Annotated in this window: 100 protein-coding genes, 4 pseudogenes and 1 riboswitch (2 of these 105 cut by a window edge); of the genes and pseudogenes, 45 read left to right on the top strand and 59 right to left on the bottom strand. The window is 72.3% G+C overall.

From position 1 onward, the window contains the following. Both ACSMXW_RS01000 and ACSMXW_RS00995 read right to left on the bottom strand, forming a co-directional pair. Nucleotides 1–368: the 5' portion of a hypothetical protein gene (locus tag ACSMXW_RS01000; RefSeq protein WP_485803214.1), read on the bottom strand. 550 nt of this gene lie to the left of the window's left edge; 368 of the gene's 918 nt are visible here — the first part of the coding sequence; it begins with the start codon at nucleotides 366–368; the stop codon falls past the left edge of the window. A gap of 262 nt (nucleotides 369–630) precedes the next feature. Continuing rightward, entirely contained in the window at nucleotides 631–1044 is a 414-nt protein-coding gene (locus ACSMXW_RS00995) for a MerR family transcriptional regulator (protein WP_485803212.1), read from the bottom strand. 74 nt (nucleotides 1045–1118) lie between these two features. Between ACSMXW_RS00995 and ACSMXW_RS00990 the strand changes: the two genes are divergently transcribed. The 3 genes and pseudogenes from ACSMXW_RS00990 to ACSMXW_RS00980 all read left to right on the top strand — a co-directional run. Then, nucleotides 1119–1619: a hypothetical protein gene (locus tag ACSMXW_RS00990; protein WP_485803210.1), complete on the top strand. Its 501-nt coding sequence runs from the start codon at nucleotides 1119–1121 to the stop codon at nucleotides 1617–1619. Between the two features lie 544 nt (nucleotides 1620–2163). Beyond that, the gene (locus tag ACSMXW_RS00985) at nucleotides 2164–2511 is read left to right on the top strand and encodes a hypothetical protein (protein ID WP_485803208.1); all 348 of its coding nucleotides are present in this window, start codon (nucleotides 2164–2166) and stop codon (nucleotides 2509–2511) included. Between the two features lie 6 nt (nucleotides 2512–2517). Beyond that, nucleotides 2518–2679: pseudogene (locus tag ACSMXW_RS00980) on the top strand (DUF5994 family protein); the annotation flags it as partial. A 128-nt stretch (nucleotides 2680–2807) separates the two neighbouring features. Here ACSMXW_RS00980 and ACSMXW_RS00975 read toward each other — a convergent pair. The 3 genes from ACSMXW_RS00975 to ACSMXW_RS00965 all read right to left on the bottom strand — a co-directional run bounded on the left by ACSMXW_RS00975 (nucleotide 2808) and on the right by ACSMXW_RS00965 (nucleotide 6038). Further along, the gene (locus tag ACSMXW_RS00975) at nucleotides 2808–4106 is read right to left on the bottom strand and encodes an ArsB/NhaD family transporter (protein ID WP_485803206.1); all 1299 of its coding nucleotides are present in this window, start codon (nucleotides 4104–4106) and stop codon (nucleotides 2808–2810) included. Next, the gene (locus ACSMXW_RS00970; RefSeq protein WP_485803204.1) at nucleotides 4103–5347 is read right to left on the bottom strand and encodes a cation:proton antiporter; all 1245 of its coding nucleotides are present in this window, start codon (nucleotides 5345–5347) and stop codon (nucleotides 4103–4105) included. Before ACSMXW_RS00970 ends, ACSMXW_RS00975 begins: the two co-directional genes overlap by 4 nt. Nucleotides 5348–5546: 199 nt before the next feature. After that, the gene (locus ACSMXW_RS00965; RefSeq protein ID WP_485803202.1) at nucleotides 5547–6038 is read right to left on the bottom strand and encodes a CBS domain-containing protein; all 492 of its coding nucleotides are present in this window, start codon (nucleotides 6036–6038) and stop codon (nucleotides 5547–5549) included. On the opposite strand from ACSMXW_RS00965, the gene ACSMXW_RS00960 reads away from it, so the two are divergent. After that, entirely contained in the window at nucleotides 5962–6405 is a 444-nt protein-coding gene (locus ACSMXW_RS00960; protein WP_485808542.1) for a helix-turn-helix domain-containing protein, read from the top strand. The genes ACSMXW_RS00965 and ACSMXW_RS00960 overlap by 77 nt on opposite strands. On the opposite strand, the gene ACSMXW_RS00955 is transcribed toward ACSMXW_RS00960, so the two are convergent. Together ACSMXW_RS00955 and ACSMXW_RS00950 are read right to left on the bottom strand one after the other, a co-directional pair. Then, entirely contained in the window at nucleotides 6398–7372 is a 975-nt protein-coding gene (locus ACSMXW_RS00955; RefSeq protein WP_485803200.1) for an aldo/keto reductase, read from the bottom strand. The genes ACSMXW_RS00960 and ACSMXW_RS00955 overlap by 8 nt on opposite strands. Before the next feature lie 461 nt (nucleotides 7373–7833). Beyond that, complete coding sequence (locus ACSMXW_RS00950; RefSeq protein ID WP_485803199.1) at nucleotides 7834–8682, bottom strand: DedA family protein; 849 nt, start codon at nucleotides 8680–8682, stop codon at nucleotides 7834–7836. A gap of 409 nt (nucleotides 8683–9091) precedes the next feature. Here ACSMXW_RS00950 and ACSMXW_RS00945 point away from each other — a divergent pair, with 409 nt between their 5' ends. Further along, nucleotides 9092–9856 carry a hypothetical protein gene (locus ACSMXW_RS00945; protein ID WP_485803197.1) on the top strand — a complete coding sequence of 255 codons (765 nt, stop codon included), beginning with the start codon at nucleotides 9092–9094 and terminating at the stop codon, nucleotides 9854–9856. A 428-nt stretch (nucleotides 9857–10284) separates the two neighbouring features. Then, complete coding sequence (locus tag ACSMXW_RS00940; RefSeq protein ID WP_485803195.1) at nucleotides 10285–11559, top strand: APC family permease; 1275 nt, start codon at nucleotides 10285–10287, stop codon at nucleotides 11557–11559. Nucleotides 11560–11976: 417 nt separating this feature from the next. Here ACSMXW_RS00940 and ACSMXW_RS00935 read toward each other — a convergent pair whose 3' ends face one another. Beyond that, nucleotides 11977–12285: an Rv3488 family transcriptional regulator gene (locus tag ACSMXW_RS00935; RefSeq protein WP_485803194.1), complete on the bottom strand. Its 309-nt coding sequence runs from the start codon at nucleotides 12283–12285 to the stop codon at nucleotides 11977–11979. Nucleotides 12286–12457: 172 nt separating this feature from the next. On the opposite strand from ACSMXW_RS00935, the gene ACSMXW_RS00930 reads away from it, so the two are divergent. Beyond that, the gene (locus tag ACSMXW_RS00930) at nucleotides 12458–13210 is read left to right on the top strand and encodes a DUF72 domain-containing protein (RefSeq protein WP_485803192.1); all 753 of its coding nucleotides are present in this window, start codon (nucleotides 12458–12460) and stop codon (nucleotides 13208–13210) included. Here the strand turns inward: ACSMXW_RS00930 and ACSMXW_RS00925 are convergent. From ACSMXW_RS00925 to ACSMXW_RS00915, 3 genes and pseudogenes are all read right to left on the bottom strand, one after another. After that, on the bottom strand, nucleotides 13194–13508 hold the full coding sequence (locus ACSMXW_RS00925; protein WP_485803191.1) for a substrate-binding domain-containing protein: 315 nt from the start codon (nucleotides 13506–13508) through the stop codon (nucleotides 13194–13196). The two genes, ACSMXW_RS00930 and ACSMXW_RS00925, sit on opposite strands and share 17 nt — an antisense overlap. Nucleotides 13509–13522: 14 nt before the next feature. Beyond that, on the bottom strand, nucleotides 13523–13846 hold the full coding sequence (locus ACSMXW_RS00920) for a hypothetical protein (protein WP_485803189.1): 324 nt from the start codon (nucleotides 13844–13846) through the stop codon (nucleotides 13523–13525). Nucleotides 13847–13864: 18 nt separating this feature from the next. After that, nucleotides 13865–14436, bottom strand: a pseudogene (locus ACSMXW_RS00915) (DUF6772 family protein). A 426-nt stretch (nucleotides 14437–14862) separates the two neighbouring features. On the opposite strand from ACSMXW_RS00915, the gene ACSMXW_RS00910 reads away from it, so the two are divergent. From ACSMXW_RS00910 to hemC, 4 genes are all read left to right on the top strand, one after another. Next, nucleotides 14863–15495, top strand: a complete 633-nt coding sequence (locus ACSMXW_RS00910) for a (2Fe-2S)-binding protein (protein ID WP_485803188.1) — start codon at nucleotides 14863–14865, stop codon at nucleotides 15493–15495. After that, nucleotides 15495–16472, top strand: a complete 978-nt coding sequence (locus ACSMXW_RS00905) for an FAD binding domain-containing protein (RefSeq protein WP_485803186.1) — start codon at nucleotides 15495–15497, stop codon at nucleotides 16470–16472. The genes ACSMXW_RS00910 and ACSMXW_RS00905 overlap by 1 nt, the downstream gene beginning before the upstream one ends. Further along, complete coding sequence (locus ACSMXW_RS00900; RefSeq protein ID WP_485803184.1) at nucleotides 16469–18685, top strand: xanthine dehydrogenase family protein molybdopterin-binding subunit; 2217 nt, start codon at nucleotides 16469–16471, stop codon at nucleotides 18683–18685. Before ACSMXW_RS00905 ends, ACSMXW_RS00900 begins: the two co-directional genes overlap by 4 nt. A 105-nt stretch (nucleotides 18686–18790) precedes the next feature. After that, nucleotides 18791–19726, top strand: a complete 936-nt coding sequence (gene hemC, locus ACSMXW_RS00895) for a hydroxymethylbilane synthase (RefSeq protein ID WP_485803183.1) — start codon at nucleotides 18791–18793, stop codon at nucleotides 19724–19726. A gap of 152 nt (nucleotides 19727–19878) precedes the next feature. On the opposite strand, the gene ACSMXW_RS00890 is transcribed toward hemC, so the two are convergent. The 7 genes from ACSMXW_RS00890 to ACSMXW_RS00860 form a co-directional block, all read right to left on the bottom strand. Then, nucleotides 19879–20760, bottom strand: a complete 882-nt coding sequence (locus ACSMXW_RS00890) for a fructosamine kinase family protein (RefSeq protein ID WP_485803181.1) — start codon at nucleotides 20758–20760, stop codon at nucleotides 19879–19881. Nucleotides 20761–21209: 449 nt separating this feature from the next. After that, entirely contained in the window at nucleotides 21210–21524 is a 315-nt protein-coding gene (locus ACSMXW_RS00885; RefSeq protein WP_485803179.1) for a DMT family transporter, read from the bottom strand. A 10-nt stretch (nucleotides 21525–21534) separates the two neighbouring features. Then, nucleotides 21535–21599, bottom strand: a riboswitch (guanidine-III (ykkC-III) riboswitch). 114 nt (nucleotides 21600–21713) lie between these two features. Then, a complete protein-coding gene (locus tag ACSMXW_RS00880; RefSeq protein ID WP_485803177.1) occupies nucleotides 21714–22175 on the bottom strand; it encodes an NAD(P)-binding protein in 462 nt (153 codons plus the stop codon). Between the two features lie 226 nt (nucleotides 22176–22401). Beyond that, a complete protein-coding gene (locus ACSMXW_RS00875) occupies nucleotides 22402–23430 on the bottom strand; it encodes a GNAT family N-acetyltransferase (protein WP_485803175.1) in 1029 nt (342 codons plus the stop codon). Next, nucleotides 23408–24946 (bottom strand): type I glutamate--ammonia ligase, encoded by a 1539-nt coding sequence (locus ACSMXW_RS00870; RefSeq protein WP_485803173.1) that lies wholly within the window; start codon nucleotides 24944–24946, stop codon nucleotides 23408–23410. The genes ACSMXW_RS00875 and ACSMXW_RS00870 overlap by 23 nt, the downstream gene beginning before the upstream one ends. Then, nucleotides 24943–26385 carry an amidase gene (locus ACSMXW_RS00865; protein WP_485803172.1) on the bottom strand — a complete coding sequence of 481 codons (1443 nt, stop codon included), beginning with the start codon at nucleotides 26383–26385 and terminating at the stop codon, nucleotides 24943–24945. Before ACSMXW_RS00865 ends, ACSMXW_RS00870 begins: the two co-directional genes overlap by 4 nt. Continuing rightward, nucleotides 26378–28003 (bottom strand): hypothetical protein, encoded by a 1626-nt coding sequence (locus tag ACSMXW_RS00860; RefSeq protein ID WP_485803170.1) that lies wholly within the window; start codon nucleotides 28001–28003, stop codon nucleotides 26378–26380. The genes ACSMXW_RS00865 and ACSMXW_RS00860 overlap by 8 nt, the downstream gene beginning before the upstream one ends. Before the next feature lie 470 nt (nucleotides 28004–28473). Here ACSMXW_RS00860 and ACSMXW_RS00855 point away from each other — a divergent pair, with 470 nt between their 5' ends. The 6 genes from ACSMXW_RS00855 to yczE all read left to right on the top strand — a co-directional run bounded on the left by ACSMXW_RS00855 (nucleotide 28474) and on the right by yczE (nucleotide 34885). Beyond that, nucleotides 28474–30057: a phosphotransferase family protein gene (locus ACSMXW_RS00855; RefSeq protein ID WP_485803168.1), complete on the top strand. Its 1584-nt coding sequence runs from the start codon at nucleotides 28474–28476 to the stop codon at nucleotides 30055–30057. A 13-nt stretch (nucleotides 30058–30070) separates the two neighbouring features. Then, entirely contained in the window at nucleotides 30071–30802 is a 732-nt protein-coding gene (locus ACSMXW_RS00850) for a class I SAM-dependent methyltransferase (RefSeq protein WP_485803166.1), read from the top strand. Next, nucleotides 30799–32091, top strand: a complete 1293-nt coding sequence (purB, locus tag ACSMXW_RS00845; protein WP_485803165.1) for an adenylosuccinate lyase — start codon at nucleotides 30799–30801, stop codon at nucleotides 32089–32091. The genes ACSMXW_RS00850 and purB overlap by 4 nt, the downstream gene beginning before the upstream one ends. After that, on the top strand, nucleotides 32078–32482 hold the full coding sequence (locus ACSMXW_RS00840; RefSeq protein WP_485803163.1) for a GNAT family N-acetyltransferase: 405 nt from the start codon (nucleotides 32078–32080) through the stop codon (nucleotides 32480–32482). Before purB ends, ACSMXW_RS00840 begins: the two co-directional genes overlap by 14 nt. Nucleotides 32483–32541: 59 nt before the next feature. After that, nucleotides 32542–33762 carry an MFS transporter gene (locus ACSMXW_RS00835; protein ID WP_485803161.1) on the top strand — a complete coding sequence of 407 codons (1221 nt, stop codon included), beginning with the start codon at nucleotides 32542–32544 and terminating at the stop codon, nucleotides 33760–33762. Nucleotides 33763–34039: 277 nt separating this feature from the next. Continuing rightward, entirely contained in the window at nucleotides 34040–34885 is an 846-nt protein-coding gene (yczE, locus tag ACSMXW_RS00830) for a membrane protein YczE (RefSeq protein ID WP_485803159.1), read from the top strand. Here the strand turns inward: yczE and ACSMXW_RS00825 are convergent. From ACSMXW_RS00825 to ACSMXW_RS00775, 11 genes are all read right to left on the bottom strand, one after another. Then, the gene (locus ACSMXW_RS00825) at nucleotides 34841–36382 is read right to left on the bottom strand and encodes an MFS transporter (protein WP_485803157.1); all 1542 of its coding nucleotides are present in this window, start codon (nucleotides 36380–36382) and stop codon (nucleotides 34841–34843) included. The two genes, yczE and ACSMXW_RS00825, sit on opposite strands and share 45 nt — an antisense overlap. A 267-nt stretch (nucleotides 36383–36649) precedes the next feature. Further along, nucleotides 36650–37213, bottom strand: coding sequence for a thioredoxin family protein (locus ACSMXW_RS00820; protein ID WP_485803155.1), 564 nt, complete (start codon nucleotides 37211–37213; stop codon nucleotides 36650–36652). A gap of 131 nt (nucleotides 37214–37344) precedes the next feature. After that, a complete protein-coding gene (locus ACSMXW_RS00815; RefSeq protein ID WP_485803153.1) occupies nucleotides 37345–37803 on the bottom strand; it encodes a VOC family protein in 459 nt (152 codons plus the stop codon). Between the two features lie 161 nt (nucleotides 37804–37964). Next, on the bottom strand, nucleotides 37965–38285 hold the full coding sequence (locus ACSMXW_RS00810) for a putative quinol monooxygenase (protein ID WP_485803152.1): 321 nt from the start codon (nucleotides 38283–38285) through the stop codon (nucleotides 37965–37967). Nucleotides 38286–38351: 66 nt separating this feature from the next. Beyond that, nucleotides 38352–39533, bottom strand: a complete 1182-nt coding sequence (locus tag ACSMXW_RS00805) for a hypothetical protein (RefSeq protein ID WP_485803150.1) — start codon at nucleotides 39531–39533, stop codon at nucleotides 38352–38354. Nucleotides 39534–39740: 207 nt separating this feature from the next. Next, complete coding sequence (locus tag ACSMXW_RS00800) at nucleotides 39741–40211, bottom strand: VOC family protein (RefSeq protein WP_485803148.1); 471 nt, start codon at nucleotides 40209–40211, stop codon at nucleotides 39741–39743. Beyond that, nucleotides 40211–41449, bottom strand: a complete 1239-nt coding sequence (locus tag ACSMXW_RS00795; RefSeq protein ID WP_485803146.1) for a hypothetical protein — start codon at nucleotides 41447–41449, stop codon at nucleotides 40211–40213. The genes ACSMXW_RS00800 and ACSMXW_RS00795 overlap by 1 nt, the downstream gene beginning before the upstream one ends. Beyond that, nucleotides 41449–41832, bottom strand: a complete 384-nt coding sequence (locus tag ACSMXW_RS00790) for a cupin domain-containing protein (RefSeq protein ID WP_485803145.1) — start codon at nucleotides 41830–41832, stop codon at nucleotides 41449–41451. The genes ACSMXW_RS00795 and ACSMXW_RS00790 overlap by 1 nt, the downstream gene beginning before the upstream one ends. A gap of 14 nt (nucleotides 41833–41846) precedes the next feature. After that, nucleotides 41847–42746, bottom strand: a complete 900-nt coding sequence (dapA, locus tag ACSMXW_RS00785; RefSeq protein ID WP_485803144.1) for a 4-hydroxy-tetrahydrodipicolinate synthase — start codon at nucleotides 42744–42746, stop codon at nucleotides 41847–41849. Nucleotides 42747–43254: 508 nt separating this feature from the next. Next, a complete protein-coding gene (locus ACSMXW_RS00780; RefSeq protein WP_485803143.1) occupies nucleotides 43255–44409 on the bottom strand; it encodes a pyridoxal-phosphate-dependent aminotransferase family protein in 1155 nt (384 codons plus the stop codon). A gap of 454 nt (nucleotides 44410–44863) precedes the next feature. Beyond that, nucleotides 44864–45718, bottom strand: a complete 855-nt coding sequence (locus tag ACSMXW_RS00775; protein WP_485803141.1) for a helix-turn-helix transcriptional regulator — start codon at nucleotides 45716–45718, stop codon at nucleotides 44864–44866. A gap of 108 nt (nucleotides 45719–45826) precedes the next feature. Here ACSMXW_RS00775 and ACSMXW_RS00770 point away from each other — a divergent pair, with 108 nt between their 5' ends. After that, the gene (locus ACSMXW_RS00770) at nucleotides 45827–47296 is read left to right on the top strand and encodes an MFS transporter (RefSeq protein WP_485803140.1); all 1470 of its coding nucleotides are present in this window, start codon (nucleotides 45827–45829) and stop codon (nucleotides 47294–47296) included. 83 nt (nucleotides 47297–47379) lie between these two features. Here the strand turns inward: ACSMXW_RS00770 and leuA are convergent, their stop codons facing one another. The 7 genes from leuA to ACSMXW_RS00735 all read right to left on the bottom strand — a co-directional run bounded on the left by leuA (nucleotide 47380) and on the right by ACSMXW_RS00735 (nucleotide 56121). After that, on the bottom strand, nucleotides 47380–49170 hold the full coding sequence (leuA, locus tag ACSMXW_RS00765) for a 2-isopropylmalate synthase (protein ID WP_485803138.1): 1791 nt from the start codon (nucleotides 49168–49170) through the stop codon (nucleotides 47380–47382). A gap of 204 nt (nucleotides 49171–49374) precedes the next feature. Further along, a complete protein-coding gene (locus ACSMXW_RS00760; RefSeq protein WP_485803136.1) occupies nucleotides 49375–50085 on the bottom strand; it encodes an IclR family transcriptional regulator in 711 nt (236 codons plus the stop codon). Between the two features lie 301 nt (nucleotides 50086–50386). Next, a complete protein-coding gene (gene metK / locus ACSMXW_RS00755; protein ID WP_485803134.1) occupies nucleotides 50387–51613 on the bottom strand; it encodes a methionine adenosyltransferase in 1227 nt (408 codons plus the stop codon). Between the two features lie 44 nt (nucleotides 51614–51657). Beyond that, nucleotides 51658–52677, bottom strand: coding sequence for a 2,3-diaminopropionate biosynthesis protein SbnB (locus tag ACSMXW_RS00750; protein ID WP_485803132.1), 1020 nt, complete (start codon nucleotides 52675–52677; stop codon nucleotides 51658–51660). Between the two features lie 52 nt (nucleotides 52678–52729). Beyond that, complete coding sequence (locus tag ACSMXW_RS00745; protein ID WP_485803131.1) at nucleotides 52730–53200, bottom strand: DUF2000 domain-containing protein; 471 nt, start codon at nucleotides 53198–53200, stop codon at nucleotides 52730–52732. A 79-nt stretch (nucleotides 53201–53279) separates the two neighbouring features. Continuing rightward, a complete protein-coding gene (locus tag ACSMXW_RS00740; RefSeq protein ID WP_485803129.1) occupies nucleotides 53280–55022 on the bottom strand; it encodes a hypothetical protein in 1743 nt (580 codons plus the stop codon). A 58-nt stretch (nucleotides 55023–55080) separates the two neighbouring features. Continuing rightward, nucleotides 55081–56121 carry a pyridoxal-phosphate dependent enzyme gene (locus tag ACSMXW_RS00735; RefSeq protein WP_485803127.1) on the bottom strand — a complete coding sequence of 347 codons (1041 nt, stop codon included), beginning with the start codon at nucleotides 56119–56121 and terminating at the stop codon, nucleotides 55081–55083. A gap of 149 nt (nucleotides 56122–56270) precedes the next feature. On the opposite strand from ACSMXW_RS00735, the gene ACSMXW_RS00730 reads away from it, so the two are divergent. The 3 genes from ACSMXW_RS00730 (at nucleotide 56271) to ACSMXW_RS00720 (ending at nucleotide 58295) form a co-directional block, all read left to right on the top strand. Further along, a complete protein-coding gene (locus ACSMXW_RS00730; protein ID WP_485803125.1) occupies nucleotides 56271–57086 on the top strand; it encodes an AzlC family ABC transporter permease in 816 nt (271 codons plus the stop codon). Then, nucleotides 57083–57394 (top strand): AzlD domain-containing protein, encoded by a 312-nt coding sequence (locus tag ACSMXW_RS00725; protein ID WP_485803124.1) that lies wholly within the window; start codon nucleotides 57083–57085, stop codon nucleotides 57392–57394. The genes ACSMXW_RS00730 and ACSMXW_RS00725 overlap by 4 nt, the downstream gene beginning before the upstream one ends. 232 nt (nucleotides 57395–57626) lie before the next feature. After that, a complete protein-coding gene (locus tag ACSMXW_RS00720) occupies nucleotides 57627–58295 on the top strand; it encodes a class I SAM-dependent methyltransferase (RefSeq protein ID WP_485803122.1) in 669 nt (222 codons plus the stop codon). A gap of 182 nt (nucleotides 58296–58477) precedes the next feature. Here the strand turns inward: ACSMXW_RS00720 and ACSMXW_RS00715 are convergent, their stop codons facing one another. The 4 genes from ACSMXW_RS00715 to ACSMXW_RS00700 form a co-directional block, all read right to left on the bottom strand. Next, nucleotides 58478–59536, bottom strand: coding sequence for a DUF2891 domain-containing protein (locus tag ACSMXW_RS00715; RefSeq protein ID WP_485803121.1), 1059 nt, complete (start codon nucleotides 59534–59536; stop codon nucleotides 58478–58480). Between the two features lie 257 nt (nucleotides 59537–59793). Beyond that, on the bottom strand, nucleotides 59794–60762 hold the full coding sequence (locus ACSMXW_RS00710; RefSeq protein ID WP_485803120.1) for a DUF979 domain-containing protein: 969 nt from the start codon (nucleotides 60760–60762) through the stop codon (nucleotides 59794–59796). After that, a complete protein-coding gene (locus ACSMXW_RS00705) occupies nucleotides 60759–61475 on the bottom strand; it encodes a DUF969 domain-containing protein (RefSeq protein ID WP_485803118.1) in 717 nt (238 codons plus the stop codon). Before ACSMXW_RS00705 ends, ACSMXW_RS00710 begins: the two co-directional genes overlap by 4 nt. A 253-nt stretch (nucleotides 61476–61728) precedes the next feature. Continuing rightward, nucleotides 61729–63081, bottom strand: coding sequence for a COG1361 family protein (locus ACSMXW_RS00700; protein ID WP_485803117.1), 1353 nt, complete (start codon nucleotides 63079–63081; stop codon nucleotides 61729–61731). Nucleotides 63082–63327: 246 nt separating this feature from the next. On the opposite strand from ACSMXW_RS00700, the pseudogene ACSMXW_RS00695 reads away from it, so the two are divergent. Beyond that, nucleotides 63328–64151 (top strand): annotated as a pseudogene (locus tag ACSMXW_RS00695) (class I SAM-dependent methyltransferase). Between the two features lie 27 nt (nucleotides 64152–64178). Here the strand turns inward: ACSMXW_RS00695 and ACSMXW_RS00690 are convergent. Together ACSMXW_RS00690 and ACSMXW_RS00685 are read right to left on the bottom strand one after the other, a co-directional pair. Then, nucleotides 64179–64559, bottom strand: coding sequence for a winged helix-turn-helix transcriptional regulator (locus ACSMXW_RS00690; RefSeq protein WP_485803115.1), 381 nt, complete (start codon nucleotides 64557–64559; stop codon nucleotides 64179–64181). Between the two features lie 199 nt (nucleotides 64560–64758). After that, nucleotides 64759–65301, bottom strand: a complete 543-nt coding sequence (locus ACSMXW_RS00685) for a TetR/AcrR family transcriptional regulator (protein ID WP_485803113.1) — start codon at nucleotides 65299–65301, stop codon at nucleotides 64759–64761. 76 nt (nucleotides 65302–65377) lie between these two features. Here ACSMXW_RS00685 and ACSMXW_RS00680 point away from each other — a divergent pair, with 76 nt between their 5' ends. After that, nucleotides 65378–66427, top strand: coding sequence for an aldo/keto reductase (locus ACSMXW_RS00680; RefSeq protein ID WP_485803112.1), 1050 nt, complete (start codon nucleotides 65378–65380; stop codon nucleotides 66425–66427). A gap of 289 nt (nucleotides 66428–66716) precedes the next feature. Here ACSMXW_RS00680 and ACSMXW_RS00675 read toward each other — a convergent pair whose 3' ends face one another. Next, entirely contained in the window at nucleotides 66717–67529 is an 813-nt protein-coding gene (locus ACSMXW_RS00675; protein WP_485803110.1) for an MBL fold metallo-hydrolase, read from the bottom strand. A gap of 182 nt (nucleotides 67530–67711) precedes the next feature. Next, the gene (locus tag ACSMXW_RS00670; RefSeq protein ID WP_485803109.1) at nucleotides 67712–68326 is read right to left on the bottom strand and encodes a GNAT family N-acetyltransferase; all 615 of its coding nucleotides are present in this window, start codon (nucleotides 68324–68326) and stop codon (nucleotides 67712–67714) included. Between the two features lie 463 nt (nucleotides 68327–68789). Between ACSMXW_RS00670 and ACSMXW_RS00665 the strand changes: the two genes are divergently transcribed. Beyond that, a complete protein-coding gene (locus ACSMXW_RS00665; protein WP_485803108.1) occupies nucleotides 68790–69716 on the top strand; it encodes an MBL fold metallo-hydrolase in 927 nt (308 codons plus the stop codon). 158 nt (nucleotides 69717–69874) lie between these two features. Here the strand turns inward: ACSMXW_RS00665 and ACSMXW_RS00660 are convergent, their stop codons facing one another. The 3 genes from ACSMXW_RS00660 to ACSMXW_RS00650 form a co-directional block, all read right to left on the bottom strand. Further along, nucleotides 69875–70219, bottom strand: a complete 345-nt coding sequence (locus ACSMXW_RS00660) for a hypothetical protein (protein WP_485803107.1) — start codon at nucleotides 70217–70219, stop codon at nucleotides 69875–69877. Between the two features lie 245 nt (nucleotides 70220–70464). Continuing rightward, nucleotides 70465–70626, bottom strand: a complete 162-nt coding sequence (locus ACSMXW_RS00655) for a hypothetical protein (protein WP_485803106.1) — start codon at nucleotides 70624–70626, stop codon at nucleotides 70465–70467. 242 nt (nucleotides 70627–70868) lie between these two features. After that, on the bottom strand, nucleotides 70869–72062 hold the full coding sequence (locus tag ACSMXW_RS00650; RefSeq protein ID WP_485803104.1) for an ROK family protein: 1194 nt from the start codon (nucleotides 72060–72062) through the stop codon (nucleotides 70869–70871). 416 nt (nucleotides 72063–72478) lie between these two features. Here ACSMXW_RS00650 and ACSMXW_RS00645 point away from each other — a divergent pair, with 416 nt between their 5' ends. The 3 genes from ACSMXW_RS00645 to ACSMXW_RS00635 all read left to right on the top strand — a co-directional run bounded on the left by ACSMXW_RS00645 (nucleotide 72479) and on the right by ACSMXW_RS00635 (nucleotide 78349). After that, nucleotides 72479–75058 carry a glycoside hydrolase family 3 C-terminal domain-containing protein gene (locus tag ACSMXW_RS00645; RefSeq protein WP_485803102.1) on the top strand — a complete coding sequence of 860 codons (2580 nt, stop codon included), beginning with the start codon at nucleotides 72479–72481 and terminating at the stop codon, nucleotides 75056–75058. 139 nt (nucleotides 75059–75197) lie between these two features. Beyond that, nucleotides 75198–76865 (top strand): carboxylesterase/lipase family protein, encoded by a 1668-nt coding sequence (locus ACSMXW_RS00640; RefSeq protein WP_485803100.1) that lies wholly within the window; start codon nucleotides 75198–75200, stop codon nucleotides 76863–76865. A gap of 62 nt (nucleotides 76866–76927) precedes the next feature. Beyond that, on the top strand, nucleotides 76928–78349 hold the full coding sequence (locus ACSMXW_RS00635) for a hypothetical protein (RefSeq protein ID WP_485803098.1): 1422 nt from the start codon (nucleotides 76928–76930) through the stop codon (nucleotides 78347–78349). 67 nt (nucleotides 78350–78416) lie between these two features. Here ACSMXW_RS00635 and ACSMXW_RS00630 read toward each other — a convergent pair whose 3' ends face one another. Further along, nucleotides 78417–79091 (bottom strand): FadR/GntR family transcriptional regulator, encoded by a 675-nt coding sequence (locus ACSMXW_RS00630; protein WP_485803096.1) that lies wholly within the window; start codon nucleotides 79089–79091, stop codon nucleotides 78417–78419. Nucleotides 79092–79250: 159 nt separating this feature from the next. Here ACSMXW_RS00630 and ACSMXW_RS00625 point away from each other — a divergent pair, with 159 nt between their 5' ends. Further along, on the top strand, nucleotides 79251–80912 hold the full coding sequence (locus ACSMXW_RS00625) for a bifunctional fumarylacetoacetate hydrolase/alpha/beta hydrolase family protein (RefSeq protein WP_485803094.1): 1662 nt from the start codon (nucleotides 79251–79253) through the stop codon (nucleotides 80910–80912). A 31-nt stretch (nucleotides 80913–80943) separates the two neighbouring features. After that, nucleotides 80944–82221, top strand: a complete 1278-nt coding sequence (locus ACSMXW_RS00620) for a metal-dependent hydrolase family protein (RefSeq protein ID WP_485803093.1) — start codon at nucleotides 80944–80946, stop codon at nucleotides 82219–82221. Between the two features lie 50 nt (nucleotides 82222–82271). Here the strand turns inward: ACSMXW_RS00620 and ACSMXW_RS00615 are convergent, their stop codons facing one another. Then, nucleotides 82272–83342, bottom strand: a complete 1071-nt coding sequence (locus tag ACSMXW_RS00615) for a LacI family DNA-binding transcriptional regulator (protein ID WP_485803091.1) — start codon at nucleotides 83340–83342, stop codon at nucleotides 82272–82274. 516 nt (nucleotides 83343–83858) lie between these two features. On the opposite strand from ACSMXW_RS00615, the gene ACSMXW_RS00610 reads away from it, so the two are divergent. The 4 genes from ACSMXW_RS00610 (at nucleotide 83859) to ACSMXW_RS00595 (ending at nucleotide 90838) form a co-directional block, all read left to right on the top strand. Continuing rightward, complete coding sequence (locus ACSMXW_RS00610) at nucleotides 83859–86594, top strand: exo-rhamnogalacturonan lyase family protein (RefSeq protein WP_485803090.1); 2736 nt, start codon at nucleotides 83859–83861, stop codon at nucleotides 86592–86594. Between the two features lie 126 nt (nucleotides 86595–86720). Beyond that, nucleotides 86721–87875 (top strand): LacI family DNA-binding transcriptional regulator, encoded by a 1155-nt coding sequence (locus ACSMXW_RS00605; protein ID WP_485803089.1) that lies wholly within the window; start codon nucleotides 86721–86723, stop codon nucleotides 87873–87875. Between the two features lie 435 nt (nucleotides 87876–88310). After that, nucleotides 88311–89318, top strand: coding sequence for a glycosyl hydrolase 53 family protein (locus tag ACSMXW_RS00600; RefSeq protein WP_485803088.1), 1008 nt, complete (start codon nucleotides 88311–88313; stop codon nucleotides 89316–89318). A 173-nt stretch (nucleotides 89319–89491) separates the two neighbouring features. Next, complete coding sequence (locus ACSMXW_RS00595; protein WP_485803086.1) at nucleotides 89492–90838, top strand: right-handed parallel beta-helix repeat-containing protein; 1347 nt, start codon at nucleotides 89492–89494, stop codon at nucleotides 90836–90838. 143 nt (nucleotides 90839–90981) lie between these two features. On the opposite strand, the gene hypE is transcribed toward ACSMXW_RS00595, so the two are convergent. The 6 genes from hypE to hypA form a co-directional block, all read right to left on the bottom strand. Further along, nucleotides 90982–91971 (bottom strand): hydrogenase expression/formation protein HypE, encoded by a 990-nt coding sequence (gene hypE / locus ACSMXW_RS00590; RefSeq protein WP_485808541.1) that lies wholly within the window; start codon nucleotides 91969–91971, stop codon nucleotides 90982–90984. A gap of 64 nt (nucleotides 91972–92035) precedes the next feature. Then, on the bottom strand, nucleotides 92036–93187 hold the full coding sequence (hypD, locus tag ACSMXW_RS00585) for a hydrogenase formation protein HypD (RefSeq protein ID WP_485803084.1): 1152 nt from the start codon (nucleotides 93185–93187) through the stop codon (nucleotides 92036–92038). Further along, nucleotides 93184–93552 carry a HypC/HybG/HupF family hydrogenase formation chaperone gene (locus ACSMXW_RS00580; RefSeq protein WP_485803083.1) on the bottom strand — a complete coding sequence of 123 codons (369 nt, stop codon included), beginning with the start codon at nucleotides 93550–93552 and terminating at the stop codon, nucleotides 93184–93186. The genes hypD and ACSMXW_RS00580 overlap by 4 nt, the downstream gene beginning before the upstream one ends. Next, nucleotides 93515–96337 (bottom strand): carbamoyltransferase HypF, encoded by a 2823-nt coding sequence (locus tag ACSMXW_RS00575; protein ID WP_485803081.1) that lies wholly within the window; start codon nucleotides 96335–96337, stop codon nucleotides 93515–93517. Before ACSMXW_RS00575 ends, ACSMXW_RS00580 begins: the two co-directional genes overlap by 38 nt. A gap of 35 nt (nucleotides 96338–96372) precedes the next feature. After that, nucleotides 96373–97188, bottom strand: coding sequence for a hydrogenase nickel incorporation protein HypB (hypB, locus tag ACSMXW_RS00570; RefSeq protein ID WP_485803079.1), 816 nt, complete (start codon nucleotides 97186–97188; stop codon nucleotides 96373–96375). After that, complete coding sequence (hypA, locus tag ACSMXW_RS00565) at nucleotides 97188–97544, bottom strand: hydrogenase maturation nickel metallochaperone HypA (protein ID WP_485803078.1); 357 nt, start codon at nucleotides 97542–97544, stop codon at nucleotides 97188–97190. The genes hypB and hypA overlap by 1 nt, the downstream gene beginning before the upstream one ends. Before the next feature lie 570 nt (nucleotides 97545–98114). Here hypA and ACSMXW_RS00560 point away from each other — a divergent pair. From ACSMXW_RS00560 to ACSMXW_RS00515, 10 genes are all read left to right on the top strand, one after another. Then, complete coding sequence (locus ACSMXW_RS00560) at nucleotides 98115–99836, top strand: hydrogenase maturation protein (protein ID WP_485803076.1); 1722 nt, start codon at nucleotides 98115–98117, stop codon at nucleotides 99834–99836. A gap of 88 nt (nucleotides 99837–99924) precedes the next feature. Then, nucleotides 99925–100986, top strand: coding sequence for an NADH-quinone oxidoreductase subunit B family protein (locus tag ACSMXW_RS00555; RefSeq protein ID WP_485803074.1), 1062 nt, complete (start codon nucleotides 99925–99927; stop codon nucleotides 100984–100986). Nucleotides 100987–101140: 154 nt separating this feature from the next. Then, on the top strand, nucleotides 101141–102904 hold the full coding sequence (locus tag ACSMXW_RS00550) for a nickel-dependent hydrogenase large subunit (RefSeq protein WP_485808539.1): 1764 nt from the start codon (nucleotides 101141–101143) through the stop codon (nucleotides 102902–102904). A 14-nt stretch (nucleotides 102905–102918) separates the two neighbouring features. After that, nucleotides 102919–103530, top strand: coding sequence for a hypothetical protein (locus ACSMXW_RS00545; RefSeq protein WP_485803072.1), 612 nt, complete (start codon nucleotides 102919–102921; stop codon nucleotides 103528–103530). Beyond that, complete coding sequence (locus ACSMXW_RS00540; RefSeq protein WP_485803071.1) at nucleotides 103527–104384, top strand: DUF5947 family protein; 858 nt, start codon at nucleotides 103527–103529, stop codon at nucleotides 104382–104384. Before ACSMXW_RS00545 ends, ACSMXW_RS00540 begins: the two co-directional genes overlap by 4 nt. Next, nucleotides 104377–104586: a hypothetical protein gene (locus ACSMXW_RS00535; protein ID WP_485803069.1), complete on the top strand. Its 210-nt coding sequence runs from the start codon at nucleotides 104377–104379 to the stop codon at nucleotides 104584–104586. Before ACSMXW_RS00540 ends, ACSMXW_RS00535 begins: the two co-directional genes overlap by 8 nt. Beyond that, nucleotides 104583–105362 (top strand): DUF6084 family protein, encoded by a 780-nt coding sequence (locus ACSMXW_RS00530; protein WP_485803068.1) that lies wholly within the window; start codon nucleotides 104583–104585, stop codon nucleotides 105360–105362. The genes ACSMXW_RS00535 and ACSMXW_RS00530 overlap by 4 nt, the downstream gene beginning before the upstream one ends. After that, nucleotides 105350–106408, top strand: a complete 1059-nt coding sequence (locus ACSMXW_RS00525; RefSeq protein ID WP_485803067.1) for a hypothetical protein — start codon at nucleotides 105350–105352, stop codon at nucleotides 106406–106408. Before ACSMXW_RS00530 ends, ACSMXW_RS00525 begins: the two co-directional genes overlap by 13 nt. A 272-nt stretch (nucleotides 106409–106680) precedes the next feature. After that, complete coding sequence (locus ACSMXW_RS00520) at nucleotides 106681–107529, top strand: hydrogenase maturation protease (protein WP_485803066.1); 849 nt, start codon at nucleotides 106681–106683, stop codon at nucleotides 107527–107529. A 5-nt stretch (nucleotides 107530–107534) separates the two neighbouring features. Continuing rightward, the gene (locus ACSMXW_RS00515) at nucleotides 107535–107666 is read left to right on the top strand and encodes a DUF6893 family small protein (RefSeq protein ID WP_485803065.1); all 132 of its coding nucleotides are present in this window, start codon (nucleotides 107535–107537) and stop codon (nucleotides 107664–107666) included. A 486-nt stretch (nucleotides 107667–108152) separates the two neighbouring features. On the opposite strand, the pseudogene ACSMXW_RS00510 reads toward ACSMXW_RS00515, so the two are convergent. Beyond that, nucleotides 108153–108512 (bottom strand): annotated as a pseudogene (locus tag ACSMXW_RS00510) (enoyl-CoA hydratase-related protein); the annotation flags it as partial. Nucleotides 108513–109104: 592 nt separating this feature from the next. Here ACSMXW_RS00510 and ACSMXW_RS00505 point away from each other — a divergent pair. After that, on the top strand, nucleotides 109105–110277 hold the full coding sequence (locus ACSMXW_RS00505) for a fumarylacetoacetate hydrolase family protein (RefSeq protein ID WP_485803064.1): 1173 nt from the start codon (nucleotides 109105–109107) through the stop codon (nucleotides 110275–110277). After that, nucleotides 110274–111851 carry an FAD-binding oxidoreductase gene (locus tag ACSMXW_RS00500; protein WP_485803063.1) on the top strand — a complete coding sequence of 526 codons (1578 nt, stop codon included), beginning with the start codon at nucleotides 110274–110276 and terminating at the stop codon, nucleotides 111849–111851. The genes ACSMXW_RS00505 and ACSMXW_RS00500 overlap by 4 nt, the downstream gene beginning before the upstream one ends. On the opposite strand, the gene ACSMXW_RS00495 is transcribed toward ACSMXW_RS00500, so the two are convergent. From ACSMXW_RS00495 to ACSMXW_RS00485, 3 genes are all read right to left on the bottom strand, one after another. After that, nucleotides 111848–112780, bottom strand: a complete 933-nt coding sequence (locus ACSMXW_RS00495; protein ID WP_485803061.1) for a S1 family peptidase — start codon at nucleotides 112778–112780, stop codon at nucleotides 111848–111850. The two genes, ACSMXW_RS00500 and ACSMXW_RS00495, sit on opposite strands and share 4 nt — an antisense overlap. A gap of 144 nt (nucleotides 112781–112924) precedes the next feature. Next, complete coding sequence (locus ACSMXW_RS00490) at nucleotides 112925–113719, bottom strand: SGNH/GDSL hydrolase family protein (protein WP_485803060.1); 795 nt, start codon at nucleotides 113717–113719, stop codon at nucleotides 112925–112927. A 125-nt stretch (nucleotides 113720–113844) separates the two neighbouring features. Then, nucleotides 113845–114011, bottom strand: the 3' portion of a protein-coding gene (locus ACSMXW_RS00485; protein WP_485803058.1) for a pyridoxal-phosphate dependent enzyme. 802 nt of this gene lie beyond the right edge of the window; 167 of the gene's 969 nt are visible here — the last part of the coding sequence; its start codon lies off the right edge, out of view; it ends in the stop codon at nucleotides 113845–113847.

Below are 114011 nucleotides of genomic sequence, written 5' to 3'. Positions count from 1 at the left end.
GCCACGGCGTACGGCACTCCCGTCAGCACGAGCCTGGCATTGGCGCTCCCCAGGGCGACGTCCCTGCTGTAGGCGGCCAGGCCTGCCAGGACACCGAGTGTGCCGAGGACGAAGACCAGCACCGCCCAGCCGAGCCGCCGCGGCACGGAGCGGCACAGCGGCACCACGGTCCGCGCGGGTGTGCCCGCCGTGGCCAGCAGGCCCACCGTCAGCGGCACACCCAGCGCCAAGAGCAGCGCCGCCGCACCGGCACCACCCCTCCACTCCGTCACCAGAAGCCCTAAGCCGAGCGCCGGCACCATGGCCGTCATCGTCGCCCAGACCAGGAAGAGATGCAGGCCCGTCAGCGCCCGTCTGCCGCTCGTCATACCGCGGATCCTGTCAGCCGGCGTCCTGGCACACATGAGTTCTCGTACTCAGCACGGAACCCAAGGTGGGCTTCGCGTCACTTGGGAGGCCGGGGAAGTGGATGACGTTCGGCGCACAGTGCGGGCCGTAGCGAGTTCTGCCTGTCGGGTGGTGTGCACGCGGCCCGGCGATGCGGGCCAGGGGGCGAGGGCGTCCGTCGTACGAACGAAGCGTGGCATTCCCGCCACGTTCCGCAATCTCTGCGGTGTGGACTCCGCCCGGTCAGTGGCGGTCGGGGTCGATCTCGTCCAGGGACGCACCGGCAGCCAGGCGATCGAGGGCCGTGGTCATGGCGGGGCAGTCGCGGGCGGGGTGCTCGGCGGGGCAGGCGAGAGCGTGGCCCAGGAATCTCTTCGCCGCCTGTGCCCGGGCGATGAGCCGGTCGAGATCCGCGGTCTGGTCGCGCAGGACCTGCTGCCACTGCGGGCCCGGCTCGTCCAGCACCGCGGCCGCGGCGTCCCGGCGTATGCCCAGGAACCGGGCGATCTTGAGGAACGCCAGCCGGCGCAGCTCATCCTGCCCGTACAGGCGCCGCCCGCCCTGGCGAGCCGTCGGGCGGACCAGCCCGCGTTCGTCGTAGTAGCGCAGTGTCGAGGCTCGCATGCCGAGCCGCTGCGCGGCCTCGCCGATGCCCATCAGGTCCACTCCTCCAGTTGACTTCAAGCCGGCTTGAACCCGCAACCTGGGCGGTGAGGGAAGGAGCGGAAGCGATGACTGCGATCGTGGGAGTGCTCGCGGCCCTGCTGGCGGTTGCCACGCTGGTCCCGGCCATGGCGCACGTCCTCGAACGGCCGGGCAAACTCCGTCTCAGCCGCGCCGAGTACGCCGTGGTGCAGCGCGTCTACTACCCCGGGTTCACCCGAGCCGGCCTCGCCGAGGTCCCCGCCGTGCTCATGACGGCTGCCGCGGTGGCCCTGACCGACACGGGCGGCGCGGACACCGCCCTGCGGACAACCGCTCTCGCCGCCCTGGCCGCCGTCCAGGTCGTCTACTGGCTGCGGGTGCACCCGGTGAACCGTTTCTGGCTGGCAGGCCAGGACCTGGACCGCTTCAACACCGGCTTTTTCGCTTTCCACGCAGGAGCCGGGAAGGACGGCGAGGGTGTCGCGACGCAATGGGAGCAACTGCGTGCCCGCTGGGAATCCGGCCATGCCCTCCGTGCGCTCCTCGCCACGATCGCCGTCGTCACCCTCGTGGTTGCCCTCGCATGACGCCGTTCTCGGCCGCTGCGCGGGAACACCTGCGGCGGGACCCTCTCCGCGGACGGCCGGATCGCCGCCGGCCCCCGGGCCACCAGGCAGGCCGTGAAACCCTCCGGGCCCCGGGGGAGGTGGATCAGGGTGGGGAAGCCGCCCAAGCCGGTGCCGTGTGGGGTCCGGGGACGGTCGCCGAGGACGGCGCGCTGGGCAGGACCAGGTGACCGCCGGATTGACAGGGCCGTAGCCGGACGTTGACCGGCGGCGCGGTGCAGGGCCATGCTTTCGGAACGGACGGGGAGGCATTCCGCCTTCCCGCCCCGCCCCGACCCCGTGGAGACCGACGTGGGGACACCGGCGAGGCGGGCCATGACCGTTGCACGGACGAGAAGGAACAGAGCGCAGACGACGAAGGGCAGGATCACCGAAGACGCCTCGGCAGGGCCACCCGCAACGGGTGGCCGCAGTGCCGGGGCAGCACCGACCGGGTCTCCGGAAGCCTGAGGCAGGCCGTCCGGAAGACCGAGGACGCCTTCGGGCGCGACGGAAGCGGCACCCGATGATGTACGACCAGACACGCGCCCAGCAGCCCGCGGACGGAAGCGGGGGTCCCGCCGAACGCCGTGCCCGCGGCCCGGAGCCGCTGCTCCCGTCGGCCGAGGGGAACGAGATCGCCCTGCGCCTGCGGCACGCGCTCAACACCTTCGCCGACGCTCCGCGCGAGGCGGTGGAAGAGGCCGAGAGCGCCTATGACGAAGCCACCGCCCAGCTCGTGAACGTCCTCGCGGAACGGCGGCGTCTCCTCCGCGCCGGCTGGCAGGACCAGGACCCCGGGGCGCAGTCCGACGCATTCCGGCACGCGCTGAGGCAGTACCGGGAGATCACCCAACGGCTGCTCCATCTCTAGGCCGCCGCGGCCCCGGCCGCGCGCCCGGCACTGAAGCCCGACGGCACGTCCCGCGGCCTCCTGGACGGTGCCTGGTGGCCCCGCTCCGGGGATCTGTCGAGCGAACTGCCCGCACTGCCCGATGCCTTGGACCTCCGGTGGGGCCGCGTCACCCGCATCGCCGTCAACCGACGTGGTTCCCGTCGCAGGGCAGGCAGCCTCCGGCCCGGCCGAAGTCACCCTGGCCGCCCGAGAACCCCGCTGAGCCGAAGGTGACCAGCGATATCCCGGATGGATTCCACAGGGTTGCCTTGGGGTCATGCGAGCGCGAAGTAGAGCAGCCAGACGTAGATCAGCGAGATCGCCACGGTCGCCGCGGTCACGATGAGGCCGTACTTGGTGAACTGCCAGAACGTGATGGGCTGGCGGTTGCGTTCGGCGATGCCGAGGACGACGACGTTGGCGGAGGCCCCGATGGCGGTGGCGTTGCCGCCGAGGTCGGCGCCGAGGGCGAGTGCCCACCACAGGACGTGGTCGCCGGAGCCGCCCATGTTCCGGACCAGGTCGCTGGTGAGGGGAGCCATGGTGGCGACGTAGGGGATGTTGTCGACGATCCCGGACAGCACCGCGGAGCCGCCGAGCAGGGTCAGGGAGCCGCCGAGTTCGCTGCCGCCGATCACGTCCGCGAGGTGCTGGGAGACCGTGCCGACGACACCGGTGTCGATGAGGCCGCCGATCATGACGAACAGTCCGGCGAAGAAGGCGAGCGTGGGCCACTCCACCTCCGACAGGACCTCGCCAGTCCCGACGGTGGAGATGGCTATGAGCAGGCCGGCGCCCAGCAGGGCGACGACGCTGGGTTCGTAGTGCAGCACGGGGTGCAGGACGAAGCCGGCCACCACCAGGGCCAGGACGACGAGGCCCTGGACCAGCAGCCGGGGGTCCTTGATCGCCTCACCCTCCTGGAGCGCCATGATCTCAGCGGCGCGGTCGCCGTCGTACCGGAAGGCCTTGCGGAACATCACCCGGCACAGCAGCAGCAGGACCGTCACCAGCACGACGGCCAGCGGGGCCAGGTGCACGAGGAAGTCGTTGAAGGTGAGGCCGGCGCGGCTGGCGATGATGATGTTGGGCGGGTCACCGACCAGGGTCGCGGTGCCCCCGATGTTGGCGGCGAATACCTCGGCGATCAGGAACGGGGGCGCGGGAAGCGCGAGGCGTTCGCAGACCAGCAGGGTCACCGGGGCGATCAGCAGGACGGTGGTCACGTTGTCGAGCAGGGCGGAGGCCAGGGCGGTGATGACGACCAGCGTGGCCATGACCCGGAAGGGTCTCGCGCGCGCCCGCTTGACCGCCCAGATGGCCAGGTACTCGAACATCCCGGTCTTCCTCAGCACACCGACGATCATCATCATGCCCATCAGCAGGAAGATGACGTTCCAGTCGATCCCGGAGTGCTCGGAGTAGAAGGCCGACTTGTCGTCGGTGGCCCTGATCGCCAGCATCAGGCCCGCGCCGCCGAGGGCGACGGCGACGCGGTGGATCTTCTCGCTGATGATGAGGGCGTACGCGCCGACGAAGACGACGATCGCGGCCCAGCCGTGCCAGTCGTTCACGGTCCTCCGGTTCCTTCGCTGCTCTGTATGACGGGGCCCCTGGCGGCCGTCTCATCCGCCGTGCCCACCAGGTCGTCGACGTCGAAGGCCCTGGCGATCGGCACGTCCGTGGAGCTGTGGGCGACGATGGAGAAGGCGATGCACACCGCGACGAGCGTGAACGCTTCCTGAGCGTGCGGAATGCCGGACCGCAGCACGAGCAGCCCGTACACCACCGAGGCGAAGCCCTTCGGGCCGAACCACGCCGCGACCAGCTTCTCCCGCCGGGAGAGAGTGGTACCGATCAGGGACAGCAGCAGCGATGCGGGCCGGATCAGGATGATCGCCAGGAGCACGGCCGCATAGCCGCCGAGCGGCAGCCCGCCCAACAGCCGCGGGGTGAGCAGCGCGCCGAAGACCAGCAGGGCCGCGAACTTGGCCAGCTCCGCCAACGCCTCGCCCAACGCCTCGAATGACCTCTTCGCGTCCGGCGAGACATGCGTCACGGTCGCGCCGGCCGAGAATGCGGCCAGGTAGGGGTTGGCGTGGGTGAGGTGGCACAGGGCGTAGAGGATGGTCCCGGTCGCCAGCGGCAGCAGCGGTTGGAGCCTCGCCTCCGAGCCCAGCAGCCGGAATCGTACGAGACCGCCCACCAGCAGCGGCAGCACGACACCGAAGACCAGCCCCAGCAGCAGTTCCAGCGCGATCTTCGCCGGGGAGGCCGCCGTGCCGGCGGCGGCGGCCGGGCCGGCCGCCGCGATCAGCACGAGGACGACCGGCAGCGCCAGCCCGTCATTGACGCCGCTCTCCACGTTCAGCAACTGGCGGAGTCTGGGCGGCACTTCGCTACGCCCGACGATCGCCGAGGCGAACACCGGATCCGTGGGCGCAAGCACCGCACCCACCAGGAACGACGTCGTCCAGTCCAACCCCACCAGGTAGCGGGTGACCAGGGCCATGAAGACGAAGGCCAGGGGCATGCCCAGGCCGAGCGCACGCGCCGGGTTCCTCCAATGGGCGCGCAGCGTCGGCAAGGAGACGTGCATGCCGTCGGTGAACAGCACCGCGAACAGCGCCAGGTCGGCCGTCACCGCCACGATCCCGCTGTCCGGCGTGATGTGTATCAGACCGAGGAAGCCGTCGCCGACGAGGGCGCCGCCCGCCAGGAAGAGGAAGGAGGTGGACAGTACCGTGCGTGCCGCCAGGCCCGACAGCAGCACCGCCACCAGCAACGCGACACCGAACACCGCTACCAGCACCATGACACGAGCCCCGATCGGAGAGATCTGTCCTCTGCTCGCCGACCAGGCTTCCCGGCACACCGCGATGAACCTTACAGGTCCTTGATGCCTCTTTGACAGGTTCTTTGCGGGCACCTCGGCAGGTGCTGGGATTGCCGGGTTCCGGCAAGGAAGGAACGGCGGCGGGTGCGGTGGTCCCCGGTCGCGGCGGCCCTGGTGCTCAGTGCGCCGCGGCAGCCAGGAGGCGTTCCAGCAGGTGGGAGGCGGTGATCACGCCGAGCAGCCGCCCCCCGACCTCGCCCGTCCTGCCCCTTGTGTCTGTTCTGCCCGGGTCTACCACGGCCACCAGCGGGGTGCGGACCTGTGCCATCTGGGCGGCGATCTCCAGCGCGGTGTCGTCAGGCGCGACCACCATGGGCGGCGGGGCCGTCCTGGACAGGCAGTCACGCACCCTGCGGCCCGCCAGCGCCTCGCAGAGGCGGTCCGCATGGCGCTCGTCGACGATGGCCGCGAGGGTCGGGTCCTCGATGACGTACCCGGGGACCAGGAGTTTGACCATCTGCGAGGCCGGCAGGATCGCCTTCGGCGCCCCGTGCTCGTCGACCACCAGCAGCGCCGGCAGGCGCTGCTCCGCCATCAGCCGGGCGGCGTCCAAGGCGTCGCTGTCGAGTCCGACCGTCTCGTACTCCACTGCCAAGTCCCGTGCCCGCACGCCCGGCTCCCCGTCCTGCCTCCGACGAACTCCCGACCCGCCGCGTCGCGCCGCCGGGTACGGGTGGTCACACGGCCACGATACCGCCGGCGAGCGGTGTGACCCGCCGCCGTACGAGGCCTTCACCGGGCTGACGGACCAGCAGCAGAACATCGTCCGCCTCGCGGCGTCCGGGCTGACCGACTCGGAGATCGCGGCACGCCCGTACCTGTCTCCCCGCACGGTCCGTTCCCACCTGTGCCGGGTATTCCCGGCACTCGGCATCACGCGCCGTGCCCAACCGCATGATGCGGTACTCCGGGACATGCCGGTCGTTCCCGTCCGAGGGCGGCCCCACGGGTGGGCCGCCCGGGCGGGTGCTACTTGAAGCCCACGGGCGTGTGCGGCACGTAGGGGGCTTCCAGGTAGCCGGCCTCCTCGTCGTCGAGGGTGAAGTCCACACCCGCGAGGAGGCCGTCCAGCTGCTCCGGGCGGGACACCCCGATGATCGGCGCGGTCACCACCGGGTTGCGCAGCACCCATGCGAGCGCCACGGTCGCCGGCGCCACTGTGCGTCGGGCGGCGACCTCCAGGACCCGCTCCGTGATGACGCGGTCGTCCTCCCCGTACAGGGTCTTGCCGAACTCGTCCGTCTCGGACCTGGCCGTTGCCGAGTCCCACGGCCGGGTGAGCCGGCCGCGTGCCAGCGGGCTCCACGGGATGACACCGATGCCCTGGTCCGCGCAGAGCGGCAGCATCTCCCGCTCCTCCTCGCGGTGCAGGAGGTTGTAGTGGTTCTGCATCGAAACGAAGCGCGTCCAGCCGTGCAGCTCGGAGAGGTGCAGCGCCTTGGCGAACTGCCAGGCGTACATCGACGACGCGCCGATGTAGCGGGCCTTCCCGGCCTTCACCACGTCGTGCAGTGCCTCCAGGGTCTCCTCGATCGGCGTCTCGTAGTCCCAGCGGTGGATCTGGTAAAGGTCCACGTGGTCGACCTGGAGCCTGCGCAGACTGTTGTCGATCTCGGTGAGGATCGCCTTCCGGGACAGGCCCGCGCCGTTCGGCCCCGGCCGCATCCGGTTGTAGACCTTCGTCGCTATCACCACGTCGTCGCGGTGGACCCCGAGGTCGCGCAGCGCACGGCCGACGATCTCCTCGCTGGAGCCGTCGGAGTAGGTGTTGGCGGTGTCGAGGAAGTTGATCCCCGCGTCCAGCGCCTTGCGGATGACGGGGAGGCTGGCGTCGTAGTCGAGCGTCCAGTCGTGGTTGCCACGTGTGGGGTCCCCGAAGCTCATACAGCCGAGGCTCAGCGCCGAGACCTGAAGGCCGGTCGATCCCAGTCGTGTGTAGCGCATGCCGGTGTGCTCCTAGCGTTGAGGGAGGCGAGTCCCGTCCTGCCCGGCCGGCAGAGCCGATGCCGTCCTGGCAGGGACACCGGCAGACTGCACGGTACGTGTACCACGCATCGTAGTCCCCGGGATCCACGACACGGCGGGACCCCTGCGCGCGAGCTGCGCCCGGAAAGGGGCATGGACCTGTGCCTCGCGTGGGCGTGCGCCTGAGCCCTGAAGGGCGCGGGAACCCGCGTGACCGGCTGCAGCGGCTACGCGGGAACCCGCGTGACCGGCTAGCGGCCACAGGGAGACCCGCGCACCGTCACCGCCCCGAGGGCTGTCCCCGCCGGCTCCGGGCCACCGGCCGCGGGCGGCGTGGCCCCGCTTGCCGCGCGCCGCAGTCCGCCGGCCCCGCCCACAGGCGCCCTTCGCCTCAGCCGTCGTCGTCACCGCGGGCCCCGTCGTCACCGCGGCCCCCGTCGTCACCGCGGCCCTCTCCCGTGCCACGGCCATGCGCCGTGCCCCCGGCCCTCCGCCCGGTCGTCGGGGTGCTCTCCCGCGTCGGGGCGCTCTCCGTCGTCTGGGGGGTCGTCGTCGTGGGGAAGCCCTCCGCCGTCCGGGTGCTCCCCGTCGTCGGGACGCTCCTCGCCGTCAGGGCGGTCGGCACCGTCAGGGTGGTCGGCACCGTCCCGGCGCTCCTCGCCGTGCTTGTCCCGCCAGTGGTGGCGGATGCGGCGGGCCAGGAGCGCCGCCACCACGACGACGGTGGCGATGAGCAGCCACATCTCGGACTGCCGGATCGCCGGATAGAGCGCGGAGATGTGCTGGCCGGCCAGATAGCCGACGGAGACCCACGCCCCCACCCACAAGGCGGCCCCCAGCGCGTTGTAGAGGAGGAAGCGCAGCCAGGACATGTGGACGATGCCGGCGATGAGTCCGTTGGCCTCGCGCATGCCCTCGATGAACCGGGCCGCGACGATCACCTTGCCGCCGTGCCTGAGGAAGAAGTTCTCGGCCTTCGCGACCCGGCGCGGCGGCAGGAACACATAGCGGCCGTAGCGCGCCACCAGTCGGCGGCCGGCCGTCCTGCCGAGCCAGTACCCCATGTTGTCGCCCACGACGGCCGCGAACCAGGCGACGGCCGCCACCCCGAACACGTTCAGCCGGCCGGCCCCCGCATAGACGGCCGCGACGATCATGACCGTCTCGCCCGGCAGCGGAATGCCGAAGTCCTCCACGCCCACGAGGGCGCCGACCGCCAGGTAGCCCCAGTGGTCCAGAAGCGGTGCGAGATCGGCCAGGACGCCGGGGAGGGGCGGCATCCCCGCCATGGCGGTCTCCTCGGAAGAGCGGTCAGTGCGTACACGGCCGACCCGGTCGGGTCCGGTCCGCCGCCGGCGTCCCGGAGCGGGTCCCGGCCCGGCGCTGCCACACGGCCCCGGGCGACACGGCCGACTTTTTACGGTACCTCCGCAGCCGCCGGTACCCGGATCGCCGGGCCGTGGCGGCACCGCGCACCCCCGGCGGAGCCCCGGGGCGACCCGGCCGGGTCGGGCGGACCGACCGCGGTTGTCCCGGCCGCCACCCCACGTGACACTGAACCCGTGCCGCGGCGGCCGGAATGCGGCAGGCCCGCGGGTCGCGCAGCAGCGCCCCGGCCGCGGCGGGAGCCGCAGAGCCGTCCACAAGCCGGTCGGCGCGCCGAAGGACGTGACCACGCCGTACGGGAGGACACCACGGATGGTGACGATCACCGACGGACGGTCCGGCCAGCCCACCGAGGTGCGCTCGGCCCGGCGCGGGCTGCTGCGGCTCTGCGAGCACCTGGCGCTGCCCGGCGGCGCTCCCGGCATCGACGACATGCGCGTCGTGGTGGTCGGCGACGTGCTGTCGCGCACCCTCGAACGGAGCGGTGTGCAGGTGGTTCTGGTGTGGTGCGTGCCGGACGACGAGACGGCGCGCCGGGGCCCCGCGTCGTTCCACCCCGCGGTGGCGGCCCTGGGCGCCCACCCTCCGTCCGACGTGGTCCGCGAGCCGGGGGTCGCGGCCGCGCTCGGCGGTGCACCCGACGTGCGGGTGGGCCGGGCGCCGGGCCCGGACGGCGGCCCCGGCGCCTGGCTCAGGACCGGGCCGACCACCGCAGAGGCCCTGCCGTCCCCCGTGGCCGGCGGCCCGGACCTGCTCGCGGCCAGAATGGCCCTACTCGCCCATCCGCGCGCGGACCCCGCCGGGCTCGGCCCGCACTCCCTCGAAGCCGCGGACCGGGAACTGCGACGGTGGCGCGCGCTGACGGCCCAGTGGGCGACCAGCCCCTCACGCCCGGTCCCCAAGGACGTCAGACAGCACGCGGACGCCTGCCTCGCCCGCGACCTGGACACCCCCGGGGTCCTGGACCTGATGCGCCGGATCACCACCAGCGACGCCATCCCCGATGGTGCCAAGTTCGAGACGTTCGCCCTCCTCGACGGCATCCTGGGCCTGGAACTGATCCGAGAGATCACCTGACCCGACCGCGACTGGACAGGGCCGCGGGGAACCGCGAGCAACCACGAACGCACGGGACCCGGCCCACTCCCGCAGACCCACGCGGTCCGGCTTCCGCCCCCTGCCCGGTCGCCGTGGGTCCGCCGACGCGCCCCGAGGGGCCGCGGGCAACTGCGCGAGCACCACGGACCACGAACGCACGGGACCCGGGGCCACCTGCCCACAGGCTCACACGGCCCGGCTTCCGACCACCCTCTCCGAGGCCGCGGTCCGCGAGCGCAGCCGACAGGGGCACGGGGAACCGCGCGAGCGACTACAGACGCACCGGAGCGGCTCACCCCTGCGAGCCCCCCCGCGAATCGCCCCGGCCGCCGGGCCGGACCACTCAGCGGGTCTGTACCGTATGCCAAGATCGGATGGCGTAATCCACACGGCCGAAGGAGTGGGCCATGAGCGATCCGGGGTCCACCGGGCCACCGGGCGCCCTCCAGCGCCGGCTGGGACTGCTGGACGCGGTGGTGATCGGCCTCGGATCCATGATCGGCGCAGGCGTCTTCGCGGCGCTGGGCCCCGCCGCCCGCGCCGCCGGCTCCGCCCTGCTCCCCGGCCTCGCCCTGGCCGCCGCGGTCGCCTACTGCAACGCCACCTCGTCCGCCCGGCTGGCCGTCCGCTATCCGGCCTCCGGCGGCACCTACGTCTACGGCCGCGAACGGCTCGGCGACTTCTGGGGCTACCTCGCCGGGTGGGCCTTCGTGACCGGCAAGACCGCCTCCTGCGCGGCCATGGCGCTCACCGTCGGCGCCTACGCATGGCCGGATGAGGCCCATGCGGTCGCGGCGGGCGCGGTGGTGGTGCTGACCGTGGTGAACTACACGGGTGTACAGAAGTCCGCGCTCGTCACCCGCGCCATCGTCGCCGTGGTCCTCGCCGTGCTCGCCGCGGTGGCCGTCGCCGCGCTGACCTCCGGCGCGGCGGACGCCACCCGGCTGGGCATCACCTCGGACGCCGGCTTCCCCGGGGTGCTCCAGGCCGCGGGGCTGCTCTTCTTCGCGTTCGCCGGTTACGCGCGCATCGCCACGCTGGGCGAGGAGGTCCGCGACCCGGAGCGCACCATCCCCAGGGCCATCCCGGTCGCGCTCGGCATCACCCTCGTGGTCTACGCGGTGGTGGCCGTCGCCGCCCTGGCGGTGCTGGGCCCCGGGGGCCTCGCTGCGTCCACGGCCCCGCTGTCGGACGCCGTGCGGGCCGCGGGCGCCGCCTCTCTCGCGCCGGTGGTGCGGGCCGGGGCCGCCGCGGCCGCGCTGGGCTCGCTGCTCGCGCTGATCCTGGGCGTCTCCAGGACCACCCTGGCCATGGCGCGGGACCACCACCTGCCGCACGCGCTGGCCGCCGTACACCCGCGGTTCAAGGTGCCGCACCGCGCCGAGCTGGTGGTCGGGGCGGTGGTTGCGGTGCTCTCGTCCGTCGCGGACGTGCGCGGCGCGATCGGCTTCTCCTCGTTCGGCGTGCTCGCCTACTACGCGCTCGCGAACGCCTCCGCCTGGACGCTGCCGGCCGCAGGCCGCCGGGCGCGGCGCGTCGTGCCCGCGGGCGGCCTCGTGGGCTGCCTGGTCCTGGCCTTCGCTCTGCCGCGGTCCTCGGTGCTCCAGGGCAGCGCGGTGCTGGCCGCGGGCGCCGCCCTCTACGCCGTCCGCCGCGCCCGTACGGCGCGCGGGGCGCGGTAGGGGTCAGCGCGGCGTGCCGGACACACCGCCTGCCGGACGCCACGGGCGGCCGCCGCCCGCGCCGCTGTCGGTCGCCCGGCTGGGCGGGCGGCCCGGCGGCCGGGTAACCGGCACGCAGCGCACCACAGGGCACCGATCGCCCACTCGCCCCGGGCGGGAGCGACACAAGAGCACCCGGCCAACCCGGCCAGGATCAGGGAGCATCCGGCCCGGACCACCAAGCGCACCGGCCGGGACCACCAAGCGCACCGGCCGGGACCACCACGCGCACCCGGCCCGGGGGCACCATGCGCACCCGTCCCGGGGCACAGTGAGTAGCCGGCCAGGTCACAGCGCGCAGCCCCGGTCACCACGACCCGCCCAGGCTCACAGCGAGCGAGGTCCCAGGTCACCGCGAGCGCAGCGAGCCCGCACCGCTCACGAATGCGCGGTGTGGCCGAGGATTTCCCGGGCCAGCTCGGCGAGCGCCCGCCGGTCCTCCGCGAGGGCCTGCCTGCCCTCCGCCGTCGCCCGGTACAGCCGTCTGACCCGGCCGTCCACCGCGCGCTGCTCGGACACCAGCAGCCCTTCCGCCTCCAGCCGGTGCAGTGTCGGGTACAGCGTGCCGGGGCTGATGGGGTGTCCGTGCCGGGCCAGCTCCTCGGTCATCCATGCGCCGTGGATCTCGCCCTCCGACGCGTGGTGCAGGATGTGCAACCGCACCGCACCCCGCTGGAACTCCCGCACCCCTCCACCTCCACGCCCGGGCCGGCAGCCACGGAACCGACGTCGGACGCCGATCCTAGCCGCGCGCGCGAGCACCCACCCGCCACGCCGGGGTGGTAACGATCACTTCCGGCCGTGCGGCGGCGCCCCCCTCCGGCGCGCCCCGGCACCGTCGGCATGTTTGGCTGAGGGGATGAGCGTCCATGTCGGCACATCGGGGTGGCAGTACAAGGACTGGCGGGACGTGCTGTACCCCGCAGGCACCCCGCAGCGGCTGTGGCTGGAGGAGTACGCCAAGGCGTTCGCCACGGTCGAGCTGAACAACGCCTTCTACCGGCTCCCGGAACGCACGGCGTTCGCGGCCTGGCGGGACCGCACGCCCGAGCACTTCACCATGGCCGTCAAGGCGAGCCGCTACCTCACCCACATCAGGCGGCTGAAGGAGCCGGAGGAGCCGGTACACCGGCTGATGAGCCGCGCCGAGGGCCTCGGCGACCGGCTCGGCCCGGTCCTGCTGCAACTCCCGCCCACCCTGCGCGCCGACCCGGCGCTCCTGGACGCCTGCCTGCGCTGCTTTCCGGCCGGTGTCCGGGTGGCGGTCGAGACCCGGCACGCCTCCTGGGACGTGCCCGAGGTGCGCGCCGTGCTGGCGGACCGGGGTGCCGCCCTGTGCTGGGCCGACGCCCGGTCCCGGCCGGTCACCCCGCTGTGGCGGACCACCGACTGGGGCTACCTGCGGCTGCACGAGGGCCGCGCCCGGCCCTGGCCGCGCTATGGCCGGCAGGCGCTGGACACCTGGGCAGGGCGGATCGCCGACACCTGGCCGGACACCGGTGACGTCTACGTGTACTTCAACAACGACCCGGGCGGCGCCGCCGTCCACGACGCGATCACCTTCGCCCGTGCCGCCCGGGCCCGCGGCAGCACGGTCAGCCGCGTTCCGTAGCCCTGCCCGGCCCCCGTGCCGACTCACGCTCCATCAGCACGGGCGGCAGCAGCACCGTCCTGCGCGGTGCGGCGGGGTTCGTGATGCGGGTGAGGAGGAAGTCGACGGCCGTGGTGCCGACGTCGTCCGCGGGCAGCCGGATGGTGGTGAGGGACGGTTCCATGCAGCCCGCGAACGGGTGGTCGCCGTAGCCCACCAGGCGCACGTCGTCCGGGACGGCGAGGCCGCGGGCACGCAGGGCCTTGTGGATGCCGAGGGCGAAGTAGTCGCGCTCCGTTCCGCAACGACCGCTTCGCACGCCGGACCGGGCGCTCAGCTCCTGCCCACGAGGTAGATCCGCAGTTCAGCCGTCGGCGCGGTGCCACCGACGCGGCAGCGCAGCCGGAGCCACTGTCCGAAACCGGTCACCTGCCGGCTCGTCGGGCCCACCGCGTCCGCATGGTGGGCGGTGCCGTCGAGGCCGCACCAGCGCAGCCCGTCCGGCGAGATCTCCGTCGTGAACTCCAGGGCGGTGTCCGGCCCCGCCACCTGGAGCACCTGGACGAAGAACCGCGCCTCCGCGGCCCACGGGATCTCGTACGGCTCGGTGCTGAAGTCCTCCGTCACCGTGCGGTTCCGTTCCAGAACCGCCGTCATGGTCGACCGCATGCCGGGCTACCGACCCACCGAGATGAGAACCGAGCCGGGAAAGAGGAAGTTTCTGACGTCCGCGTGCGTACGTACGGAGAAGTAGGAGTTCAGCGGGTTGTCGAGCGTCCGGTACCGGTCCGGGTAGACCGGCACGGGGATCTCGCGCAGGTCCAGCACCGCGTCGTTGAGCTGGAGCTCCACGTTCGCCCGCCGCCGGGTGTCGATCAGCCAGCGCAGATAGTGCCAGTTGATCTTCGTGGGGACCTCGTTGACGCACAGCTCCACCGGATCGCCCGTGTACCGCCAGTCGTCGGGGTCGGGCGCGGTGAAATCGGCCGCGTAGGGGAGTGCGAACCTCCCCTCGAAGTGGTCCGCGGGGTGGGTTCCGGCACGATCGGGTACTTCCAGCGGCGGGTGAGGCGGCCGTCCACGTCGGTGTTCTCGTACCGCATCACCGTGTGGTAACGGACGCCGTGGCCCGAGCAGATGTCGGTGGCCACCGTGCACGCGCCGAACTGCGCCTCGGCCGGATGGCGGTTGCCGTCCCATGCGACGGAACCAGGGTCCCACTCTCGCCCGGCACCGTGAACGTTCATGTGCGGCCGCCCAGTTGCCACCCGCACGAGGTCGATGAGGCCGAGGATGACGCTCCGCATCAGCCGGACCACGGTCGCGTCGACCGTGGGGGCCGCCCGCCGGCGCGCTCCTCGTCAAGGAGCCCCCGCACCCGGGGGACCAGAGGACCGTCGAAAGTCCCTCCGCCGGGGCGGCGGACCGGGGCGCCGGCATCCCGACGACCGTCGGGGGACGCCCCCCCCACGGGCCGGTCATCGGCAGGTAAAGAGGGGTAAGCCCGGATAGCTTCCGCGCACCTCACCGCGGCCGAAACCGGCCTTGAGCGTGGCCACCGGCGTGCCCAGACTGACACCCCGGGCGCGCCCGCATGGTGAGCGGCCCGCGTCCATACACCCGGTCCCCGGCCGGCCGAGGCGGGGGACGGCCCCTATGTGCCGGGAGAGGCCATGCGCGGACAGGACAGACCGGAACCACCAGGGCACGGCGGTGTCTCCCGGCGCGGCTTCCTCGGCCGCACCGGCGTCGTGGTGGCCACCGCCGGTGCCACCTCGGCGCCCCTCGCCGCCGAGACAGCCGAGGCCGCCGCGGCACCCGCCGACGCCCCCGGCGAGCACCTCGTCACCGTGCGCATGAGGGTCAACGGCCGCGCCCGCACCCTGCGACTCGACCCGAGGTCGACCCTGCTGGACGTGCTCAGGAACCGGCTCGACCTGACCGGCACGAAGAAGGGCTGCGACCGCGGGCAGTGCGGCGCGTGCACCGTGCACGTCGACGGCCGCCGCGTGGTGTCCTGCCTGACGCTCGCGGCCACCCTGGACGGCCGCGACGTCACCACCATCGAAGGACTCGCCGACGGCGACGAACTCCACCCCATGCAGGAGGCGTTCCTCGCCCACGACGGCTTCCAGTGCGGCTTCTGCACGCCCGGTCAGATCATGTCCGCCGTCTGCCTCGCCGACGAGGGGCACGACGGATCCGACGACGAGATCCGCGAGTACATGTCCGGCAACATCTGCCGGTGCAGCGCGTACCCGTTCATCGTCGACGCCATCAAGGACGCGGGGCGGGGGAACGGCTGATGCGCGCCTACGAGTTCGCCACCCCGGGCAGCGTCCGCGACGCCCTGGACCGCGCCGGCGACACCACCGCCTACCTGGCCGGCGGCACCACCCTCGTCGACCTGATGAAGCTGGAGGTGCTCACGCCCGACCGGGTGCTGGACATCCGCCGCCTCCCGCTGCGCGGCATCGCCCTCGACGACGAGGGACTGCACATCGGTGCCCTGGAGCACATGAGCGACGTCGCCGAGCACCCCCTCGTCCGCCGCCACTACCCCGTCATCGGCGAGGCGCTCCGGCTCAGCGCCTCACAGCAGGTGCGGAACATGGCCACCCTCGGCGGAAACCTCCTGCAGCGCACCCGCTGCGGCTACTTCCGCGACATCTCCACTCCCTGCAACAAACGCGAGCCGGGCAGCGGCTGCGGTGCCCTCGACGGGGTCAACCGCCACCACGCCGTACTCGGCACCAGCGACGCCTGCGTGGCCACCCATCCCAGCGATGTCGCCGTCGCCCTGGTCGCCCTGGACACCCGGCTCCACCTGCACGGACCCGCCGGCACCCGCACCGTGCCGCTCGGCACCTTCTACCGGCTGCCCGGCGGCACCCCGCACCTGGAGAACCGCCTGCGGCCCCGGGAACTCGTCACCGGGCTCACCGTCCCCCCACTCGACTGGGCCGCCCGCTCCACCTACGTCAAGGTCCGCGACCGCGAGTCGTTCGACTTCGCCCTCGCCTCCGCAGCCGTCGCCCTGCACCTGCGCGGCACCCGCATCGTCGAGGCACGCGTCGCCGCGGGCGGCGTCGGCACCCGGCCCTGGCGGCTCCCCACCGTCGAGGAGGCCCTGGCGGGACGGCCGGCCACCGCCGCCACCTACGAGCGTGCGGCGGCCCACGCCGCGGACGGTGCCCGCACCCTCACCGGCAACGCCTTCAAACCGGAACTGCTCCGGCGCACCGTGGTGCGCGCCCTGACCCGCCTGGGAGACGCCCGATGACCACCTCTCCCGTGGGCCGTGACATCCAGCGCGTCGACGGCCGCCTCAAGGTCACCGGCCGCGCCCCCTACGCCGCCGACCAGCGGATCGAGCACACCGCCCACGCCGCCCTCGTCCTCAGCACCATCGGCAAGGGCCGCATCCGCGGTATGGACACCGCCGCCGCGTCCGCCGCCCCCGGTGTGCTCGCCGTCCACACCCCCTTCGCGCCCCTGAAGCTCTACGCCCCGCGGGGCGGCTTCGGCGAGACGCGCGCGCCCCTGCAGGACGACGCGGTCCGCTACCACGGCCAGATCATCGGCATGGTGGTGGCCGAGACCTTCGAGCAGGCCCGCGACGCCGCCCTGCTCGTCCGCACCGCCTACGACGCGGAGCCCGTACGGGCCTCGCTGCACGACGGGCTGCCCGGCACCCCGCCGCCCGGCGGCCGCGGGCCGGGCGGCGCCGGCGCCCCCACCACGGTCCTGGCCGACGGCATGCACTCCATCGACGACGCCCTGCGCGCCAGTGACGTCGTCGTCGAGACCACCGTCACCCAGCCGATCCACCACCACGCGGCCATGGAGCCGCACGCCACCACCGCCGTCTGGCGCGACGACCACCTCACGGTCTACTGCGGCACCCAGGCGCCCGGAATGTACGCGTCGGGCATCGCCGGCCAACTCGGCGTCGAGACCGACCGGGTCCGTGTCATCAGCCCCTACGTCGGCGGCGGGTTCGGCGGCAAGGCCGGCGCCCTCGGCGACGCCGCGCTGGTGGCCGCCGCGGCCCGCGACCTCGGCCGCCCCGTCACCCTCAGCCTCGCCCGCGAGCAGGTCTTCACCCTCGGCGGACACCGCTCCACCCTGACCCAGACGGTCCGCCTCGGTGCCTCCCACGACGGTGTCCTCAACGCCGTCAGCCACACCTCCGCCGCCTCCTACTCAGCCTCGGGCGGCTGGGTGCTCACCCCGGCCTCCGGCACGTCCGGCGTGTTCTACAAGACGCCCAACCTCGCCATCGACGAACGCGTCGTCACCCTGGACGTGCCGCCGGCCGCCGCCATGCGCGCCCCCGGTGAGGCCCCCGGCTCGTTCGCCCTGGAGACGGCGATGGACGAACTCGCCGTCGCCACCGGTACCGACCCCGTCCGACTCCGGCTGAAGAACCACGCCACCGTCCAGCCCGGCACCAGCACCCCCTGGTCCAGCAAGTACCTGCGCGACTGCTACCTGATCGGCGCCGAGCGCTTCGGCTGGTCGGAGCGCCGGGGCGCACCAGGCACCCGGCGGGACGGCGAATGGCTGGTCGGCACCGGCATGGCCACCGCCGTCTACCCCGCAGGACGGATGCCCGCCACGGTCCGCGTTCGCTTCCGCGACGACGGCACCGTCGCCGTCGCCACCGGCGCCGCCGACATCGGCACCGGCGCCTGGACGATGGTGGCCATCGTCGCCGCCGACGCCCTCGGGCTGCCGCTGGACCGGATCGAGCCGCAGATCGGCGACTCCGCCCTGCCGCCCGGCGCCCCCGCCTTCGGCTCCATGACCACCGGAAGCACCGCGCCCGCCGTACAGGCCGCCGCCACCGCCGCGGTCAGGGCACTGCTGCAGTTCGCCGTCGACACCCCCTCGTCGCCCTTCCACGGCCAGGACCCGGCCGCCCTCCGCTACCGGGACGGCCGGGTCGAGGGAGACGGCGCCTCCGCCACCTTCTCGCGCCTGCTGACGGGTTCAGGCACGCACTCCGTGGCGGCCACCGCCGGGGCGGCACGGGGCGGTGAGGGCACCAAGTACGCCTTCCACAGCTTCGGCGCCCACTTCTGCGAGGTCCGCGTCAACCGCTTCACGGGCGAGCCCCGGGTCAGCCGGTTCACGACCGTCGTCGACGTGGGCCGCGTCGTCAACGCCAAGACCACCCGCAGCCAGATCGTCGGCGGAGTGATCTTCGGCATCGGGCAAGCGCTCCTGGAGCACGATCCGCTGGAGGAGCACACCGGACGCCTCGCCGCCGCCGGCCTCGGCGAGTACCTGGTCCCCGTCAACGCCGACATCCCGCCGATCGACGTCCACTGGCTCGACCACCCGGACCCGCACTACAGCGAGTTCGGCGCCCGGGGCCTCGGCGAACTCGGCACCGTCGGCTCGGCCGCGGCCGTCGCCAACGCCGTGCACGACGCGACGGGGATCCGCGTGCGGGACCTGCCCATCACCCTGGACAAGCTGCTGGGATGACGTCCCGCGCGGGCGCCGGTGCGCGCGTCCGGAAAGCGCCGGCGCCACCCGGCGGGGGCCGGGGCGGGCGGGCGACGGACCAGGCCGGGAGGCTAGAGTGAACGGGTGGCGGTTCCTGATCTGATTCGTATTGTCTCGCGTGATTCGCCGATGGCGCTGGCGCAGGTGGAGCGGGTGCGCGCGGAGCTGGCAGCGCGGCACCCCGGCCTGAGGACCGAGGTCGTCCCGGTGAAGACGACGGGCGACAAGTGGCTCGGCGCCCTCTCCCAGGTCGAGGGCAAGGGCGCGTTCACCAAAGAGGTCGACGCCGCCCTGCTGGCCGGAGAGGCCGACCTCGCCGTGCACTGCGTCAAGGACGTCCCGGCCGACCGCCCGCTGCCCGCCGGCACCGTCTTCGCCGCCTTCCTCAAGCGCGACGACATCCGGGACGCCCTCATCCACCCCGACGGCCTCACCCTCGACCAACTCCCCGCGGGCACCCGCGTGGGCACCTCCGCGGTGCGCCGCCGCGCCCAACTGGCCGTGCTCAGGCCCGACCTGGAGTGCGTGCCGATGCGGGGCAACGTCGGCCGCCGCCTGGAGCGCCTCGCCGCCGGCGACGCGGACGCCCTGCTGCTGGCGGCCTGCGGCCTCGAACGGCTCGGCCACAGCGAGCTGATCAGCGACGTGCTCTCCGCCGAGCTGATGATGCCCCCGGTGGGGGCCGGCATCCTGGTGCTGCAGTGCCGCGAGGACGACACCGACCTGATCGACACGATCAGCGACCTCAACGACCCCGCGACGCACCGCGAGGCGACGGCCGAACGCATGCTGCTGCACGTCCTCCAGGGCCACTGCAACAGCCCCATCGCCGGCTACGCCCGCAACGAGCCCGACGGCAACCTCTCCCTGCGCGCCTGCGTCTTCAGCCCGGACGGCAAGACGGTCCTCCCGGCCCACGAATGGGCCGGCCGTCTCGACCCGGCGACCCTGGGCACCTCGGTGGCCGTGGCGCTGCTCCGCCAGGGCGCCCGCGAGGTCATCGACTCCATCGCCCACTGAGCCTGTGCCGTCCATCGTCCGCCCAGGGCGGCCCCGCCCGTCGAGCCCCTTGCCGCGCTGCTGCCCGGCGGGGGGCGCCGAGCGCTACCGCGACCCGTAGGACCCCACGGCAACCGGCGAAGCCGACACGGACCCCACCGTCGCCCTGCGGGTCAGGCGGTGAGGGCCGCCCGGGCCGCCGCGAGCGCCTGCTCGGCATAGCCGCGGCCGAAGAGCACCGTGTGCACGAGAAGCGGGAAGAGCTGGTGCAGGGGGATGCGGTCACGCCAGCCGTCGGCGAGCGGCGCCGCCTGCCGGTAGCCGTCCAGGACCTGGTCCAGGTGGGGGCAGCCGAAGAGGTGGAGCATGGCGAGGTCGCTCTCACGGTGCCCGCCGTGGGCGGCGGGGTCGATCAGCCACACGTGGCCGTCCGCGCCCCACAGCACGTTGCCGTTCCACAGGTCGCCGTGCAGGCGCGCCGGCGGCTCGGCCGGGCCGGCCAGCTCGGGCAGCCGCTCGCAGACGGTCTCGATGACGGCCGCCTCGGACCGGCGGACGGTGCCCGCGTCGACCGCGCGCCGCAGATAGGGCAGCACACGGTGCTCGGCGAACCAGCGCGGCCACTGCGCGCCGGGGACGTTGCGCAGCGGGGCGAGCCCGATCCAGGCGTCCTCGGGGCCGCCCGGTGGCGGTGCGCCGAAGGCGGGCGCGCCGGAGGCGTGCAGCGTGGCCAGATTGCGGCCGAAGCGGGCGGCAGCCCCGGCGCTCGGCCGGCCGGCCGGGACCCTCTGAACCACCAGCAGGTCCCCGTCCCGGCCGTGCACGGCCGGCACCCGGACCGCACCGGCCTCGGCGAGCCAGCGCAGCCCCGCGGCCTCCGCCCGCGCCGCGCCGGGACCGTCGCCGTGCTTGACGACCACGGTCTGTCCGTCGTCGAGGGTGACCTCCGTGAGCCCGCCGGACAGCGGGCGCTCCGCGGCCACCGCACGGCCGGTGACCCGGGCCGCCACGGTGCCCGGCCCCCGGTCGCCACCGGAGGGCGTTCGGACGGTCATACGCCGGGCCTCCCGCACATCACGTGTGGGAGGAGCCATGGGAAGAGCCACCCGCACATGCCGTGTGTGAAGAAGGGCCGTTCGGCACGCTCAGTGTCGCCTGGGCCTTCCGCTGTACCGCCGGACATGTTCTGCATCCTTTGGGAGAGTCCGTGAACGATCACGTGTTCGGGCATACCTTCCCTCCTGCGGGTCACACGACCAGTGCGCCGCGAGGGCTTCTCGAAGCGCTCAACTTCCCTTGTGAATCCCGGGAGTTGATGTTCCTCTCTCGATCCTTGAGGAGAAGGTCATGGACTTTGCCGCCACTGTGAGTGTGTTCGTCGCCGTCGCCGGTTGCATCGGGATCCTCTGACGAGCAAGCCGCTGCTCGGGGCAGCACGGGCGTGGGCCCGGCCACCCGGCCGGGCCCTGCTCGCCCGCCCGCGTCCAGGGCGCCCCGGGGCCCGTCACCGCACCAGCTTCAGGCCCGCCACACAGCCGACGATGCCGGCCAGCAGCACCACCTTCAGCGCGCTGACGGACTCGCCCCCGAAGACCATGGCGTACGTGGCGGTGAGCGCCGCGCCGATGCCCACCCAGACCGCGTACCCGGTGCCCACGGGCACCGTCCGCAGTGCGTACGCCAGGCCCGTCATGCTGAGGGCCAGGCCGAGGGCGAAGACGACCGTCGGCAGCGGACGGCTGAAGCCGTGCGACTTTCCCAGCGCGGTTGCCCACACGGCCTCCAGCACACCGGAGGCCACCAGGACGATCCATGCCATGTCGGACTCCCCTGCGCCGTCTTGTCATCGGCTGGGTACGGCGCACCTCGTCCAGGAGCTGATCGAGCTCTGTCCGCCATGTTTTCACATGCCACGGCAGGGGTGCCGCGGACGAAGACGGGTACGGCCATGACCCCGCGTGGGCAGAGGACGTGCGGTCCTCCCGGCCCCGCCGGCCGGGTGAGTGCCTCACCCGGCCGGGCTCCGCCGTCCCCGCGTCCCCGCTAGGAGTGCCTGCGCGGCCAGGTGGCCCGAGGCGCCGTTCAGACCCGCGCCGGGATGGGCGGACGCGCCGATGTGCCACAGCCGGCGTACGGCCCTCCGATGGCGGGCCGCACTCGGCACCGGACGCCACACGAGGCTCTGGTCCAGCTCGCAGGAGCCGGCGTAGGGGTCCCCGTCGACGGCGTCGGGGTTGAGCGCCTCGCCGAGCGCCCCGTACGCCGGGCCGGACGTGAACAGGGGGTGCCACGAGGAGAAGGTGCCGTGGCGGTAGCCGGGAAGGGTGCGCTCCTCCGTGGCGATGAAGCCGCCCAGCCGCTCACGGCGTTCGAACAGGCGTTCCGTCCAGCCCGCACCGGCCAGCTCGGCGGCGGCCACCAGGCCGTTGACGCCCCCGCCGATCACCACGGCGTCGGTGACGTCCGCCATCGCCGTCTCCCTGCGGTCGTGTCGCACGGCGACGGCCCACCACCCGCACATCTCCGCCCAGTGCCGTACGACCCCTGGGGGACCGCCGCGCGCCGTACGAGACCCTGCGGGTACCGGCCTGCCCACCGTACGACCCTGCGGGGGCGTCGCGCACGGTCCGCACCCAGTCTGCCCCCGGTGGCGCCCGTGCCGGAGCCGTCGAGCCGGAGGAGTGGCCCCGCGCCGCTCAGACGTCGGTCATGTAGGCGTTCAGCTCCTTGGGCCGCATGCCGAACCGCACCTTGTACGCGCCGTTGCGCCGCCCGCCCTCGAAGACCGGCACGCCCACCCGGAAGCCCAGTTGCAGCATGCCGGCCATGAGCAGGTAGTAGGCACTGAACGGCAGGCCCTTGCGCCGGTCCTCGAACCGGTCCCAGCCGCCCGCCCAGGCGTGGATCTTGGCCGGCTCGACGAACATCACCGACTTGGCGATGATCTCGCCGTCCAGCACCACCTCGACGATCCGCGCCCCCTTCTGCGTGTGCCGCAGGAAGGACGCGAAGCGCTCCTTGCTGTAGTAGCCGGCGGAGCCCACGTTCTCCATCAGCGCCTCGAAGAGCCGGAAGCTCTCCGGGTCCTCCTGGAGGTGGGGATCGCGGTCGATGATCTTCACGCCGCTCTCCTCGGCCCGCCGCAGGTGGCGGCGGAACTCCCGGCGCGTCTTGGACGGCAGGTGCGCCAGGTACCCCTCCCAGTCGCCCAGGCCCGAAAGGTCGACGGTGTAGCGGGTGTCCAGCGGCGTCGCGGCCAGGCCCGCGGCTTCGAGGACGGCGGCCGTCGGGGTGTCCGCCGCCACGTTGATGAGGCCGCAGCGGGACAGCCCCGCTCCGGCGGCGATCCGCCGCATGGCCGCCACCACCAGGCCCGCGACCTCGGGCGTCAGCGCCGTGCTGGCGAGCTGGGTGTCCGAGCAGTGCCAGACATGGCTGAGGAGCGCCTGCTCGCCCTCGGCCAGGCCCAGGGCGCGCAGCGGGTCGCCCTGGACATAACAGGGTGTCAGGCCGACGACCTGGTCCGCATCGTCCAGCACCTCGATGTAGTGCACCTCGCGCACCGGCTGGATGGGCTGCCGCTCGTACGCGCCGAGGAACTCGTGACCGTAGTAGAACTCCGACACGCCCGCGGCGGCGGCCAGGCCGGCCGTCTCCGGTGCGAGGTCGTCGACACTGCGGACGATCCGGGTGCGGTACCCGTCAGTACGCTTCGAAGTATTCACGATGCTCCCAGTCCAGAGGTGTGTCGTCGCCGTCCGCCTGCGCCGTGTCCGCCCGCCACGCCGCGTGGCGCCGTGACTCACTGTCCTTGAGCAGTCGCAGACAGTCCGCCAGAGGGCCGCCCAGCATAGCGCGGAGGACGGGGTCCTCCTGAAACGCCGTCAGGGCCTCTTCGAGACCGCGCGGCAGCGGGGCGTGCTCCTGGCCGTGCGGGTCGCGTGCGGGCTTGCCCGGGGACAGTCGCCGCGCGACGCCGTCCAGGCCCGCGGACAGCTGGGAGGCCATGTACAGGTAGGGGTTGGCGCACGGCTCGCCGACGCGGTTCTCCAGATGGGTCGCCGCCGCGCCGAACCCGCCCAGCACGCGCAGGAACGCCTCACGGCTCTCGTGGGACCACGCGATCCGGCTCGGCGAGAGGGAGAACCGGCCGCTGAGGCGCCGGTAGCCGTTGACGGTCGGCACGCACAGCAGCGCACCGGCCGCGGCATGGTCGAGGAGACCGCCGAGGAAGTGCTCGCCGAACGGGGACAGCAGCGTCTTACGGTCCGCCGCCGCGAAGAGGTTGGCCCCGGTGGAGCGGCGGGCCACCGACTGGTGCAGGTGCCAGCCGCTGGGGTCGAAGCCGGGCAGGCCGGGCAGGGCCATGAAGGAGGCGTGGTGGCCGAGGCGCGCGCACACCTGCTTGGTGACCGTGCGGAACAGCAGCATGGCGTCCGCCGCCGCCAGTGCCTCCATGGGGGCGAAGGTGAACTCCAGCTGGCCCGGCCCGGACTCGTGCTCCACGGTCCGCAGTGGCAGATCCAGCCTCAGCAGCGCGTCGGCCAGCGGCTCCACGACGTCGGCCAGCGCGTCGGTGGCGGAGTCCAGGTTGAACTGGTAGCCGCCGTCGACGGGGGCGACGGCCGGCGGTTCCCCCTGGATGCCGAAGCCGCCGACCGTCCCGGTGAAGGACTCCGACAGGCGGCGGGTGAGGTACCACTCGACCTCGAGCCCCACCACGTACTCCATGTCCCGCTCGCCCAGGTCCGCCGTGAGCCGCCGCAGGGCGGCACGGCTGGAGAGCGGGTGCGGCCGGCCGGAGCGCAGGTACTCGTCGCCGATGACCCAGCCGGTGCGGGCACGCGGGTGCGGCAGGACCCGGAACGTCAGCGGATCGGGCACGAGGAAGAAGTCGCCGGCGCCGGTGATCTCCCCGACGCCGATGCCGCCGCCGTCCGCGGTGAAGTCCACGGCCACGGCATGCCCGGTGTCGAAGACGAAGGGCCCCGGGCTGAGATCCATGCCGTTGCGCAGCACCGTCCGGAAGGCGTCCGGGGTCAGGGTCTTGGACCGTGCGAGCCCGTGCGGATCGCCGAAGACGATACGCACGAAGTCCAGGGTGTCGAGCGCGGCCCCGAGCTCCGCTGCGGCCTCCTGCTGCCGGGCGTCCCACAGGCCGTGCCGCGCGACGAAGTCGTGCTCGCCGGTGCTCAGCCGGTCGTAGGCGGTGCGGCCCTTGCGGACCTGCGAATCGGTCATCGGTCACCGGCTCTCTCCCCGAAGGGGGCAATGGCGTGGCGGGAGGGGGCAGGAGGCAGGGGCGGGCCGGGCAGGGCCTCCTGGAGTGCTTCCGCGAGGTCCAGGACCACCGCCTCGCACCACTCGTGGCCGACGATCTGCAGGCCGGCCGGCAGGCCGGCCGCGCTGAGGCCGACGGGGACGGAGACCGCCGGCAGCCCCGTGAGGTTGAACGGGTAGGTGGCGGGTGTCCACGCGAGCCAGTCGAGCGGTGCGCCGCCGGCCGGGCCCTCCGGCCGCCAGGCGTCGACGGGGAAGGGGTCGACCGGCACCGTCCCCGTCACCAGCACGTCGAGGTCCGCCATGCGGGCGCGCAGCCGCTGCCGCAGGTGCGCACGCCCGGTCTCGGCCCGCAGCAGGTCGGCGGCGCTCAGCCGCCTGCCGTGCTCGACGATCCGCAGCCGGGCGGGGTCCGCCCACCGGTCGTCCTCGGGGCGCGACCCGGCCGCCTCGGCGGCGGCCAGGATCGTCACCAGGGCCGGGTAGGGGTCGTCGAAAGGCGTCTCGATCTCCTCGACCCGGTGGCCGAGCGCGTCGAGTACGTCCACGGCGGCCCGCCAGCACTCACCGAGGCCGGGCGCGGCGGGCGCGCCGAGAGAGCTGATCCAGCCGATCCGCAGCGGGGCCCGCGGGTCGCGGACGGCTGGCGGAGATGCCGGCGGATCCGACGAGAACGGATCGTCCGGGTGTGCGCCGGACATCACCGACAGCAGCAGGCGCGCGTCGTCCACGGTCCGCGTCAGCGGCCCCATGTGGGCGAGCCGCTCGGGTCCCGACGGCACATAGGGGACCCGGCCGAAGGTGGGCTTGAGCCCCACCACCGAGCAGAACGAGGCGGGGACGCGGATCGAGCCGGCGCCGTCCGTCCCGGTGGCCGCGACCCCCAGCCCCGCGGCGACGGCCGCCGCGGCACCACCGCTGGATCCGCCGGCACTGCGCGCGGGATCAAAGGGGTTGGCCGCCGGCGGCACCAGGCGGTTCACCGTGGCCGCACTCCAGCCGCCCTCGGAGGTGGTGGTCTTGCCGATGACCACGGCGCCGGCCGCGCGCAGCCGGGCGACCGCGGGGGCGTCGTGGGCGGGTGTCCAGTCGCGGCGGGCGAGCGAGCCACGCGTGGTGCGGATGCCCTCGGTGGGGGTGAGGTCCTTCACGGAGACGGGCACGCCCAGCAGCGGGCGTCCGTCCCACGCCGCCGCGCCGAGCGCCGCGATACGGCGTTCCGCCTCGCGCGCCTCGGCCCGGGCCCGGTCGTGCGCCACGGTGACGAAGGCGCTCAGGTACGGGTTCAGCTCGTCGGCCAGGTCGAGGGTGGCGTCCACGAACTCCACCGGTGACAGCTCGCGCGCCGCGTACCGGCGCCGCAGCCCCGCGGCGCTCTCGCGGCGCAGTGCGTCATCCATAGAACTCCCGGAACCAGTCGTTGCCGAAGTCGCTCACCTGGGTGTCGTACCGGCCCATCGCGTCGTGCAGCAGCGCCAGGACACCGCCCACGGCGACCGCACGGCGCAGGTCCCGCATGCCGTACGGCGGCTCCGCGGCCCGCATCACCCGCAGGTCGTGCACGCCGGGCAGGTACCGGCCCTCGAAGTGCAACCCCAGGGGCACCCGGATGGCGTGCCGCACACCGAAGGTGACGTGTCCGGTGTGGTGCTGGTCCGACCACTCGGTCACGTCGGGCATGGTCGGGGCGTAGAACCAGTCGGCGCGGCCGGGCTCGCGGTCCCAGACGCCGAGCGAGTGCGGAAGGTAGTGCCAGGTGTTGAAGCGCATCCGTGCGCTGTAGGCGCTCAGGACCTTCACCAGGCCCGCCCGGTCGGACTCGAACCGGCGGGCGAAGTCCGCGCTCGGCACGACACAGCAGTAGAAGTCGCCGGTGCGCAGCGCGAGCGGGTCGTCGGCGCCGGACGCGCCGGCGCGCAGCGGCTTCAGCGAGCGAGGGCCCCGCCCCATCGCGACGTCGGACTCCAGTGCCTCGGCCGCGGCGCTCAGGAAGTCCTTCAGGAACCCTTCGAAGGCGGTGGTGAAGCCGGCCGGCGGTGCGGCGGCGTGCAGGTCGGCCGCCAGCCGGGCGACCGCGGGCGCGGCCTCGGACAGCGACGTGGCGTCACGGGGGATTCCGTGCGAGGCGAGGAACGACCGCAGGGACTCCGGCACGTCCGCGTAGCCGGGGGCCGGCCGCAGCAGGTGCTCGGTCTTGTGCAGGTTCAGGCCGTTGATGCGCCGGTAGAACACCGCCCCGGAGTCCTGCGCTCGCCGCCGGTCCGCCCGGCAGGCGCGTGCCAGCTCCGCGAGCCGCTCTCCCCGGGATGCGCCCGGGACGCGGGGCGGTTGTCCGCCGTACCGCCGGATGCGGCCGGTCAGGAACGCCTCCAGCTCCGCCGGGCCCAGCTGGGCGCCGTTGAACTCCTCCGCGCGCACCGGGCTTCCGCTGTCCAGCAGGAGGTTCAGGCAGGCCACGAAGCAGGCGTCCTCCGCAGACCACTCCTGCACGGGCACGCCGGCGAGCCGGGTGAGGACGCTGCGCTCGTCGGGCTCGGAGAGGGACTTGCCGGGGAGGTTGCTGAACCCGCCCAGATTCGAGTAGCAGGAGTCGCCGACGTGGATCAGGACCGGGGCCATGTGCACCACCGTGTGGGCGATGCGGTCGAGCAGCGCCCGCACCTCGCCGGGCGGCCGGGCACAGAGCCACGTGTGCATCTCGGCCCGTTCCGCGGCGTCGTCCCGCGACCGGGCGGCGTGCTGGGAGCGTGCGGCGTGCGCCCGGTCGTCACTCCACCGCGGCGCTCCTATCACTTCGGCGCCGGGCGGCGGCGACGTGCACCCGAGCGCGGTGCGCACCCGGCCCGTCCGGTCCAGAAGCAGCAGGTCGCCCGTGCGCGCCGCGGGGTCAAGCGGCACGTCGCCCGTGCAAAGGGCGTTCAGGAACAGCCGGTCCGCATTCGTCATCGCCTTACGGGCGATCCGCTCGGGAATACGCCCGTCCAGGGTGATTGCGGTGTGCGCGGCTAATCGCACCACTCCTGCTTTTCTGGACTCCTCCGCGGCTTTCTTGATTATGCGTGCGAAGCCCTCGGACCGTAAGGAAACCATCCCCGTTGCCCCCGGCAGACTGGGAACCGTGAGACATGACCCCCGGTTCGTGCGGATTTCCGCGCCGTCCATGGAAGTTGACATCCATTCGGGCGCAAACCGATGGAGAACCATAGCATTCGCTGCTCGCCGCAGGCACCTCCAAGGAGAAATATGACACAGGTCATAACCGCCGGGACCGCTGCCGAGATAGGTGTCAAATACAAGAATCTCAGGGGGAGGGTTGACGTGGAAAATAACGTTGTGCAGGATCGGAGTCGATGCCTTGATCTCGGATGATCTCTCCAGTGCATTGGCCTGCAGTGCCGACCAGCAACGGGAACCACTGATTCCGGAAGTCTGCCTCGTCTCCGGTCAGCAATATGCAGAGGCGACGGGACGGGCGGGATGGGGGACGCATGACCGGAGAATTACAGGAAAGGGGCAGACCGGCTTCTGCCGCCGAACTGGCCGCGCTGTACGCGTCCGTCAGCAGAGGTGACCCGGAGTTCGACACCCTGGCCCCCGCGGTCGTCGTGGTCGAGCCGTGTCACGGCGGGCGGCTCTTCTCACGGCTGACCGAGCGGCTGCGGCCGTTCGGTGTGCACGTCCTGGCCATCGACCACGCAGAGCACGCCGAACACGCAGGGGACGCTGAACACGCCGAGCCCGGCGTCGCAGCCGCGGGCGGCGAGGGCACCGGGCCCGCGCGCGTGCCCGGCCCGGGGGTGTTCCTCCTGTCGGGACCGCTGCACGGCTGGTGCCTGCGGCCCGCCGACGCGGACGGCCGGGCCCCGGACCCGGAGACCGCTCACCCGGCCGAGGACAAGGACGTCTCCACGGTCTGCGAGGCGGTGGTCTCGGCCCGCCTGCGCACCTTCACGGCCGCGGCACTGCCCGCCGCCACGTTCACCCGGACCCACCGGCCCGGCTCCGACTCCATCGGTGTGGTGCAGTTCAACGCCGGCAAGGAGATCGTGGCGAAGATCGGCCCGTCGGACGTGATGCGCGCGGAGACGGAGTTCGTCTCCCGCGCCAACGCCGAACTCGCCGGGATCGACCGCCCCCCGCTGTTCCCCCGGTTGTACGGGGTGCACGCCGAGGGCCGTCAGACCGTCAGCCTGATGGAGGCCGCGGGCCCCACCGACCTCATCGAGACGCTGTTCAGCGATGACGCCAAGACCGAGGTGCGCCCCGACGCCGTGGCGACCCTCTCGCCCTACCTGGAGCAACTGGAGAGCTGGTACCGCCTGACGGCCTCCCGGGAGGAGCCCACGGCGGGGGACTACCTCTACCGCGAGCGCTTCCACGCGCTCCGTGCCCACCCGGCGTTCCGCGCCACCTTCTCGTCCCTCCTGCCCGGCTGCGACCTCGACGAGACACTGGCCGCCGAGGTCCTCCTGCCGAACGGGGTGAAGGTCCCCGGCTACACCGAGGCGTCCCGGTGGCTGGACCGCGTCGCACCCTCCCTGCTGCCCCGCGGCGGCAGCCGGGTACACGGTGACATCTACCTGACGAACATGCTCCGCCGCACCGACGGCGGCCCCGTCTTCATCGACCCGCGCACCGTGTGGGACGGCCGCGAACGTCCCGACGCCGGGTACGGAGATCCGGCCTTCGACCTGGCCACCCTGCTGCACGGCCTGCTCCCCATGGCGGCCGTCCTCGAAGCGGTCAGGCGCAGGACCGAGCACCGGCTCTTCGGCGCGGAGGCGGCCGTCGGCACCGGAGGAAGGCCGCACGACCTCCGCTCGATGCGTCTTCCCACGGAGTTCTCCGACGCGCTGCGCACCGTGGAGCAGCGGCTCGTCGAAGGCTGCCCCGGGGACGAGCCGCGCGAGGTGGTCCGCTGCCGGCTGTACATCGGGGCGGCCTGCTCCCTCGCCGGCTGGCTGAAGTACGAGCGGTCCCTGCGCAGCCGCCCCGCGTGGCTCGCCACGTACGCGTACACCCTCTGGTATCTGGAGCGCGCCAAGGCCGTCCACCAGCAGTACTCATGGTAGGGAGAGAGCCCCCATGGCCACGTTGAACTACGACCTGCACGCCGCCGAGTACGCCCGCCACCGCCGCCCGTACGCCGGGCTGGTGGAGCACATGGTCGAGCATGCCCGGCTGACCGGTGCCTCCAGCGTCCTGGAGGTGGGCTGCGGCACCGCGAACCACCTGGCGGGCGTCGTCCGGGCGACGGGAGCCCGCGGTGTCGGTGTGGACCCGTCCCGGGAGATGCTCAAGGAGGCCGAGAGCCACCCGGTCGACCTGCACCTGCTGACCGGCACCGCCGAGGAGCTCGACCTGCCCGAGGACTCCTTCGACCTGGTCCTCTCCGTCGACGTCATCCACCATGTGCGGGAGCCCGGCCGCTACTTCGAGCGGGCCTTCCGGCTGCTCAAGCCGGGTGGCCTGATCTGCACCGCCACCGACTCCGAGTGGATCATCCGCAACCGCGTCCCGCTCGCCCGGTACTTCCCCGCCACCGTCGACGTCGAACTCGCGCGCTACCACGCGGTCCCCGCGCTGGTCGCACAGTTGGGGGAAGCCGGATTCACCTTCGAGCACGAGCAGCTGTTCGAGAGCCGCTACGAGCTGACCGACGCCCGGAAGTTCGAGGAGAAGGCGTTCTCGTCGCTCCACCTGATCCCCGAGGAGGACTTCCGCTCGGGCCTCGCCGCCCTCCGCGCCGACCTCGCCCGGGGACCCGTCGAGGCAAATATGCGCATCTGCGCGCTGTGGGGACGGAAGCCCGCATGATCCCCCGGTACGCACACCCCGAGATGGCCGACCTGTGGACCGACGAGGCGCGGTACACGGCCTGGGTCCGGGTGGAGGTCCTGGCCTGCGAGGCGCAGGCCAGGCTGGGCACCATGACGGACACCGAGCTGGCCGCCGTCCGCGCCGCGCCCGTGCCCACCCCCGAACAGGTCGGAAAGGAGGAGCTGACCCGCGACCACGAGATCCTCGCCTTCCTGGCCGCCTACACCGCGGGCATGCCGAGCGAGGCCGCGCGATGGGTGCACCACGGCATGACCAGCTACGACCTGGTCGACACCGCACTCGGCCACACGCTGGCCACCTCCTGCGACGTCCTGCTGGCCGCCGTGGCCAGGCTGAGGGCGTCGCTGGCGCGCCGGGCCCTGGAGCACTGGGACACCGTGTGCGTGGCACGCACCCACGGCATCCACGCCGAGCCCACCACCTTCGGGCAGAAACTGGCCGGGTTCGCCTTCGGGGTGCAGCGGTCCATCGAGCGGCTGCGGGCGGCGCGGACCGCCGTCGCGGTCGGCACCGTCTCCGGCCCCGTCGGCACCTACTCCCGCATCGACCCGTTCGTCGAGGAGTACGTGTGCGGCGCGCTGGGCCTGGGCGTGGAACCGGTGCCCACCCAGGTGGTCGCGCGCGACCGGCACGCGCAACTGCTCGACGCGGTGGCGCTGCTCGGCGCCGTGGTCGAGCAGATCGGCCTGGAGCTGCGGCTGCTGCAGCGCACCGAGGTGCGGGAGGTGGAGGAGCCCCGCAGCAGCGCCTACCAGGGCTCCAGCGCCATGCCGCACAAACGCAACCCCACCCTGAGCGAGCGGATCTGCGGCCTGGCCCGCCTGCTGCGCGCCAACGCCGGCGCGGCCGCCGAGAACGTCGCCCTGTGGCACGAGCGGGACCTCGCGCACTCCTCCGTCGAGCGGATCGTGCTGCCCGACAGCCTCATCGCGGCGCACTACCAGGCGACCTCGGCGGCCCGGATCATCGAGGACATGCAGGTGTACCCCGAGCGCATGCGGCAGAACCTGGAGCTGACCCGCGGGCTGATCCACAGCTCCGGGGTGATGCTCGACCTGATCGCCGCGGGGGAGGACCGGGAGACGGCGTACCGTACGGTGCAGTCGGCGGCGACCGCGGCATGGCGCGAGGACCGCCACCTGTCCGAGACGCTGCGCGACCACGGCATCGAGACAGGGCCCGAGCAGTACGACCCCCAGCTCTTCCTGAAGAGCCGTCAGATCATCCGAAAGCGTGTGGAGGAACTCCTCGATGTGGAAGTGTGATGTCGCCGATGCCGCCGGGCTCGACGTCGCGGAGGTCGCGGCGCTCTACCGGGCATCGGGCCTCGGGGCGCGCCGCCCCGTGGACGACGAGGAGCGCTTCGCCGCCATGGTCCGGAACGCCAACCTGATCGTCACCGCCCGCGTCGACGACCGCCTGGTGGGCATCTCCCGCGCCATGACGGACTTCGCCTACACGACCTATCTCAGTGATCTCGCCGTGGACCGCGCCTTCCAGCGCCGCGGCATCGGGCGGGACCTGATTGCACGGACCCGGCAGGCCGCGCCGCGCGCGAAGATCGTGCTGCTCTCCGCCCCGGCCGCCACCGAGTACTACCCGCACATCGGCTTCACCCGGCACGGCTCGGCGTGGGTCCTCGATTCGGAGCAGTGAGCGGTACCGGACAGGCACCGCCGCACACCTCGTCACGATGGCAAGGAGAACGGACCGCGATGCCGAGCAGGATGACGCTGTTGCTGCTGGCCTTCGGCGCGTTCGCGGTGGGGACGGACGGCTATGTACTCAGCGGCATCCTCCCGCTCATCGCCGGCGACCTCGGCGTCTCCGAGGCCCTCACCGGTCAGCTGGTCACCGCCTTCGCGCTGACCTACGCGATCAGCGCGCCGGTGCTGATGACCGCCACGGCCACCCTCTCCCGCCGGGCCGTGCTACAGGGCTCCCTCGCCGTCTTCCTGCTGGCCAACGCGGTGGGGGCGCTCGCCCCCGACTACCTGCTGCTGATGGCCGCCCGGATCCTGGCCGGCGTGGGCGCCGCGGTCTACATGAACACCGCGGTGGCCACGGCCGGCGCGGTGGTCCCCGACAACCTGCGCGGCCGCGCCCTGGCCCAGGTGATCGCCGGTCTCACGGTGGCCACCGCCCTGGGCGTGCCCATCGGCACCCTGGTGGGCGGGCTCGGTGACTGGCGGCTGACGCTCGGTCTGGTCGCGGTGCTCAGCGCGCTGGTCATGGCCGGGCTCGCGGTCTTCCTGCCCGCCATCGACAGACCCGCGCCGATCAGCATGGCGAGCCGGCTGCGCGTCGCCGCGCAGCCGCCGGTGCTCTTCGCGGTGCTGGCCAACCTCTGCGCGGTGGCCGGCAGCTTCGTGGTCTTCACCTATCTGGCGGTGCTGGCCGCCGACGTGACGCCGCTGCACGGCGCGGCCCTGAGCGCGCTGCTGTTCGCCTGGGGCGTCGCCGGCGGGGTGGGCAACGCCATCGGCGGCCGGCGGGCCGACCGCCTCGGCGGCGACCATGTCTTCCGTACCGGGGTGCTGGGGGTGATCGTCTCCTTCGCCGCGCTGGGCGCGATCGCGTGGCTCACCCCGTTCGGGAGGGTGCCGACCACGGTGGCCTTCGCGGCGGCGGTCATGGTGTGGAGCCTGCTCTACTGGATGATTCCGCCGTCACAGTTGCAAAGAGTCATGGTGCGTGCCGTCGACGCTCCCGCCGTCGCCATGTCCGTGAGCAGTTCCTCCTCCTACTTCGGTGTGGCGCTCGGCGGAGCGGTGGGCGGGGCCGTGCTCGGCACCACGTCCGCCGGCGCGCTGCCCTGGGCCGGCATCGCGCTGGAAGCCGCCGCTCTCGGGGTGCTGTCCGTCGCCCGGTGGCGGGAGGGCCGCGCCGCCGGCCTCGGGGAGAGCAGGCAGCGGCCCGCGCGAAGCCGCATCTGAGCCCGGCGTCGGTGTCGCCGACCGCCGTCCGGCCCCGCGGCCTGGTCACCCGATTCGGCCTCGCCCACAGCCGGCTCATCGTGGAACGGGTCACGAAGGCCGGCACACGCTGCTCTCACGTCCACGAGGAGCCGTCCCGGTACGGGCATGATGCCTTCCTGATGGACGTGCCCGCCTGTCCCGACAGGGTGGCGGAGTGGCCCGACACCCTTGCGCGACCCCCTGCGGACGGCCGCATCCTGGCCGTCCCGACCACCCCCCTCGACCAGGAAGACAGATGACACCGACGCTCGACGACGCCGCCGACCCCGGCCCCCCGCCCCGCCGTCCGGTGCGCCTGATCGGCAGGGCCGTGCAGCGCCCGCTGGTGCCCGACCGGCCCGCACGGCGGACGACGCAACTGCTGTTCGGCCTCTGCCTGTACGGCGCCAGCGACGCCCTGGTCGTCATGTCGGGGCTCGGCGTCGAACCATGGGACGCCCTCAGCCAGGGCCTGTCGCGCACCGTCGGCCTGGGCATCGGCATGTGGACCAACATCATCGGTGCGGCCGTGCTGCTGCTGTGGCTCCCGCTGCGCATCAGGCCCGGGCTCGGCACGGTGCTCAATGTGCTGCTCGTCGGCACGTCGATGGACGTGGTGCTGACGTGGTCCCCCGAGCCGCACGCCCTGTGGATGCGCTGGATCGTGCTGATCGCGGGCATCCTCCTCAACGGAGTGGCCACCGGCGCCTACATCGGAGCGGGCCTCGGCCCCGGCCCGCGCGACGGTCTGATGACCGGCTGGGCCGCCCGGGGCCACTCGATCCGCGGCGTACGGTGGGTGATCGAGCTGACCGTGCTCGCCATCGGCTTCCTGCTGGGGGCCACCATCGGGATCGGCACCGTCCTCTACGCCCTGGCCATCGGACCGCTGGCACAGGTCTTCATCCCGGGCCTTGCGGTGCGGCGCCGCACGTCCGCCGGCTCCGCCGAGGGGTCCCCGGCAGCCGCCGGCTCTCCGGAGGCCTCCCCGCCCGTCGCCTCTCCGCAAGCCTCACCGGCCGCCGGAACTGCGGAAGGGTCCGCGGCCGCCGGCCCGCTACCGTCCTCGCCGGGACCGGGCCAGGACGGCGGGCCCGCCTGAGGCACTCCCCGGGGCGATGAGCGCCTCGTTCATCTCCTCCAGCGCCAGCCCGTTGGTGGTCGGACCGAGCAGTCCGATGTCGAGTGCGATCAGGACGAGCGTCACCGCCACCGCGAGGAAGAGCACACCCGAACCGTACGAGTCGAGGAACGGCACCATCATGAAGGGCATGGCGGCCGTGCAGATCCGGGAGACGGAGTACGTCCAGCTCACGGCGGAGACGCGGTGTGCCGTGGAGAAGATCTCCACCTGGTAGACGTGGTAGGCGTTCGAGAAGACATTGCTGACGGCGGTGTACACCAGGCCCGAGGCGATGATCATCGCCTCACTGTCCGCGTACCCGAAGAGCATGCCCGAGGCGGCCATCGACAGGGAGGTCGCGACGATCAGGTACTTGCGCTCGACCCGCTCGATCAACGGGACCGACAGCACCGAGCCGAGCGGGTAGCCCAGGAACGTCACCGCGCTGAACAGCAGGGAGTGGACGATCGAGTAGCCCTTCTCCGCCAGCACCAGCGGTGCCATGGTGCCGAAACCGTAACCGCCGAAGGCCTGGAGGAGATGGAAGACGGCCAGCATGCCCACCCGGCGCCGGTGCAGGGGCGAGAGCCGCTGCTTGCCCGGCACGCCGGCGGCCGGGACCACGGCGGCTGGCGCGACGGGCGCGGGGGCACCGGCGAGCCCCGCCGGGTCGGCCGGGGCCGGTGCCGTACCGGATCCGGCCGGAACAGTGGGCGCTGCCGGGACGGCGGGACCAACCTGACCCGTGGGCGTCGCCGCGACCGTGGGCGGCGCCGCCCGTACCGTACCCCGGCCGTCCTCAAGCCTCAGCAGCTCGGCCTCCGCCTCCTCAAGGCGCCCCACCGACGCGAGCCAGCGCGGGGACTCGACGAGCCACCGGCGCATCGCGAGGACGCACAGACCACCGGCCGCCCCGATGAGCAGCAGCCATCTCCAGCCGTCCAGGCCGAGCGGCTGGCGGGGCTGGAGCCAGCGGGCCATCAGGCCCACCGCCGGCACTCCGGCGAAGGCGATGGTGTACGCCCAGGCGGTCAGCCGGCCGCGTGAGCGGACCGGCAGCAGGTCGCCCAGGTAGGCGTCCGAGAGCGGTAGCACCGGCCCGATGCCCAGCCCCGCCAGGAACCGCATCACGACCAGGACCCACACGTTCCCGCTGAACGCCCCGGCGGCGGAGAGCACGGTGTAGATCGCGACGCCCACCAGCAGTGCCCGGCGCCGGCCGATCCGTGGGGCCACCCGGCCCATCGCGAGCACGCCGACGAACATGCCGGCGAAGACGGAGGCGATCACCGCCGAGGTCTCCGTCTGGCTCAGCTGGTGGCGTTCCTGCATCACGGCGGCGAGCATGCCCGACATGAAGATCTCGAACATGTCGAAGAACATGGCCAGGCCCACCGTGGCGATCACCCGGCGCAGCACCGGTGTCATCGGCAGGCGGTCCAGACGTGCCGTGAACTGCGTGGATCCGTAGGCCATCGTCGTCTCCTCGGGCACGTCGGCGGCGGGCTCCGGCCGGTCGTGGCGAATGCTGGTGGTTGACGGAAGTGGGGGGTGACGGAACTCGGGGGTGACGGAACGTGGGGGTCGAAACCGAGGTGGCAGGGACCGGGGCGTGGGCAGAGGGGACGGGGGTGCCCGGACAGCAGGCCGGGTGGGGGAGGGCCCCGGACAGCCGGCCGGACGGCTCCCCGAGTGGCGGACGGGGATGGCGGCCCGGGCAGCCCGGTGGCCGGTCGCGGCGGCTCAGGCCGGCTCGTTCTCCGGGGCCCACTTGATCGAGCAGCCCATGCTCGGGTGATGCGGCTCGGGCACCGCCTCGCCGGCCAGCACATGCCCGATCGCGGTGCGCAGCCTGGCTCCGGTCACCGGCCGGCCGTTACCGGGTGTCGAGTCGTCGAGCGAACCGCGGTAGGCCAGCCGCCGGTCCGCGTCGTACAGGAAGAAGTCAGGCGTGCAGGCCGCCCGGTACGCCCGCGTGACCGACTGGTCCGCGTCGACGAGGTAGGGGAAGTCCCACCCCGTACGGTCGAGCTGGGCCCGCAGGCCCGGCACGGCGTCGTCCGGTGAGACGCCGGCGTCGTTGCCGCACACCCCCACCACCGCGCAGTCGGGGAACTCCCGGGCCAGCTCGCCCAGTGCCTTCTCGACGTGCCGGACATAGGGGCAGTGGTTGGACAGGAACGCGACGAGCAGCGCGGGTGCACCGGCGAAGTCCGCGAGCCGGACCTGCCCGGCCCCGTCGACGGCGGGCAGGGAGAGCTCAGGAGCGGGAGTGCCGAGGGGCACCATGAAGGAGGACACTGGCATGGTCAGGGCCTTTCTGCGGGGGTTCGTGGAGCACCCGTGCCGGGTCCGTGCGGGTCCGCGCGGACCCGTAGGCGGCCGTGCGGGCCCGTGCGGCGCGCACGGCCCGGCGCGGGCGGTGACGGTGTGCCCGGTCAGTCCTGCGGCGCGTCCGAGAGCAGCAGCGGAGCGTCCGGGTCCAGGTCGCGCGAGTCGTGGACGACCTCGACGTACATGCCGTCCGGGTCGAGGACGAAGAAGTAGTCGACGAGCGTGCGCCCCCGGGCGATGCCCGTCACGTCCCCGATGCCCGCCGCGACGATCTCCGCACGGGTCTTCTCCAGGTCGGGCACGCTGAACCCGAGGTGCTTCACCCCGATCTCCGGGAGGTTGTTGCCCACCGTGAAGACGGGCCGCGGACGGGTGCCGTCGTCGGCGTAGTGGAACAGCTCCAGGACGAAGCCGTCCTCCTTCCTCAGGTGGGCGATGGTCAGTGACTTGTCGCTCTTGCTCCACTCGGCCACGAGCCGGAAACCGAAATACCCGTAGAAGGACTTCGAGGCGTCCAGGTCGTGGACCGTGAGGGCGATGTGGTGCGGCGTGAAGGTGGCCATGAGGTCTCCCTGCCTGCTGCCTGCTGCCTGCCGGCGGCTGTCTGGTGGGGGTGGAACGGGCCGTCGCCCGGGTGCTCGCGGGTACTCGGCCGGGGGAGGGGCACTACCCGGCACCCGGCCGGCCCGGGGCGCCACACCCGTGCTCGGCCGGGGAAAGGGCGTCACACGGGTGCCTCGCCGAGCCGGCCCGCGGTGTGCACGGGCTCCAGCAACTCCATCCGCGGCGGGCCCTGGACGTACTGCGGGTGCCGGGCCAGGAACTCGGCGGTCTGGGGGGTGGCACGGTGTTCCAGGAACGCTTCACGGTTCCGGTAGATCTCGTAGAACACCCGGGCAAGTGGCTCGCCGTCCACCCGGTGGATGGCGTACGCCACCAGCCCCGGCTCGCTGGCCGCGGCCTCCTGGATCCGCCAGTGGGCCAGGGCGTCGAACTCCTCCACCGACTCGGGCTTCACCTCGAACCGGGCGACCACTGCGTACACGCACACCCCTCCTCGGAAGTAGGTCCGGTCACGGCCGTGGGTACGGCCACGGCGGCGGGCCCGCGGCTACCGGCCGCCATCGGTGGCCAGCAGGGGGAAACCGCCCTCGTACGAGACGCCCTGGGCGATCTCCTCCTCGTTGGCCGCGATGCAGTCCGCCAGGGCGGACACCCAGGACTCCTCCAGACGCCGCGCCTGCGCGGTGGCGAGGATCTGACGGAGCGGGTTCACATGGGCCTCGGACAGCCCCCGCAGGCTGAGGATGTGGTCGTCCGTCACCTCGTGCGGGAAGGAGACCGGCACCGGGCTGCCGCTCACCCGGAAGTTGAGGATGGTGCGGATGCACTTCTCGCAGCGGCAGCAGTTGCGGTCCTTCTGCTGGCCCTGCCAGCACACCCGCAGGTTGTCGGCGCCCTCCGGCCACAGCCGGGCCAGCCCCGCCACCTTCTCGTTCCGGTCGATGCCGGCCGCGTCGTGGTGGATGCGTATCCGCCCGCCGGAGAGCAGCGGGTCCGTCACCGGGTTCGAGCCCCACGGCAGCAGCAGCGAGGCGTACGGCTCGGAGCTGGCGACCACACCGTGCCGGAACCCGCCGCTGAAGAGGGTGAGCACGGAGGTCACACCCGTTCCGAAGGCGTCCTCCCAGTGGCTGAGGTCGCTGTGCCACAGGGTGCGGAAGTTGGTGACGACCGGAATCAGTTCCACGCCCACCTTCTGCAGCACCGGCGCACTGCGCTGCCGCAGGCTCTCGTACGCCTCGCGCTCCGTCAGGGGAATGTCGAAGCCGTGCACCATGACCGCACCGGTCAGCTCCAGGGACGACCGCCCCGCGTCCTTCGACACATGGCGGATCGTGGAGAAGTGGCTGTCCACGCCCCCGGAGAAGGACTGCACCGCGGACCGGTCGTCGGGGCCCTCGCGGTCCGGCAGCTCCTCCTCGGCGGTGACCGTCACACGGTGGTACCGCTCGGGGCGCCACTGCAGCCAGGCGGCCTGGAACTCGTCGAGATTGTCCAGCAGCGTGCCGGTCACCCCGCCGCCGATGTGCAGGTGCTCCCCGGTGCGCATGGCCACGAACAGGGTGGCGAGCGCGAACGGGTCCATGGTGTCGGTGAGCAGCGGCTCGTGGCGGCGCTCGATCCGGTACCACAGCCGGTCGGGCTCCGACGGCCTCGCGTCGCTGGTCACCTCGACGCCGATCTCGACCCAGTCTCCGTCATACGTACGAGTGACAGCGCTTGTCTTCATGCCTTCTTCCTTCTTCGCGGTGTGCCGGTGGAGTCTTGATGTGTACGCGGGGCTGTGGGGTGGAGCGTCGGGCCGCGGCGGGTATGGGCTGACCGCACCGTGTGCGGGCGGGCTGCGCGGTGTACCGGGGCTTCGAGGCGGACCCGTGCTGCCCGGTGCCGCGGGCGAGAGGGCCGCCGAGAGGACGGCCCGAACGCGCCCGCTGCGTCAGGTGCCCGGCCGGGCCGGCGGCTGGATCAGCTCGATGAGGTTCCCCTCGGGGTCCCGGAAGTACAGGAACCTGGTCCCGCGCGCGCTCGCCGGCTCGTCCACCTCGACCGGTCCGCCCACGACGTCGACGTCCAGTTCCCGCAGCTGCGCCGCGGCGGCTTCGATGTCGGCGGTGCGCAGCGCCAGGTGGCGCAGGCCGGGGGCGTTGGCGGGGGCCCGGGGGTCGGCCGCGGGGTGGTGCTCGTCGTACATGGTCAGCTCGACGATGGTCTCCGCGCCCGGGATCCGCAGGTGGACGGTGCGTGCGGTGGCGCCCGGGACGCCGACTCCCGCCCCGAAGACCGGGGTCGTCAGCTTGAGTTCCTTGACGGTCGAGGCCCCCAGCAGGTCCTGGTAGAAGGCCACCATCCGGTCGATGTCCCGGGTGACGACGGCCACATGGAGGAGTGCGCTCACATCGATCGCCATCAGACCAGCGCTCCTTCGGGAAGCGGGGCCGTGGCCGGGTCCGCCACAGGACGCGTGGCGGAGGGCGCGAGCGCGGGCAGGACTCCTGTCAGCCGTTCACGCTGACGCTGTTCGAGATGGGCCAGGAACGAGCGTCCGATGCCCGCCTCCAGACCCATCCGGAACGACGACAGGACCCACTGCTGGAGCGCGTCGCCCCGCACCGGGGCCGGGGCCCGCAGGTGGTGACCGCCGCCGGCGACGGCGGACGCGATGACCGTGTTGTCGTGCAGCACCCGCTGGAAGTCGACCCGTGCGCCGGCGTCACCGCTGAGCGTCTCGAACGCGTGCGACATCATCCCCAGCATGTTGTCGTCCTCGGTGAACAGGTGCTTGGCCAGCACGGTGTCCCCGCGGCTGAGGATGACGCCCGCCTTGATGTCCGTGAACTCCTCGCAGATCGGTGCGTAGGTCGCATGGATCGACAACTGGTCCCGGCAGAACAGGTCCAGACTGCGCACGATCGTCGGGTGGCGGAGGTTCGAGTAGTGGATGAAGGACGCGCCCGAGGCCGCCCGGCCCACCAGCACCCCCTCACCGAGCCGCAGCCGCTCCCCGCCGCGCACGCCCAGGTCGGTCTCCTCGACGTGCTCCAGCGACCGCACCTCGCCCGTCAGGTCGGCGCCGATGTACAGCTGATGGGGTATTTCCACCTCGAAGACCGTCGGCGAACCGGAGCCGGAGGCGCCCCTGCGGCGCAGGCTGTCCGCCCGCCGGTCCTTGGAGAAGTTGGTCACGCACAGCATGGGGCTCAGGTCGTAGCGGGCCACCAGGTCCCGCACCGTGGTGTGCACCCGCGAGTGCAGGTAGTTGCGCACCAGCACCGCCGCCGACGACGCCAGGACCTCGCCCACCTCGTCGACGAGGTCGGGAGCGACCAGGAACGGCTTCTCGATGACGAACCTCCGGTACCCGGCGCGCCACCACTCCACGAGGGCCGGGGCCAGGCTCCGGCTGGGCAGGCACAGGTCGACGATCGTCGACTCCGGGTCCGCCCCGGTGAGGTCCGCACGGCCCGTCACCACGTGCTCGGGCAGGCCGTCCGCGGCCAGCAGGGCGGCCAGCTCGCCGCCGGCCCGCCCGGCGTGGTCGACGAACCGTATCCGCGCCCGGTCCAGCCGGCCGGAACGGGCCAGCCTGGAGTAGGCGCGGTAGTGCAGCGAGCCGGCCTTGCCGGCACCGACGATGACGACGTTCATCAGGTCGTGGCCGCCTTCACGTGCTCGACCGCACCCTGGAAGTCCGCGTCACCGATGTGGAAGGCGAGATAACGGAGCGTCTGCGAGCCGGTGTTGCGGATCCGGTGCTTCGTCCCCCGCGGAATGCGGACGCACGAGGAGGGGCCCAGCTGGTGGATCTCCCCGTCGAACTCCAGCTCCGCCTGGCCGGAGACGATGAAATAGGTCTCGTCGGTCCTGGGGTGGTGGTGCAACTGCCCGCCCCGACCCGGCTCCGTGGTGGCCATGGCCACCCGCACCACCCGGGTTCCGGGGCTGTCCGTCGTGGTGTACAGCAGGGCCCGTGTGACGTCTCCGCCGTACACCGACTGCGTCAGGGCGTCCACATCGATCAGGGGATTCATCGACTCGTCCGCCTTCACAGCAGCTCGCAGGACTTCATGATGGTCTCCAGCTCGCCGATCCGGTGCTCCGCGAGCGGGGTGAGCGGCAGACGCGGCTCGCCGACGTCGAAGTGCGCCAGCGAGAAGGCCTTCTTGAGCGCGATCGGGTTGGTCGCGAAGTAGATCGCCCGGTAGAACTCCGCGAACTTCAGGTAGAGGTCCCTGGCGGTCACGAAGTCGTCGGCGAGGGCGGCCTCCACGATGGAGCGGCTCTGCCGGGGCATCACGTTCGCCGCGACCGACACATGGCCGTGCCCACCGAACAGCAGCGCCGGCAGCGCGGTGAAGTCGTTGCCGGACAGCACGACGAAGTCGGCGTCGCGGACCAGGTGGAGGACCCGGCGCAGCCGCACGACGTCCTGGTTGCCTTCCTTGACGCCCACGATGTTGGGGTGGGCCGCCAGCTCGGCCATCTGCTCGGGGGAGGTGTCCACGGTGGTGCGGCCCGGCAGGTTGTGCATCAGCAGCGGGATGCCGACGGAGTCGGCGACCTTCCGGAAGTACTCGACCAGGCCGCGCTGGGTGGGCGGGTCGAGGTAGGGCGTGAAGGCCAGCACGGCGTCGGCACCGAGCGCCTCGGCCCTCTTCGCGAGCTCGATGGTGCGGGTCAGGTTCTCGGTCCCGATGTCCGGGATGACCAGGGCGCGGCCGGCGGCCTGCTCGACGCAGATCTCCGTGATCCGCAGCTTCTCCTCGTCGGTGAGGGCAGCCGCCTCGCCCGTCACGCCGTTCGGGCACAACCGGGTGACGCCGTTGTCGAGCTGGAAGTCGACGAGCCGGCGCAGCGCCTGCTCGTCCAGCTCGCCGGACGGCTGGAAGGGCGTCAGCAGCGTGGTGTAGGCGCCGACGAACCGGCTGGTGCTCTTACTGATCACAAGGACTCCTGTCGATGAGAGGGCCCACCGGCGCCCACCGGTCGGCGGAACGGCGCGTCGGGGCAGAGCGGAGCGGGGTGAACGGCGAGATGCGGGAGACGGGAGGGAACGGACGGCGCGGAGAGACAGGGAGACGACAGACGGGACACGGGAGGTAAGTCCGGATGGAGCACGGACGGACGTCGCACGGGGCACCGGAGGACATCGGACGGAGGATGTCGGACGGGGCACCGGAGGACATCGGACGGAGGATGTCGGACGGGGCACCGCAGGATGTCGGACGGAGGATGTCGGACGGGGCAACGGAGGATGTCGGACGGAAGGACGGAAGGACGGAAGGACGGAAGGACGGAAGGACGTCGGACGGAGCACGATCGGTGGGCCCCGGGACCGGCGTGCCCGGGGACGAGGCCGGGCGCGGGAGGACGCGGGGGTGACCGATGACGACGGAGAGGGGGCGCGAGCACCTGGGCAGGGGCGCGGGAAGAGGAGGTGGGCGCGCCGCCGATCAGGCGGCCACCCGGCGCGGAAGCCGCTCCCACAGCGCGCTCGCCATGGCCGCGGGGGCGGCCCCCGGTTTCTCGACCACACCGCGTTCCACCAGCAGGATCTCCAGCGCGGTCAGCACCGGCAGGAGATCGAGCGGCGCCACCGCCCCGATGTGGCCGATCCTGATGATCTTGTCCTTCAGCCCGCCCTGTCCCCCGGCGATACGGAGGCCGAAGCGGTGGTACAGCTCGGTCACGAGGCCGTCGGTCCGCGCGCCGGACGGCAGCCGGACCGCCGTCAGGCCGCTCGACGGCGGCGCGGACGGGAAGAGTTCGAGCCCCATGGCGGCGACACCGGCGCGGCAGACCGCGGCGGCGTGCGCATGGCGCTCCCACACTTTCGTCAACGCCTCGGCCTCGATGGCGTCCAGGGCGGCGCTGACGGCGAAGAGACCGGCGTTGGCGGGAGTGTTCGGCACGGTGCTGTCCCGCGCACTGGCCCGCAGCACGTGGAAGTTCCAGTAGGAGTAGCCCTGGGAGGGCCTGACGCGTTCCCACGCCTGGTCACCGACCGCCACGAAGGCCACCCCGGGCGGGCTCATCAGGCCCTTGTGGGAGGCGGTGAGGGCGAAGTCCACCCCCCACTCGTCCATGTGGAAGGGCTCGACGCCGACGGACGTCATGCTGTCCACGGCGACGGTCGCCCCGAAGAGCCGGCCGAGCCCGGCCAGGGTCCGTACGTCGTGCAGCGCCCCGGTCGAGGTCTCGCAGTGCGTCAGGAAGAGGTGCCGGGGCCGGTGCCGGGCCAGCTCGGCCTCCACCGCGGCCGCGTCGAACGTCGCCCCGTCGGCGACCTCGTGCACCCGTACCTCGGCCCGGTAGGTGCGGCACAGCTCCGCCCACCGCCTGCCGTACTTGCCCGCCGCGAGTACCAGGACGTCGTCGCCCGGCGCGACGAGGTTCGCCACCACGGCCTCCATGCCGCCGCTTCCGGAGGCCGGCAGCACAAGGATCTGACCGCCGGTGCCGAAGAGCGCCTGAAGTCCGCTGTGAATCCTGTCGTACAGTTTCCGAAATTCCGGAGTCCGGTGGTGGGTCAGTTTCGCAATTGAGGCGAGGCGCACGCCGAGGGGCACATGAGTGGGCCCGGGCGTGAACATGTCGGCGTCTAACATCGTGATTCCCCCGAGCTCAGAAAACCGCCGCACGGCATTACGAGGAGAGAATTACAGCCTGCTTCCACAAGGGCCGGAGCGGCTATTGAACGGAGTGTTCCCACTGACACGCAGAACACTGGCATACCGGCGATGGGTCCGCAATGCCCACCCGTCCTTTCCGTTCCACTCAGCGAAAAGCGGCAGGCCACGGCCGCGTGCGCGAGAATATGCGGTTCTCTGGTCGAGGGTGCGGACACGGTAGCGCCCGCACCGGTGCTCGGGGCCGGCCCCGGCGGTGTAGCGGCCACCCGGCCGGTGGCGGTCGTTCACGCGCTTCCCCTGCGGGCGCCGCCCTGCGACCGCAGAGGCCCGGTGCCCGAAGGGCGCGGGGAGCCGCGCGAAAGGCCACGGAAGTCACGCGGAATGCGCCGGTCCACAGGGGCAGTTCCGGCCGGACTCGTCCACCGGCCGGTCAACCGGCCGTCAGCGCCGCTTCGGAGTCGGACGACAAAAGCCACCGCACCTTCTCCGCGGTATCCGTACCGGGCACGGGGTTGTACAGGACAACCGTGAGATCGGGCCTGGCCGGCATCCGGAGCTGGCTGGTCTCGAAACTGAGCGTGCCCACCACGGGGTGCTCCACCTCGTTCATCACCACACCGGCCGCCCCGACGTCCTGGCGCGCCCACAGCTCGGCGAAATCCGGGCTCTCCGCACTGAGTTCCCTGATGGTTCGCCTGACGTCCCCGTCCTCGGGTTGCAGCGCCGCCGCCGCACGGAACGCCGCGACCACCGCCGGAGCGGCCTTCTGCCACGCCGCTGGCCGATTGCGGAACATCGGATCGCGGAAGAAGGCCACCAGGCAGTTCCGCTCGGCACGGTCCATGCCGAACACCAGCCGGGCCGACTCGTTCTGCGCCACCGTGTTCCAGCGGGGATCGAGCATGGCCGCCGGATTCGGCCCCCATGCCTCGATCAGGCGCTGCAGCCCCTCGCAGTACGCCACCGCCGGCTTCCCCTCCAGGGGCGGGGGATTCAGCCCGGCCAGCGTGTAGAGGTGCCGCCGCTCCACCTCGTCCAGCCTGAGCACCCGGGCCACCGAGTCCAGGACCTGCGAGGAGACGTTGATCTCCCTGCCCTGCTCCAGCCACTGGTACCAGGAGGGGGCGATACCCGCGAGCACCGCCACCTCCTCGCGGCGCAGCCCCGGCGTCCGCCGCCCGCCGCTCTCGGGCAGCCCGGCCGCCGCCGGGCTGATCCGCGCACGGCGGCTCCGCAGGAAATCGCGCAGCTCACTCCGGCGGCCGATCTCGCCTGTCCTGGGCACTCCGGTTCTCTCCCCTTCATCGCCTCGATCCCTCCGTACCTGGTGGTGGGAACACCAGTGGCACCACGGGCTCCCCACTCCGCCCGTGCCCTCAGGAGCCTTACGGGCATGACGACAGCACCCTCATCGACCGGCAGGGCGGGCGACGAGCATGCCGCTCGGCCGGCCTCCGGCCACCTCGGTGCCCGCGCGAAGCTCGTCCTCTTCGTACTGTGCGCCTCTCAGTTCATCATTTCGCTTGATTTCTCCATCCTCAATGTGGCGCTGCCCGTCCTCGGCAAGGACCTGGGCATGGACCAGGCCGGACTCCAGTGGGCCATCACCGCCTTCGCCCTCCCGTCGGGGGGCTTCCTGCTGCTCTTCGGCAGGGCGGCCGACCTGCTCGGACGCCGCACGTTCTTCCTCGGCGGCATCGCGGTGTTCACCGCCGCCTCCGTCCTGGCCACGCTGACCGGCAGTCCGGGGGTGTTCCTGGCCGCCCGCGCGCTCCAGGGTCTCGGCGCCGCCGCGGTCATCCCGACCGGCATGTCGCTGCTGACCACGATCTTTCCGGAGGGGCCGCAGCGCAACCGGGCCCTCGCCGTGAACGGGACGGTGCTGTCGCTGGGCTACACCATCGGCATGCTGCTGGGCGGTGTCATGACCAGCGGCCTGGGCTGGCGCTCCACCATGGGGCTGCTGGCCGCCGCCGGCGCGGTCCTGGTGGTCGTCGCCCCCCTCCTGCTGCCCGAGAGCCGCAGCACCGAACGGCCCCAACTGGACGTGCCCGGCGCGATCACCGTCACCGGCGGCCTCCTCTCGATCATCTACGCCATGTCCACCGCCGCCGACCAGGGCTTCGGCCGGACCGACGTCATCGTCTCGATCGTGCTGGGCGTGCTGCTGCTGACGGCCTTCGTCGTCGTCGAGTCGCGGGCCGAGCAACCGCTCGTGTCCCTCAAGCTGCTCGCCAGGCCCACCGTGGCCTTCGGCAACCTGGGCGGTGTCACCACCTTCTCGATGATGAGCTCGGTCATCTTCCTGCTGACCCTCTATCTCCAGGAGGTGCTCGGCCTGTCGTCGCTGCAGACCGGGCTGGTCTTCGGCGCCCAGGGCGTGGTGCTGGCGGCGACCGGCATCCTCTCCTCCAAGGTGGTCGCCCGGATCGGTGCCCGCGCCACCCTCACCGGCGGTCTCGCGGTGCAGGCCGTCTTCACCTCCGGCCTGTTGCTCATCGGGGCACGGCAGGGCGTCTGGCTGGCCGTCACCGTTCTCTGCCTCGCCTCCTTCGGCCATATGTCGGCCGTCGTCTCCTACGGCATCAACGCCACCTCCGGCCTGTCCGACGACGAACAGGGCCTGGCCACCGGCCTCATCACCAGTGCGCAGCAACTGGGCATCACCATCGGCATCCCGATCCTCAGCGCGATCCTGGCCGGCCGCGTGGGTGCCCTGGAGGCCGCCGGGAAGGACTTCGACACCGCGATGATCGGCGGACTCCACCTCGGCTTCGGCCTGGACGCCCTGCTGGTCCTCACCTCGACGCTGCTCATCGGCTACGGCCTGTTCGGCCTCGGCCGCCGGCAAGCCCGCCGCTGACGACGAGCCGGACCGCCGTGGACGACCGGGCAGCGGCAGGCTCCGGGGCGGGTGTCGTCCGTCACCCGCCCCGGAGCGCACCGTCAGCCCCTGAACGCGCGGTTCGCCGCGGAGACCAGGGCCCTCATCGTCGCCGTGACGATGCTGGAGTCGGTGCCGACGCCCCAGAGCCGCTGGTCGCCGATGGTGCACTCCGCGTACGCCGCCGCACGTGCGTCACGCCCCGTGGACATGGCGTGCTCCTGGTAGTGGAGCACGTGCACGTCGATGTCCAGCCCGCCCAGGGCCGTGGCGAACGCGTCGATCGGGCCGTTCCCCACCCCTTCCAGGGTGCGCCGGGCGCCGTCCAGCAGCACCTCGGCCACCAGGGTGTTCTTCCCGTCGTCCGAGACGGTGCTGGAGTGCGAGAGCAGCGACAGGCGGCCCCCGGCGTCCGTGCGGGCACCGGGCCCCTCGGGCCGGTCCCCGTCCTGCGCCAGGGCGTACTCGTGGCAGAAGATGCCCCACAGCTCGGCGGGGGTGATCTCCCCGCCCTTCAGGTCCGTGCGCGCCTGGACCACCTTGGAGAACTCGATCTGGAGACCACGTGGGAGGTCCATCCGGTGCTCCGTCTTCATGACGTGCGCGACACCGCCCTTGCCGGACTGCGAGTTGACCCGGATCACGGCCTCGTAGTCACGGCCGACGTCCTTGGGGTCGATCGGCAGGTACGGCACACCCCACGGGTGCTCGGCCACCGGGGTCCCGGCCGCCCGGGCGTCCCGCTCCAGCGCCTCGAGGCCCTTCTTGATCGCGTCCTGGTGGGACCCGGAGAAGGCCGTGTAGACCATGTCCCCGCCGTACGGATGCCGCGGGTGCACCTCGAGCTGGTTGCAGAACTCCACGGCGCGGCGGATCCCGTCGATGTCCGAGAAGTCGATCATCGGGTCGATCCCCTGGCTGAACAGGTTCAGCCCCAGCGTCACCAGGCACACGTTGCCGGTGCGCTCACCGTTGCCGAACAGGCAGCCCTCGATGCGGTCGGCGCCCGCCAGATGGCCGAGCTCCGCGGCCGCCACGGCCGTCCCCCGGTCGTTGTGCGGATGCACGGACAGCACCACGGATTCCCGCCGGTCCAGGTGACGGCCCATCCACTCGATCGAGTCGGCGTAGACGTTGGGCATCGCCATCTCGACGGTGGCGGGGAGGTTCACGATCGCCTTGCGGTCCGGCGTCGGCTGCCACACGTCGATGACGGCGTTGCAGATATCGGCGGCGAACTCCAGCTCCGTGCCCGTGTACGACTCCGGCGAGTACTGGAAGCTGATGCCGGTGTCCGTGAAGCTCTCGGCGAGGTCCGCACAGATTCTGGCACCGCGCACGGCCAGGTCGGTGATCTCCGCACGGTCCATGCCGAACACCACCCGGCGTTGCAGCGTGGACGTGGAGTTGTACAGGTGGATGATCGCGTGATGGCTGCCGCGCACCGCCTCGAAGGTGCGCTCGATCAGCTCCCGCCTCGTCGGCACCAGCACCTGGATCACCACGTCGTCCGGGACGCGGTCCTCCTCGATGATGCGCCGGATGAAGTCGAAGTCGGTCTGGCTCGCCGACGGGAAACCGACCTCGATCTCCTTGTACCCCATGGAGACCAGCAGGTCGAACATGCGGATCTTGCGCTCCCAGCCCATCGGGTCGATCAGCGCCTGATTGCCGTCACGCAGGTCGACCGCGCACCACTGGGGGGCCTTGGTGACGGTCTTCCCGGGCCAGGTGCGGTCCGGCAGATCCACGGGGGTGAAGGGGGTGTACCGCCCGGCAGGCATGCCGGAGGGGCGCTGTGCGGGGAAGGGTCGGGGGCTGGAGGACGGCTGCTGCCGGTCGCTCACGTGCATGGCGGAGGTACTCCTCGATGTGTGTGTCGTCTAGGCCGACGACTACGGGGCAAGCCCAACACCGCGCCGAGGAGGTCGGCCTGGACGGCCCTCGGCGCGGCACATAAGGAGGAGGCTCCACTGGCACACGTCATGCATCGCTGTCACCTTACAAGTACTCTGCGTGCGGCGTCGGCTTTCCCGGCAGTACGCCGGAAGGCCCTTTCACGTGCCGACCCGGCTGCCCTCGACGGGTATCTCGGGCGCCACCGGGTCTCTGGGGCTCAGGGCGTGCTGGATCCGCGAGGCCGTCTCCATCAGCACGTCCCGCCACTGCTCGACCGCCTCGGGCGCCCATACGCACAGCCCGATGGCCGCGGCCGCGGCTCCGCTCTCCCGGACCACCGGAACCGCCACGGTGCGCAGCCCCGGCACCACCGGGTCGGGCAGCACCGCGCAGCCCCGTCTGCGGATCTCCGCGAGGCGGTCGTCCGGATCGAGCGCCAGGCCGCCCTGGTGCGCGAGGAGGGCGAGCCCGGCGGCGGACTCGATCAGCGGCCTGCGCAGCCCGCGGTGCCCCTCGGCGCTGCGGTGCCGCCGCGCACGCAGGTACTCGACGAAGACGGCGTCGGAGCCGTCCTTCACCGCGAGGTACACGTCTTCCCGCGTCACCTCGTACAGCCGCTGCAGATACGGCATGGACACATCGCGGACGTGGGAGAGCGGGGAGGCCAGCGAGCCGACCTCCCACAGCCGAAGGCCTATCCGGTAGCGGCCGTCCCCCTCCCGTATCAGGGCCCCCCACGACTGCAGCTCACCGAGCAGACGGTGCGCCGTGGTCGGCGGAATGCCCGTGCGGCGGGCGATCTGCGACAGCGAGAGGGCCGGATGGCCCCGGTCGAAGCTGCCGAGAATCGCCAGCACACGGCTGGTCACGGACGTCCCCATCTCTCGCGTGTTGCCGGCCACTGTCCCCTCCTGAACCCCGCGCCGGTAAATCCGCCCCCCGGGTCGGACGCACGGCCTGCGCCGGCATCCGCCCTCGGCACTGCTGCCTGACCCGAACCCTTCTCCTCCGACCGGTGCGCGACGACCCCGGACGCCGCGCGGCGGAGGGCGCTGCGCGGCCGACGGCCGCGGCGCACATGCCTTCCGTGCCCTCACCCCGGACCCGCCCCCCTCACCGAACCCACCCCGTGCGTCACCGAGCCGGCCCCCGCACCGCAGCCCCGTCCCGTCACCGGAGTCCCGCTGCCGCGCGCAGCGCCCCGACCCGGTCGGTGCGCTCCCAGGTGAAGTCCGGGAGCTCACGGCCGAAGTGACCGTACGCGGCGGTCCGGGCGTAGATCGGGCGGAGCAGGTCCAGGTCCCGGATGATCGCCGCCGGGCGGAGGTCGAAGACCTCGCCGATGGCCTTCTCGATCTTCTCGGGGTCGATGGCGGCGGTGCCGAAGGTCTCGACGAAGAGGCCGACCGGCTCGGCCTTGCCGATCGCGTAGGCGACCTGGACCTCGCAGCGGCGCGCGAGGCCCGCGGCGACCACGTTCTTGGCGACCCACCGCATCGCGTACGCCGCCGACCGGTCCACCTTGGACGGGTCCTTGCCGGAGAACGCACCGCCGCCGTGCCGGGCCATGCCGCCGTACGTGTCGATGATGATCTTGCGGCCGGTCAGGCCCGCGTCACCCATCGGCCCGCCGACCTCGAAGCGCCCGGTGGGGTTCACCAGCAGCCGGTATCCCTCGGTGACCAGGTCGAGGCCCGCGCCGGCGAGGGCCTGCAGCTCCGGCTCGACGACATGCTCCCTGATGTCCGGCGCCAGCAGCGAGTCCAGGTCGACGTCGGAGGCGTGCTGGGAGGAGACGACGACGGTGTCCAGACGGACCGCCCGGTCGCCGTCGTACTCGATGGTGACCTGTGTCTTGCCGTCCGGGCGCAGGTAGGGGACGGTGCCGTTCCTGCGGACCTCCGTCAGGCGCCGGGCGAGCTTGTGCGCCAGCGTGATCGGCAGCGGCATCAGCTCGGGGGTCTCGTCGCAGGCGTAGCCGAACATCAGGCCCTGGTCGCCGGCGCCCTGGCGGTCGAGTTCGTCCGCCTCCCCGCCCGGTGCGGCTCTCCCGACCCGGGTCTCGTACGCGTCGTCCACGCCCTGCGCGATGTCCGGGGACTGCGCGCCGATCGAGACGGTCACGCCGCAGGAGGCGCCGTCGAAGCCCTTCGCCGACGAGTCGTAGCCGATCTGAAGGATCTTCTCGCGCACCAGCGTGGCGATCGGCGCGTACGCCGTGGTCGCCACCTCGCCCGCCACGTGGACCTGCCCGGTGGTGATGAGCGTCTCGACCGCCACCCGGGAGGCGGGGTCGTCCTTCAGCAGGGCGTCGAGGATGGTGTCGCTGATCTGGTCGGCGATCTTGTCCGGGTGTCCCTCGGTGACGGACTCGGACGTGAACAGCGTGCTGGACATGGGTGTCTCCTCTCTCGCTTCGAACACGGCCCGGGGCGTGGGTGTCACGGCGCGGAGAAGCCGGGGACCGTGACGACGCCCGGCAGCCCGGCGGCCCGTTCGAGCACGAGACCGGCGATGGCCACGTCCAGCGAGCCCAGGCCGAACGGCGCGTAGACCGCCGTCCTCGTGCGGTCGGGACGCGCCGTGGAGAGGAGGTAGTCCCCGATCGGGCGGACCTCGTCCGGGGACACCGTGCCCTCGTCGACGGCGAGGGCCAGCGAGGTCTTCTCCCGCAGGGCGTGCGACACCTCGTCGACCACGTGCGCAGCGCCGGCGAGCGCGGCGGGAGCCAGGTCCCGCAGGGACATGTGCAGCACGACGGCACCGGGCTCGAACCAGTCGGGCCCGGACACGTACGGGACGACGGCGGTGGTGGCGAACAGCACCACGTCCGCACCGGACAGCGCCTCCCGCAGCGTGTCCGCCACGCTCACCTCGCCGGTGGGGAAGGTGCCGGCGTGCTCGGCGGCGAAGGAACGGGCGCGTTCCGCGTCGAGGTCGTGCACCGCGACCTGCCGGCACGACCAGCCGAGGCTCGCCAGGACGCGCAGGGTGGTGCCGGAGATGTACCCGGTGCCGACCACCGCGAGCCGCGCCACGGACCGGTCGCCGTCACGCAGCGCCTCCGCGCCGACCGCGGCGGAGAGTGCCGTGCGGTGCGCGCTGATCCGGGCGCCCTCCACGACCGCCCGGGGAAAGCCCGTCCTGGGGTCGTTGAGGGCGATGAGGGCCGAGGCGCGAGGGAGCCCGTGAGAGAGGTTCTCGGGGAAGCTGGATATCCACTTGATGCCCATGGCCGGTAATTCACCGGCGACATAGGCGGGCAGGGCGATGACGCGCTCGCGGCGCTCCGGATCGGGACGCAGGAACAGACTGTCCGGATTTACCAGGTTTCCTTTCGCGGCCTCGATGTAGATCCGCTCGACGATGTCCTTGGATTCCTTCCCGAGCGTGTCTAGGACCTTTTGGACGACCGCTGAGGGAACGATGACGAGGTCGTGCGAATGGGTCGTGTCGCTCACGTTGTGCCTCTCGTGTCAAGGTACTGCCGGCCGCCGCACCGCGCCGCGGCGGTCAGCGCAGCAGGGAGAACTTCTTGGTCAGCGGGTCGACCACGTCGCGCGGTCCGAACACCGCGACGCCGTAGTAGTCGAGTTCCTGTTCCGGACGCTTGCGCATGCGTTCCTGCTGATCGGCATAGGTGCCGCCGGTCATGTCCGAGGTGAAGTCGGTGCACAGCAGCCCCGCCGCCCGCGCCTGCTCCCGCAGCCGCCGCAGCCAGGCAGGCCTGCCCTCCAGAGCCACCAGCGAGAGTCCGGAAATGGGCGCGTGCTCGCCCCCCTCGGAGTCGGGAAAGGCGAGGAACGACATGCGGGGCAGCAACTCGGGGCGCTCGGCCACGGCCTTTGCGACGAGTCCGAGGCACAGGTGGGAGGCGGCATTGGTGGCCACGCCGTGTTCGAGCTTGGATTTCAGCGCGACGACGAACTTGTGATCGGTGTCGACGGCCGACGGGTCGACGATGACAGCGGTGCTTTCCGGCACGAGAGTACCCCCGGGCGCTCTTCGTTGGTGGCTGAGGGAGAAATCGACGAGAACGGGACGCGGTCCCGGCTGGTGTGGGTCAGGCGCCGGTCGAATGGGCGAAGAACCGGCCGACGCGACGCGGATTCAGACGGTATCCGGGGCGGCCCTGTATGACGGCCTCCGGCTCGGTGGGCAGCTCGGTGGTCTCCTTGAGTACGGCCTCGCAGGTGTTGCGGAATCTGCGGACGGTCTGGGCCAGCGCGCCGGTGGTGCGGCCGGTGCGCCTGGACAGTTCGGCTGCCGAGAGGAACGGCACGTCCCTGCCCTCCTGGCGGCTGCGGGTGAACTCCTCGCCCAGGACGGTGAGGACGTCCAGCAGGGGAGGCGGGGTCGACTCGTAGATCGTTATCCCCTCCAGCGACAGGAGCTGGTCGTAGAGGACGATCTCCAGGCGGGGCTCCGTCGGCCACGGGATGTCCAGGCCTAGGGAGAGCAGGTCCGGTGCCAGGAGGTCGGCGCGCAGCCCGGCGTACCTGCCCAGCATCCGGCTGCTCTCCGTGTGCTCCGTGGTCTGGAGGTAGTCGACGGCGACGGAGAGCGCCCTCGGGATCTTCGGGCGGAGGTCTCCGAGGAAGCGCGTGATCCAGTCCAGCGCGTCGTCCCTGCCGTGCAGCCGCGCGTACAGGATCGCGGCATCGAGGAGGACGAGGTTCGCGTGCTCCTCCATGCCCGCGTAGCCCAGCCTGTTGTTCAGGCCCAGCGCCGTCTCGACCAGGACCTCCGCCCTCACCTTCACCCGGAAGCTGCGCAGCATGCGGTGCCAGCGCTCGTGGGCGGTGAGCGGGATGTGCCAGCCCTGCCCGCCCTCGCCGTACCGGTCCGCGAGGTGGCGCAGGATCCGCGGGTAGGGAGAGCGGTGGAACGTCACCCACCCGAAGGAGAAGATGTCCAGACCGGCGTCGAAGTCCCGGCGCGAGCCGTAGCGGCAGGCGGCGATGAAGCGCTCGCTGGCGCGCACGTAGCGCATGAGCAGCTTCTTGTCCTGCTCGGTGAGCCCGGTGGGGCGCAGCGTCGCGGACTCCACGAACGTGCTGTAGCCGCCGCTCTGCAGGTCCCCTAGGTGGAAGGTGGCGGCCTGGCTGTCGTCGGTGACGGCGGTGTCGTGCGCCGTCATGAGCTTCTCCACGTAGTGGAGTTGGGCGTCGTGCACGCGCCTGGCCTCGTCGAGCTGCCCCGCGAGCAGCCGCGCCAGGATGAGGTCGGTGAAGAGCCAGGCCGCGTCCGCGTAGTAGAGGTACCTCTGGTAGCGCTCCAGGGACTCCTCGAAGAGGCCCGCGGCCCGCCCGGCCTCGTTCTCGGCCGCGGCCGCGAGACCCTGGCGCCACAGCAGGAAGGAGACGCGTGTGAGGGAACCGGCCGGCATGTCGAGGCCCCGCTCGCCGGCGAGCCGGGCCAGGGCCGGCGGGAAGACCGAGTCGGCGTACTCCGGCCAGCCCTGGCTGAGGTGGTCGGCGAGTTCCGTCAGGGTGTCGGGCGAGCCCTCGTCCACGCCGCGGTCCAGGAGCTCGATCATCTCCTTGGCCCGGGGCAGCACCCTGCCCGAGTACAGCAGCGAGGCGGCCATGTAGCGCTTGGCGACCTCCTGGAGGACGGGCGCTGCCGAGGCGCCACCGTCCAGGCGGGCGCAGACGGCACCGAGCAGCAGAAGCATGGCCACGTCGTGCTCGTCCATGTGGCAGAGTTCGGTGACCGACAGGTCGGCGAGCTGCTGCACGGCGAAGGGCGCTCCCCCTGCGGCGTGCTCTTCGAGCGCTCGGCGCGCCTCGGTCACACTACCCATCCTCGATTTCTTCCCGTCTTCTTCCTTGGGGCCACTCTTCCGCTGAAGTGGACGACCTCTACCGGCTATTCCCGGCGCGTACCGTTCCAGAAGTTCCGGCAGGCAGTGGAGTCTCGCCAATGACCGCCATCCAGCCGTCATTGTAGACCGTGTCCTCATACTTCTCCCCGCCGTCGGCGCACACGCACAGCGGGTCGACGACGTCGGGATGTTCCTCCAGAAAGCGAACGCAGGCCGCCAGAACGGCACCCGATGACGCGCCAAGATGTATTCCGGCCTCACCTAATATTCGGCGGCAATAGTACGAAGCCTCTCCCACGCTGACATATGAATAGTGGTCGACCAGTGACTCCTCAAGGAATGAAGAGCGGCGGCTGGCGCCGATTCCGGAGAGATGGCGGGGCCCCGGGGTTCCGCCGTACGCCACCGAGCCGTTGATGTCCACGGCCACCATGCGGGTGTCCAGTCCGCGCTCCCGGAAGCACCGGCTGACCCCCGCGAAGGTCCCGCCGGTGGAGACCGCGATGAAGACGGCGTCGGGCGGTGTCTGCATCTGGTTGAGGATCTCGGGGCCCGTCATGCGGCGGTGGATCTCCGGATTCCGCGGGCTCTCGTACTGGTTGACCCACACGTACTTGTCGTCCGCCGCCAGGAGTTCCTGCACCTTCGCTATCCGGGAGAGCAGGTAGGCGCCGGCCGCGTCCGCCGTGTCGACCATGAGGACCCGGGCCCCGAGGTCCTCGAGGCGGTTGCGGCACTCCCGCGTACTGAGCGGGTCGACCACCGCGGTGAAGCCGACCCCGAGATACCGGGCCATGCTCGCGAGCGCGACGCCGAGGTTTCCGGACGTGGACTCGAGCAGTTCGACGCCGGGCTTGATCCTGCCCTCTTCAACGAGCCCCCGGATGAGGCCGTAGGCGGTGCGTGCCTTGATCGATCCGGTGATGTTGTAGCCCTCGAGCTTCAGGTGGATCCTGCGCTCCCGTCCGAGAACGTCGAGCGTGATCGTCTTCACGGGAGTGAGGCCGAGCAGGGCCTCAAACCGGTCCAGGTATCGCTGCATGGACTGCGCCGACTCCTCACACACGTTCGCTTCCATGGCTTCGCGTACGCACCTTCCCCGTGTGGATGTCATAACCGAACCACGAGATGACAATGTGTCGTCATCTTACGTAGGGTTCATGAGGTATGAAGGGGTGTCTCAGGATCTGAGCCGGACCGTGGCGCGGTACAGGAGGAAACGAACTGGTGGTAACCAGGAGCAAAGGTGCGAGCGAACCGGATGAGAGGCGCCGGTTGCTGCGGGACGCGCTCGGGATCGGCGTCGCCGTCGGCGCGTACGGCCTGTCGTACGGGGCGCTTGCGGTCTCCAGCGGCCTCACGGTCGGTCAGACGCAGTTCCTCTCGCTGGCGCTGTACGGCGGCTCGTCCCAACTGGCGCTGGTGGGTGCGCTGGTCGCGGGCAGCGGCGGCGCCACGGCGAGTGCGACCGCCGTGCTGCTCGGGATGCGCAATCTCTTCTACGGCATCAGCCTGCGATCGGTGATCGGGCTCCGCGGCCGGAACCTGGTGCCCGCCGCGCACCTCCTCAGTGACGAGAGCGCCGCGATGGCGCTGGGCAGGCCCGGCAGGACGGCCGGGCGCTTCGCCTACTGGGCGACCGGCCTCACGGTCTTCGCGTGCTGGAACCTCGCCACGCTGACGGGCGCCCTGGCCGGCTCCCTCCTGACGGACCCGAAGGTGCTCGGGCTGGACGCCGCCTCCTCCGCGGCCTTCATCGCGCTCGTCGCGCCGAGGCTGAAGGAGCGCGCCCATCAGATGGTCTTCCTGCTGGCGTGTGTCGTCGCCGTGGGGCTGAGCCCGCTGCTGAGCGCGGGGCTGCCGGTCGTCGTCGCGGGGCTGACGTCGCTCAGCGTCCTGCTCGTGCCCCGCGGCGGTCCGCCGGAGTCCGTACCGCCGCAGCCCGTGCCGCCGGCGGACGCGGCCGAGCGGCCCCGCGCGTCGGACGGGGCCGTCGACCACGGTGGGACCCGGAACACGCGAGACGCGGAGGGTACGTCATGAGCTGGACATGGATCGTCGTCGCCGCCGCGGGATGCTTCGCGCTGAAGTTCGCCGGGTTGCTGGTCCCGGAGACGTTCCTGCGGAACCCGGCCGCCGCACGTGTCGCCGGTGCGATCCCCGTCGCCCTGCTGGCGGCTCTGATCGCGGTTCAGACGTTCACCGTGGAGCGGCACATCGTGCTCGACGCCCGGCTCGCCGGTGTCGCCGTCGCGGCCGTCGCGGTACGTATGCGGGCGCCGTTCCTGCTGGTGGTGACGGCTGCCGCGGTCACCACGGCGCTGCTCAGGTGGTTCGGGGCGGCCGGCTGAGGCTTCGCAAGGCCGACTGCGGCACCAGGGTGCCGGCCCCGGCTTCCGGCCGCACGGCCCGCGGCCGCGGCGCGGCAGACGTCGCGGCCCGGCGGTCCGCCGTTCCGGGAACTCACCTCGCACGGCTATGGATTCGGCCATTGCTCCGAGTAACTGCTCAGATACTGAGACGCCCCTTGCGTGTCATGTTAGCCACTTGGATGATCCTTGTCAGTCATCCAGAGGAGGCTACATGACAACGGCCGAGGGTTTCGGGGAGCTGCAGTACGGCTGGGAGAAGGCCTACCAGGAACAGGGCGAGACCCCGCTGTGGCAGGAAGACCCCATTCCGGTGATCCCACAGGCGATCGAGGCGCTCACCGACCGCGCCGTCCGCACCGTGGTGGACCTCGGATGCGGAGACGGGCGCAACCTCGCCGCTCTCGCGGGCGCCGGCTTCAACGCGATGGGCGTCGACATCGCACCGACGGGGCTCGCGCACGCCCGCGGCGCGATCGCGCAGCGCGCGTTCCTGCTGCGCGCGGACGCCACGAAGCTGCCGCTCATCGACGATTCGGTGGACGCGGTGACGTGCTTCGACGTCTTCGGGCAGATCCAGGACCCGACGGACCTGATCGCGGAGGCCCGCCGCATCGTCGCGCCCGGCGGCCTGTTCGTCACGAACGCCTTCACGCTCAAGGACGAGACCTACGGCGAGGGTGAGGAGATCGCTCCGCACACCTTCGCCTACAAGGACACGCTCTTCCGCTTCTACGAGGAGGACGAGATGCGCGCTCTGTTCTCCGACTGGACCATCCATGAGATCCGCCGCATCTCATGGGACGACCCGCCGCACGGTGACTTCCGGCCGTACCCGCACAAGCACGACAACTGGGTGGTGTACGCGTCTCCTGGCGAGTGAGCCGGCCGGCCGCGGGGACCCCCCGCTCCGCGGCGGACACGGTTCACCGGTGACGGGCCCTCACCCGTGGGTGAGGGCCCGTCGCGGCGTGTCCGGGGGTTGCCTCGGGGCACGCGCCGTGTGGCCTCCGTGATGACGGACGGGTCCCCGCAGCCGGATTCCGTCCTGGCCGGTCCTGGGGATCAGCCCTGGGCGGGAGCCGCCTGCGACCCGGCGCCGGACTCCAGCGCGAGCGTCGCGAAGGTGGCCAGCCAGTGGTCGCTGGCCCAGGTGCCGGTCGCCACGTACGGCAGCGAGGCGGCGAGTTGCCCGGCGGCCGCGGTGGAGAGGACGGGCACCCGTGGATCGTCGGCCGGCAGCGCACGCGCGATCGAGCTGAGCGCCGCCGCGCGACTGAGCCCCAGCCCCAGCAGATGCCCGATCTGCGGGTCGTCCGGGTCGGACACCTCGGGCGGGCTCAGTAGGCCGGCCGGCTCTCCCTCGGCCAGGCCCGGCAGGAAGCCGGTCAGCCACCGCGCGAACTCCCCACCCGGCAGCACCCGGCGCACCGCGTCCGCCTCGGTGAGCGCGGGGGAGAGGAAGTCCTGGCCGGACGGCTCCCAGCCGGCCGGGTAGTCGCGGTCGGCGAGGAACCAGCGGCGTATCGCGTCCGTCGCCGCCTCGGTGGCGGTGTCCGCGTCGAGCAGCAGGCCGAGCGCGAACGCGCTGTTGGTGTGCACACCGTGCCGGACCGGATAGGTGGCTTTGCCCAGCCATGCCTCGACCAGTTCCCGGACCGTGTCGGCGGCCGGCCGCAGGGCCTCGGCCCAGGTTTCGGCGCCCTCGATGCCGTCGGCACCGGCGTCCCGGCACTCGGCGGCGAGCCGTGCGAGCCAGGCCCAGCCGTAGGGTCGTTCGAAGGTGCGGTGGGCCCGCAGGTGGGCGGCCTCGGCGGCCAGCGCCTCGGCGGTCAGGTGGGCGTCGAGCACCTCGCGTACGACCCCGGTGTCGATGTGCGTGGGCGCCTTGCGCAGCAGCCGCACCAGGAGCCAGTGCATGTGCACGGACGAGTGCCAGTCGTACGAGCCGTAGAAGGCGGGGTGCCGGGTGCGCGGCGCGGTGAGGTCGTCGGGCCCGGTCAGCAGTTGCTGCGGGGCGTAGGGGTAGGCGCGGGTGACGTTCGCCGCGGCGAGCCGGGCGTAGGAGTCGGCGTGCTCGGCGAGAGCGGTGGAGTGCCGGACTGGTTCTTGCGCGGGGGACACGGTGCTGCTCCGATCGGAGGGTGTGATGACGGGGGGAGGGGAGGGAGGGACGGGGCGGACGGGCCTCACCTCCGGGGCGGCCGGATTGGCGAGCCGAGGGCTTCGGCCGCCGCAGCGAGGACGGGGCCGTGCAGCCCGAGCGGCACCTCGCAGGGGCCTCGCAAGGCGAACCGGGGCCTCGCAAGGCGAACCGGGACCTTCGGATGGCCAACCGGCGCTTCGGATGGCGGACCGACGCCTCGGAAGGCGAGTAGGCGTCAGAAGGCGAACACGCACATGATGGCGATGTTGCAGAACAGCATCGCCACGGCCGTGGGGGCCTGCGCCTTGATCGGCCCGTAGGTGTCCTTCAGCTCCAGCAGCGCGGCCGGAACGAGGTTGAAGTTGGCGGCCATCGGCGTGAGCAGCGTGCCGCAGAAGCCGCTCAGCATGCCCACGGCGAGCACCACGGCGGGATTGCCGTGCGCCTGGTCGACGAGGACCGGCCAGCCGACCGCCGCGGTCATCACCGGGAAGGCGGCGAACGCATTGCCCATGATCACGGTGAACAGCGCCATACCGACGCAGTACACGGCGACCGCGGTGTACGTCTGGCCGCCCGGAAGCAGGTGCGTGGTGATCCTGCCGATCTGGTCGCCGACCCCTGCGGTGGCGAAGATGGCGCCGAGAATCGCCAGCATCTGCGGCAGGACCAGCGCCCAGCCCATCGACTCCAGCATGGAACGGCCCGCGTGCACCGGGACGGACACCCGCCGCTCGTGCAGGAGGACCATCCCGACGACCAGCGCCACGAGCGCGCCGATGCCGAGGCCGAGCAGCGTCTCGGAGTCCTTCTCCAGGATGGGTGTGCCGCTTACGCTCCAGCGCTTCACCAGCACGGAGCAGAGCACGGCCACCACGGGAATGCACAGGGCCGGGATGAACAGCTTGTTGCCGTACCGGGCCGCGAACGCCTCCCGCCGCTCGGGCGGTGTGCCCTCCGCTGTGCCGCGTCCCGTGAGCCCGAAGCCGGCCAGGGCGGCGATGACCAGCACGGCGACTCCGAGCGGCTGGGCCGGGGCCCGCTTGTCCACCACCCATGTGCTGTAGACGAAGCAGATCCCGAGCAGGCCCCAGAAGGCCGCGCTGCCGTAGCGCTTGGGGTTGGTCGTGTCACGGAGCATCTGCAGCGCCATCACCACGAAGACGGCGCCGACGAGCCAGTAGAACCACTCGGCCTTGATCATGCGCCGGCCTCCTCGGACGTGCCGGCGGGGGCCGCGGTGGCGGCGGGCTTCAGCTCGCGCGCCAGCCGCCGGTCCTGGTGGAGCAGCCGTCCGCCGTGGATGAACAGCGCGCAGACGGCGCTCGGGATGGCCCACAGCGCGAGGTTCAGGGGCTCCAGGTGCGTGTGGTAAGTGGCGTTGGTGAACCCGGTGATCAGCAGGATGGAACCCACCGCGAGGAAGATGTCCTCGCCGAAGAACGCGCCGACGTTGTCCGCGCTCGCCGCCAGCGACCTGATCCGCTCGCGCACCTTCTCGGGCAGGGTGCCGTACTGCCGTTCCGCCGCGCCCTCGGCCATGGGCGCGATCAGCGGGCGCACGGTCTGTGCGGGCCCGCCCATGTTCATCAGGCCGAACGCCGCGGTGACCTGGCGCAGCAGCAGGTAGAGGGCGAGGACGCGCCCGGTGGTGAGCCGGGCGAGCCTGGCGATCAGGGCCCTGCCCTGCTCACGCAGGCCATAGCGCTCCAGCAGGCCGATGACCGGCAGGGTGATGACGAAGACCGTCACCGACCGGCTGGAGGCGAAGCTGGTGCCGAACGTGGTCAGGATCTCGTTCGGGGACTGGCCGTCGATGGCCGCCGTCACGATCCCGGCGACCGCGACGACCAGCAGGGGATTGCGTTTGGTGGCGAACCCGAGGATGACCACGAGTACGCCGAGCAGGACGAGCATCCTAAGCCCCTTTGGACGGTTGTGCTGGTATCCGCCCCGCCGAGACGGCAGGACGGCTCGCCCGGGAGATTAGGATGTTGTTCAACAATCCATCAATATGCTGGCTGTTTCTTTCTGGCGTCGTCTCTTGACATTTCACCAGAAACGGGCGTCGAGCAGGGGTTCGGCGGCGGTCACCGGACCCCTGCGCGGCGGTCGACCGACCCCCGTCAAAGGCCATCGCCCCTGCGCGAGGGCGCCGTTTCCGGGCCGGTCAGTTGACGGCCAGCACTGCCGTGTTGTTGGAGGTGTCCGGGTCGAAGGCGAACGGGAAATCGCCGGGCGAGGAGGGGTGGATGCTCACGGCACCGGTCGTGCCCGGCAGCACGGTGTCGATCCGCAGCGAGAAGGCGAACGTACGCTCCGTGTCCTCCAGCACCCAGTACGGCAGGTCGCAGTCATAGCGGGGAGCACCCGTCCGGTGCCCGTAGTAGCCGCCGGCGAGGGTGTGCGGAAGGCATCCGGCCGGGACGCCGGTGACCGTCGTGCCCTCGGGGACGATCAGCCGCACGACGGCGGCAGGCTCGCCGGAGCCGAGGTTGCCGAACCAGGCCGGACCGTGGTTCTCGAACGTGAGCCGGGCCCCGACCGTCTCACCCGCGGTGCCGGAGACCGCATCGCCGGTGACCGAGAAGTCGGCGGTGTTGTCGGCACCGATCTCCAGCGCCAGGTAGTTGTCGCCGGGGGCGAGGTCCTCGGCGCCCGCTCCCGGCTCGACGCTGATGTCGAGCCGCTCGTTCAGCGCGCGTTCGGCCGGTGTGACCGTCAGCGGCTCGGGCAGCTCGAAGGAGTCGCCCGGTGCCAGCTCGTCGTCGAAGAAGCAGTCGGCCGTCGTCATCGGCGCGTACTCGCCGTCGTTCGAGTGCGTGTAGGTGCAGGCGGCGTACCGGGTCAGGTCCTGAAGGCCGTACGAGGCCATCAGCCGCACGGTGAGGCCGTGTGCGCTCTCGCTGCCGCGGTTGGTGATCCTGAGGGGGATCGTCCGCTCCTCGCCGGGCTCCGCGTGCTCGACCGGGTCGATGTCGGCGATGGCCAGGTCGGGCCCCGAGCCGGCGGTGAGCGTGGTGTCGAAGCTGCCCTGCGGAGCGGTGAGTGTCCCGTCGGGGCCGCCGGTGGCCGTCGCCTCGTAGGTGATCCGGCCCTGCGCCCCGGCGGCCGCGCCGTCCGCGGCACGCACCACCAGGTGCACCTGCGGTGTGTACCCGGCTCCGATCACGGGCACGTCCGGCACGTCGCACACCGCGGTCGTCCCGCCCGGTGTGCAGTTCTCCGGCCAGGTCACCTCGGCGACGCCGGCGATCCCCGAGACGTCCACGGTGAGCCGGCCGCCGGTCACGGTGAAGGTGTCGTTGTCGTGGTAGAGGCCGATGTCCAGCGGCCGGTCCTGCGGCTCTCCGCCGTTCGCACCCAGCGGCAGCGTCTGCTCGTAGGGCTGGTCGATCCAGAGCGTGTCGCTCTGCGGTTCGTCGGCGGATGCGGGCAGCGCGAGGCCGGCCACGATGAGGCCGGCCGCCGCGGTGACACAGGCTCCGAGGCGCCCCCAGCGCCCGACGGAGTCAGGTCTCATTGCGTCTCCCAGGGTGTGTGGCCAGTCGCCTGGCACACCGGGGTCTCCGGCGTACGGGTTGGACGAACCCGGGGTGACGAAGGTTGTACGCAAAGTCGCCTGGGCGATCCCGGAATCGGCCCCTTGACGGCCTACGGCACGGGCACGGACGGCTGGACGGCCACACCCGCGACTCAATGCCCGTGCCGCCTCTCCCCGGCCCGCGGACACCCACCGACGCCCTTCTGCCGCACCGCCTGAGCTGGCATCTTCCCCCATCCACGGCTACCTTCCCGTACCGGGAGAGGGGGCCGGACGGACCGGGACATACGCACGGTGGACGACGTCCTGAGACTTCTTGACGGCCTGTTCGCACCGGAGGCCGACCGATGGACGACCGATGGACGACCGACGCGGGCCCGTGGTGGGACATCTTCTACGCGGACCGCACCAGGCCGGTGCCGTTCTTCACGACGAAGCCGGACGAAACCCTCGTCTCGTACCTCGACCGGGGCCTGATCGCTCCGGGCCGCGCCCTGGACCTGGGCTGCGGCCCGGGCGCAACGCCCTCCACCTTGCCTCACGGGGTTTCCAGGTGGACGCCGTCGACCTCTCTCCCACGGCTATCGCCTGGGCCGAGGACCGCGCACGTGAGGTGGGGGCCGACGTCCGCTTCCACTGCGGCGACGTCTTCGCCCTCACCGGCTCGGCAGCGAGGTGCGCGGCTCCTGCGACCTGATCTACGACTCCGGCTGCTTCCACCATCTGCCACCGCACCGCCGCATCAGCTACCTCGCGCTGCTCGATGACGCCCTCACCCCGGTGGATATTTCGCCCTCGCATGTTTCGCGGCCGGCCGGATGGGCTCCGAAGCGCCCGACGCCGTCTTCTACCGCGACTTCCGCCTTCACGGCGGCCTCGCCCATACGCCTCAGTCCATTCGCTGGATCTTCGCCGACCTGACCGAGGTCGAAGCACGCCCGATGCACGACGAGCCACCCGAGTCACCGTTCTTCGGGGAGCCCTTCCTGTGGACGGCTCTGTTCCACCGCGCCGCACAGCTCCGGGAGCGTCGTCCTTGGAACTCCTGACGAATGATCTTTGAGGTGGTGGTTGGATCACTCTGAGGGGGGCTGGGAGTCGGCGATGCATTCGGCTTCCTGGGCGGCCATGACCTCATCGCCATCCTCGAAGGCCCATGCTCCGACAGTGTCGATGGGTGCCGGCAAAGTGCGACCCAGCTCGGTGAGTTGGTACTCAACATGCGGTGGCGCTCCGGGGTGTGCCTGCCGAACCACGAGTCCGTTGGACTGTAGGCGCCGTAGCGTCTCGGTGAGGACTTTGGAGCTGATCGCCCCGATCAGCCCGCGCAGTTCGACCGGGCGCCGGGGCCCGTCGCGCAGTGCCCAGAGCACGACCGCGTTCCAGGTGTTGGAGAGGAGGTCGAAGGCGAGGCGGGCGCGGCAGTCGGAGAGGAAGCGTCGGTCGTCACGTACCAAATGGTGCCCGACAGGCCCTCTGGCGTCGATGCGAACGGTCCAAGCAGGCCTCGGGAGGGAATGCGTGATGAGAAGCGGCGTACTGGGCACGGGCCGGTATGTCGTAGGCCTTGTCGGCGCGCAGGCGCTGGGGCTTGACGTCAGGACATGTGGTACTCGCCCGGATGCGAAACCGTCAGCGGAGTCCCGGCATGCGGCCTCAGCGCTGCGGCTGGGTGCGGAGTCCGTCGAGGATGAGCGCGAGCATGCGGGGCGACCGGTCTTCGGGTCCGGACGCGGCGCGCCAGAGGGCGCCGGTGAGCTGGAGGAAGTCGGCGGGGTCGGCGTCCGTGCGGATGCTTCCGTCCTTCTTGCCGGCGTCCAGGAACTCCGTGATCGCGGCGATGACCGGCCCGTAGGTCTGCTCGCTGACCGCCTGGTGCGCGCTGGGACTGAGTGCATCGCCGAGGCCGTGCTTCCTGCGCATCGCTTCGACGAGGTCGGTCGTCCAGTGGCGGAGCGCCTCAAGGGGCGGCATCTCGGCCAGCAGCCCCGGCACGCTGCCGATGATGCGTGCGACCTCGTCCTGGTAGACGGCGAGAGCGAGTGCTTCGCGGGTGGGGAAGTTGCGGTACAGGGTGCCTGCGCCGACGCCGGCGCGCTGGGCGATCTGGTTCATCGAGGCGCTGCCGTCCTCCGCGAGGGCTTCGCGGGCGGCTTCTAGGATGCGCGCCCTGTTCTCGCGAGCGTCTGAACGGACCACGGGACCCCACCTTGCTAAGCGGAGAGCTCTCCACTACGTTATGTGGAGACCTCTCCAATTACTTTAGAGGAGCATCATGCGGTACATCAAGCTCGGCGCCACCGGCTTGGACGTGTCACCGATCGCGATCGGCGCGATGACCTACGGCGAGCCCGACCGGGGCCACCCCGTCTGGTCGAAGGGTGAGGAGGAGGCGCGCCCGCTCATCAAGCACGCGCTGGAGGCGGGGATCAACTTCTTCGACACCGCGAACATGTACTCGAACGGGTCCAGCGAGGAGATCCTCGGCCGCGCGCTCAAGGACTTCGCCGACCGCGACGCCGTGGTGATCGCCACGAAGCTGCGTCATCCGATGCGGCTGGGGCCGAACGGCCGGGGGCTGTCGCGCAAGGCGATCATGGCCGAGGTCGACCATTCGCTGCGCCGCCTCGGCACGGACCACATCGACCTTTACCAGATTCACCGCAACGACCACGCGACCCCGTGGGAGGAGACGCTCGAGGCGCTCAGCGACCTGGTGAAGTGCGGCAAGGTCCGCTACCTCGGCGCGTCCTCGATGCACGCCTGGGAGTTCGCGAAGGCACTGCACCTGCAGAAGCAGAACGGCTGGGCGCGATTCGTGTCGATGCAGAACCACTACAACCTGCTCGCCCGTGAGGAGGAGCGGGAGATGATTCCGCTGTGCCTGGACGAGGGTGTGGGCACGATCATCTGGTCGCCGTTGGCCCGCGGCCGCCTCGCCCGCGCGTGGGACGACGCCCGCTCGACGGTGCGCTCGGAGACGGACGGAGCCTACGCGGACCTGCTCTACTCGCCCGAGCAGGAGGCATCCAACCGCGCGATCATCGACGCGGTCGGTCAGGTGGCGGACGCTCACGGCGTCAGCCGTGCGCAGGTCGCGCTCGCCTGGCTCCGCCGCCGGCCGGTCGTCACCGCGCCGCTGGTCGGTGCCGGTTCGATCCGGCAGATCGACGAGGCCGTGGCCTCTCTCGACGTCGAGCTCACCGACGACGAGGTGCGCGCCCTGGAAGCCCCGTACACGCCGCGGTACGACTGGCAGGGCGTCTCGGACGAGGCCGAGATGGAGGCCGTCCGCCGGCGCGTCCCAGGAATGGCCCTCTCATGAGCCCCATCGTCCGCCCAGGTGTTGCCGACCGCGCCGGTGCCCTCCTCATCCTGCCCGGCAACAGGATGGCGATCGCCGTCGGAGCCGGCGGAGCCCGCATCGGTCCTGGGAGGGGCCGGTCGATCGCGAGCATCGCGCCCGGCGCCGTCGGGCTGATCGCGTCCGGTCTTGATGGCCGACGTACTCACCGGCTGGATGTGGCACATCGGCATGGTCGAGCGCGCCGTGATCTACCCGCTCATGACCGGCCACGCCCTTCTCGGCAGCAGCGTGGCCGCTGCCCGGCGGGTCATGCGACGCGCCCGCCGACACCGGCGGCTTCGGCGTCGGCGAGCCTGCCGCGCAGCATGGCGTCCATCACCGCCATGAACCGCTGGGTCCTGGGCCGGCCGAGTACGAACGGATTCACTCCATCGGGATGGCTCCGGAGCTGCTCGGCGCGCACAAGACCCTGGTCGTTGGGATGGTTGGACAGCTCCACGTCCACGTTCGCCGACCGCATGCGCGCCCGGAAGGAGTGGATGGAGGTCAGATAGGTACGCAGCTCCGTGACCGTGGCGGGCGGGTTGGTGCCGCCCCACAGCATCGCCGTGTGCCGCCGGCGGCCCGACCACACGGGGAGGATCGGCGAGACGGTGCCCGGGGTGTGACCCGGGGTGTAGTGCAGATGGATCGTGGTGCCGCCGAGCGTGAGCCGCTGCCCGTCCGTGATGTCAAGGTCGCGTGCGGGGGCACCAGCCGGACGGGTGCGGGCGATGAGGTCCCAGTCGGCCGGCGCCATCATCACACGTGCCCCATAGCGGTCGGCGAGGTACTGCGCACCACCGAAGTGGTCGTAGTGGCCGTGCGTGACGACGACGTACCTGATCGTCGCCGGATCGGCCCCCAGCTCCCGCAACCCCGGTACCAGGGCGGTCTCGGCCTCGTCGGCGGAGGTGAGCGAGTCGATGAGCACGATCCCGTCGTCGGTCAGCACCGCCATCGCGGAGACCCAGCCCACGCTGAGCATGGCGAGGTTGTCGAAGAGCCTCAGCGGCGCGGGTGCGGGCGGGCGGGGGACGGTGGCACCGGGAGTCAGCGCAGCCACCAGGGTCCGCAGCACCGGATCGCTCCCGGCCAGCCGGCGCGCCCGGTCGTAGTGAATCCGACCATCCGCTCCGGCGGCCTCCGCTCGCGAGACGAGAGTGCCCGACCCGGCGGCGGCCCCGACCCCAAGGGCGGCGAGCCGACCGAAGCCACGCCTGGAAAGGTGGCCTGAGGCGTTGTCGGGGTGGCACAAGGACGTCATGAACAATCCTCCTGGGTGATGGTTGCGACCCGCGCGTCATGGCTGACGGCCAGGGTGAAGCGGCGGCAGACGTGCACGCGGGTGAAGTCGCGGCGCAGTTGCTCCTCGTCGGCGAGTGAGGCATGCAGAAAGGCCGTGATCGGGCGCAGCCCGGCACGACGGGCACCGACTGCGCGGTCGGGCTCCCCGGGGTCGGCGTAACGGTTCGCGTAGACGTGGAGGTAGTGCTCGCTCTCACGGAAGCCCATGGCCCGGTACGAGCTCAAGGTCTCCGGGTCGTCTCTGGTCCAGGCGTCCAGGGTGGTGACATTGCACGACCGGAGACGCGTCCGGGCCGCACCGAGCAGGGCACGGCCGAGGCCGCGGCGTCGGTGATCGGGGTGGACGGCGACGGTGTCGATGGTTGCCAGGCCGGCTTCGACGGTGACGTCCATGATCCCTGTGGTGCCGCCCGTCCCGTCCGTGGAGACCAGTTCGAACCCTGGCCGGGCGATGGACGGTTTACCGGTGCGGACGTCGTCGTAGTAGGCGGTGTCGGGGAAGGAGAGTACTCGGCAGCGCAAACAGGAGCGCTCGTCGGCCTGGTCGTAGTCGCGGATGGTGTACGTCATGAGTGTGATCCCTGCTGGGGCGTATGTACCGTGTTCGTGCGTGTCGCCCATGACCCCACGCCCCGGACATCGCACAGATCCTTCACATCGAGCGCAGACTATGCGACGGGTCTGACAGTCGATCGACGAACAAGCACCCCACCGGGGGGAGTTGGCCTGATCTCCATGGGAGGTATGGCCGGATCCGGCGCGCTGGGCCGGGCGCCGCGAGCCAATCGGCCGGCACGGCGACGGGCGGCCGGAGTGGCGACCGGGAGAGCGATCAGCGCCCGACGCCGGCAGCCGGGCGCTGGACCCGGAAGAGCCCCGTTGCGTGGGCGCAAGGGAAGTGAACTGATCCGGGCTGACGTTACCCGGAGCACCGGACTGGGAATCGACGATCCGGAGCCGACGGCCGGAAGCCCTCCGGGGGGAGACGGACGGGGTCGATGGACGGGGCCGGCAATTCGACGACGGAGGCAGGATGAGCGACAGGACCACCACGGGGCTGCTCAACGAACAGTCCGCGGTGCGCACGCTGACCGTGGGCGGTACGCGCCTGACGTATGTGCTCGACGGGGCCATGGAGATGGAGACGGCCGGATTCTTTCCCGACGTGCCGCCCTCCCACTGGGCGGACCACCCTGAGGCGCTCACGCCACGGGGCCGGGTGGCCGCCTCGGTGGGCGGCGTGCTCGTGCAGCGGGACGGCCGGAACCTGCTCGTCGACGCGGGGCTCGGTACCGAGACCATCCCGCCCGCTCTCGGGGCGTGCCGCTCCGGCGCGCTGCTGGACACCCTTGCCGCACTGGGCGTGGCGCCGGAGGACATCGAGGCGCTGGCCTTCACCCACCTGCACACCGACCACACCGGCTGGGGCTTCACCGCCGACGACGGAGGCGCCCCGCGCAAGACCTTTCCGCGCGCCGCCTACCTCGTGGCCGACCTGGAGTGGGAGCCGTACTGGCGCGACGAGATCGTGATCGGTGCGCCCTCACGCCCCCGCTTCGTGGAGCCGCTGGCCGGCGTGCTCACCCGGATCGAGGACGGTCAGGAGGTGTTCCCGGGTGTCACCGCGCTCGTCACCCCGGGCCACAGCCCCGGGCACACCACCTACGTCGTGTCCGATCCGGACAGCGGGCAGCGGGTACTCGTGCTCGGCGACGCCTTCCACACGCCCGGCCAGATGACGCACCCCGAGTGGCCCTCCGGCCCCGACGTCGATCTGCAGGGAGTCGAGACGGCCCGCAAGATGCTGCTCAAGGAGCTCGAACGGCCCGACACGCTGGGCTTCGCCTTCCACTTCGGCGACCAGGTCTTCGGCCGACTCGTCCGGGACGGCGCCGGCCGCCGCGTGTGGGAGCCCGTCCCCACTGAGCCGGTTCTGCCGACTCCGTTCCAGCTCACCTGACCCGTCACCCCTTCAGCGCCCTCCTGCCTGAGGCGGACGGCGCGGGAGGTTCCCCTACCTCTGAGGCGGACGGTGCGGGAGGTCCGCCCGCTCCGAGGCGGACGGTGCGGGCGGCCCCCTGCCTCGGTGGGATGTGTGCCCTGCCCGACCGGGGGAGCTCAGCCTCCCGCACCGGAGAACCTCCGCGCGAGGTCGCGATGCCTGTCCGCCGCCCGCTTCGCCCGGGCGGCGCTCACCGTCGATCCAGGCATACGGCCGAGGCGTTCGACCTCTCCCGCGAGGCGCAGGTGCTCGACCCGCGCATGCTCACGGCAGGCAAGGCAGGTGACACGATCCGGCCGCGGCGAGGTCATCGCATACGGCACCCGCAGCCCGCATCCGGTGGTGACGACGCTCGGCAGGTCACCGGCCAGCCCGAACGTGGATGCCAGCATGGTGCGGACAGCGGCGTCGCTCCGTGCGACCTTCGACTGGACATGGACGTGCGGATCGTTCCCGCCCATGCGCCCTCCTCGCCCCGGCGCCTCGGCCGACCGGAGGACTCCGGCCGCCCATGGACTGCGGGATCAGTCTGCCAGGCGTCCAGGGCGCCACCGCGCCGCGAGGCCTCCGGGCAGCTGCCCGCCTCCACGGCGTCCGGGTTCACGTGACGCACCCACCCGGGCCGGGCGGGCCGGCGGGACACCGCCGGTGCGCCCGGCCCACACGTGGTGCACGCCGCCCGCCGGCGGTGCAACCGGCCCGCGCCTCAGCGGGCGGTCTCACCCCTTCGCAGGAGGCGGAAGTCCATGACCCGGCTGACCTCGCGCCACGTCTCCTCAGCGGTCTCTCTGACATCGGCGGCCACGTCGCCCCGTTCCTCGACAAGTCGGGCGTAGATCGGCGCGTCGGTTCGCTGGGTGGCGCTCACCGTGGACTGGTCCTTTCTGTGACGATCGAACCCCGCTGCCGCGGGGCCGGGGTGATGGCCGAGTCTACGGAGTACCACGCGCGAGTCTCCGGGGCCCCCGCCGCCGCGGGTGCGGTCCGGGCCGGGAGGGCGGGGGAGGTGAGCGCGGGCCCCGGGGGCCTGGGAGGTGGCCCCCGCCGCGGTCCGCGCCCGGTGCCGCCGGAGGTCGCCCCCCGGGGGAGGCAGGGGGAGGCGTCAGCGCGTCAGCCCACTGACTCGTCCTGCCTGGTGCGGGCGAAGGCCAGGGCTCCCCACAGCTCGGCGGTGCCGTCGAGCGTGCCCGCGAGCAGCCGTACCGGGCCGGCGACCGCGGGCGGTGCGAAGCGCCGCAGGGCCTCGCCCACACCGTCCAGGATCGCGGGGCCCGCTGCTCCGAGGGCCGCGTCCGTCATGATCGCCTCGGGGTTGAGGAAGACGCAGAGGTCGGCGAGCGGACGCCCGATGGTCCGGCCGATGTCGACGAGGATCCGTGTGACCGCGGTGTCGCCCTCCGACGCCAGCCTCAGCACGTCCCGCAAGCCGAGCGGCTCCTCGTGCGCCGGCTGCACCAGCGTCACCAGGTGCCGGGCCTCGTGCTGGGTCCGCAGGCAACCCCTGCCCCCGCACACGCACGCCGGTCCGTCGTCCCGGACGTGCAGGTGCGCGATCTCGCCGGCCAGGCCGTCGCGCCCGCGGTGCAGCCGTCCGTCGAGGAGGACCGCCGCGCCCATCCCGTCCAGCGCCTTGACGAGGACGACGTCGCGCAGTCCTCGGGCCGCGCCGAAGTACGCCTCGCCGAGCACGGCGAGGTTGGCGTCGTTCTCGGCCCACACGGTGACGCCGAGCCGCGCGGACAACTCGGCGGCCGCGTCCTCCTCCATGAGGCTGCGCCGGCTCGCCGACTGGCGGCGTTCCCGGTCGGGGGCCCGCGTCCGGAACTGCGTACGCCCGGTGGCCGGGTCGATCGGGGCCGGCAGCCCGAGCACCGTACAGGCGAGGTCGTCGGGCCGGGCGCCGGCCTCGTGCAGCAGCTGCGCCAGCAGGTCGTGGGCGGGCCCCACGACGCCGCCGGGTATCTCCGCCAGGTCGCGCCGCAGCGGGCCCGCCGCGAGCCGCGCGTCGAAACCGAGCAGCGCCGCCCGCAGGACGCCGTTGGTGAGAACCACGGCGCCCACCAGGCCTGTTCGGGGGGTGAGGCGCACGAGCCTCGGCGGCCTGCCGGTCCGGGGGCCGTCGTCGACGCGGCCGGTGCGCTCGCTCACCACACCCGCGGCCCGCAGCCGGGCGAGGCAGTCGGTCACGGTGCTGCGGGGGAGGCCTGAGAGGCGGGCGAGGTCGGAGCGCGAGAGCTCGCCGTGCCGCCGCAGTGTGGCGATCAGCCGACGCTCGGCGTGCCGGAAGGACGAGGTGTCGGGCATGCGCGCAGCGTAGTCCTTTTGCCGTATCCGGCGAAACTGCTCCTTACGTCCCCTCAACAACCCCTGTCGGCACAGCCATTGACCTCTGAAAGAGCGCAGACCTACCCTTCCGTCGTTCGGCATACAAGGAACATCAGGGTCAACAACGCGTTCTTGTTCTTCTGCCGTATACGTTTAAATCCCGGGCGGCCCGAGCCCGGCGGGCGAACGGGAGGACCGGCCCAGGACGCACCTTCCACGGACACACCTTCGCCACGAGAGTGATCGCGCCTCGTCCCGTCCGCAGTCCCCCCTCTGCCCGGTTCCTGATCCCGATGCCGCCGCCCGGGTCGCAGACGGCCCCGGCAGCGGTCCGCGCCGCCCCGGTGGCGCGTGACCGTGCCCCCCGATCCCTCACCCCCCGGAGGAACGACAGGATGAGCATCTCCCGCAGATCCGTGCTCAAGGCGACAGGAGCGAGCGTCGCCGCGGGCGCAGCTTCCGTGATCTCCGTCCCCGCGTCGGCCGCCTCCCCGCAGACGGTCGCCACCGTGGACTTCGCGGGCCGCGTCCGGCAGACCACCGTCACCCAGCCGGGCTCGTCCGCCGCGCTGAAGAGGGCCAGGTCCCTCGTGGCGGAGATGACCCTCGACGAGAAGATCGCCTACTGCCACGGCACCCCTGCCGGGAAGGGGTACACCGGGCTCATCCCCGCCAACACGCGCCTGGGCATCCCCGCCCTGCGCCTCGCCGACGGCCCCAACGGCGTCGGCAACGGATCCGTCGGCGTCACCCAGTGGCCGGACGCCAAGGCGCTCGCCAACTCCTGGGACCCGGACCTGGCGCTCGCCTACGGCAAGGCGTACGGCAACGAGCAGGCGGCCAAGGGGCACAACGTCGCGCTCGCGCCGTGCGTCAACATCCTGCGGCTGCCGAACTGGGGACGGTCCTTCGAGACGTACACCGAGGACCCCTACCTCAACGGGGAGCTCGCCCAGGCCGTCATCCGGGGCATCCAGTCGAACCACGTCGTCGCGACCGTGAAGCACTTCGTGGCGAACAACCAGGAGGTGCTGCGCCACACCATCAACGCGATCGTCTCCCGGCGCGCGCTGGAGGAGCTCTACTTCCCCGGCTTCAAGGCGGCCGTGCAGAAGGGCGGCGTGGGCGCCGTGATGACCTCGTACAACAAGGTCAACGGCACCTGGACGGCCGAGAAGCGCGACACCGTGCAGGAGACGCTGCGCGACACGTGGGGTTTCGACGGCATGGTGATGTCGGACTGGGGCGGCACGCACTCCACCGTGCAGACGGCGAAGGCGGGGTCGGACATCGAGATGCCCGGCTCCACCTACCTCGGCTCCGCCCTCAAGGACGCCGTCCAGAGCGGTGCCGTCAGCACCGAGACCCTGGACGCCATGGTCACGCACGTCCTGACCGGCATGATCCGCGTGGGCCTCCTCGACCACCCGCTCGCCGACCCCGCGACGGTGGTGGACAAGGTCGTCAGCACACCGGAACACCTCGCGCTCGCCCGCACGATCTCCACCAGCGGCAGCGTGCTGCTCAAGAACGACCATGGCATCCTGCCGCTCTCCGCGCCCCGGTCGATCGCGGTCATCGGGGACGCGGCCGACGCCCACCCCCAGACACACGGCGGCGGCTCCGGGAACGTGGGCGCGGACGGCACGGTCTACAGCCCGCTGGCCGGCATCAGGGCGAGGGCCGGCTCCATCCCGGTGACGTACACCCCCGGCACCCTCGGCATCGCGGCCCTGCCGTCGGTCCCGGCGAGCGCGTTCGGCACGGGGCTCACCGCCACGTACTACGCCTCGACCGACCTCAGCGGCCCGGCGATCGGCAGCGAGACCGTCGCGGCCCTCGACTTCAGCGGCGCGCCCAAGGCGGTGGCCGATCAGACCGACGGGTGGTCCGCCCGATACGCCGGCACGTTCACCGCCGCCACCGCCGGTGCCCACCGGTTCTCCCTGACGGCCGGCGGCAACGTGCACATGACCATCGACGGCAAGGACGTCGCGTCGTACAAGTGGGGCTACGAGGCCGTGCAGAACGGATTCGTCACCCTGACCGGCGGCCCGCACGACATCGAGGTCACCTACCGCAGCCCGGCGCCCGTCCCGGGGGAGAGGGCCCCCTCGCCCAGCCTGCACCTCGGCTGTCAGGCCGGGTACGACGCCCTGATCGCGGCGGCCGCGAAGGCGGCGGAGAGCGCGGACGTGGCCGTCGTGGTGGTGGGCGACCTCACCTCCGAGGGCATGGACAGGTCCACGCTCGCGCTCCCCGCCGACCAGGACATGCTGATCTCGGCGGTGGCGCGGGCCAACCCCCGCACGGTGGTCGTGCTCAACACCTCGGGCGCCGTCCTCATGCCCTGGCTGTCCGACGTGCAGGCCGTCCTCGCCAACTGGTACTCGGGCCAGGAGCAGGGGCACGCCCTCGCGGCGATGCTCTTCGGCGACAGCGAGCCGGGCGGCCGCCTGGCCGAGACGTTCCCGGCGAGCGACCGGCAGGGACCGGCGAAGACCACCGCCGAGTTCCCCGGTGACGGGCGGGAGGTGTACTACGACGAGGGCCTCGCCATCGGCTACCGGTGGTACCAGAGCAGCGGTGAGCAGCCGCTCTTCCCCTTCGGCTTCGGTCTGTCCTACACCTCGTTCGAGATGAGCGGCCTACGCGTGCGCCGCTCGGGGGACCAGAGCGTCGAGGTCAGCGTCGACGTGCGGAACACCGGCCGGCGCACCGGTTCCGAAGTGGTCCAGGTGTATGTGACCGCGCCCGACGCGGCCGGCGAACCCGCACCGCAGCTCAGGGCGTTCGGCAAGGTGACGTTGGCGCCCGGCAGGTCGCGCACCGTACGCCTGACGCTGGCCCGGGAGGCGTTCGCGGTGTGGCTGAACGCGACCACCGGCTGGACCGTCGTGCCCGGGTCGTACCGGATCGCCGTCGGCAACTCCTCGGCGCACCTGCCGCTGCACGCGCGGGTCGACATCGGCTGACCGCGCGCGGTTCGCCTCCCGCCTCCCGCCTCCCGTGAAGGGTCCGCTCCCGCGGCCCCCCGAGTCCATCCCTCCGGGGCTGTCCCCACTTCGAAGGAATCCGAACAGCCCTCTCGCGCACGGACGAAGGGAACCTTCCTTGATCCAGCCGACGAACGAGTGGAAACGCACGCTCAGCCTCGCGGTCGCGGTGATGGCCGCCGCGGCCCTGACTCTCCTGTTCCTCCCCGCGGCCGGCGCGACCCCCGAAGCGCCACCGAAGAGCTCGGCCGGCCTCTCCGTGACGGTGGCGCAGGGCAAGATCAAGGGCGAGGCCGAAACGGACTACGACGCCTGGCTCGGCCTTCCGTACGCGGCGCCGCCGGTGGGGAACCTGCGGTGGAAGGCGCCCCGGCCACCTGCCGCGTGGCCGGGGACGCGGCAGGCCACGTCCTTCGGCGACCGGTGCGTCCAGGGCACGAGCTGGGATCCCGGCTACAGCACCGCCAAACTCAGTGAGGACTGCCTCTACCTGAACGTCTACGCCCCCTCCGGTGCCCGCAAGGATCTCCCGGTGCTCGTGTGGATCCACGGCGGCGGCTTCCAGGGCGGCGCCGGACAGGACATGGACCCGCGCCAGTACGTCGAGAAGAACGACGCCATCGTCGTCAGCCTCAACTACCGCCTGGGCACACTGGGCTTCCTCGACCTGCCCCAGCTGCGTGCCGAGAGCCCCGACGGCGCGGGGAACTTCGGCCTGCTCGACCAGCAGGCCGCTCTTCGCTGGGTCCACGAGAACATCGGCGCCTTCGGCGGCGACGCCGGGAACGTGACCGTCGCCGGGCAGTCTGCCGGCGGCAGCTCGGTCTGCGACCAGCTCGCCTCACCCACCGCCAAGGGCCTGTTCCAGAGGGCCGTCATCGTCAGCGGCGGATGCACCATGCAGACCGCCGCGTCCGGTGAGGCGGCCGGCAAGAAGGTACTGACGGCACTGGGCTGCCCCGACGACGCCTCAGCGCTCACCTGCCTGCGAGGCAAGACCCCCGCCCGGATCGTCGCCATGCAGGCCGCCGGCACCTCGGCACAGCCTGCCGTCGGTGGTTCCGCGTTCCCCGTGAACCCCGCAACGGCGGTCGAAGCCGGCACCTTCAACCGGGTTCCCGTCATCAACGGCCAGACCCACGACGAACGCCGGCTCTTCACCTTCCAGAACTACGACAACGCCGGCAAGCCGCTCACCGCCTCTCAGTACCGGAGCATGATCCGCAGCGAGTACGGAACACACGCCGACACCATCCTCGCCGAGTACCCCGTCACCGAGTACTCCTCGCCCGGCATCGCCTACGCGACCGTGGAGAGTGACGCGGGCACCGCCTCGCGCCGGACGTTGGACGAGGATCTGTCCAAGTGGACGCCTACGTACGCGTACGAGTTCCACGTCGAGGACACCCCCCAGTTCGCGTCCATCCACCTGCTCCAGCAGAAGGGGGAGCCGGCGAAGTCTTTCCCCTTCGGAGCGACTCACGTCGACGACCTGCCCTACCTGTTCCAGTACCTCGGCATGACGCTGCCGATGAACACCGCGCAGCTCGCGCTCTCCGACCAGATCACCGATTTCTGGCGGAACTTCCAGAACACCGGCAACCCCAACGGCCCCGGCCTGCCCACGTGGTCGCGCTACACCCAGGGCTCACCCGACTGGATGGAGTACCTGGCCTGCGCGGCGGACCCGGCGGGCAACCAGCTCTCCGGCGCCTGCTCCAAGGCCGGCACGTCGTACGTCACCGACCACCACCTGAACCTGTGGGCCGCCGTCGGCCGGAAGTAGGCCCAGCAGTTCACCCAGGCCGGCCCCGTCTTGACACCCACGACCCTCGCGGAAGGCTTGCCATGCCCGTCCCCGGAGTCCCCCGCCCCTTCCGTCACACACGAAAACAACGACGACGGTGGTGTCTGGCACTCGCCAGTGCCTGCCTCCTCCTCATCGCCCCCCTGCTCACGTCGTCGGCGCAGGCCGACGAGACGGCGACGCCGAACGCCGCGGCCCCGGTGGCGTACCACACCTCGACCGTGCTGCTGGGGAAGGACCAGGTGATCGGCGCGCTCTACCAGGCCGACACCCCCGACGGGAACCAGTCCACCGCACTCATCCTCACCCACGAGAACAACGACTTCATCGGCAGCGTCCCCTGCGTGCAACTCGCACAGCGCGGCTACACCGTGCTGTGCGTGAAGTCCCAGTACGCCGACCAGGCGGCGGCCGACTGGGACTCGCTCGCGCTGGACGTGTCGGCGAGCGTCACCTACCTGCGCGGCCTGCCGACGGTGCAGAAGGTCGTCCTCGTCGGCTGGTCCGGCGGTGGCGCGATCATGTCGTACTACCAGAACGTCGCACAGAACGGGCTCGGGGCATGTCAGGCCGCGGCACGGCTCGACCCGTGCGGTGACGACCTGGCGAACCTGCCTCCCGCCGACGGCGTGGTACTCCTCGACTCCATCCCCGGCATCGCCTTCTCCGACCTGACCGCGCTCGACGCGTCGGTCACCGACGAGAACGACCTCCGGGTCCGCGACGAGTCGCTGGACATGTTCGCCGAGCAGAACGGCTACGCGTCCGACGGCTCCAGCGCCTACAGCCAGGCGTTCGTCAACCGCTACCTGGCCGGCCAGGCCACGCGCGAGAACGGGCTCATCTCTCGGGCGCAGAGGCTGCACGAGCAGATCGCGCATGGCGACGGCCAGTACTCCGACGTCGCCCCCATGCCGGTCGGCCGCGACAGCGCCCGCCTGTGGGAGGCCGACAGCAGCCTGCTGTCGCACACCAAGGGCAAGTACCCCCTGATCTCGCCGCAGCATCCGAACGGCGGTGCCCCGCAGGTCGTGCACTCGCTCCGGGTCGCCTCGGCGGATCCGGCGGACAACGCGGCCTGGGACTCCAGCAAGGGCGGCTTCACGGACGACTCGTTCCTGTCCGTGGGCGCGATCAGGGCGACGAACCCGAAGATCACCGCGGACTCGATCAGCGGCATCGACTGGTCCTCGTCCAACACCGCCACCGTCGACAACGTCAAGGGCATCAGCTCGCCCCTGCTCATCATGTCGATGACGGGCCACTACTGGCTCATACCGTCCGAGATGTACTACGCCAACGCCACCCACGCGAAGAACAAGACCCTCGTCTTCGTCGAGGGAGCCAGCCACGGGTTCACGCCGTGCACGGCCTGCGCCACGACACCGGGCCAGTTCGGCGACACGGTCGCGGAGACCTTCGACTACGTGTCGAACTGGCTGCACGAGAACTACGGAGCCTGAGGCACCGTGCCGGCCGGAGCGACTCGCCGCGCCCGGCCGGCACGCCGCTTCCCGCGGTGCCCGGCGGTCAGGCGGTGTTGCCCAGCAAGGTGCGGCGTACGTGCTTGAGGTGGGCCCTCATCGCGGCACGGGCGGCATCGGCGTCCCGCTCCTTGAGGGCGGCCACGATCTGTTCGTGTTCCCGGCAGTAGCACAGGTGCCGTTCGGTATCGAAGGTGCGCTTCTTCAGGCCGCCCCACACGGGCTGCCGGCGGGCGGCGATGAGCAGGGAGCTGACGTCGATCAGGACGGCGTTGTGGGTGGCCACCGCGAAGCTGTGGTGCAGGGCTGTGTCCCAGCGCTCGAACTCCTCCGAGGTGCCGGCCTGTTCCCCGCCGCGCAGGCAGCGTTCCATCTCGGCGAGGTCGGCGCCGGTCGCCGAGACCACGGCGAGGGGCATGAGCTCGGGTTCCAGGACCATGCGGGAGGCCATGATCTCGGAAGGGCTCGGCAGGTGATCACTGCCGGCCGGGGCCGCCGGGGCGTCGGGGGCGAGGAATGTGCCGCGGCCGACGTGACGCCGTACGACGCCCCTCTGCGCGAGGTCGTCCAGGGCCGCGCGGACCACGGCGCGGCTCACTCCGGTGGCGGCGGCGAGGTCGCGTTCCGTGGGCAACCGGTCCCCGGGCTTGAGGCCCTCCTCGTCGATGTGCTGCTCGACATGCCGCACCACGGCGACGGCAGCTCCCACGAGGTCTCCCATGACTCCTGAACCCTCTCCACCGTTGGACCAATATGAACCAATCATAGCAGGGTGAGCCGCCGTGGTCGCTGCAGCCATCGTTGACCTCGTCGGAGCACATGCCTAGGCTCACCAATAGGAACCGATACAGAGAATTGGTTCACATTGGTTGGAGGTTGGGTGCGCTACGCAAGGATTCACACCACGGACGGCCCGTGTGTCTGCACGGTCGACGGACGAGGAAGCGCCCGCCCGGTCAGCTTCTCCGACACCGGCGAGCGGATCACCGAACTCCAGCAGATCATCGCCGCCGGGCCGGGCGCCGGTGCGCGGCTGAGGGTGGCGGAGCGTCCGGCTGACGGGAAGCTGCTGGCCCCGCTGGTACCCCACCGGAACGTCTTCTGTGTGGGGCGGAATTACACGGAGCACGCCGCCGAGTTCGGCAGGAGCGGCTTCGATGCCACGGGATCCGCCGACGGCCGCCACGTGCCGGAGCGTCCCGTGGTGTTCACCAAGCCGGCCGGCTCGGTGATCGCCTCGGGTGACGCGATCGACCCGCACACCGACCTCACGTCCGCGCTCGACTACGAGGGCGAGATCGGGGTGATCATCGGCCGCCGCTGCTCGAAGGCCGGCCGCGACGAGGCCATGCAGTACGTGTGGGGCTACACCCTCATCAACGATGTCACCGCCCGGGACCTGCAGCGCGACCACAAGCAGTGGTTCATCGGCAAGTCCCTGGACACCTTCTGCCCGCTGGGGCCGTGGGCGGTCAGCGCGGACGAGATCGACATCGGCGATCTCCCGTTGCAGACGCGCGTCAACGGCGAACTGCGGCAGGACGCCAACACGGCGCAGCTGATCTTCGACGTGGCCACCATCATCGAGACACTGTCGGCGGGGATCACCCTGGAACCCGGGGATGTGATCGCCACCGGCACCCCGGTCGGTGTCGGAATCGGCTTCGACCCGCCGAAGTACCTGGCAACCGGCGACCGGGTGACCGTCTCCGCACCGGGCCTGGGCGACCTGACCAATGTGGTCGGCCCCGTGGCCGGCGGCGACCCCCTGGCCCCCGCAGCCTCCGCGCGGCTGTTCGTGGAGAGGTCCGGACAGGGCTCGCCCGTGGTCCTCATCCACGGCCTGGGCGGTGCCACCACGGTCTACGACCCACAGGTGGCGGCCCTCGCCGAGGACCACACGGTGCTGCGCTACGACCTGTCGGGGCACGGACGTTCCCCACGGGCCGGAGTCCCCAGCATCACGGGCTGGGTGGAGGAACTGACCGCGCTCCTGGACGCCGAGGGCATCCAGGAGACCGCCGTGGTGGCCCACTCCATGGGCACCCTGGTCGCCTCGCACTTCGCCGCCGCCCACCCGGGCCGGGTCACCAAGCTGGCCCTGCTGGGCCCGGTGCGCGCGCAGGGCGAGCAGGCCAAGGCGGCCACCCGCGCCCGAGCGCGCACGGTGCGGGAGGGCGGGATGTCGGCCGTCGCCGACACCATCGTGTCGGTGGCCACCTCCCAGCGGACCCGCTCCGAACGGCCCCTGGCCGCCGCCCTGGTGCGCGAACTGCTGCTGGGACAGGACGCTGAAGGCTACGCCCTGGCCTGCGAGGCCCTGGCCGCCGCGGAGGAACCCGACTTCGCGGGCATCAAGGCCCCGGTCCTGCTGCTGACCGGCAGCGAGGACAGGACCAGCCCCGTGGCCGTGAACGAAGAGCTCTCCTCCCTGCTGGCCAAGGCACGCCTGCGGGTGCTGGACCAGATCGGCCACTGGCACACCCTGGAAGCACCGCACGACGTCACGGAGGTCCTGAGGGAATTCCTCTCCCCGTCCTGACTCCCGTTGGTTCGAAAGGAAGGTGACGACGATGTCACCGAGCACGTCGACCCTGTTCACCAACGTCCGCATCTTCGACTCCAGCGGCGCCCAGCCGTTCGCCGGCGAGGTCCTGGTCAGCGGCGAGCGCATCGTCGAGGTCCGCCGGGGCGGCGGCGACCACGAGGGCGCGCGCGTCATCGACGGGCAGGGCCGGTTCCTCATGTCCGGGCTGTGTGACGCCCACACCCACTTCTCCTGGATCAACTCCGCCGACCTGCCGGGGCTGGGGCGCCTGGGAGTCGAAGAGCACACCCTGCTGTCGGCGAAGTCGGCCCTGACCTACCTCGACTCGGGCTACACGATGTGCGTCGGGGCGGCCGCCGCGAAGCCGCGACTGGACGTCGTGATCCGCAACTTCATCAACGAAGGGCTGATCCCCGGCCCCCGCTACCTCGCCAACTGCCAGGAGATCGCCGTCACCGGCGGTGAACTCGTCGACGGCATCACCGCGTTCGCCGACGGGCCGGAGGAGATGCGCAAGCAGGTGCGCCGCAACGTCGCCTACGGGGCCGACCTGGTCAAGCTGAGCATGTCCGGGGAGGAGATCACCGGCAACAAGCACGCCGAGGACAACTACTTCTCCGACGAGGAAGTGCTGGCCGCCACCACCGAGGCGCACCGGCGCGGGCTGCGGGTCTGCTCCCACGCCCGCTCGGCGGAGAGCGTGAAGATGTCGCTGCGGAACAACGTCGACATCATCTACCACGCCAGCTTCATCGACGACGAAGGCATGGACATGCTGGAGGCGAAGAAGGACGAGGTGTTCGTCGCGCCGGGCCTGAACTGGCTGGTCGCCACGCTGCACGACGCCGCGGAGTTCGGCTACCCGCCACAGGCCGCGGAGGCGGCCGGGTACAAGCACGAACTGGACTGCGCCATTGCCGGACTGCGGGAGATGCGGCGACGCGGTATCCGGGTGCTGCCCGGCGGCGACTACGGATTCGCCTGGACCCCGCACGGCACCTACGCCCGCGACCTCCAGCACTTCGTCGAACTTCTGGGCTACACGCCGATGGAGACCCTGCTCGCCGCCACGAGGACGGGCGGCGAGATCATGCGGATGCCCGACGAGCTCGGACAGGTCAAGCCCGGTTTCTACGCCGACCTGATCCTCGTCGACGGAGATCCGCTTCAGGACATCGCCGTCCTGCAGGACCGCGACCGGATCACCGGCATCATGAAGGGCGGGGCCTTCCACAAGGACCCCGACAGCTCAGCCCTGCGCGGCGTCCCCTCCCTCACCGAGCAGCCCCTCGTCACCGCCTGACGGACACGGATTCCGGCACCCACTCTCCCGCCCTGGTGGCACAGGCGGCGCTAGGACGACGCGGTGAGCGGTACCACGGCGGGCGGGGGCGGGCTCACGCTGTCGCGTACCACGATGTGGGTGCCGAGCAGGTGCCGGGCGCCGGCGGTTCCGCCCGGATCGCGCAGGGCAAGACGGACGGCGGCGCGGCCCAGTTCCTCGGCGGGAGTACGGACCGTGGTGAGCGGGGGATCGAGGTCCTCGGCGAGCGGAATGTCGTTGTAGCCGACGACGGAAACGTCGTCGGGGACGCTCAGGCCGGCCTCGGCGATGGCACGCAGGGCACCGGCCGCGACCATGTCGTCCCCCGCGAAGACCGCGGTGGTTCCCGTCCGCTCCCCAAGGAGCCGGGCCATGGCGCGCCGGCCGGCGGTGCGCCCCAGGCCGCAGTCGACGACATGCGCGGCTCCGGGCGGCAGACCATGCGCGGCCAGGGCCGCTCGGTAGCCGGCGACCCGGGCGTCCAGGGCCGTGTTGCCCGGCAGTCCGCCGAGGAAGACGATGCGGCGGTGGCCGGCGGACAGCAGGTGGCTGGTGATGGCGTGGGCCCCCGCCTCGTTGTCGAACGCCACGACCGTGGCGGGCAGTTCAGGATCGGGCGAGGGGCGTCCGCACAGAACGAGGCGGGCGCCGGCGGCGTCCAGGGCGTGGGCGTAGTGGGCGACGCGCCGGCGATAGGCGTCGTCCTCGACGACGCCACCCACGAGGATCACCACGCGCGCCCCCTCCTCGCGCATGAGCCGCACGACGTCCGTCTCCCTGTGCGGGTCGCCGCCGGTCGTGGCCACCAGGCACAGCCGGCCCATCGTGGCGGCCTCCGCCTCGACCCCCTCGGCGACCTGGGCGTAGAAGGGACTGGTGACCTCGCGCAGGACGACGGCGACCGTGGTGCGACCGCCGCCGACCAGGGCGCGGGCACGGGCGTCGGCGACGTAGTCGAGGGAACGGGCCGCACGCAGGACCCGGCTGCGGGTGGCGGTCGGCACCGGGCGGTTGCCGCTGAGCACGCGCGAGACCGTGGCCGCGGACACGCCCGCCCGCTCGGCGACCTCGCGGATGGTGACCCGATCCCTTGCTCTCATGTCGCTGCCCGTTCCCGTCGACCACGCATGCGCTCGTGAGCCCGCTGCCGCCTCATGCCGAGCCCGCTCCACCACCTGGCCCACAGGCCGACGACGGCCACGTGCTCCTTGAAGGCGATGACTTTTGCCGATCAGGGGGCCGAGTGGAGTGAAGTTAAGACGTTGTCAGAGAGACGGTCAATAGTTCTGTTCGAGTTAGTGCATTACTCGTCAGTTTGGTTCATTCGGCTCGTTCAACCCCTGGTTCCCGTGGGCCTCCTGGTGTAAGCATGTGGGGCGCACGCCGGCCGCGCACCGGGGCCGGCGGCTGGGCGACGCGGGCCCCGGCAGCGGCTGCGGCGCTCTCCTCGGCCGTCCCGCGTCACGCCCCTGTGACCGCAGGCCGCGGCCCGTCCGCGTACATGGCCGCGCGCCGTTCCGCTTCGCTCGTCCACACGACGGCGTCCCAGCATCTCCCCGCGCGGGCACGGCACCGAGCACTGCCCGAGTCCCCGTCCCAGAAGGAGTGGAAGAAACGTGGGCCACATCAGTCGACGCACCGTGCTCTCCTCGGCGGCCGGCGGGGGCGCCGCGCTCCTTGCCACCTCCGGCACCGCTCGCGCGCAGCGGCGGCCCGCCGTGACGAGGGCCCCGGCAGAGCCGGCCGGCCACGCCCCCGTCCGGCTCCGGTGGCTGGAGAGGGACACCCCGTCCGAACTCGCCGGAGGCGCCACGTGGGGAGTGCCGTGGCCGCGCGGCGCGTTCGCAGACGACCAGGAATTCGCGCTGACCACGGCATCGGGGGAGGCGGTTCCGGTCCAGACATGGCCCATCGGCTGGTGGCCGGACGGCTCGGTGAAGTGGACGGCTCATGCGGTCGGTGGCACGGCCCCGCGCGACGGCGCCTACAGTCTGGCGCCCGGTCCCGCCACGCGCCCCCGATCGCCCCTGACCGTGCACACCGGTCGCGACCGGATCACCGTCAGCACCGGAGTCATCGACGTGGCGTTCGCACGGAGCGGAGACCGGGTCATCACGTCGATCCGCCGTGGCGACGAGATCATCGCCAAGGACGGCCGGCTGGTCGCCTCCCGCCAGGACAGGCCGAGCACGGACGGTTCTCCGGTGATCCGGACGGAGGCGTTCACCGGCTTCGTCGGCTCCGTCTCGATCGAGCAGGACGGCCCCGTGCGCGCCGTGGTCAAGGTGGCGGGCAAGCACCGCAAGGGACGGCGCGCCTGGCTGCCCTTCGTGGTGCGCTTCTACCTGTACGCCGGATCGGACGCGGTTCGAGCCGTGCACAGCTTCGTGTTCGACGGACACGCCGGCAGCGACTTCATCAACGGCCTCGGGGTGCAGTTCGCCGTTCCGATGCGCGGCGCCCCGCACGACCGGCACGTCCGGTTCGCCGGAGCGGGGAAGGGCGTACTGGCCGAGGCGGTGCGCACCGTCACGGGCCTGCGCCGCGACCCGGGGGAGTCGGTCAGGACGGCACAGTACGAGGGACGGACCACCCCGGACACCGGTACCTGGGACAGCCGGGTCACCTCCCGTCTGAAGTACATCCCCACGTTCGGCGACTACAGCCTGCGCCAGCTCACCGCCCACGGCTTCGAGATCCACAAGCGGACGAAACCGGGGCACTCCTGGATACGGGTGGACGGGGGCCACCGGGCCGGCGGCCTGGGGTACGTCGGCTCGCCCGGCGGAGGGCTGGCCTTCGGCATGCGCAACTTCTGGCAACTGCACCCCACCGAGCTGGAGATCTCGGGAGCCGCCGGTGACGAGGCACGGGCCACCGTGTGGATGTGGTCCCCCCGTGCGGGCGCCATGGACCTGCGCTTCTACCACGACGGCATGGGCCAGGACAGCTACCCGGAGCAGCTCGAAGGCCTGGAGATCACATACGAGGACTACGAGCCGGCCTTCGGCTCTCCGTACGGCGTGGCCAGGACCACCGAGCTGACGTTCTGGGCGCTGGCGGGGACACCGACCGGCGAGCGCTTCACCGCACTCGCCGCGGCCAACGCCACGCCGCCGCTGCTGGTCACCAGCCCCGAGCACAACCACTCGACGGGAGTCTTCGGCTCCTGGGCCCCCGTCGACCGCTCGATTCCAGCCAAGGCGGAACTGGAGGACAAGCTGGACGCGATGCACCGCCACCACCGGGAGCAGGTCGACCAGCGCTCCTGGTACGGGTTCTGGGACTACGGCGACATCATGCACAGATACGACAACACCCGGCACGTGTGGTGCTACGACGTCGGCGGCTACGCCTGGGACAACTCCGAGCTCTCCACCGACCTGTGGCTCTGGTACCACTACCTGCGCACGGGAGATGCCACGGCGTTCCGCTTCGCCGAGGCGATGACCCGGCACACCGGCGAGGTCGACGTCTATCACCTCGGCAAGTACCAGGGCCTCGGTACCCGCCACGGGGTCATGCACTGGGGCGACAGCGCGAAGCAGGTCCGGATCAGCAACGCCGGCTACCGGAGGTTCTACTACTTCCTGACCGCGGACGAACGCGTCGGCGACCTGCTGCACGACCTGGTCGACGCGGACCGGAGCTTCCTCGTGCTCGATCCTGAGCGCAAGGTGCGGGAGGGCGGTCCGTACGACCCCGATCCCAGGGCGCTGGGCGTCAGCACGACCACCGACTGGGGCGCGCTCGCCATGGCCTGGCTCGCCGAGTGGGAGCGCGACGGGGATCCGGTCGCACGCAGGAAGCTGATCAACGGTGCCACGACGATCGCGGCGCTTCCCAACGGGTGGGCGCAGGGCGGAAACGTCACCTACGACCTCTCCGACGGCACGTTCTCGGGGCCGGCCGAGCGGAGCGTCTCCGTCGGCGCCCTGAGCTCCGTCTTCGGCCTGATCGAGGTCATGACGGAGCTGATCGACCTGATCGACGACGCGGAGGTGAAGGCACAGTGGGTGAGCTTCTGCCGCCTCTACAACGGCACCAAGGAGGAGCAGGTCGCCGCCACCGGGGCCTACTGGGGCGACCTCAATCTGCGCCAGGCGTACTCCAGGGCCACCGCCTATGCCGCGAAGCAGCTCGGGGACGACGAGCTGGCCAGGCGGGCCTGGCAGGAACTGCGCACCGGTCATGCGGGTTATCCGGAGGACCACTCCTTCGCGTCGCGGCGCATCACGGGCCCGGACGTGCTCAATCCGGTCGATGAGGCGTCTTTGACGACCAACGCCAGCGCCCAGTTCGGTCTGGCCGCCATCCAGTGCCTCGCCCTCGTCGGAGACCGGATGCCGTAGGTGTGCCCCTTCCCGCCCCTTCCCGCCGCGGCCGCGACCCGTGCTGCGACCCGGCTGCGGCCCGTGCCCGGAGCGCGATCGACGGCCCTCCTCTAAGATGCTCAAGATCTCTTCAGGGGAGGGTCCATGGCCGACATGCTCGTCGCGCAGCGGCGTCAGAAGCTGCTCAGCGAGCTGGAGGCGTCGGGTGGCCTGAAGGTCGTCGACCTCGCCGCCCGTCTGGACGTGTCACGTGCCACGGTGCGGCGGGACCTGGTCGATCTCGAGGTCGAGGGCAGGGTCAGGCGCGTACGCGGCGGCGCCGTGCTGGCGACGCCGGGGCCGGGCACCGGGCCGGCCGGGACACCGACGCCTGCCGCGCCCGGGAGGCCCGCGGCATCCTCCGTACCCGGGTCGTCTTCCGCCCCCGGCCGTCCCGGCCCGGAGCGGACGCTCGGACTGCTGGTCCCGTCCGCCACGTACTACTACCCGCGCGTCGTCGCCGGGGTGCAGGCCGTGGTGGCCGGGCGCGGTGCCCGTGCCGTCATCAGCCTGAGCGACTACGGGCGCGCCGACGAGGTCCAGCGGATAGCCGAGCTCTGTGCCTGTGGCGCCTCGGGACTGCTCGTCGCCTCCCCGGGAGGCCATGACGTGCCGGACGAGACGCTTGAGCAACTGGAAGCCACCGGGCTCCCGTTCGTGCTGATGGAGCGGCAGCCTCTCGATCCCTTCCTGCCCTGTGAATTCGTCGCCACCGACCACCGCCAGGGCGCCTTCGCGGCGGTGCGGCACCTCATGCGCCTGGGCCACGGCCGAGTGGGCCTGTTCACCAACGGCAGTCCGACATCCGGCCTGGTGCACGAGGGATACCGGGCGGCGGTCGCGCGGCTGGGGCTGGCCGCCGACGCGCCGGTCCGTGACAGCGGCCGGCCGACCATGGGTTCGGCGGAGGCCGCCCACCACTACGACGGTTTTATCGAGGCGTGCGTGTCGGGGGGCGTCAGTGCCGCGTTGGTGCACTCCGACCACGACGCGATCGAGCTGATGCGATGCCTGCGCCTACGGGGCATGCGCACACCGGAGGACCTGGCCCTGATCGCCTATGACGACGAGATCGCCTCCCTCGCGGACGTTCCCCTCACGGCGGTGGCCCCGCCCAAGCACGAGCTCGGAGAGCACGCCGCCCGGCTCCTGCTGGACCGGCTCGACGCCGCGGAACCGGGCGCCGTCCCCGTCCGCCAGCTCCTCCTGCAGCCCCGTCTGGTCATCAGGTCGTCCTGCGGAGCCGCTGCACGGGCCTGAACCACCGCCGTGGCGACCTGCGCCGTCAGGTGCGGGCCTTTCCGTTCACGCATCAACCTGACGCTTTCTCTTGACACTTGAGGGTCTGGAGCGCAGCATTATGAAGCAATCTGCTGCTCTGTGATTCAAATGAGCCGCAAGGACTCACGGAGTCGTCAGGATCCCCGGGCCACCATGGACTGCCGGATCGCCGCTTCGGCCACGCCTCGTCCCTGCCGCTCCGGTCACGGCTGACCCCGTGCTCTCGCCGGGCGCACCGATGTCGCACGACAGGGGCTCCGGGGCCGTCGCGGCCGTGCACGTGCCCTGCCCGGATCCGCCTTGGCTGCCGCATCGACATGAGGGCTGCCCGCACCTGTGTGCATGTCCGCCGACTACCCGAGAGAGGCGTGGAACGTGGCAACAGGACAGGAACGTGAGCGACGGACGGACGGCGTGCGCCGCCGAACGGTGCTGCTGGGTGCCGCGGCCGGTGCCGGGGCGGTGGCGCTCGGGGCCGGCGTCGCGCCCACACGGGCGCAGGCCGCAACGTTCATCCGGGGCGCGGACATCAGCTGGGCGCCCCAGATGGAGGCCAACGGCTACATCTGGCGCGACAGCGCCGGGGCGCAGCGAGACCTGTTCACCATCCTCAAGGGGTACGGCATCTCGGCCGTCTCCCTGCGCACCTGGGTGAACCCGTCCAGTGACCCGGCGAACGGGCACTGCTCCATCGAGGAGACCGCCGCGATGGCCGCGCGCTGCAAGGACGCCGGCCTACGGGTGCTGATCGGCATGCACTTCGGAGACACATGGAACTCGGCGGGCGTGCAGAACCCGCCGGCCGCGTGGGCCGGCCTGAGCTACAACGCCATGCTCACGGCCATGAAGAACTACGTCACCGACGCCATGAACAAGATCAGGTCCCGGGGTGTGACGCCCGCCTGGGTGAAGATCGGCAACGAGACCAACACGGGCATCTGCAAGCCCACCGGCAGCCTCAGCAAGCCCGCACAGATGACCGGCCTGCTGGTGGCCGCGTACGACATGGTCAAGCAGGTCTTCCCGGCCACCCCCGTACTGGTGCACCTGGCCCAGCCGCAGAACCTCTCCGGCGTGCAGAACTTCCTCAACGCCTACCGGGACAACGGCGGGAAATGGGACATCACCGGCCTCTCGTCGTACGCCCAGGGCGGCAACGTCCCCGGCGTGCTGGCGAACATGCAGACCATCCAGGCCGGCTACGGCAGGCCGGTCATGCACGTCGAGTACGGTGGCCCGCTGGATAAGCCGACCCAGGTGCGCGACTCGCTGAAGGCGTTCGTCTCCGGCCTCACGGGCTTCGGCGGCCTCGGAACCTTCTACTGGGAGCCGGAGGGCTATGCCCCGTTCACCAGCTACGGCAGCAGTGCGTGGGATCCGTCGACGAAGCGCCCGACCGCTGCTCTGGACGGCTTCCTCTGAACGTCTCCGGTGACTGAACGTCTGAGGTGACTGAACGTCTCAGGTCACTGAACGCTTCCTGGCACTGAAACGCTCCGGCCGGCACCGCGAGCGCCGACGCCGGGGCGCAGACAGCGACGAGGCGTCCACGTCCACGCGCACTCAGCCATCTGGAGTGAGTCATGAAGCCTGCCATGATCGTGACACGTGCCCTTCTGACCGCGGCCGTCACGTTCTCCTTGAGCTCCCTCGCGATCCTCCCCGGTTCGGCAGCCGCGCACAGCCCGGCGGCCGGAAAGGTCTATTACGTCGCTCCGCACGGCGACGACGGCGCCGCGGGGACGCAGGCCGCTCCCTGGGCGTCGATCGCCCACGCCCAGACCGTCGCCGAGGCGGGCGACACGGTCTACGTCCGGGGCGGCACCTATTCCCATACCCATGGGATCGCCGGCTGCGAGAGCCGGACGGACCGGGTCGACGCGATCCGCCTGGACAAGAGTGGCAGCCCGGGCAACCCGATCCACTACCGGGCCTATCCGGGAGAGAAGCCGGTCTTCGACTTCTCCGGCATGAAGGACGACTGCCGGATCAAGGGCTTCGACGTCACCGGAGACTGGATCCACATCAAGGGGCTGACCGTCACGGGGGTGCCGCAGAACAACGATCTGAACCACGAGTCCTGGGGGATCTGGATCTCCGGGAGCAACAACACCTTCGAACAGATCGACGCCTACGGCAACATGGGGCCCGGCCTGTTCATCCAGGACGGCGGCGGCAACCTCGTCCTCAACTCGGACTCGCACGACAACTACGACCCGCACAGCTCGGGCGGGGCCGGTGAGAACGCCGACGGGTTCGGTGCGCACATCTCGGCCGGTCATCCCGGGAACGTGTTCCGTGGCTGCCGCGCCTGGTGGAACTCCGATGACGGGTTCGACCTCATCGACGCCTATTCATCCGTGACCATCGAGAACTCATGGGCGTGGCGGAACGGATACGTACCGGGGACGACCACGGGTTCAGGCAACGGAAACGGCTTCAAAGCCGGTGGTTACGGTGGCGACTTCGACCCCGATGCGGTCAAGCACACCGTCCGCTTCTCGGTGGCATTCGACAACAGGGCAGCGGGCTTCTACGCCAACCACCACCCGCTGGCGAACGACTTCTACAACAACACCGGCTACGAGAACCACCCCGACTTCAACATGCTCGGAGTCTCCCCGAGCGGTGCCGGCGTCGGGCTGGGCCATCTGCGCAACAACGTCGCCTACCGGGGCACCCTGCTGTCGAACATGACGGGTGCCGACGATGCGGACAACTCCTGGAACCTGGGAGTCACCCTGTCGGACACGCAGTTCCAGAGCGTGTCGACGTCCGGCTGGGACGCGGCCCGCGGAGCCGACGGCAGCCTGCCCGAGCAGGCCGGCCTCCGCCCCGCGGCCAAGAGTGTCCTGATCGACAAGGGTGTCGACGTCGGCCTGCCCTACAAGGGCCGGGCGCCGGATCTCGGTGCCTTCGAACACCCCGGCGGCACCGTCTAGGGGCCGCAGACCGTCCTGCTGCGCCGGGCGGGCGGGACTTCTCCCCGCCCGCCTGCAGCGTCAGCGGCGCTTCCGCCACTGCCTTTGACGTCCGTCAGCAGGATGCTCCCAGCGCGACGGCACGATCCAGGGCGGGCACGGCATCAGCAGATGCGCGGGAGCTGCTCGCCGACCGGCAGGTCCACCACCCGGGTCCCGCCGAAGCGGGACCGGGCCAGCACCCCACCGGGATGATCCGCCACACAGTGGCCGATGACGACCGCACCCGAGCCGCAGGGATGGGCCCGCATCGCGGCCAGCACCGCGTCCGCGTCCGCGGCCGGAACGCACGCCACCAACCGGCCTTCGTTCGCCACGTACAGCGGGTCGAGCCCGAGGAACCCGCAGGCGCCGGCGACCGGCTCCGGTACCGGGACCCGGTGCTCGTCGATGACGATGCCGGTGCCGGAGGCCGCGGCGATCTCGTTGAGCGTGGTGGCGAGCCCACCGCGGGTCGGGTCGCGCAGGACGTGCAGATCGGCCGCGACCTCCAGCATGCTGCTGACCAGACCGCCGAGCGGCGCGGTGTCGCTGGCGACGTCCACCCCGAACTCCAGGCCCTCGCGCACGCTCAGGATGGCGATGCCGTGCATGCCGATGGGCCCGCTGACCAGCACCGCGTCGCCGGGCACCGCACGCTGGGGGCGGATGTCGACGCCGTGCGGGATCAGACCGATGCCGGACGTGGTGACGTAGACGCCGTCTCCGTGCCCGGCGTCCACCACCTTGGTGTCGCCGGTGACGACGGTGACACCGGCCGCCCGCGCCGCCGCCCCGATCGCCTCCGCGATCCGCCCCACCACCGCCAGCTCCGTGCCCTCCTCCAGGATGAACGCGCACGACAGGAAGGCCGCGCGCGCCCCGGACATGGCGAGGTCGTTGACGGTGCCGTTGACCGCGAGGTCGCCGATGCAGCCGCCCGGGAAGAACAGCGGCCGTACGACATAGGAGTCGGTGGACAGCGCGATCCGGGCGCCGCCCAGCTCCACCGCCGCGGAGTCGGTGAGGTCCGCGAGCACGTCGTTGCCGTACGCCGGCGCGAACAGGTGCTCCATCAGCTCCGCGGACAGGGCGCCGCCTCCGCCGTGGCCCATGACGACCACGCCCTGGTCGCGCAGCGGTGCCGGACAGGCCCAGGCGCTCGGGTCGAGCACGGTGTCAGCCAACGGGGGTCGCCTCCTCGGTGCCGGCCGTCCGAGCGGCGCGCCGGGTCGCGGCGGCCGGTTGCAGCCGCCGGTAGTGGTAGTACGCGGCACAGGCCCCCTCGCTGGAGACCATGGTCGCGCCGAGCGGGGTACGCGGCGTGCACAGCGTGCCGAACGCGGCGCACTCGTGCGGCTTGAGCAGCCCCTGGAGGACCTCGCCGCTGCGGCACACGGCGGGCTCCTCGGTCGTCACCCCGGTGACCTGGAAGCGGTGCTCCGCGTCGAAGGACCGCCACGCCGGCGCCAGACTCCAGCCGCTGCCCGGGATCCTGCCGATGCCCCGCCAGGCCCGGTCCGCGGGCACGAACACCTCCGCGAGCAGGGCGAGCGCCGCCGGGTTGCCCGCGTCACGCACCGCGCGCGGATACGCGTTGTCCACCCGGTGCTCACCGCGTTCCAGCTGGTGGACGGCGCGCCGGATGCCCTCCAGGATGTCCAGCGGCTCGAAGCCGGTGACGACGATCGGCACCCGGTACCGCTCGGCCAGCGGCGGGTACTCCGCGAGGCCCATCACGCTGCACACATGGCCCGCCGCCAGGAACCCCTGCACCCGGCACCGGGGCGCACGCATGATCGCCTCGATCGCGGGCGGCACCCGCACGTGTGAGACCAGCATGCTGAAGTTGCGCAGCCCGAGACGGCGGGCCTGGTGCACCGCCATCACGTTGGCGGGCGCGGTGGTCTCGAAGCCGATGCCGAAGAAGACCACCTCGCGGTCCGGGGTGCTCCGGGCGATCCGCACGGCGTCCAGCGGCGAGTACACCACCCGGACGTCCCCGCCCGCGCTCTTCACCCGGAACAGGTCCCGGTCCGTGCCCGGCACCCGCAGCATGTCTCCGAAGGAGCAGAAGACGACCTCCGGCCGGGACGCGATCGCCAGCGCCTTGTCGATCATCTCCAGCGGTGTCACGCAGACCGGGCAGCCGGGGCCGTGGATCAGCTCCAGTCCGTCCGGCAGGAGCTGGTCGATGCCGTGCCGGATGATCGAGTGCGTCTGGCCGCCGCACACCTCCATCAGCGCCCAGGGCCGGGTGACGGTGGCCCGGATGTCGTCCAGCAGCCGTGCCGCCAGCGCCGGGTCGTGGAACTCCTCGATGTACTTCATCGTGCGTCCTCCGGTACGGGGCCGGGGCCGGGGCCGCCGGCCGGGCGTGGCGGGGCGGCGGTCGTGGCCGGCGCGGCGGGCGGCACGGGAGCCCCCGCCTCCGCCGCGGCCCGCTCCCAGGCGTCGCCGAACTCCTCCTCCAGCGCGCCGATACGGCGGAAGAGGTCCAGGGTGGCCAGCGCCGACTCCTCGTCCAGGCGCTGCAGGGCGAAGCCGACGTGGACGATGGCGTAGTCGCCGACCTCGATGTCCGGCAGGTAGGCCAGGCACACGTCCTTGACCACACCGCCGAAGTCGACCTTCGCCATGAGGGTGCCGTCCCGTTCCTCAGTGGCCACCACTCTGCCGGGCACTGCCAGGCACATGGGCCCTACCTCCTCGGGGTGCGGGGTGTTGTGCGGGATGGTGGACGGTCGCGGCGCCGCCGGGCCCGCACTGCTGCCGGCGGGCCGCGACCAGGAGCTGACCGAGCGCCAGTCCGCCGTCCCCGCAGGGCACGGCCCGGTGCCGCAGCACGGTGAACCGCTCGGCCCGCAGCCGGCGGGTGCACGCCTCCTCCAGCAGGGCGTTGGCGAACACCCCGCCGGTCAGCGCGACGGTGCCCACGCCTGTCGTGCCCCGGGCGGCCCGGCAGGCGCCCGCGACCGCGTCGGCCACGGCGTGGTGGAAGCGGGCGGCCAGGACGCCGGCCGGGGCGCCCGCGCGCAGGTCGTCGGCGAGGGCGCGCAGTACGGGCGCCGGGTCGAGCCGGCCGTCCGCGGTGCGCCCGAACGCGGGGGCCAGCCCGCAACCGTCCATCTCGGGGACCGCGCACGCCTCCAGCTCGACGGCCGCCTGCGCCTCGTACCCCGCTCGGTGGCAGACCCCCAGCAGCGAGGAGACCGCGTCGAAGAGCCGGCCCATGCTGGAGGTGGGCACGCAGGCGATGCCGCTCTCCAGCTGGCGCCGCAGCACCTGGCGCTCACCGACCGGGCAGGCCGCCACGCACGGCAGGCCCGGGGACCAGTCGATCCCCGCGGCCCGCAGGTGCGACAGGGCCATCCGGTACGGGCGGCGCACCGCGGCGTCCCCGCCGGGCAGCGGCACACAGGCCAGCCGGGTCAGCCGCCGGTAGCCGGCGTAGTCGGCGAGCATGATCTCGCCGCCCCACACCGCGCCGTCGTCCCCGTAGCCCGTGCCGTCGAACGCGACACCGATCACCGGCGAGCGCCCGTCGAGGCCCGCGTCGCCCATCGCGGAGGCGATGTGCGCGTGGTGGTGCTGCACCTGGTGCAGGGGGCGGCCGCGGGCGGTGCGGCGGGCCCAGCGCACGGAGTGGTAGCCGGGGTGGCGGTCGGCGGCCAGCAGTTCGGGGCGGACTCCGGTGAGGGTGCCCAGATGGTCGAGCGCCTGGTCGAGGACCCGGACCCCGGCGGGGTCCGCCAGGTCGCCGATGTGCTGGGAGAGCCATGCGGACCGGCCCTCGGCCAGGCAGAACGCGTTCTTGAGGTCCCCGCCGACCGCCAGCGACGGCGGCACGTCGAAAGGCAGCGGCACCGGCTCCGGCACGAACCCCCGTGACCGGCGCACGAGCAGCGGTGTGCCGTCCGGCCGGACCCGCAGCACCGAGTCGTCGCACGGCGTGACGATGCCACGGTCGTGCCCGAGCCACGCGTCGGCGATGCCGTCCAGTCGGGCCAGGGCCTCGGCGTCGTCCGTGACGATGGGCTCCCCGGAGCGGTTGCCGCTGGTCATCACCAGCACCCGGGGCCCGAGGGGGTCGCCGGGGAGCCCGAAGAGTAGGTGGTGCAGCGGGGTGGAGGGGAGCATCACGCCGATGTCCGGGCTGCCGGGGCAGACGCTCCCGGCGAGCACCGGCCGACCGCGGGCGCCCGCGGGCTCGCGAGCGTCCCGCACCCCGCCGGGCTCGCGGACACCCCCCGCCCGAGCGGGCTCACCGGTATCCCGCACCCCGGCGCACCCGCGCGTCACGGCGACGTCGTCGAGCGCGGTGCGTGCGCCCGCCGCGGCGCCTTCGCCGGACCCGGCACTTTCGCCGGACCCGGCTCCCTCGTCGGATGCGGACCGCCCCGCCGCCGCACCGTCGCCGGCAGAAGCCCCGTCGCCCGGGCCGCCCCTCGCCGCCGCGGCGCGCCGCAGCAGTACGACGGGGCGCCGTCTGCCCGTCAGTTCCCGGGCCTCGGCCGGGGTGACCGGGGCGAGCGTACGGGCGGTGGAAAGGTCGGCGGCCAGTACGGCGAACGGTCTGCTGCCGCGTTCCTTGCGGGCCCGCAGCCGGGCCACCGCGGCCTCGTCGACCGCGTTGCACACCAGGTGGTAGCCGCCGATGCCCTTCACGGCGAGCACCGCACCCCCGGCGAGCAGCTCCCTGGCGCGGGCCAGCGCCGCATCGCCGGCCAGCCGCGCGGCGCCGTCCGCCGTGCGCAGAGACAGCCGGGGGCCGCAGTCGCGGCAGGAGACGGGCTGGGCGTGGAAGCGCCGGTCGCCGGCGTCCGCGTACTCGTGCGCACACCGCTCGCAGAGCGGGAAGCGGGCCATGGTGGTGGCCGGGCGGTCGTACGGCAGGCCGGTGACGATGGTGAAGCGCGGCCCGCAGTGGGTGCAGGTCACGAACGGGTGCCGGTACCTGCGGTCGGCCGGGTCCGACAGCTCCGCCGTACAGGCGTCGCACACGGCGGCGTCCGGCGGGACCAGGGTCCGCCCGGCGCCCCGCTCGGACGGCCGGATGACGAACTCGGGCGCACCGCCCCTGGGCGGCAGCGGGCACCGGGTCACCCCGGTGACGGCGGCGAGCGGCGGTGCCTCCGCCCGCACCCGTTCGCAGAACGCCCGGACCTGCTCCGGCGCGCCCTCCACCTCGGCCACCACACCGGCGGCGTGGTTGGTGACATGGCCGCCGAGACCCAGACTCCCCGCCAGGCCGTGCACGAAGGGCCGGAAACCCACACCCTGCACCACACCGCTGATGGTGAGCCGCAGCCGGACCACCCCGGCCACCCCGGCCACCCCGGCCGTCCCGGTCACCTCGGCCGTCCCGGTCACCTCGGCCACCCCGGCCACCCCGGCCGTCCCGGTCACCTCGGCCGTCCCGGTCACCTCGGCCACCTCGGCCACCCCGGGCGGCCCCTGGTCCGTATCCGCCTCGGCCACGGTCTCCCGCGCGGCCGCCGCCCCGGGCCCCACGGCTACCGGACCTCCGCGGTCCCGGCGCGCTGCGTACCGCCCGGCGCGCCGGCCCCGGGACCGTGCTCGGGGTGCCCGGTCGCCTTGTCGTCCCGGTGCTCGCCGTGCCCGTGCCGGAATCCGCTCAGGTGCCGTTCCGCCAGCAGGGGCCGATGGGGCGGCGTCCCCCGGCACACCGCCGTCACCCGCTCCACCAGCGCCTCGACGCCCTCCCCGTGGCGCGCCGACGTCCTGACGATCTCCACCCCGGGGTTGACGGCCGCGACATGGCGCTCGAACGCCACCGTGTCGAACTCGGCCGCTGCCAGCAGGTCCGTCTTGGTGAGCACGACCAGATGGGCGAGGCCGAAGGCGGACGGGTACTTCAGGGGCTTGTCCTCGCCCTCGGTGACCGACATCAGCGTCACCCGCAGGCTCTCGCCGAGGTCGTACGCGGCGGGGCAGACGAGATTGCCGACGTTCTCCACGAAGAGCACCTCGGTGTCCGCCGGGAGCCAGCCGTCGAGCTGCGCACGCAGCTGCGCGCACTCCAGGTGGCACAGCCCGCCGGTCAGCACCTGCCGCACGGGTGCTCCCGAGCGGGCGAGCCGCCGTGCGTCGTTCTCGGTGGCGAGGTCGGCGGTGAGCGCGGCGACCCGCGTACCGCGCTCGGCGCAGCGCCGCAGCAGGGCCTCCAGAAGTGCCGTCTTGCCGCTGCCCGGGCTCGACAGCAGGTTGACCAGCACGGTTCCACGGGCCGCCAGGTCGGCGCGCAGGGCCGCGGCCAGCGTGTCGTTCTCGGCGAGTACCGCCTGCCGGACATCGACGACTCGGCACATCAGGGGGCTCCTTCATCCAGTTCGACGGCGGTGATCTCCAGCTCCCGGCCGCTCACCACGCCCGAGGCGGGCGTCTCGCAGTGCGGACACCACAGGAACGGGGGAGTGCCCACCGCGAAGGTGCTGCCGCACGGCGTGCAGCGGGCCCGGGCGGGGACGTCCTCGACCAGCAGCACCGCCGCGTCGGCCGCCGTGCCCGCCCGCGCCAGCTCGAACGAGAACCGCAGCGCGTCCGGGACCACCCCGGCCAGCTCGCCCACCCTGATCCGCACCGCCGCCACGGTCGCGTCGCCGTGCCGCCGCGCCACCTCCTCGGCGCGCTCGACGAGGGCGGTGGCGATCGACAACTCGTGCATGGTGCTCGTCGCTCCCGCCGGGTGGAGAGGATGCAGGGTCTCGGGACGTGCGCTACGGGGGTGGGGCGGCGTGCGGCGTGCGGTACGGGGCGCCGCGGGGTGCCCCGCACGGGCGGGTGTGGGGCACGGCTCGGCGCCCGCGGCCGGATACCGCGGGCCGGCACCGCGTCCGGCCGGACGACGGCGACGCGTCCCACATGGCGACCCGTGTCCCACTCGGCGGCGCCATGTCCCACTCGGCGGCGCCGCGTCCGCTCACTCTAGGAACGGCCGGCGCACCGCACCGGCGCGCACGCCCCCGTGTGCGGCTGTGTTCCCCCGTCCGGCGCAACTGCCCACCGGTATCGGCCGGGCCGCACCGGAAGTCGGCTCATCACACGGCACGATCCCTGTGTCGCGCCCGCACCGCCGCGGGCCGGCCCGGCGGTCCGCGGCGCCCCGTCCGCCGAGGGCCTGCCGTGGCGCAGGCGCCACCCGGCGCCGTCGTGGACGCCGGGACGCCGAGGGCCGCCCGGCCGGCGCCCCGGCACCCCCCGAACCCGACGCGGCACACGTCACCAGGAGGTCGTGGTGCGGATCCTGCTCATCGCAAGCGCGTTCAACAGCCTGACCCAGCGGGTGCACGCCGAGCTGCGCGACCGGGGACACACCGTCGCCCACGCCGTGGTGCGTGACGCCGGCGGCGCCCGGGCCGCGGTCGACCGGCACGACCCGAAACTGATCATCGCCCCCATGCTGCGGATCGCCCTGCCCAAGGACGTGTGGTCGCGCCGCACCTGCCTGATCGTGCACCCCGGGCCACCCGGCGACCGGGGCCCCTCCTCACTCGACTGGGCGATCCAGGAGGGTCAGGCGGCCTGGGGCGTCACCGTCCTGCAGGCGGACGCCGAGCTGGACGCGGGCGACATCTGGGCCTCCGCGTCCTTCCCGATGCCGACGGCGGCCAAGAGCGACATCTACCGCGGGGAGGTGGCCGACGCGGCGCTGGAGGCGGTGATGCTCGCCGTGGGCCGGTTCGCCTCCGGCTCCTACCGCCCGCGTCCGCAGCAGGACCTCCAGGTGCGCACCAGGTCGGCCCTCGACCAGGCACGGCGCCGCATCGACTGGAAGGAGGACAGCACCGCCACCGTGCTGCGCACCCTGCGCGCCGCCGACTCGCGGCCCGGCGTCCTCGACGAACTGCTCGGCGAGGAGTGGTACCTGCACGGCGGCCACCCCGAGGACCAGCTGCGCGGCCGGCCGGGCAGCCTGCTGGCCACCCGCGCCCAGGCGATCTGCCGGGCCACGGCGGACGGCGCCGTGTGGATCCCGCAGCTCAGGCCGCGCCGGGTGCCCGGCGGCCCGGCGACCTTCCGGCTGCCCGCCACGCTCGCGCTGGACGACCGGCTGCCGCCGCTGCCCGAGGTGCCTGCGCCGCTGGAGATGCCCCCGAGCCGCCGCACGTACAGCGAGATCCGGTACCACGAGGAGGCCGGCGTCGGCTTCGTCAGGTTCGCCTTCCCCGGCGGCGCGATGAGCACGGTGCAGTGCCGCAGGCTGCTCGCCGCCTACCGGTTCGCCTGCACCCGGCCCACCCGGGTGCTGGTGCTCGGCGGTGCCCGGGACTTCTTCTCCAACGGCATCCACCTGAACGTCATCGAGGCCGCCGGCAACCCGGCCGACGAGTCCTGGGCGAACGTCCAGGCCATGGACGACGTGGTGGAGGCCGTGCTCACCACCACCGACCGGCTGGTGATCGCCGCCCTGCCCGGCAACGCGGCCGCGGGCGGCGTGATGCTCGCCCTCGCCGCCGACGAGGTGTGGTGCAGGTCAGGCGCCGTGCTCAACCCGCACTACAAGCTGATGGGCCTGCCAGGATCCGAGTACTGGACCTACACCCTGCCGCGCCGGGTGGGCCCGGAGACCGCGGAGAGCCTGACCCGCGACACCCAGCCGGTCAGCGCGGCCGCCGGGCGCCGTCTCGGCCTGGTGGACCAGGTCCTGGTCAGCACCCCCGGCGCGTTCGCCGCCCAGGTCGCGGCCCGTGCCGCGGAACTGGCCGACGACCCACGCACCCACCAGCGCATCACCGACAAGAAGAAGACCCGGGCCCGCGACGAGGCCATCAAGCCGCTCGCCTCGTACCGGGCGGAGGAACTCGCCGCGATGCGCCGCGTCCTCTACGACCCGACCGCCCCTTACCACGCCCTGCGCCGGGCCTTCGTCCGCAAGGAACCCCCGCCGCGCCCCGGACGGGGCCGCGGCGCCGCTGCGCCATCCGGGGGAGACGGGAAGCCGAACATCGGATTGTAGCGATATGGGTGGTATGTGAGATTGGGCGATATGCACCGGATCGCGACCCACCGGCCGTGGACCCGGTGGCAGCCGAAGGGACGGCCTCATGCAGACGGAGACAGCCACCACCACGCCGGCCGCCGGCCTCGACGAGGTGCACATCCTGTGGACCTCCGAGGGCATGAGCTGTGACGGCGACACCGTCTCGGTGACCGCGGCCACCCTGCCCAGCCTGGAGGACGTCCTGCTCGGCGCCGTCCCCGGCCTGCCCAGGGTCCACCTGCACAACAAGGTCCTCGCCTACGAGACCGGCGAGGACTTCCTCACCCCCTTCCGCCGGGCGGCGGAGGGCAATCTGGGCCCGTTCGTCCTCGTCGTCGAGGGCTCCGTCCCGAACGAGGAGATCAACGGCGAGGGCTACTGGTCGGCGATGGGCAACGACCCGGAGACCGGCGAGCCGATGACGCTCAACCGGTGGATCGACCTGCTCGCGCCCAAGGCGTGGGCGGTCGTCGCGATCGGCACCTGCGCCACCTACGGCGGCATCCACGCCATGGCCGGCAACCCCACCGGCTGTATGGGCCTCGCCGACTACCTCGGCTGGGACTTCCGCTCCGCGGGCGACCTGCCGATCGTCAACGTGCCCGGCTGCCCCGTCCAGCCGGACAACTTCACGGAGACCCTGCTGTGGCTGCTGCACCAGGCGGCCGGCCTCGCCCCCACCATCCCGCTGGACGACCAGCTCCGTCCCACCTGGCTGTTCGGCAAGACCGTGCACGAGGGCTGTGACCGGGCCGCCTACTACGAGCAGGGCGACTTCGCCAAGGACTACAACTCTCCCAAGTGCATCGTGAAGGTCGGCTGCTGGGGCCCGGTGGTCAACTGCAACGTCACCAAGCGCGGCTGGATGGACGGCATCGGCGGCTGCCCCAACGTCGGCGGCATCTGCATCGGCTGCACCATGCCCGGGTTCCCCGACAAGTTCATGCCGTTCATGGACGAGCCGCCCGGCGGCAGCGTGTCGTCGGGCCTGATGAGCGCCTACGGGCCCTTCGTCCGGGCGCTGCGCTCGGTCACCAACGCCACCGTCAACAAGGAACCCCGGTGGCGCCACAAGGAGCCCGTGCTGACCAGCGGTTACGAACCGCGCTGGACGGGACGCGGCTGAACCCGCGCGGGCCGCCCGCCCCTGCCGCCCGTCCTGCCGACTGCCGCCCGGCACCGGCCTCCTCCCCCCGCCCCCGCAGCACCGCACGGCCACCCGCGAGAGGAACCCCCACGTGGCGACCGCCCAGAACACCCATGCGGCCCGGCAGCCCGACCTGACCGGCCGCGACCTGACCGAGGTGGCGTTCGACCCCATCACCCGGATCATCGGGAACCTCGGCATCTACACCAAGATCGACTTTCCCGCTCGGGAGGTCGTGGAGTGCCGCAGCACGTCGTCCCTCTTCCGCGGCTACAGCGTCTTCATGAAGGGCAAGGACCCGCGCGACGCCCACTTCATCACCAGCCGCATCTGCGGCATCTGCGGCGACAACCACGCCACCTGCTCCCTGTACGCCCAGCAGATGGCCTACGGCGTCAAGCCCCCGCCGCTCGCCGACTGGATCGTCAACCTCGGCGAGGCCGCCGAGTTCATGTTCGACCACACGATCTTCCAGGACAACCTGGTCTTCGTCGACTACTGCGAGCGGATGGTCAAGGAGACCAACCCCGGTGTGCTCGAAAGGGCCGAGCGCACCGCTGCCCCGCGCGGCGACCAGCACGGGTTCAGGACCATCGCCGACATCCTGCGCTCCTTCAACCCCTTCGAGGGCCGGACCTACAAGGAGGCCCTCCAGCTCAGCAGGCTCACCCGGGAGATGTGCTGCCTGATGGAGGGCCGGCACGTGCACCCCTCCACGCTCTACCCGGGCGGCGTGGGCACGGTCGCCACCCCGCAGGTCTTCACCGACTACCTGGTGCGCCTGATGCGCGCGATGGACTTCGTCAAACGCGCCGTCGCCATGAACGACGACGTCTTCGACTTCTGGTACGAGGCGCTGCCCGGCTACGACCAGGTGGGCCGCCGCCGCACCCTGCTGGGCTGCTGGGGCAGCTTCCAGGACCCCGACGTCGTCGACTACGACTACCGGCACATGAACGACTGGGGCAAGGCGATGTTCGTCACCCCAGGCATCATCGTCGACAACGAGCTGGTCACCAACGACCTCGTCGACATCAACCTGGGCATGCGCATCCTGCTCGGCAGCTCCTACTACGAGGACTGGGCCGCCGAGGAGACCTACGTCGACAAGGACCCGCTGGGCAACCCCGTCGACAAACGCCACCCCTGGAACCAGACCACCGTGCCCAAACCGCAGAAGCGCGACCTGGACGGCGGCAAGTACAGCTGGGTGATGAGCCCCCGGTGGTACGACCGGCGCACCGGCGACCACCTCGCGCTCGACACCGGCGGCGGCCCCCTCGCCCGCCTGTGGTCCACGGCCCTCTCGGACAGGGTCCGCACCCCCTACGTCCGCTCCACCGGGCACAGCGTCGAGATCGACCTGCCCAGGACGCCGTCCACGCCCGAGGTGCGCCTGGAGTGGAGCCCGCCGCCCTTCCCCAACACCCTGGAGCGCAACCGCGCCCGGATGTACTTCGTCGCCTACGCCGCCGGCATGGCCCTCTACTTCGTCGAGCGCGCCCTCGCCGAGGTGCGCGCCGGGCGCACCAAGGTCTTCGAGGACTTCAAGGTGCCCAAGGAGGCCATCGGCGTCGGCTTCCACGAGGCGGTGCGCGGCGTCCTCTCGCACCACCTCGTCATCCGCGACCACAAGATCGCCAACTACCACCCGTACCCGCCCACCCCCTGGAACGCCAGCCCCCGCGACCACTTCGGCACCCCGGGCCCCTACGAGGACGCCGTCCAGGGCATGACGATCTTCGAGGAGAACGGGCGGGAGAACTTCAAGGGCATCGACATCATGCGCACCGTCCGCAGCTTCGACCCCTGCCTGCCGTGCGGGGTGCACATGTACCTGGGCGGCGGCAGGACCGTCACCCGCAGCCACACGCCCACGCTCGGCACCCTTGCGTGAGAGGAGACGACGGCATGTCCCTCGACGACACCGAGCTGCGCGCCCATGTGGCCCGCACCGAGGCCCTGCTCACCGGGCTGCACGACCTGCCCGACCGCACCGTCCGCACCCAGGCCCTGGACGCCGTGCACGCCCTCGTCACCCTCTACGGCGCCTGCCTGGAACGCGTGCTGCGGCACACCGGCGCTGACACCGCCCAGGCGCTCGCCGCCGACGAGCTCGTCGGCCACCTGCTCCTGGTCCACGAGCTGCACCCCGACCCGCCCGCCGACCGGATCCGCCGCGCCCTCGCCGGGCTCCCCGGCCCGGCCACCGCCGAACTCACCGCGCTGGACGGCACCACCGCCCGGGTGCGGGTACGGGTGCGTCCACCGGGGTGCGGGTCGCCGGGCCCCGGCTCGCCGGCCGGCGGGGTGCGGGAAGGCCAGGCCGGCGGGGTGCGGGAACAGCCGGCACACGGGATGCGGGAGCACGTGGAGGCGGCGATCGCCTGGGCGGCGCCGGAGGTCGAACGGGTGGAACTCTCCGAGGAACCCGCGGCGACCGCGGACGGCGGCAGGCCCGGAACGCTGATCCCCGTGGAGGCGCTGCTGCGCCCCGCGGCCCTGGGCGGCGGTCCCCGGTGACTCCCGCCGCACCGCTCGCCGCGCCCGCGCTGCGCGACCTCGCCCGCCGGCCGCTGCCGGTTCCGGAGGCCCGCGAGGAGCGCTGCGACGTGTGCGCCCTTCCGGTGCCGGCGGAGCACCGCCACCTCCTGGACCCCGCGGCCGACGCGATCCTCTGCGCCTGCCAGGCCTGCGCCCTGCTGTTCACGACCGAGGACCCGGCGCCGGTGCGCTCCGTCGGAGATCCGCCGCCGGTGCGGTGCGCCGGGAACCGGGGGCCGGGCCGCTCCGGCGGGGGCCCGGGGCCGCGTCACTCCGGCGGGGACCGGGAACCGCTCGGCTCCGGCGAGGACACGGAGTCGGAGGAGCCGGCCGCCGGAGGCCGCGGCCGGGTGACGCGCGGGCCGCGCTACCGGCTGATCCCGCGGCGCCGCCTGCGGCTTCCCGGCACGGCCGTGGACGACCTCGCCTGGGCCGCCCTGGGCGTGCCGGTCGCACTCGCCTTCTTCGTGCGTGCCGTGCCGCCCGCACAGGGCGCGACGGTGGGGTACCCGAGCCCGCTCGGCGTCACCCGCGCCGCCGTCGACCCGGAAGCCTGGGCCCGGCTCGCCGCCCGCCACCCGGCGCTGGCGGCGCTGGCACCGGGCACCGAGGCCCTGCTCGTCGACCGCTCCCGCGGCCGGCGCGCGCACTGGATCGTCCCCCTCGACGACTGCTACCGGCTGGTCGCCGTGCTGCGCACGCAGTGGAAGGGGTTCACCGGGGGAGCGGAGGCCGAGGAGCACGTACGGCGCTTCCTGGCGGGGCTCGACCCCTCCGCGCCGGACGACCGCGCCCCCGGCACGCCCGACGGAGAAAGGAAAGGCCATGACTGACATCAGGGTCGGAGAGCCGGACGTGCGCCTGGACGCCCCGGCACACACCCCCGGCGTCCGGCAGGGCAACCACGAGGGCGTGTACAAGCGCCAGCCCGGCCACCTCCCCGACGACCGCTCCACCGCCCGCAGGTCCACCGGCATCTGCCCGGACGCCAGGAACCCCATCCTGCCCGGCATGCCCAACCTCTCGCCCGCATGACCAGGGCAGGCAACCCCACCACCTCCGGTCCCGGGCCCGCGGAGGACGACCGCCGCCGGCCCTCGGCACCCGGCCCCGGTGCCGCCGCGGCCGGGCCCCGCCCCGACCTCCCCCGCCTGGCGTTCACGGTCACCGGTGTGCGGCCGCTGGAGCACGCCGCGGTGCCGACGTTCGCGTTCCGGCTGGCCGTCACCCGCACCGGCGGCGGCCCGGTCCGCTCCCTGCTGCTGACCACCGCGATCCGCATCGACGCCGCCCGGGGGCCCCACGAGCACACCGACGCGGCAGCCCTCGCCCCGCTCTTCGGGCAGCCGGAGCAGTGGGCGACCAGCATGCGCCCGCTGACCTGGGCCCAGCTCACCACCGTCGTACCGGCGTTCGACGAGCACACGCGGGTCGACCTTCCGGTGCCCTGCACCGGCGACACCGAGCATGCCCTGCGCACCTACTTCCGTGCCGTGCGGGACGCCGACGTGCCCCTGGACCTGCTGTTCACCGGCACGGTCTTCCACACCGACGGCACGGGCCGGCTGGCCACCGCCCGGATCCCCTGGGACACCGAGGCCACCTGCCGGCTGTCCGCCGCGCTCTGGCACGACCTGACGGCGCGGTACCACGGCCCCGGCCGGTGGCTGCGGGTGAGCCGGGCAACCGGCGAGCGGCTCGACGCCTACGGCGCGGCGCACGGCCTGCTGGACGCCGACCGGAGCGTGGCGGCCCTGCTGGACGGGGCCACGGGAGCCACCGAGCCCGTGGGGGCGGCATGGACCCGCTAGCCGCCGTGGCGAAGATCGCCCACACCTGTCTGTACGAGGGCTATCTGCTCTGGCCGTACCGCAGGTCCGCGCTGAAGAACACCAAGCGCTGGACGTTCGGCGGCGTCTACCCCCGGGCCGTGGCGGGCGCCCTCGGTGAGCCGTCGCTGATGCGTACCGAGCTGCCGCTCGAGACCGGTCCCGGGACGGTCGTGTCCGTGCAGGTGCGGTTCCTGCACGTCGTGCACCGGCAGGTGTACCGCCGCGGCCGGGGTCCGGCCGCGGCATGGGAGGCCGTCGACCGGCTGACGGTGGGCGACACCACCCACCTGACCTGGCAGGAGGCCACGGAGCGGACCTGGACGCTGCCGACCTGGCGTCCCGGCGAGCGCCGGGAGCACACCGTGGAGATCCCGGCCGGCACCGCCGAGGAGCCCCTGCACGACGCCGCAGGCCGGACGGTCGGGCGGTTGGTACGGAGCTGGCAGCGGCTGACGGGCCGCATCGAGCTGGCGGCCGTGCCGGTGGCGGAGCACGCCGCGCGGATCGGCGTGACCGTCGAGAACACCACCGCGTGCCCGGCCCCCGCTGGCGAGGAGCGCGACGGCCGCGACCTGCTCGCCCCCTACGCACTGGTCTCGACGCACACCGTGCTCACCGCCACCGACGGCACGTTCGCCTCCCTGATCGACCCGCCGGACGCCCTGCGCGAGGCGGCGGCCGCCTGCCGCAACGAGGGCACCTGGCCCGTGCTGGTGGGCGACCCGCCGGGTGCCCCGGGCCACGACCCGCACCGGGCCGCCGCGGTGCTCTCCTCTCCGGTCACCCTGTACGACTTCCCGGGCGTCGCCCCGGAGAGCCCCGGTGACCTCTTCGACGGCGGCGAGATCGACCACCTGCTCATCCTCAACGTGCTCAGCCTCACCCCCGGGGAACAGCGCGAGGCACGCGCCACCGATCCGCGCGCCCGGGAGATCCTGGACCGCTGCGCGTCCCTCGCCCCCGGCGACCTGATGGCGCTGCACGGCACGATCCGCGGCTTGCGGCCGGTGGGGGAGTGCCCATGACCGCGCCGCGGACCGGGACGCACGAGTACGGCGGACCGCCGCCGCGAGGACCGATGCCCCACCACACCGGCGAGCCGGCCACCACCGGCACGCAGTCCGGCGGCGCCGGGAGGCCGCAGACTGTGCCCTTCGGGGCAGTCGGCGGACCGTCCGCCGTGTCCGCCGTGTCCGCCGCGCCCGTCGGGACCGCCGGGGCCACTGGGCCTGGCCGGCCGGCCGGGGCCGCCGGGGTCGTCTGCGGACCGTCCACACGTGCGGTGACCGTCGGCGGTGTGCCGCTGACCCGTGGCAGCCGGGTGCGGCTGCGCCCCCGCGCGCGGGGCGACGTCCTCGACCTGGCGCTGACGGGCCGGATCGCGGAGGTCGACGCCGTCGAGGAGGACGATGAGGGCCGGACCCACCTCGCCGTCACCCTGGAGGCGGACGAGGGCCGCTACTTCACCACCGGCCTCGGCCACCGGTTCTTCTTCGCGCCGGACGAGGTCGAGCCCGCGGGGCCGCCCGGCGAGCGCACCGTCCGGCTGCTGGTCGCCGGGATCGGCAATGTGTTCCTCGCCGACGACGCGTTCGGCCCCGAGGTCATCGCGGCGCTCGGCACGGAACCCGGCCGGCTGCCGCCCGGCGCCCGGGCCGCCGACTTCGGCATCCGCGGACTGGACCTGGCCTACCGGCTCCTGGACGGCTACGACGCCGCCGTCCTCGTGGACGCCGCACCGCGCGGCGGTGCCCCCGGCACGCTCTACCTGATCGAGCCGGACACCGGCAGGGACGCCGGCCGGGCCACCGGGCCGGACGCCGGTGCCGCGCCCGATGCACACGGCATGGACCCCGTCCGGGTCCTCGCGCTCGCCGAGCGACTCGCGCGGGACGCGGGCGCACCACTGCCTCGTGTCGTGGTGCTGGGCTGCGAGCCCCTGGTGCGGCTGCGCGGCGACGAACCCGATGTCACCGTGGGGCTCAGCGCACCGGTCCGCGGCGCGGTCGGCGCCGCGGTCACGCTGCTCGGCCACCTGGCCGGGACCCTGCTACGGGACCCCGGTGCCGCGCTTGACGCGCTCCCTGTGCCCGCCCCGGATCCGCTGCCTGCGTCCGCCGCGGACACCGGCACCCTGAGGAGGTGAATCCCGTGAAGCACGGCATCCGCATTCCCGCGACGGCCGTCCGCGTCATGATGGCCGCCCTCGCGGCGACCACGCTGGCGGTGGTGGCGTTCAGTGCGCCGGACATGGTGCGGTACATGAAGATGCGAAGCATGTGAGCTGGCCGGGGGCCGCCGGCCCGCCCCGGGGCGCGCTGCCCCGTGCGGGGACGTGCGCCGGTCTCCTCGCGTGCGGGCCCCGCCCGCGGCCATCGGCCGGTGGCCTCGGACGGCCCGGCCGCCCCTCGGGGCGGGGGCGATGTGCGGCTTCCGTGTGGGCTGGTCGCGCAGTTTCCCCGCCGCCCCTGCCGGGCCTTGGCCTGGCAACGTGTTTCGGTGCGCTGCGGCGCCGTGCGGCTCTGGGCCGGCCCGGGCGTGTCCACCCGGTGGCTGCGGGCTGACGGAGTAGGTGCCGCCGGGTCGCCGTGCCGGCGCGGACCGCGGCCGGGCGGGCGGCCGGGAAAAGGCGGGCGGTGTGGTCCAGGTCGCCCATGCGTCCCGGCAGGAGCCGCGCAGGGTCCGCGCCCGGCCCAGCCCCGCGTACAGCCGGGCGATCGCGCTCGGCGAGAGGCAGTTGCCGAGCGAGCGCCCGATGGGGACGCCGAACACCGCGTCGGGGGTGCACACCACCAGGTCCCAGCAGGCGGTGACGACGAGCCCGGCGCCCACCGCAGGGCCCCGCACCACTGCCACCGCGGGCATCCGCAGACCGGCGAGGCGGGCGACCGCACGGCCGACGTGGTGCTCGTACGCGACACCGTCCGCGCCGGAGGCGACGGCACGGAACTCGCGGATGTCGGTGCCGGCCGCGAAGGCGCCCTCGCCGGCGCCCCGGTCCTGCCCTCCGGAAGAGGGGTCGAACTCCTCCGCCGTGCCCCGTGCCCTGACGTGCGGGTCGTGCTCGGGACCCGCCGGTGGTCCAGGACCGGCCCGGCCGGCACGCCCGCGTCCAGCAGCGCCACGCACTCCTGCGTGCTTCTCCCGCGCGGGCAGCCCCTCCAGGGGGCGATCCGCTCGGCACGGTGCTCCATCCGGGCCGTGCCGGTGGCCGACCGCTCGTCGTCGGCGAGGTGCTCCGGGCCGACGACGGTGCCGGGGGTGGCCGCAAGCCGCCTGGGGAGGTCGCCGGGCACCGTGCGAGCCGGCCGGCGCAAGACCCTGGTGACGGGACGACCGCGCAGGTCTATTGTCTACGATCGCCCTGCCGGGCGGGGCCGGTCACGACCTCCCGGTCGCGGGCGAAGTGGCGGGGCCGCCCTGCCGGCACGGCAGATGGGGAGAGGGATGAACCCTTCCGGGGACGCGCGGCGGCTCGATCCGCGCTCCCGCACGGCCGCCGGCCACCCGCGCACCGGTCGGAGCCGGTGGATCGGGCGGAGCCGGTGGATCGGGCGGAACCGGCGGGCCGGCGGGGGTCCCGCGCGGAGGCGCCGTAGGAGGGCGCGAGCCGCCGTGATCTGATGAACGGGACAGGACAGCATCCGCCGCCACCGCCCCGCGGGCCCGGCGCCCCGGCCGGACACCGTACCCGCACCCGCACCACTCAGCAGGAGGAACGTTGGACCCGAACGCTCTGTCGCCCGGCTCTGTGCTCCCCGAGGATGCCGACCGTGCCACTCTCGTCGCCCGTGTGCACGAGCCTGAGTGGGGCGGACCGTGTGTGGCCGCGGTGCGCGGCGAGCACGTCGTCGACCTGACCGCCCTCGCCCCCACCGTCTCGGACCTGCTGGAGCGCGACGACGCCGCCGAGCTGGTGCGCGGTGCCGAGGGCGGCAGGACCTGGCGGCTGGGCGAGCTGCTGGCCGCCACGGCCGGGGGCCGCCGCGACGTGCCCCACCTGCTGGCCCCCGTCGACCTGCAACTCCTCAAAGCCGCGGGCGTCACCTTCGCCCGCAGCATGCTGGAGCGGGTCATCGAGGAGCGCACCGGCGGCGATCCGGCGGGCGCCGAGCGGGTGCGGGAGATGGTGGTGAAGGCCGTCGGCGGCACCCTGGCCCATGTCCGGCCCGGCTCGCCGGAGGCCGCCAGGGCCAAGGAGCTGCTGATCGCGGAGGGACTCTGGTCCCAGTACCTGGAGGTCGGCATCGGCCCCGACCCGGAGGTCTTCACCAAGGCGCCCGTGCTCTCCGCGGTCGGCACCGGCGCCGAGATAGGCATCCTGGCCTCCTCGGTGTGGAACAACCCGGAGCCCGAGGCGGTGCTCGCCGTCGACTCCCGCGGCCGGGTGCGCGGCGCCACTCTCGGAAACGACGTCAACCTCCGCGACGTCGAGGGCCGCAGCGCGCTGCTGCTGCCCCGCGCCAAGGACAACAACGCCTCCTGTGCCATCGGCCCGTTCCTCCGGCTCCTCGACGACGGCTTCACCCTCGACGACGTCCGGGCGCTCGACATCGAGCTGCGGGTCGACGGGCCGGACGGCTTCGTCCTCCAGGGCCTCAGCTCGATGCGGGAGATCAGCCGCGACGTGCTCGACCTGGTGGCCTCCGTGCACGGCCCGCACCACCAGCACCCGGACGGTTTCGTCCTCTTCACCGGCACCCTCTTCGCGCCCACCGAGGACCGCTCCGTGCCGGGCGAGGGCTTCACCCACGAACGCGGCGACGTGGTGCGGATCTCCAGCCCCCGGCTCGGCGCCCTGGTGAACACCGTCACGACCAGCGAGACCGCACCGCCCTGGGAGTTCGGGATCACCGCGCTGATGCGCAACCTCGCGGCCCGGGGACTGCTGTGAGCGGCGAGGCGGCACGGCCCGTCCCGGTGGGCGGCGGCACCGCGCGGCCCGCCGCACCCAACGGACCGGGGCCCCTGCCGCCCGCCGGCGGCCCGGAGGGTCTCCGCGCCGCGCTCGCCGAGCTGGCCGCGCATCTCCCCGACGGCGCCCTGGTCACCGACCCGGACGTGCTGGAGGCCCACCGCGGAGACCGCGCACCGTTCTGCCCGAGCGGTGACCCGGCCGCACTGGTGCGGGCCCGCACCACCGACGACGTCTCGCTGGTGCTGCGCACCGCGCACCGGCACCGCGTCCCGGTGGTGCCGCAGGCCGCGCGGACCGGGCTCGCGGGCGGCGCCAACGCCGTGGACGGCTGCATCCTGCTGTCGGTGGAGCGCATGGACCGGATCCTGGAGATCGACACCGTCGACCAGGTGGCGGTCGCCGAGGCCGGCGTGGTGAACGCCGAGTTCTCCCGCGCCGTCGCCGAGCACGGCCTGTTCTACCCGCCCGACCCCTCCTCGTGGGAGATGTCGACGCTCGGGGGCAACGCCGCCACCAACGCCGGCGGGCTGTGCTGTGTCAAGTACGGCGTCACCGCCGACTTCGTCCGGGGCCTCACGGTCGTCCTCGCCGACGGCGCGGTGCTGCGCACCGGCCGACGCACCGCCAAGGGCGTCGCCGGATACGACCTCACCCACCTGTTCGTGGGCTCCGAGGGCACCCTCGGGGTCATCACCGAGCTGACGCTCGCGCTGCGTCCGGCCGCGCAGGCGCCACTGACCGCCGTCGGCTTCTTCCCGGCGCCGGCGGCGGCCTGCGCGGCGGTCGCCGACTACATGGCGGACGGCACCCGGCCCAGCCTGCTGGAGCTGATGGACCGGCCCACCATGGACGTCGTCTCCGCCTACCGCGACCTGGGCTTCCCCGCCGACGCGGGCGCGGTGCTGATCGCGCAGTCGGACCGCGGGGACCAGGCGCCCGCGGACCTGAAGCGGTTCGCGGACGTCGCCACCCGGCACGGCGGCGACGCTGTCGTCGCCGAGGACCCCGCGGAGGCCGACCTGCTGCTGGCCGCCCGGCGCCTGGTGGCGGTGGCCACCGAGCGGCTCGGCGCGTACCTCGCGGACGACGTGTGCGTGCCGCGCCGGGTCCTCGCCGACCTGGTCGACGGCGTACAGGACATGGCCCGCGAGCACGGGGTGCGGATCACCTGTGTCGCACACGCCGGCGACGGCAACCTCCATCCCCATGTGCTCTTCGACCCGGCGGACCCGGACGAGGTGGCGCGCGCGCACCGGGCGTTCGGCGCGGTGATGGACCTCGGCCTGGCCCTCGGCGGCACCATCACCGGCGAGCACGGCGTCGGGACGCTCAAGCGCGACTGGCTCGAGAAGGAACTCGGCCCCGTGGGCCTCCGGGTCCACCAGGACGTCAAGCGCGCCCTGGATCCGCACGGCATCCTCAACCCGGGCAAGGTCCTCGCCGCGGCGCCGCCGCCCGTTCAGGTGGGCGGCGCCGCGGAGCGCCAGGACCTGTCCGACGGCTCCCGCCAGGCGTCGCGGGACCGGCGGGAACCATCGGACAGGCCCTAGAAGACCCTGACCCCGTAGGCGCTCAGGGGTTCGACGACGGGCTGGAAGAACGTGGTGCCGCCCGTGGTGCAGTTGCCGCTGCCGCCCGAGGCGATGCCGTGGGCGGTGTGGCCCGAGTACAGCGGGCCGCCGCTGTCGCCGGGCTCCGCGCAGACGGTGGTCTCGATGAGGCCGGACACGATGTCCCCGCCGCCGTAGTTCACCGTCGCGTTGAGGGCGGTCACCCTGCCGCAGTGCACTCCGGTGGCGGAGCCCGTGAGGCACACGCTCTGGCCGACGGACGGCGTGCGGGCGTCCACGATGTCGGTCAGCGTCCCGCCCGGGCCGCGCACCCCGCCCTCCGCCTGGCTCTGGTCGCCGTATCTGATGAGCCCGTAGTCGCTGCCGGGGAAGCTGCTGGACACCACGGGCCCGATGGACCAGGTGCCGCCGGTCTGCGTGCAGTGGCCGGCGGTGAGGGCGTACTTGACGCCGCCGGCGTCCTCGACGTTGAAGCCCACCGTGCACCGCAGCCCGCCGGGCCCGGTGATGACGTCGCCGCCGGCCACCCGCTCGGCGAGCCGGCCCGGGCTGCGGCGGATCTCCAGCGCTCCCGCCGGGACGCGCACCGCGGCCCTGAGCCGTGCGATGTCCTCGGCGCCCACGGTGCGGTCCGCGGTCACCACGAGGGTGCCCCGCGCGGGGTCGGTGTACCAGGCCGTGCCCGGGACGTCCGCCCGCCGGGCGGCCAGCTCGGCGGCCGCGAGCTGTGCGGGGCCGGCCCCGGGCCGGGCCGCGTCCCGCGCCATGGCGCCCGGCGCGGCGCCGGCGACGGCGGCCAGCAGCGCGGAGACGACGGCGATCCTGCGGACGCACCGTGTGGAAGTGGTGTTCACGGCATCCTCCCTTGGTCCCGTTCGGACGACGGCGAGGGTGCCTGGCACGGTCATATCAGCCCCCTCGGTGCATGGTCCTCCGGCCGCCGGACACCGGACAAGACACCGATCCGGCCGCCGGCCGGTGGGGAGCGGAAAGGGAGGAGCCCCCGTCGCGTTGACGGGGGCTCCGCGTACCGGTTCGTTCATGAGTGGGTTTCAGCTGTTCTGATTGAATACGGGATAGTAGCCGTTCGCGTGGCCGGTTGCGGTGGGGTGGTACGACTCCCAGCTCGGGGAGACGACCAGGGAGTGCAGCCAGTCGTCGCCGGAGCAGAGCTCATGGCCGTTGAAGGTGGTGCGCACATCGCCGAAGACGAAGCCGTGGGCGGCGGCGCGGGCGGAGATGACCTGGTTGAGCACGTCGGCGGCCTCGTCGATCTTGCGGTGCTTGGTGTCCGACAGGCCGACGCAGAACACGTTCAGGGTGTAGATGCGCGGGTAGCCCAGCACGACCACCTTGGCGTTGGGGGCCTTGGCGCGGATCGCGTCATAGGTGGCGTCCAGGCGGCCGGGAAGAGTGTTCTGGGCGTAGCTCTCCGCCTGGTTGACCCGGTTGACGCAGGTGCTGTCCGAGCCGGTCACACAGGTGGTCATCACATCGGAGAAGCCCGCGTCGTTGCCGCCGATGGTGAGCGAGACCAGCCCGGTGGACGCGTTGAGGTGGCCGAGCTGCTTGCCCGTCACATCCGTGGTCACGGCGCCCGAGCAGGCGTCGTCGTAGAACGAGGACGGTTGGTGGGCGTTCTTCCACAGGTAGGGGTAGGAACTCAGGCTGCGGTGGCAGTCGCCGCTCGCGCTGTCGTAGTTGCCTGCGCCGTTCCCGGACGAGTACGAGTCCCCCAGTGCCACATAAGCAGGTCCGGCAGCTTGTGCCGGACCGGTCAGAACCAGGCTGATCACCGCCGCCAGGGTGAGGGTGACGAGGGCGGACAGCGTCGATCTGAGTCTCACGGAGCCTCCTTGGGCGCGACAGATTGCTACTCATTGGTAGCAAGCGGAAGCGCTCAACGGAAGTGTCCATGTCAATAATGAGGGAGCGTCAGGGGGCGCTAGGGGGCGCAGGGTTCGCTGTGACGTCAGGTGCCGAGGAGCTCCGCGAAGCGCCCGGCGCCTATGTTGCCGCCGGAGGCGATCACGCCGACACGGGGCGGGAGAGGGGTGACGCGCCGGGCCAGGAGGGCGGCCAGGGCGACGGCGCCGCTCGGTTCCACGACGATCTTCAGCCGTTCGAAGGCCAGCCGCA

It is taken from the genome of Streptomyces sp. DSM 116793 (assembly GCF_057320905.1).
This window is presented reverse-complemented; position numbering and strand designations above follow the sequence as displayed.

What these genes read in the sequence shown, in the direction of transcription:
- ACSMXW_RS00945 (WP_485803197.1), top strand. Translation starts at nt 9,092, where the DNA reads ATGGTGACGATCACCGACGGACGGTCCGGCCAGCCCACCGAGGTGCGC.
- ACSMXW_RS00950 (WP_485803199.1), bottom strand. Translation starts at nt 8,682, where the DNA reads ATGGCGGGGATGCCGCCCCTCCCCGGCGTCCTGGCCGATCTCGCACCG.
- ACSMXW_RS00735 (WP_485803127.1), bottom strand. Translation starts at nt 56,121, where the DNA reads ATGGAAGCGAACGTGTGTGAGGAGTCGGCGCAGTCCATGCAGCGATAC.
- ACSMXW_RS00700 (WP_485803117.1), bottom strand. Translation starts at nt 63,081, where the DNA reads ATGAGACCTGACTCCGTCGGGCGCTGGGGGCGCCTCGGAGCCTGTGTC.
- ACSMXW_RS00940 (WP_485803195.1), top strand. Translation starts at nt 10,285, where the DNA reads ATGAGCGATCCGGGGTCCACCGGGCCACCGGGCGCCCTCCAGCGCCGG.
- ACSMXW_RS00930 (WP_485803192.1), top strand. Translation starts at nt 12,458, where the DNA reads ATGAGCGTCCATGTCGGCACATCGGGGTGGCAGTACAAGGACTGGCGG.
- ACSMXW_RS00890 (WP_485803181.1), bottom strand. Translation starts at nt 20,760, where the DNA reads ATGACCGTCCGAACGCCCTCCGGTGGCGACCGGGGGCCGGGCACCGTG.
- ACSMXW_RS00535 (WP_485803069.1), top strand. Translation starts at nt 104,377, where the DNA reads ATGACTGACATCAGGGTCGGAGAGCCGGACGTGCGCCTGGACGCCCCG.
- ACSMXW_RS00530 (WP_485803068.1), top strand. Translation starts at nt 104,583, where the DNA reads ATGACCAGGGCAGGCAACCCCACCACCTCCGGTCCCGGGCCCGCGGAG.
- ACSMXW_RS00660 (WP_485803107.1), bottom strand. Translation starts at nt 70,219, where the DNA reads ATGGGCGGGAACGATCCGCACGTCCATGTCCAGTCGAAGGTCGCACGG.
- ACSMXW_RS00555 (WP_485803074.1), top strand. Translation starts at nt 99,925, where the DNA reads ATGCAGACGGAGACAGCCACCACCACGCCGGCCGCCGGCCTCGACGAG.
- ACSMXW_RS00900 (WP_485803184.1), top strand. Translation starts at nt 16,469, where the DNA reads ATGACCACCTCTCCCGTGGGCCGTGACATCCAGCGCGTCGACGGCCGC.
- ACSMXW_RS00680 (WP_485803112.1), top strand. Translation starts at nt 65,378, where the DNA reads ATGCGGTACATCAAGCTCGGCGCCACCGGCTTGGACGTGTCACCGATC.
- ACSMXW_RS00840 (WP_485803163.1), top strand. Translation starts at nt 32,078, where the DNA reads ATGTGGAAGTGTGATGTCGCCGATGCCGCCGGGCTCGACGTCGCGGAG.
- ACSMXW_RS00665 (WP_485803108.1), top strand. Translation starts at nt 68,790, where the DNA reads ATGAGCGACAGGACCACCACGGGGCTGCTCAACGAACAGTCCGCGGTG.
- ACSMXW_RS00995 (WP_485803212.1), bottom strand. Translation starts at nt 1,044, where the DNA reads ATGGGCATCGGCGAGGCCGCGCAGCGGCTCGGCATGCGAGCCTCGACA.
- ACSMXW_RS00955 (WP_485803200.1), bottom strand. Translation starts at nt 7,372, where the DNA reads ATGCGCTACACACGACTGGGATCGACCGGCCTTCAGGTCTCGGCGCTG.
- ACSMXW_RS00800 (WP_485803148.1), bottom strand. Translation starts at nt 40,211, where the DNA reads ATGGCGATCGATGTGAGCGCACTCCTCCATGTGGCCGTCGTCACCCGG.
- ACSMXW_RS00790 (WP_485803145.1), bottom strand. Translation starts at nt 41,832, where the DNA reads ATGAATCCCCTGATCGATGTGGACGCCCTGACGCAGTCGGTGTACGGC.
- hypA (WP_485803078.1), bottom strand. Translation starts at nt 97,544, where the DNA reads ATGCACGAGTTGTCGATCGCCACCGCCCTCGTCGAGCGCGCCGAGGAG.
- ACSMXW_RS00820 (WP_485803155.1), bottom strand. Translation starts at nt 37,213, where the DNA reads ATGCCAGTGTCCTCCTTCATGGTGCCCCTCGGCACTCCCGCTCCTGAG.
- ACSMXW_RS00885 (WP_485803179.1), bottom strand. Translation starts at nt 21,524, where the DNA reads ATGGCATGGATCGTCCTGGTGGCCTCCGGTGTGCTGGAGGCCGTGTGG.
- ACSMXW_RS00710 (WP_485803120.1), bottom strand. Translation starts at nt 60,762, where the DNA reads ATGATCAAGGCCGAGTGGTTCTACTGGCTCGTCGGCGCCGTCTTCGTG.
- ACSMXW_RS00545 (WP_485803072.1), top strand. Translation starts at nt 102,919, where the DNA reads ATGTCCCTCGACGACACCGAGCTGCGCGCCCATGTGGCCCGCACCGAG.
- purB (WP_485803165.1), top strand. Translation starts at nt 30,799, where the DNA reads ATGATCCCCCGGTACGCACACCCCGAGATGGCCGACCTGTGGACCGAC.
- ACSMXW_RS00990 (WP_485803210.1), top strand. Translation starts at nt 1,119, where the DNA reads ATGACTGCGATCGTGGGAGTGCTCGCGGCCCTGCTGGCGGTTGCCACG.
- ACSMXW_RS00630 (WP_485803096.1), bottom strand. Translation starts at nt 79,091, where the DNA reads ATGGGAGACCTCGTGGGAGCTGCCGTCGCCGTGGTGCGGCATGTCGAG.
- ACSMXW_RS00725 (WP_485803124.1), top strand. Translation starts at nt 57,083, where the DNA reads ATGAGCTGGACATGGATCGTCGTCGCCGCCGCGGGATGCTTCGCGCTG.
- ACSMXW_RS00905 (WP_485803186.1), top strand. Translation starts at nt 15,495, where the DNA reads ATGCGCGCCTACGAGTTCGCCACCCCGGGCAGCGTCCGCGACGCCCTG.
- ACSMXW_RS00580 (WP_485803083.1), bottom strand. Translation starts at nt 93,552, where the DNA reads ATGTGCCTGGCAGTGCCCGGCAGAGTGGTGGCCACTGAGGAACGGGAC.
- ACSMXW_RS00985 (WP_485803208.1), top strand. Translation starts at nt 2,164, where the DNA reads ATGATGTACGACCAGACACGCGCCCAGCAGCCCGCGGACGGAAGCGGG.
- ACSMXW_RS00720 (WP_485803122.1), top strand. Translation starts at nt 57,627, where the DNA reads ATGACAACGGCCGAGGGTTTCGGGGAGCTGCAGTACGGCTGGGAGAAG.
- ACSMXW_RS00835 (WP_485803161.1), top strand. Translation starts at nt 32,542, where the DNA reads ATGCCGAGCAGGATGACGCTGTTGCTGCTGGCCTTCGGCGCGTTCGCG.
- ACSMXW_RS00870 (WP_485803173.1), bottom strand. Translation starts at nt 24,946, where the DNA reads ATGACCGATTCGCAGGTCCGCAAGGGCCGCACCGCCTACGACCGGCTG.
- ACSMXW_RS00825 (WP_485803157.1), bottom strand. Translation starts at nt 36,382, where the DNA reads ATGGCCTACGGATCCACGCAGTTCACGGCACGTCTGGACCGCCTGCCG.
- ACSMXW_RS00620 (WP_485803093.1), top strand. Translation starts at nt 80,944, where the DNA reads ATGTCACCGAGCACGTCGACCCTGTTCACCAACGTCCGCATCTTCGAC.
- ACSMXW_RS00920 (WP_485803189.1), bottom strand. Translation starts at nt 13,846, where the DNA reads ATGACGGCGGTTCTGGAACGGAACCGCACGGTGACGGAGGACTTCAGC.
- ACSMXW_RS00650 (WP_485803104.1), bottom strand. Translation starts at nt 72,062, where the DNA reads ATGCCCGACACCTCGTCCTTCCGGCACGCCGAGCGTCGGCTGATCGCC.
- ACSMXW_RS00910 (WP_485803188.1), top strand. Translation starts at nt 14,863, where the DNA reads ATGCGCGGACAGGACAGACCGGAACCACCAGGGCACGGCGGTGTCTCC.
- leuA (WP_485803138.1), bottom strand. Translation starts at nt 49,170, where the DNA reads ATGCACGTGAGCGACCGGCAGCAGCCGTCCTCCAGCCCCCGACCCTTC.
- ACSMXW_RS00525 (WP_485803067.1), top strand. Translation starts at nt 105,350, where the DNA reads ATGGACCCGCTAGCCGCCGTGGCGAAGATCGCCCACACCTGTCTGTAC.
- ACSMXW_RS00795 (WP_485803146.1), bottom strand. Translation starts at nt 41,449, where the DNA reads ATGAACGTCGTCATCGTCGGTGCCGGCAAGGCCGGCTCGCTGCACTAC.
- ACSMXW_RS00645 (WP_485803102.1), top strand. Translation starts at nt 72,479, where the DNA reads ATGAGCATCTCCCGCAGATCCGTGCTCAAGGCGACAGGAGCGAGCGTC.
- hypD (WP_485803084.1), bottom strand. Translation starts at nt 93,187, where the DNA reads ATGAAGTACATCGAGGAGTTCCACGACCCGGCGCTGGCGGCACGGCTG.
- hypE (WP_485808541.1), bottom strand. Translation starts at nt 91,971, where the DNA reads ATGGGCCACGGCGGAGGCGGCGCCCTGTCCGCGGAGCTGATGGAGCAC.
- ACSMXW_RS00605 (WP_485803089.1), top strand. Translation starts at nt 86,721, where the DNA reads ATGGCCGACATGCTCGTCGCGCAGCGGCGTCAGAAGCTGCTCAGCGAG.
- ACSMXW_RS00880 (WP_485803177.1), bottom strand. Translation starts at nt 22,175, where the DNA reads ATGGCGGACGTCACCGACGCCGTGGTGATCGGCGGGGGCGTCAACGGC.
- ACSMXW_RS00815 (WP_485803153.1), bottom strand. Translation starts at nt 37,803, where the DNA reads ATGGCCACCTTCACGCCGCACCACATCGCCCTCACGGTCCACGACCTG.
- ACSMXW_RS00850 (WP_485803166.1), top strand. Translation starts at nt 30,071, where the DNA reads ATGGCCACGTTGAACTACGACCTGCACGCCGCCGAGTACGCCCGCCAC.
- ACSMXW_RS00705 (WP_485803118.1), bottom strand. Translation starts at nt 61,475, where the DNA reads ATGCTCGTCCTGCTCGGCGTACTCGTGGTCATCCTCGGGTTCGCCACC.
- ACSMXW_RS00740 (WP_485803129.1), bottom strand. Translation starts at nt 55,022, where the DNA reads ATGGGTAGTGTGACCGAGGCGCGCCGAGCGCTCGAAGAGCACGCCGCA.
- ACSMXW_RS00805 (WP_485803150.1), bottom strand. Translation starts at nt 39,533, where the DNA reads ATGAAGACAAGCGCTGTCACTCGTACGTATGACGGAGACTGGGTCGAG.
- ACSMXW_RS00865 (WP_485803172.1), bottom strand. Translation starts at nt 26,385, where the DNA reads ATGGATGACGCACTGCGCCGCGAGAGCGCCGCGGGGCTGCGGCGCCGG.
- metK (WP_485803134.1), bottom strand. Translation starts at nt 51,613, where the DNA reads ATGTCCAGCACGCTGTTCACGTCCGAGTCCGTCACCGAGGGACACCCG.
- ACSMXW_RS00780 (WP_485803143.1), bottom strand. Translation starts at nt 44,409, where the DNA reads ATGTTAGACGCCGACATGTTCACGCCCGGGCCCACTCATGTGCCCCTC.
- ACSMXW_RS00495 (WP_485803061.1), bottom strand. Translation starts at nt 112,780, where the DNA reads ATGACCGTGCCAGGCACCCTCGCCGTCGTCCGAACGGGACCAAGGGAG.
- ACSMXW_RS00670 (WP_485803109.1), bottom strand. Translation starts at nt 68,326, where the DNA reads ATGACGTACACCATCCGCGACTACGACCAGGCCGACGAGCGCTCCTGT.
- ACSMXW_RS00615 (WP_485803091.1), bottom strand. Translation starts at nt 83,342, where the DNA reads ATGAGAGCAAGGGATCGGGTCACCATCCGCGAGGTCGCCGAGCGGGCG.
- ACSMXW_RS00635 (WP_485803098.1), top strand. Translation starts at nt 76,928, where the DNA reads ATGCCCGTCCCCGGAGTCCCCCGCCCCTTCCGTCACACACGAAAACAA.
- hypB (WP_485803079.1), bottom strand. Translation starts at nt 97,188, where the DNA reads ATGTGCCGAGTCGTCGATGTCCGGCAGGCGGTACTCGCCGAGAACGAC.
- ACSMXW_RS00855 (WP_485803168.1), top strand. Translation starts at nt 28,474, where the DNA reads ATGACCGGAGAATTACAGGAAAGGGGCAGACCGGCTTCTGCCGCCGAA.
- ACSMXW_RS00970 (WP_485803204.1), bottom strand. Translation starts at nt 5,347, where the DNA reads ATGGTGCTGGTAGCGGTGTTCGGTGTCGCGTTGCTGGTGGCGGTGCTG.
- ACSMXW_RS00595 (WP_485803086.1), top strand. Translation starts at nt 89,492, where the DNA reads ATGATCGTGACACGTGCCCTTCTGACCGCGGCCGTCACGTTCTCCTTG.
- yczE (WP_485803159.1), top strand. Translation starts at nt 34,040, where the DNA reads ATGACACCGACGCTCGACGACGCCGCCGACCCCGGCCCCCCGCCCCGC.
- ACSMXW_RS00770 (WP_485803140.1), top strand. Translation starts at nt 45,827, where the DNA reads ATGACGACAGCACCCTCATCGACCGGCAGGGCGGGCGACGAGCATGCC.